Origin of the sequence: Massilia paldalensis, assembly GCF_044901715.1 — a bacterium.
Lineage (GTDB): Bacteria > Pseudomonadota > Gammaproteobacteria > Burkholderiales > Burkholderiaceae_D > Telluria > Telluria paldalensis.
The window spans coordinates 508,768-622,256 of record NZ_JBJCIU010000003.1 but is presented as its reverse complement, the minus strand read 5'-3'; the positions used below and the strand labels follow the sequence as shown (position 1 = coordinate 622,256).

The following is a 113,489-nucleotide window of genomic DNA, read 5'->3' as shown; positions in this document are numbered from 1 at the left end:
GAGCGGCGGTCCAGGTCGTAGATCTTGACCAGCACGGGAGAGGGATTTTCGCTGTTGTCGACCAGGACCTGCATTTCATCGCCCTGGTTACCGACCGGGAAACCGTCGACGTAGCCGGACTGGGCCGGCCACGGCTCGCCCGTCGGCGATACCTGGCTCTGCAGGTCCGTGTCGCAATCGGGCGCGCGTGCCGGCACCACCAGCTGGGTCACGGCCAGGGCCTTGACCTCGGGCGGCGTGTCGCTCTGGCCCGCCGGACGGGCCCAGCCGTCGCCGCTGGCATCGCTGCCGAGCGGATCGGTGGGAGAATTCGCATGCGCGTGGGACTGCGGCTTGGCCCAGGCCAGCGCGCTCGGCAGCGACCTGGGCGGATCGACGAGCACCACTGCCAGCGCCGCGCCCGCCGCGAAGAAGGCCAGCATGCCGCCCCACCAGCGCGGCTCGCGCAGGAAACGCAGGCGGGAAGGGGCCGGCACCTGGCGCGGTTCCCAGTGGGCATCGCCGCGCGCCTTGTCGCGTCCTTCCTCGCCGCCCTCGAGCCACTCGACTTCCCATTCCTCGGACGCGATCCATTCGTCGTGCTCCTTGCGGCGCACGGGATCGGACAGGATGTTGTAGGCGGTATTGACGATGGCCATGACGCGCGCGGCGCGCTCGTCACCCGGGTTCTTGTCCGGGTGGTATTTCTGACTCAATGCCTTGTAGGCCGCGCGAATGACTTCCTGGGGCGCATGGCGCGACACCTTCAGGTTGTCATAGTGGGTATGGATCTTGGCCATGGGTCGGAGTCTTTGTAACGAAGCGCCACGCACGAACGCCCGCCAAATGGGGGCGCGGGCTGGATTATTACTTGCTTGATCTTAGCCGCTCAATATTAGCTGCTCAATATTAGCGCATTACCCCCGGACGGCAGAGCCATGCACCGTGCAGGCCTGCGGCAGCACAGCATAGCCGGGTTTGTATCCGTAGCGCAAGATGTCAAAAATTCTACAACCGGTAGCTGCGATCGGCGCGCACGATTGCCGGGTCGGCCTCGATGCCATGGCCCACGACCAGTACCTTGAACAGCTCGCCCATTTCGGCCGGCGACACGAGTTTCTGCACCGCCTTCGACTGCGGCAGGTAGCGCAGTGCGTCTTCCGGATCCGTCTCCAGCAGCAGCTCGCCGATGCCGCAGGCCAGCAGGAAGGCGGCCTGGTTCATGTAGCCGAGCACGTCCAGCCCCGCATCCTGGGCCGCCAGCGCCATCGCCGTGAAGTCGATGTGGGCCGTGATGTCCTGCAGGCCGGGCAGGAAGAAGGGATCGGGGTGGGCGTGGTGGCGGTAGTGGCACATCAGCGTGCCGCCGGTGCGCTCGTCGAAATAGTATTCGCGGTTCGGGAAACCGTAGTCGAGCAGGATGGCGGCGCCCTTGCCGCCCTTGCCGCCCTCGCCGCCCTTGAACATCTGCGCCAGCGAGCGCATGAAGCCGGCGGCGACGGGGTGGACCTCGGTCAGGTAGCCGTCCTGCAGCGTATCGGCATCGGGGATCTGGGCGCGGATCTGTTCCCGCAGCGCGGCGTCCGGCTCCCCCTGCACGAAGGCGAAGCGGCCGTCCTCGACCGTGACGAGCTGGCGCCGCCACTGCCCGCCTTCCTTGACGACCAGCTCGACGGGCATCGCATCGAGCACTTCGTTGGCCAGCACGGCGCCGCGGAAGCCCTCGGGAAAGCCGTTGAGCCAGCGCACCTGGGGGAAATCCTTCAGCGCTTCCTGCTGGCGCGCGCGCAGTTCCCCGGACAGTTCGATGATCGTGTAGCTGTCGACCTGCACGCCCAGTTGCGCCAGCGTGGCCAGCACGTCGCGCGCCAGGCGGCCGGTGCCGGCGCCGAATTCGATGATGTTGGGGCCACTTTGCGCCATAATAGCGGCGGCCGCGCGCGCCAGCGTGGCGCCGAACAGGCTGCTGATCTCGGGCGCGGTGGTGAAATCGCCGTCCTGCCCCAGCTTGGCGGCGCCGCCGCTGTAGTAACCCAGGTCGGGCGCATACAGCGCCAGTTCCATGAAACGCGAGAACGGGATCGCGCCGCCTTGTTCGGCGATCTCGGCAGCGATGAGACGCTGCAGGGCTTGGGACGCGGCCAGCGCGTCGCTGTTCGGCAAAGGAAGTGACATCCGGTCATTGTAGCGAACATCGCCACGGACCAACAACGGCGGCCTCCCGGCCCCTCCATACCAGCATGCTGACAACGAATTCGAACGAACGCGCGAACGAAGGCGCGAACGAAGACGGAGCGAACGCTTCCCCCCCATCGACCGCGGCGCCGGCAGGCGTCGCCCTGGTCACGGGCGCCGGCCGCCGCATCGGGCGGGCGATCGCGCTCGGCATGGCGGAACAAGGCTGGGACATCGCCGTCCACTACCGCCACTCCGCCGCGGAAGCGGAAGAGGCCGTGCACGCGATCCGCGCCATGGGCCGGCGCGCCGTGGCGCTGCACGCGGACCTGGCCGACGAGGCCGCGGTGCGCGCCCTGCCCGGCCAGGTACTGCACCTGCTGGGCCGCCTGGATTGCATCGTCAACAACGCCTCGTTGTTCGAATACGACAAGCCGGACGCTTTTTCGCCGGCCCTGCTGGCGACCCACATGCAGTGCAATGTGGCGGCGCCCCTGCTGCTGGCGCAGGAACTGCACCGCCTGGTACCGGATGGCGGACAGGCGGCCGTCATCAACCTGCTGGACCAGAAACTGTACAATCTCAACCCGGATTTTTTGTCCTATACGTTGTCCAAGGCGGCGCTGCACACGGCGACCACGATGCTGGCCCAGGCGCTGGCGCCGAAGCTGCGCGTGATCGGCGTCGCGCCCGGCATCACGCTGGTGTCCGGCGACCAGAGCCAGGCCGGCTTCGAAGAGGCCCATACGGCGACGCCGCTGGGCCGCTCGTCGATGCCGCAGGACATCGTCGACGCCGTGCTGTACGCGGCACGGGCGCGCGCGCTGACCGGCACCACGCTGCTGGTCGACGGCGGCCAGCACCTGGTGCCGCTGGGCCGCGACGTGATGTTCCTGACCGATCACTAACCATTACTACCAAGGTTTCCTATGTTGTCCGCCCTGTCCCACCCGCAGCTGCGCGATTGCCGTCGCCTGTTCCTGCGCAATTACGAAGTCATGATCAATATCGGCGTGCACGACTTCGAGAAGAAGGGCGAGCAGCGCGTCCTGATCAACGTCGAGCTGTATGTCCCGCTGGCCCTGTCGACGCCGCGCAACGACGAGCTGGACGAAGTGGTCGACTACGACTTCATGCGCGAGACGATCGCCAAGCGCCTGGCGCAAGGCCATATCCACCTGCAGGAAACGCTGTGCGACGACATGGTCAAGGCGATGCTGGCGCACCCGCGCGTGCGCGCCGCCAGCGTGTCGACGATGAAACCGGACGTGTACCCCGACTGCGAAGGCGTCGGTGTCGAAGTATTCCAGATCAAGGATGAAGCATGAATGAAGTGACGATGGCGCGCCCGGGCGCGCTCGACGAAGATGTTGCCGTGACCGATAAGCAGACTGAAAAACAATCGTACGAGAACAACAAGCTGCACAAGCGCCTGTGCCGCCTGGTCGGCCAGGCGATCGGCGATTTCAACATGATCGAGGACGGCGACAAGGTCATGGTCTGCCTGTCCGGCGGCAAGGACAGCTATGCCCTGCTCGACATCCTGATGACGCTGCGCGAGCGTGCGCCGATCAATTTCGAGCTGGTCGCCGTCAACCTGGACCAGAAGCAGCCGAACTTCCCGGCCGACGTGCTGCCGGCCTACCTGGACAAGCTGGGCGTCCCGTACCACATCGAGAACCAGGACACCTACAGCATCGTCAAGCGCCTGATCCCGGAGGGTAAAACCACCTGCTCGCTGTGCTCGCGCCTGCGGCGCGGCATCCTGTACCGCGTGGCCGACGAACTGGGCTGCAACAAGATCGCCCTGGGCCACCACCGCGACGACATCCTGGAAACCTTCTTCCTGAACATGTTCTTCGGCGCGAAGATCAAGGGCATGCCAGCCAAGCTGGTCTCCGACGACGGCAAGCACATGGTGATCCGCCCGCTGGCCTACGTGAAGGAAGCGGACACGGAGCGCTATGCGCAAGTGAAGGGCTTTCCGATCATCCCCTGCGACCTGTGCGGCTCGCAGGAAAACCTGCAGCGCAAGCAGATCAAGGCGATGCTGCGCGACTGGGAAAAGAAATACCCGGGCCGCGTCGAGAACACCTTCTCGGCCCTGTCCACCGTCGTGCCCTCGCACCTGATGGACCGCGACCTGTTCGGCTTTGCCGATCTCAAGACGGATGGCATCGCGAATCCGGATGGGGATATCGCGTTCGACGAGGAGCCGTGCTCGACGCCGGCGAGCGTGCCGGGGACGATTCCGCTGCAGCCCTTGTAATCGAGCCGACGGCACGAACCACGTCGTCCCTGCGCAGGCAGGGGCCTAATTTTTGCATGCAGATCGATCACGCTCACAGAAATTGGGTCCCTGCCTCCGCAGGGACGACGTGTGTATGGTGCAGGGACGACGGGCGTAGACGCATGACTCGCCTGCATCCTGTTGTCACCCGCACAACGGGAAATCATGCATCCGCTCAAGCGGTGGTATAGTCCGGCTTTTCCGGCAAGCGGTATGGCCGGGCGTATTGATCCACCAAGACTTTTCCCATGCAAATCGGCCCTTCCGCAGGTGCTGCCCAGTCCGGCACCGCCCCCGCACAGTCGACCGCCAATATGGCCAGCCTGCGCGTCTTCGTCTTCGCCCTGTTCTTCATCTTCGGCGGCATCACCAGCCTGAACGACGTCATCATCCCGAAGCTGAAGGACTTGTTCACGCTGTCCTATGCCCAGGCGATGCTGGTGCAGTCCGCCTTCTTCGCCGCCTACTTCATCGTCTCGCTGCCCGCCGCCGCCATCGTGCGCCGCGCCGGCTACATGCGCACGGCCGTCGTCGGCCTGCTGACCATGACGGTCGGCTGCCTGCTGTTCATTCCCGCGGCCGCGTCCGGCCTGTTCGCCACCTTCCTGGCGGCGCTGTTCGTGCTGGCGGCCGGCATCACCATCGTGCAGGTGGTGGCCAACCCGCTGATCTCGATGCTGGGCGCGCCCGCCACGGCGTCGAGCCGCCTGACTTTCGCCCAGGCCTTCAACTCGCTCGGCACCACCGTCTTCCCCTACGTGGGCGCCATCGTCATCCTGGGTTCGCTCGCCCAGGTCGACCAGTCGACGCTGGACGCCGCGGCCCTCGCCGCCTACCGCGCGGCCGAGAGCCAGGTCGTCGTGCACACCTATATCGGCCTGGCGATCGCGCTGGCCGTCGTTGCCGTCATGGTCTGGCTGAACCGCAACAAGCTGGTCGAGCACACGAGCCCCGAGGGCAGCATCTGGGGCGCGTTCGACCTGCTCAAGCAGCCGCGCTTCGCCTTCGGCGCCCTGTGCATCTTCCTGTACGTGGGCGCGGAAGTGGCGGTCGGTTCCATCATCGTCAATTACCTGATGCAGCACGACGTGCTGGGCCTGGGCCAGGAAGCGGCCGGCAAGCACGTGCCGCTGTACTGGGGCGGCGCGATGGTCGGCCGCTTCCTCGGCGCCTACGTGCTGCGCGTGTGCTCGCCGGGCAAGGTGCTGGCGGGCGCGGGCGGCATCGCCGCCGTGCTGCTGCTGGTGTCCGCCACCGGCACGGGCGCCGTATCGGGCTGGTCGCTGCTGGCCATCGGCCTCGTCAATTCGATCATGTTCCCGACCATCTTCACGCTGGCCTCCGAAGGCCTGGGCGAGCGCGCGGCCGAAGGCTCGGGCCTGATCTGCATGGCCATCGTCGGCGGCGCCGTCGTCCCCCTGATCACCGGCTATGCGGCCGACGTGGCGGGCCTGCGCATGTCGCTGGCGGTGCCGGCCGTCTGCTACCTGCTGATCCTCGTGTTCGGCTGGTATGCGCGCAGGCCGCTGCAACGCTGCTAAAGGGCCGACGCGGCCATGAAGCATCGCCTGTTCCTGTTCGACCTGGACGACACGCTGCTCGACTTCCGTGCGTCCGAACGCCTGTCGTTCGCGCGCACGCTGCAGGCGCTCGGGGCGCGCGGGACGCATGAGGACCTGGACGCCCTGTTCGTCCGCTACCAGGCGATCAACACGGCGTTGTGGCGCAGCTTCGAGCAGGGCACCGTCTCGAAGGAATTCCTGAAGGTCGAGCGCTTCCGCCAGGCCTTCGCCGCGCACGGCCTGGACCTCGATGCGCAGGCGGCCAGCAGCCTGTACCTGGAGGCGCTGGCCGACACCGTCGTCCTCGTCGACGGCGCCGTGCAGCTGTGCGAAACCTTGTCCGCCATCGGCGAGGTCGGCATCATCACCAACGGCGTGGACACGATCCAGAACCGCCGCATCGCCGCGTCGAACCTGGGTGCGCACGTGTCCTTCGTCGCCACCTCGGAAGCCTGCGGCTTCGCCAAGCCGGACAGCCGCTTCTTCGACTACACCGTCAAGCTGGCGCGCGCGTTCCGCCAGCACGAGACCATCATCGTCGGCGACCGCCTGGATGCCGACATCCTCGGCGCCAACCGCTTCGGCATCGACAGCTGCTGGTTCAACCCGGGCGGCCTCGCGAATACCTCGGAGGCGCTGCCGACGTTCGAAGTGGCGACGCTGCACGACGTCGTGCCGGCCCTGCGCAAGCTTGCCGACGCAGGGTCCCCTGCCTGACGGGTAGAGTGGGCACGTAGTACCAACCCTGCGTGTTACCGGATCACGTCTCGTCCAGCCGCCATCGCGGCGCCGGCGCTTTTTCGCTCCACGTCGCGCACCGACTTGCCCGCACCGTCTTGCCCGCGATATCGAGCGCACGCAGCGTGCGCGCATTGACGCGCTCGCGCTCCTCGTCGCGCCACCATCCCCATTTGCCGAAGTAGCGCAGCGCCGAGATGGCGTAGTGGCACCCCGCGCGCAGGCCGGCGCGGTCCGGGTCGCGTAACGGGTCGCGCACCACGCCCACCTGCGGCACGAACACGCAGCGCGCATGCGGCGCCACGCGGCGCGCCAGGTCGACGGTGTCGAAGCCGCGCAGCAGGCGCTCGTCGCACAGGCCGGCGCGCTCCACGGCCGCGGTACGCACGAGCAGGCAGCAGGCGGGCAGCACGGGTGTGTCCATCACGTGGCGGTAACCGCCCGCATGCAGCTCGAAACGCGCCTGGGCGCCGCTGGAGCGGTACAGCAGCGGGGCGCAGGCGCGCAGCAGCACGTCGAGCGGCCCGGGCAGCAGGCTGCACAGGGGCTGCAGGCGCCCGTCCGGATGACGGATGCGCGGCGCCAGCAGGCCGACGTCCGGATGCGCATCGATCCAGGCCAGCAGCTTGCCGACGGCATCGAGCGGCAGCCCGACGTCGGGCGTGAACAGGAAGTGGTAATGGTGGCCGGCGGCGAGCGCGGCGCGCAGCGACAGGTTGCGCGCATGACCCCGGCCCAGGTGCAAGGGTGCGTCCAGGTAGCGGACACCGTAGCGCCCGGCGAGTGCGGTGAGTACGGGCTGGCCGGGTGGACCGATCAGGTAGACCGCCAGCCGAGGACGGCTGGCGGCGAGGCTTTGCAGCAGGCGTTCGATGTGCGCCGGGGGCGCACCGCCGCAGAGGATGCCGCAGCTGGCATCAATGTCGGTAGCGCGCATGATGCCGACGACTGCCGTGGGCCGATGTTCGCTGCAAGATGGGCTGCATGACTCCTCCTGTTTGCAAAGGCGTACATGCAATCAGATCGTGTGGCGATGCGGAGGTTGCAGCGAAATGGATGAGATTTGCGCGGGATCAGCTACGTCGCCGTCCCCGCGCAGGCGGGGACCCGATTTTTGCACGCACTGCGGTTTGCTTGCAACTTGGGTCCCCGCCTGCGCGGGGACGACGTCGGTTTACAGCGCCGTATCGGTACGCATCACCGGATACAGGTTCAGCCGCTCGTCCCAGGAAGCGTGGCGGCGCGCAAAGAACTCCAGGCGCGCATGCGGGTTCTTGGCGAAGGCGGCATCGCTCTCGACCTTGCGGCGGAATTCGGCGGCCAGCGCCGGATCCCTGGCCATCTGCTCGCGCGCGACGTCCTCGGCCACGTACTCTTCCATGTATTCCTTGCGCTCGAAGGCATTGTTGAAGATGCCCCAGGCCAGCAGCGAGTCCGGCGCCTGCGGCTCGAAGATGGCCATCACCAGGCGCGCCTTCGGCTGGGCGATCGGCACGAACAGCGCGCCCTTGGCCAGGTTGCGCGGTTCCGGCTTCCAGCCGCCCGTCACTTCCAGGCGCTGGTGAGATTCGAACGAGACCGGCGCGAAGGTCGCCTTGTCGGCGCGGAAGGTCTGCACGGGCGCGCCCTCGACCGCCTTGTCGATGCGGCGGTAGGTGATGCCGTGCTGGGTCAGCTTGGTGGCGACGATCTGGGCGAACGCGGCCGGCACCACGTAGCCGGCGCGCGGCGCGTCCACGCGCAGGTCCTCGACCACTTCCTCGCGCAGCGGCACGTGCCAGACTTGCGGCTTGGTTTCGTCGTAGCGCGTCATCAGCATGCCGGACACGTCGGACATCGTGCGCGTATAGGCATAGCCCTGGAAATCGACCATGGTCGACTTGTCGGTGGTTTTGTAGGTCAGCGCCACCGGCTGGCCGGCGATGCGCATGGCGCGCGCATCCGCCTCCGCCGCGGCCTGCTGCCATTCCTTGCCGTGGCGCGCCACCTGTTCCAGCACGGAGACGAAGGAATTGTGGGTCACGCGCACGCGGGTCGGATAATCCTTCCACGAATGGGTCTCGACCAGCATCGCCATGCGGTTGCGCAGCTGGAAGTAGCCGGTCGAGAAGCGCGGCTCGGACACGCTGTCCACGAAGCCCGAGGCCGGATCATCGGTCTCCTTGAACGACATGTAGTAGGACTGCGGCGACGAGCCTTCCTTGGTGATGTCGGCGATGACGCCGCCGCGCAGCGCCAGCCCCGCCTTGCGGAATTCCGGATCGCCCGAATACACGGGCTCGACCTGGATCGAGACGTCGTGCTGGAACATGGCGCCGTCGGTCACGTGCAGGTCGACGTAGGTCAGCGGATCCCAAGCGTTCACCAGCCCCAGCATGGCCTGCATCTCGGGCGCGTCGGCCTTCACGTAGTCGCGGTTCAGGTTGAAGTTCTGGGCCGTGGTGCGCCAGCCCATTTCGACGGGGCCGCGCTGGTTCGGGCGGTTCCACTTGGCGAAGCGCTCGTGGCCGTCGACGTTGAACACGGGGACGAACAGCAGCACCTGCTTGGCCAGCGCACCCTTGGCCAGGCGGCCCTCGAGCATCTCGCGCAGGGCCAGGAAGCCGGCATCCTTGCCGTCGATCTCGCCCGCGTGGATGCCGCCCTGGATCAGCGTCACCGGCAGCTTCGCCTTGCGCGCGGCATCGGCAGTGACCACGCCGTTGGCATTCACGGCCAGCGCCAGCATCGGCCGCCCTTCCGGCGTGGTACCGAACTGGAAGCACTTGACCTGCTTCGGATACGCCTGCTGGAAGGCGCTGCACAGCTTGACGACTTCGTCATAGCGGCCCGTGGCCGTGAAGCCCGAGCGTTCGGATACGGTGACGAGGTCGGGTGCGGCGTGGACCAGGGGAACGGCAGCCAGCAGGGCGGCCAGCAACGCGGAACGAATCATCTAACACTCCAGCAGGGTTGGGAAAGTTTTAAGCTGGAAATTATAGACGTGGTGCGCGTGGAAATACCGATCAATTCACCAACGTCGTCCCTGCGCAGGCAGGGATCCAATTTTTCATACGCAGACGGCACGCTCGCCATATTGGGCCCCTGCCTGCGCAGGGGCGACGTCGATCAGCGTTGCGTGCGGCATCAGCGCCGCGGCAGCACCGCGATCTCCTTCGCCTGCGGCCTGGCCAGCTTCATCGCCACCATCTTCGCGCGCGAGGTCGGGCAGGTGCCGCTGGCGCGGTAGGCCAGCGCCGCCGCCAGCATGCCTTCGGCCGGGTCGCCCACGGCGCGCGACAGGTCGTCGGCCACCATGCAGGTGGGGGCGAAGCCGTCGGCAAAGTCGCCGAATCCCTTCGCATTGACCCCCGCGAACTCGATCGAGAAATACGTCGTGCCGCAGTTGTCGACCGGGGTGAAGCCGTAGGGCTTGCCGCAGGTCTGGCCGCCGATCACGTCGACCTGCACGTCGATGCCGCGCAGGCCGTTGATCACGGCTTCGCTGGCCGAGCAGGTGTCTGCCGTCGCCAGCACGGTGACGTGCTTCAGGCCCAGGTAGGGCAGCGCCTGGCCGGCCGGGGCCGGGTTCGGCGCGGGGAAGCCGTAGGCGGTATTGCGGAACGGGATCGGCGCTTCCGGCGCCGTCTTGTCGTTATAGCTGAGGCGCTCGAAGGTCTGGCCGTTCGATGCCGGCCCCGCGACCATGTAGGCCAGTTCGCTGGCGATGTACAGCAGGCCGCCGCCGTTGTAGCGCATGTCGATCACGAGGTCGCTGACGTTCTGCGCCTTCAGCTGCGTGAACGCGTCGATCAGCTGTTTCTCGGCGACGGCGTTGTGGTCGTCGAAGGTCAGGTAGCCGACCCTGCCCGTCGGCGTGTCGATCACCTTGGTGTTCTTCACCGAGCTGCTGGCGACCACCGCCGCATCCATCGTCACCGCGATCGTGTTGCCGCTGCGCTGCACGGTGAGGGTATGCCGCTCGCCGGCGCCGGCTGGGAACAGGCCCGCGTTGAGCTTGTCGACGCCCTCGCGGCTGCTGGTATTGACGAAGTCGGTGCCGTCCACGGCGGTCAGCATGTCGCCCCGCTGCAGGCCTGCCTGCGCGGCCGGCGAACCCGGTTCGACGATGGCGGCCAGCCAGGTGCGCGGCGCCTTCGACGAACTGGTCGACCAGGTCAGGCCGTAGCCGACTTCCTCGCCGGCCGTGTTCATTGCGTCCCACTCGGCCGTCGTGTAGGTGAAGTGGAACCTGTCCTTGGGCTTGCCCGATGCCGTCACGGCCGGCGTCTTCAGGGCGCCGAAATAGTCGAGCACGTTCGTGTAGTCGGCCATGCGGACGGTCGCCGGTATTTCGTCGTACCAGAGGTAGTAGCGGTCGGCCCAGCCGCGCAGGAATTTCATTTCGTCCTGCATCGTGCCCTGGCGGTCGGGGAACGGGGTGCCGTAGGTGTCGACGCCCGTGCGCGGGACGGCGCACAGGTTCTGGTAACTCATGAAGTCGGCCGGGATCGGGTCCGGGGTCGCGGCCGGCGTCGTGGGGGTCGTGGGGGTGGTCGGATTCGTGGGCGTGACCGGCGTCGTTGCGCCGGAATTTGCGCCCGTATCGGACGTGAACCGGGTCGGATCGCCGCCGCCCCCGCCGCAGGCGGACAGCATCGACGTCGCGACGACGAGGGAAACGGCCAGGCCGGCCGCGCGGGCGAAGGGAGCGGAAAGCGAAGTCATGCGGTCGATTATAGACATCGACCCTGGCTAAATAAAACTAAATGTAGCCGTTGGAAAGATGAGACACGTTAGCGCACATAAGGACGCTCTCCGAGGCGCCGTCGCCCCTGCACAGGCAGGGGCCCAATGTCGCCGTGCGACGGCGACGACAAAATTGGACCCTGCCTGCGCAGGGGCGACGCGTCACGCGGCGCGCGAGGCGCTTCCTGCATCGTGGAACGCCGCCACCAGCCCCGCCTCCTTGCGCTTGGCCGCCTGCAGGTTGCGCTCCTTGACGTGGCCGAAGCCGCGGATGTCTTCCGGGATCGCTGCGATCGCCACGGCCTGGGCCAGGTTCTCGGCCGTCAGCCTGGGCAGCAGCGCCTCGATCGTGCGGCGGTACTCCTGGATCAGCGCGCGTTCCGTGCGGCGCTCCTCGGTGCGGCCGAACGGGTCGAGCGCCGTGCCGCGCAAGCCTTTCAGCTTCGACAACACGCCGAAGGCCTTCATCATCCACGGGCCGAATTCCTGCTTGACCAGGTGGCCGTCCTTGTCCTTCCTGGCGAACAGCGGCGGCGCCAGGTGGAATTTCAGCGTGACGTCGCCCTCGAACATGGCGCCGATCTTCTGCATGAAGGCCGGATCCGTGTACAGGCGCGCGACCTCGTACTCGTCCTTGTAGGCCATCAGCTTGTGCAGGTTGCGCGCGACGGCTTCCGTGAGGCGCGTGCCCTTGCCCAGCTTTTCCTCGGCCGCGCGAACCCCGTCGACGAAGTCGCGGTAGGTGCGCGCATAGTCGGCGTTCTGGTAGGCCGTCAACAGTTCGACGCGGCGCTCGACCAGGTCGGCCAGCGAGGGCGCGCGCTTGAACTCGACGACCTTGGCGGGCGTCGTCAGCTTGAGTACGGACGGCAGGTCGTGCGCGGCCGTGCGGCCCCACTCGAACGCGGCCTTGTTGAAGCCGACCGACACGGCATTCAGCTCGATCGCCTTCATGATCGAGGCAGCCTGCAGCGGCACGTGGCCTTTCTGGAACGCGTAGCCGAGCATGAACATATTGGTGGCGATGGCGTCGCCCATCAGCGTGGTGGCGATGTGGCCGGCGTCGATGAAGTCCACGTTGCCTTCGCCGCAGGCCTGCACGATGGCGCCGCGCGAACCTTCGGCCGGGAATTGCCAGTCCGGGTTCTTGATGAAGGCGGCCGTGGTGGCGCCGCTGCCGTTCACGGCGGCCCAGGTGCGGCCCTCTCCCATGCGCGACAGCGCGTCGCGGCTGGCGGTGACGATCTGGTCGCAGCCGATCACGAGGTCGGCGTTGCCCGTGCCCACCCGGGTCGAGTGCAGGTCCGACTGGCGGTCGGCCAGGCGCACGTGCGACATCACGGGGCCGCCCTTCTGCGCCAGGCCGCTCATGTCCAGCACCAGCGCGCCCTTGTTCTCGACGTGGGCGGCCATCGCCAGGATCTGGCCCACGGTGACGACGCCCGTGCCGCCGATGCCCGTGACGAGGATGCCGAACGGGGTCGACGTCGACGGGATCTGCGGCATCGGCAGCACCGGGGGAGCAGCATCGGGAGACTGCGCGCCGGTAGCCGCCTTCTTCGGCTTCTTCAGGCCGCCGCCTTCGACGGTGACGAAGCTGGGGCAGAACCCCGTCACGCAGGAGAAGTCCTTGTTGCACGAGGACTGGTTGATCTGGCGCTTGCGGCCCAGTTCCGTCTCCAGCGGCTCCACCGACAGGCAGTTCGACTGCTTCGAGCAGTCGCCGCAGCCTTCGCACACGGCTTCGTTGATCACGGCGCGCTTGGCCGGGTCCGGATAGCTGCCCTTCTTGCGGCGGCGGCGCTTCTCGGACGCGCAGGTCTGGTCGTAGATCATGGCCGAGACGCCCGGCATCTCGCGCAGCTCGCGCTGCACGTCCATCAGCTCGGCGCGGTGGCGCACCGTGACGCCTTCCGCCCACGGATAATCGGCCGGGTATTTTTCCGGTTCGTCGGTGACGACGATGATCGGCTTGACGCCTTCGGCCGCGAGCTGGCGGCTGATCTTGGCCGGATCGAGCGGACCGTCGTGGGTCTGGCCGCCCGTCATGGCGACGGCGTCGTTGTACAGGATTTTATAAGTGATGTTGACCTTGGCGGCGACCGAGGCGCGGATCGCCAGCACGCCCGAGTGGAAATAGGTGCCGTCGCCCAGGTTGGCGAACACGTGCTTCTCGTCGGTGAACGGGGCCTGGCCGATCCAGGTCGTCCCTTCCGCGCCCATGTGGGTGAAGGTCGACGTCTCGCGGTCCATCCACAGCACCATGTAGTGGCAGCCGATGCCGGCCATGGCGCGCGAGCCTTCCGGCACCTTGGTCGAGCTGTTGTGCGGGCAGCCGGAGCAGAAATACGGGATGCGGTCCGTCTCCGGATTGGCCTTGGCCGGGATGGCCTGCAGCACCAGCTCCTTCTTCTCGAGGAAGGCGATGCGTTCCTTGACGCGCTGCGCCACCGGATGGCCGGCGCAGTAGTGCGAGATGCGCGAGGCGATCGCGCGCGCGATGCGTGCCGGGTTCAGTTCGTAGGTGCCGGGCAGCAGCCAGTCGCCGCGGCCGGAACGGCTGTCCAGGCTCCATTCCCCGGTGTCGTCGAACTTGCCCACCACGCGGGGGCGCTCGCCGTCCGGCAGGTTGTACAGCTCTTCCTTCAGCGCGTATTCGAGCACCTGGCGCTTTTCCTCGACCACGAGGATCTCGTCCAGGCCGCGCGCGAATTCGTGCACGCCGATCGAATCCAGCGGCCAGGTCATGCCGACCTTGTAGACGCGCAGGCCGATCTCGCGCGCGGCCTGCTCGTCGATGCCCAGGTCGGCCAGCGCCTGGCGCGTGTCGAGGTAGCTTTTACCCGCGGTGATGATGCCGATCTTCGGGTTCGGGCTGTCCCAGACGATGCGGTTCAACTTGTTGGCGCGCGCGTAGGCCAGCGCGGCGTACCACTTGTAGTTGTTCATCCGGACTTCCTGGTCCAGCACGGCGTCCGGCCAACGGATGTTCAGGCCGCCCGGCGGCATGACGAAGTCGGTGGGGGTGACGATCTGCACGCGGTCCGGGTCGAGGTCGACGACGGCGCCCGACTCGATGATGTCGGTCACGCACTTCATCGACACCCACAGGCCGCTGTAGCGGCTCATGGCCCAGGCATGCAGGCCGTAGTCGATGTATTCCTGCACCGACGACGGATACAGCACGGGGATGCCCACGTGCTGCAGCATGTGGTCCGACTGGTGCGCGGTGGACGAGGACTTGGCCGCATGGTCGTCGCCGGCCAGCACGATCACGCCGCCGTGCTTCGCGGAGCCCGCGTTGTTGCCGTGCTTGAAGACGTCGCCGCAGCGGTCCACGCCCGGGCCCTTGCCGTACCACATGGAGAACACGCCGTCGTACTTGGCCCCTTCGAACAGGTTGGTCTGCTGCGTGCCCCACACGGCGGTCGCGGCCAGGTCCTCGTTCATGCCGGGGTGGAAGTGCACGTGGTGCGCGTCCAGGTGCTGCTTCGCCTTCCACGCCGTCTGGTCGACCTGGGTGACGGGCGAGCCGCGGTAGCCGGTGATGTAGCCCGCCGTGTTCAGGCCCGCCTTCAGGTCGCGCTCGCGCTGCAGCATCGGCAGGCGGATCAAGGCCTGCGTGCCCGTCATGAAGGCGCGGCCGCGTTCCAGCGTCCATTTGTCGTCGAGGGTGATGTCGTGCGCGGGCGATGGCTGCGCCGGCTCCAGCTGGCTGCGGTCCAGGGGGGCGTTCATGCTTGTCTCCAATTGTGGTGGTGGTCGCGCGTTGGCTCGGTGTGGCTCGGCCCGCGTCGGTTTTGAGCCAGTATAGACCTCACCCGCCGACATTAAATTTCAATCGATTCCCCCCGCCGAGCAGATTGCGCAATAAAATTGCGATATACGCGATTGCCGAGGAACCTCATGTCAAAAATCGAGCTGGATAAAACGGACCGCAAGATTCTTGCGATCTTGCAAGAAGATGGCCGCCTGTCGAACCAGGATGTTGCCGAAAAAGTCAGTCTGTCGCCCTCGCCCTGCCTGCGCCGCATCAAGCGCCTGGAAGAGGCGGGCGTGATCAAGCAGTACGTGGCCCTGCTCGACCCGGACAAGCTGGGCCTGGGCCTGCTGGCCTATGTGAACGTGCGCCTGGAAAAACACAGCGAAGGCGCCCCCAATGCGCGCATCCCGGCGACCTCGCCGCGCTTCGCCTTCGCCGAGGCGGTGGCGGCGTGGCCGGAAGTGGTCGACTGCTATGCGATGACGGGGGAGATGGACTTCCTGCTGCGCGTGCACGTGGAAGACATGGAACACTTCTCGCGCTTCATGATGGCGACGCTGCTGCGCCACCCGGCCGTGCTGGACGTGAAGTCCAGCTTCGCCCTGCAGCGCATCAAGGAAACGACGGCGCTGCCCATCGTCTGATCACTATCGTTCGATCTCCTGCAGGCGCCGCGCCGCCGCGCCGATGACGTCCAGCGTGGACGCGTCGGCGTCGAACACGGCGTACAGGCCCTGCTCTTCCTGCGGCGGGTCGCCGACGAAGTCGTCGCCCGGCCGCCACCAGTGATCCGGATGGCCGGCGCGGCCGGCCCCGCCCCAGGCCCAGAAATTCCAGCCGGCGACGGGGTCGCCCGCCTGGGCACGCGCTTCCAGCGTCCTGAACACGGCGTCGTAGAAGCGGTCGCGCGCCGTCGTCGGCGCTTTCACGTCGAACGATCCGCCATCGCGGTTCAGGCCGAATTCCTCCAGCACGATGGGCTTGCCCAGCGTCTTCGCATGATCGACGTGGACGTTCAGGTAGTCGCGGCTCCTGTCCATCATCCCGTTCCAGGTGGCGTCCGGCCGCTTCGGGTCGAACCAGCCCCAGTTGGCGGGCCACAGGTGACAGGTCAGGTAGCCGATGTCCGGCGTGCGGTGGGCGTCGAGGAACAATTGGGCGTCGCGCGCCGAGCCGGCCAGGCCCTCGCTGCCGCTGCTGACCAGGTGGCGGCCGTCGAGCGCACGGAGGTGTTTCGCGGTGGCGGCGATCCATGCCGCGTATGCCTGCTTCTGCGCCGGCGTCGCCTTGCCGCTGCCCGGTCTCGGTTCGTTGGCGAGCTGCCAGGACAGGATGGCCGGATCGTCCGCGTACGATGTTCCCGTCACCGTGTTGCGGCGCCGGACGATGCGCGCGATGACCTCACGGTAGGCTTCCTGGGCCCGCGCATCCGTGTAGAAGCGCGCGTTCTCGTCCATGAAGCGCTCGTAGGCCTTCGTCACGTTGGGGTCGTGGGCGGGCGTGCCCTGGAACCAGTTCAGGTACTGGGTGAAGCCGCCCGACCACTGCCAGAAATTGTTCAGGTACAGGACGACGGTCATGCCGCGCCGCGCCGCTTGCGCCATCAGGAAGTCCAGCCCGCGCAGCAGGTCTTCGTCGTAGACGCCCGGCGCCGTGACGGTGGCCGGCCTGACGGCGCTCTTCATCGCCGTCTTTTCCGCCACGGCCAGCACGCGCAGGTTGTTGATGCCCAGCGCTTGCAGGCGGTCCAGTTCCGCGACCAGCCGCCGGCGCCGGACGCCGCCGGACGGCGCGCCGAGCCAGGCGCCGTACCACAGGTTCGTGCCCGCGACCCGGTAGGGGCGGCCGCGGCGCACCAGGCGGCCATCCTGCACGGTGACGAAGTCGTCACCCGGCGTGCCGGCGAAGGCCGGTGCACCGGCCACCAAGGCGGCCAAACCGGCAGCCGCACCGGCGGCCTGCAGGACGGTGCGGCGCTCCATCAACCGCTCCTCAGCGCTTCTGCGGACGGCCGCGCACGTCGAGGGTTGCCGCCGGCACGTCGACCGTCACGCTGGTCGCGTTGGCGCCGGACGCATCCTCGGCCAGCATCAGCTTGTATTTACCCTTGGCGATGCGCCAGGTGCGCGAGGCTTCGTCGAACATGCCCAGCAGGCGCGGTTCCACGGTTACCTCGACGTCCTTCGACTCGCCCGGCTGCAGCGCCACCTTGTCCCAGCCGGCCAGGCGCTTGGGCGCCTCCCACTTGGCGGCGAGCGGCGACACGTACACCTGCGGCACGTCCTTGCCGGCCACGTTGCCGGTATTCGTGACCTTGAAGCGCACATGCAGGCGGCCATCCTTCATCTGGCTCGACAGGCCCGAATACGAGAAGGTGGTGTAGGACAGGCCGTGGCCGAACGGGAACAGCGGCTTGTGGCCCTTCAGGTCGAACCATTTGTAGCCGACGGCGGCGCCCTCGGTGTAGTCGATGTGGAACTGCAGTTCCGGCACCTTCGGGTCGCCGTCCAGTTTCGGGCGCGGCAGCTGCTGCTCGGACACCGGGAACGTGGCCGGCAGGTGGCCGGACGGATTGACGGCGCCGAACAGCACGTTGGCGATCGCCTCGCCGCCGCTGGTGCCCGGATACCAGGCTTCCAGCACGGCCGGCACCCGGGCCAGCCACGGCATGGCGACGGGGCCGCCGTTTTCCAGCACGACGACGGTGCGCTTGTTGGCGCCGGCCACCGAGGCGATCAGGTCATCCTGCCTGTCCGGCAGCGCCAGCGTCTGCGCATCGTTCGCCTCGCCGATCCACTGGGTCGCGAACACGAGGGCCACGTCGGCCTGCGCGGCCACCTTGGCGGCGCGGGCGGGGTCGGTGCCGTCGTCGTACACGACCTTGGCGTTCGGCGCCTGCGCCTGGATGGCGCGCAGCGGCGAGGACGGGTAGTAGACGACGGGGCCCGGCCAGACGTCCGGCTTCAGGCCCTTGACGGCCATGCCGCCGCGCGGATAGACCTGCGACGAACCGCCGCCCGACAGCACGCCCACGTCGGCATGGCCGCCGATGATGGCGATGGTACGCACGTCCTTGGCCAGCGGCAGCGCGCGGCCCTCGTTCTTCAGCAGCACCATGCCCTCTTCCGCCGTGACGCGGCTGACGGCGCCGTTCTTCGCGAAGTCGATCGCCACGTCCTTCTTGAGCGGATTGTCGACCACGCCCTTGGCGAACATGGCGCGCACGATGCGGTAGGCCATGTCGTCCAGGCGCGCCTGCGGCACGGCGCCCGTCTTGATGGCTTCTTCCAGCGCGCCGGCGAAGTACGGGGACTTGTCGAATTCGTGGCCGGACTGCTGGTCCAGGCCGTTGTTGGCGGCGTTCACCGTGCTGTGCGTGGCGCCCCAGTCGGACATCACGAAGCCCGGGTAGCCCCAGTCGCGTTTCAGCACGTCGTTCAGCAGGTAGCTGTTCTCGCAGGCGTACGGGCCGTTGACGCGGTTGTAGGCGCACATGACGGAGCCGGCGTCGGACACCTCGAACGCGAATTCCATCGCCAGCAGGTCGGACATGCGCAGCGCCGCCTTGTCGATGCGGGCGTCGAGTTCGTTGCGACCCGTTTCCTGGTCGTTGAGGGCGAAGTGCTTCAGCGTCGAGATCACGTTGTTCGATTCGATGCCCTTGATCGCATTGCCGACCATGACGCCGGCCAGCAGCGGATCCTCGCCCGCGTATTCGAAGTTGCGGCCGTTGCGCGGCTCGCGCATCAGGTTCACGCCGCCCGCCAGCATCACGTTGAAGCCGGAAGCGCGCGCTTCCGAGCCGATCATCGCGCCGCCCGCGTAGGCGACCTTCGGGTCCCAGGTGGCGGCCGTCGTGATCCCGGACGGCAGCGCGGTGCGTTCGCGCACGTTCGGTCCGCTCTGCGAGGCGACGCCGATGCCGGCATCGGTCTCGAACAGCGCCGGCAGGCCGAGGCGCGGCGTGCCCGGGATGTAGCCGGCCGATTGCGGCAGCGCTTCCTCGATCTTCTTCTTGCCAGCGAAATCGTGGCCGAAATAGGCGAACACCCAGCGCAGCTTTTCCTTTTGCGTCATCGCCTGCACCGCCAGCTTGGCGCGCTGGTCGGCGCTCAGCGAACGGTCCAGCCAGGGTTTCTGCGCGGGCTCGGCCGGTTCGGGCGCGGCCGCCAGGACGGCGGCGGGAAACACGGCGGCAAGCGCAGCGACGATGGTCAGGTGGCGAAGACGCATGGGATGTCCCTCTCTCTCTTTATTTGTGGTTGGTATGGGTGAAGCGGCACGCCGCGGCACGGGGCCGCGGCGGTGGAACGGTCAAGCCTTGTCGGCGTACAGGCGGGCGTACTTCATGCCGAAGTACAGGATGAAGGCGTAGCAGGCAACCGGCACCAGGAAGGACGGCTGCAGGCCGACGGCGTCGGCCACGGCGCCCTGCACGAAGGGCACCAGGGCGCCGCCGACGATGGCCATGCACAGCACGCCCGAACCCTGGCCCGTCAGGGGGCCGAGGCGGTGCAGCGCCATGCTGAAGATGGTCGGGAACATGATCGAGTTGCACAGGCCGACCGCCAGCAGCGCCCACATGGCGGTGCGGCCGTGGCCGAAGGTGGCGGCCAGCACCAGCACGATCGCTGCCAGCGCGTTGAACGCCAGCGCGCGGCCCGGGCTCACGCGGCGCATGACGGCCGAACCGATGAAGCGGCCGACCATGGCGCCGCCCCAGTAATACGTCACGTACAGCGCAGCGTCGGCATGCGACAGGCCGGCGATGGTCGGTTCACCGATGAAGTTGATCAGGAAGCTGCCGATGCTGACCTCGGCGCCCACGTAGACGAAGATGCCGACCGCGCCCAGCACCAGGTGCTTGTGGCGCCACAGCGAGTCGGACACGCTGGTGGTAGCCTGCTCTTCGCGGATCGCCGGCAGGCGCACGATGGCGAACAGCACGGCCAGGATCAGCAGCGCGGCGGCCAGCGCCAGGTAGGGGCCCTGGACGGCGGCCGCTTCCTGCGCCTTGTAGGCTGCCTGCTGGGCGGCCGGCAGCTTGGCCAGTTCGGCGGCGCCCAGCACGGTGCCGGACAGGATCAGCAGGCCGCCCAGGGCCGGCGCCAGCGTCGTGCCGAGCGAGTTGAAGGCCTGCGTCAGGTTCAGGCGGCTCGACGCGGTAGCCGGGGAACCGAGCACGGTGACGTAGGGATTGGCGGCGACTTGCAGCACGGTGATCCCGCCCGCCAGCACGAAGAAGGCGAACAGGAACAGGCCGTAGCCGCTGGTGGCGGCCGGGTAGAACAGCGCGCAGCCGCAGGCGGCGATGGTCAGGCCGGCGACGGCGCCGTGCTTGTAGCCGATGCGGCGGATCAGCATGCCGGCCGGCAGCGACACGATGAAGTAGGCGCCGAAGAAGCAGAACTGCACCAGCATCGCCTGCAGGTAGTTCAGCGTGTAGACGGCTTTCAGGTGCGGAATCAGGACATCGTTCAGTGAAGTCAACAGACCCCACATGAAGAACAGGATGGTGACGACGGTAAGGGGGAAGGTAGTGCCGCCGGCAGGTGCTGCGTGCTGCCCGGACGCGAGCGCGCCCTGCTGCAGCGGTGGTGAAACACGTTCCATGCAAAGTCTCCAAATCGAGCGCCGCCCCGGGGAATCCGCTGGCTATGCGTCAACTTTTTCATAGTAATTCATTGTGCCGAACGGGTCATGCAGGGTCAAACCCGGCACACGGCGGCCCAGGGCTGTTTAGCGATACCCGCTAAACAAGCACCGCGCCTGGCGCGATCGCTCATGAAATCGATTTCTTTTGTCGACAATATAATCTGCATTGGGCTGTTTAGTAAAGCCGGCTAAACTCGTGCGCAAGTGCCGCCCCGTGTTTGACCGGCCCATGTCGCTATGCAAGACTCCTTCGCAACCATGACGCCGCCGGCGTCCGCACCATCCTCACCATTCGTACCATTCGCACCAATCTTGGAGACAGCGTGAGTCCAGATACCCAGCACGCCGCTGCCACGACGGGCAGCAGCCCTTCCCCGGTCACCATCCGCGACCTGGCCAAGTACGCCGGCGTCTCGACCGGCACCATTTCGCGGGCCCTGAAGAACGAGCCCGGCCTGACCGAAAGCACGCGCCGGATGGTGCTGTCGGCGGCGCACGAACTGGGCTACGATTTCTGCAAGCTGCGCCGCAAGCGCATCCGCCGCCTGACCTTCCTGCTGCACCGCCAGCACAACACGGCCGCCAGCAGCCCGTTCTACTCTCCCGTGCTGCACGGCGCCGAGGAAGCCTGCCGCAAGCAGGGCATCGTGCTGTCCTTCATGGCGGTGGGACCGGCCGACGGCGTCAACGAACAGCTGCGCATGCACGCGCCGGACGCCATCGTGTGCGCCGGCTTCTTCGAGCCGGAACTGCTGGAAGCGCTGCGCGCGACCGGCAAGCCGCTGGTGCTGATCGACATGAAGCTGCGCGGCTACAGTTCCGTGAACCCGGACAACCACATGGGCGGCTACCTCGCCACCCGCCACCTGCTGGGCCTCGGACGCGAACGCATCGCCATGATCTCCGGCCCCTTGAGCCACTACAGCGTGCGCGAGCGCAACCGCGGCTACCGCCAGGCGCTGTTCGAGGCCGGCATCCTGGCCGACCCGCGCCTGGACGTGTGCCTGGCCGACGGCGTCGACCTCGAGACCGCCACCTACGAGGCGATGCAGCAGCTGCTCGCCCTGCCCCATCCGCCCGACGCCGTGTTCTGCTACAACGACGCCGCCGCCCTCGTCGCCATGCGCTGCTGCCTGGCGCAGGGCCTGACCGTGCCCCACGACGTGTCCATCGTCGGCTTCGACGACATCTCGAGCGCGGTGCTGGGCCACCGTCCCCTGACCACGCTGCGCATCGACAAGAAGGAGCTGGGTGCGCTGGGCGTCGAGCTGCTGCTGCGCGGGGTGCAGGAACCGCCGCTCGAGAAAGTCTCCCCCGTCGAACTGATCGTGCGCGCCAGCACGGTCTGCGACGACTACCGCACGCGCCGCTGAGCGCGCCGGCGCCCGCCGGCTCCCACCAAAGGATCCACGACCCACGATGCTACCCGACTTCCATTCCCGCGCCGTGCTGCTGCAGCACATCCGCCATACCCGCAGCTTCTACGATCCGCGCTGCGTCGACCCGAGCGGCGGCTTCTACCACTTCTACAAGGACGACGGCACGGTCTACGACGCGCGCACGCGCCACCTGGTGAGCAGCACCCGGTTCGTGTTCAACTTCGCGATGGCCGCGCGCCAGTTCGGCGAAGCGGCCGACCGAGAGCGCCTGCAGCACGGGCTGCGCTTCCTGCGCGAGGCGCACCGCAACCCGGCCACCGGCGGCTACGCCTGGATGCTGGACTGGAACGCGGGAGAAAAGAAGGTCCTCGACGACACCAACCACTGCTACGGCCTGGCCTTCGTGCTGCTGGCCTATGCGCATGCCCTGATGGCCGGCGTGGACGAGGCGCGCCTATGGCTGGAAGAGACCTATGCATTGATGGAGCAGCGCTTCTGGGAACCCGCCCACGGCCTGTACGCGGACGAGGCCAGCGGCGACTGGTCGAAGCTGGACGGCTACCGCGGCCAGAACGCCAACATGCATGCCTGCGAGGCGATGCTGGCGGCCTTCGACGCCACCGGCAACGTGCGCTACCTGCACCGCGCCGAGACGCTGGCCCGCAACATCACGGTGCGCCAGGCCGCCCTGTACGGCAACCTGGTGTGGGAACACTACCGCAGCGACTGGAGCGTCGACCCGGACTACAACCGCGACGACAAGACCAACATCTTCCGTCCCTGGGGCTACCAGCCGGGCCACCTGACCGAATGGGCCAAGCTGCTGCTGATCATGGAACGCCACAAGGCGCACCTGGCCGGCCCGTCCGACTGGCTGCTGCCGCGCGCCAGGGATTTGTTCGACGCCGCGCTGTCGCGCGCCTGGGACCCGGAGCACGGCGGCATCGTCTACGGCTTCGCGCCGGACGGCGGCGTATGCGACGCCGACAAGTACTTCTGGGTGCAGGCCGAAAGCCTGGCCGCCGCAGCCCTGCTGGGGGCGCGCACGGGCGAGCAGGCCTACTGGGACTGGTACGACCGCATCTGGGCCTACAGCTGGGAGCACTTCGTCGACCACGAGCACGGCGCCTGGTACCGCATCCTCGGCCCGGCCAACGACAAGCTGACGGACGAGAAGAGCCCGGCCGGCAAGGTCGACTACCACACGATGGGCGCCTGCTACGAAGTCCTGACGGTGCTGGAGAAGGCATGATGGCGGCCCGGGATTTCCCCGTCTTCGTCGCCGCCGGCGAAGCCCTGACCGACATGATCGTCACGGATGCCAGCGCGACGCGCTGGACCAGCATCACGGGCGGCTCGACCTGGAACGTGGCGCGCGCGATGGCCGCGCTGGGGACGCCGAGCGCATTCGCCGGCGCCATCAGCCGCGACGTGTTCGGCGAGCAGCTATGGCAGGCCAGCCTGGATGCGGGGCTCGACCCGCGCTTCGTCCAGCGCCTGGACAAATCGCCGCTGCTGGCGATCGTGCACCGGCTCGACCCGCCCAGCTATTTCTTCGTCGGCGACGACAGCGCCGACCTGCACTTCGATGCGGCGCTGCTGCCGCCCGGCTGGGACGGGGCGTGCCGCTGGGCCCATTTCGGCGGCATCAGCCTGGCGCGCCAGCCGCTGGCCGGCAAGCTGGTGGCGCTGGCCGAGGCGCTCAAGTCGCGCGGCGTGCGCATCAGCTACGACCCGAACTTCCGCGCCATCATGGACGAGGAGTACGACGCCACGCTGGCGCGCATGACGGCGCTGGCCGACGTGGTGAAGGTGTCGGAGGAAGACCTGGCCGGCCTGCTGCGCACCCAGGACCTGGACGCCGCCTTCGCCCGGCTGCGCGCCTGGAACCCGGACGCCTGCTACCTGTACACCAAGGGCGCGCAGGGCGCGTCGCTGCACTGGAAGGACGCCGCGTGGGAAGTGGCGGCGCCCGTCATCACGCCGGTCGATACCGTCGGCGCGGGCGACGCCAGCATCGCGGCGCTGGCCTGGAGCATGCTGCACGCCCCGCAGCGCGACGGCCTGGCGCACCTGCGCTTCGCGGTCGCGGCGGGCGCCGCGGCCTGCCTGGCCGCAGGGGCGACGCCGCCGGCGCTGGCGGTCATCGACGGCCTGCTGGCCGGCATGGATGCGGGACGGCGCGCCGGCTGACGCTCAGCGCTTCGGCCTGAAGAACTTCAGCACGCCGCGCGCATTGGCCTTGAACGTGTAGTCGATCTTGGCCATCTGTTCCTCGAGGGCTTCGGCCAGCACGCTGGACGGGCTGGGCGGCGGCAGGTGCAGGTGGGCGTCGGCCTCGCCGTATTCGCGGCGGATCTCCATGCCGGCCTTTTTCGCGATGTGCATCATCGTGCGGTTCGACGACAGGCACTGCATGTACAGCGTGTCGACGTCGACGTTGCGGCAGTGGACGGCGGCGCGCTCGAACAGGCGCGTGCCGACGCCCTGCCCGCGCGCCGACTTCGATACGGAGACGCCGAATTCGGCCACCTTTTCCTTGTCGGTGTAGTGGATGCTGTCCGGGTGCGCTTCCTTCGACGTGAACGCGAGGTGGCCCACGCCGACCACCTGGAACGTCGGGTTGTAGACGCCGAACACGATGTCGCGCTCGAAATCGAGCTTGTCGACATAGGCGACGATGCCTTCGTCGGCCAGTATGCTGCCGAAGCGCAGCAGGCGGTCATCCTTGTCGAGGGCCAGGAAATGGCGCAGCACGCGGCGCCGGTCGCGTCGGGACAAGGCCTTGACCAGCACGGTCCGGCCGCCCTTCCTGGCGGCAAGGCTCTTCAGCCAGCGCCGCAGTGGATTGTCCTGCATGGTGCTCTTTCCGTTTTTGTGCGTCGCAGCAATCCCGCTATTGTAAAGGATCGCTCAGGGACGCGACGCCCGCTCGGCCAGCGCCGCATTGGCGTCAGCGACGGCAGCGACCCTGGCCGCGTGCACCGCCTGCGGGATCCGCGCGCGGTCGTCCGCGCAGCGCGCCGCGACGGCGCCCGCATCCACGCCGCGCGCCGCTTCCAGCGCGCGCGCCAGGCGCGCCGCCTGCGCACCGTCCGCGCCGGACGCCAGCAGCATGTCCAGGAAGCGTTCCGGCTTGCGGAAAGCGTCGCTGCGCTCGCACAGCGCGACGAGGGCTTCGGCATCCAGTTCCTGCGCGCGGTGAATCTCGCCCTGCTCGCGCGCCGTCAGGACAGCCAGGTCGCGGCAGTCGGCCGGCACGCGCAGGCGTTTGCTCAGCGCGGCGATCGCCTGCGGGTCCAGGTCGCGCACCAGCACGGCGAAGCGCACGGGCAGCGACGAGGCGCGCGCCGCCGCGGCGTCGATGCGCTGCGCCAGCATGGCGCTCCACACCGCGTCCAGTTCGGGCAGGATGCGCGCCAGCGCGCCGCTGTCGCGCAGCACGGCGAACATGCGCGACGGCGTGTCTTCCATCAGGCCGCGCGCCACTTCCTGCCACACGCGTTCCGGCACCAGCGCGTCGACCTCGCCCTCGTCCACCATGCGCCGCATCAGCGCGTTGGTCGTGTCGGCCACGCGGAAGTCCGCAAAACGCGCGGCAAAGCGGGCCAGGCGCAGGATGCGCACCGGGTCTTCGGCGAAGGCATCGGACACGTGGCGGAAGACGCGGTCTTCCAGGTCGCGCCGGCCGCCGTAGGGGTCGACGATGCTGCCGTCGGCGGCGCGCGCCATCGCATTGATGGTCAGGTCGCGGCGGACGAGGTCGTCTTCCAGCCTGACGTCGGGCGCCGTGTGGAATACGAAGCCGTGGTAGCCGGGCGCCGTCTTGCGCTCGGTGCGCGCGAGCGCGTATTCCTCGTGCGTGTCCGGGTGCAGGAACACGGGAAAGTCCTTGCCGACGGGGCGGAAGCCCTGCGCCACCATCTGTTCCGGCGTGGCGCCGACCACGACCCAGTCGTGGTCCTGCACCGGCAGCCCGAGCAGGGCATCGCGGACGGCGCCGCCGACGACATAGGCCTGCATCGTCATCAGCCGGGCAGGTTGTCTTCGTGGCCGGCCGCGATCTCGGTCTCGCGCAACGCTTCCTCGACCCAGCGCGCGACGGCCGGATGGGCCAGCACGCGGTCGCAATACGCCTGCGCGGCCGGGGCCAGCGCCACGCCGTAGGTTTTGAAGCGCGTCACGACGGGCGCGAAGAAGGCGTCGGCGATGGAAAAGTCGCCGAACAGGAAGCGGTGGTGGCCGAACCGCGCCAGGCACTCTTCCCAGATCTCGCAGATGCGGCCGATGTCGGCCTGGCAGCCCGGCGTGCGGCCGCGGCCCGGCAGGCTGGCCTTGATGTTCATCGACATGGCGTTGCGCAGGTCGGGAAAGCCCGAGTGCATCTCCGCCACGACGGAGCGCGCCAGCGCGCGCGCGGCCACGTCCTGCGGCCACAGGTGCTTGTCAGGGAATTGCTCGGCCAGGTATTCGCAGATGGCGAGGCTGTCCCAGATCGTCATCTCGCCGGCCAGCAGCACGGGCACGCGGCCGGCCGCGGAATAATTGGCGATGTTGGCGGCCGTGTCCGGCTGGTCGAGCAGTACGCGCACTTCGGTGAACGGGATCCCGGCGGCGACGGCCGCCACCCAGGGCCGCATCGACCACGACGAATAATTCTTGTTGCCGATGACGAGGGTCAGGCCGGCCGAGCGGGCGTTGTCGAGGGTTTGCGTGAGGGTGGGATCGAGTTCGATGGTCTGCATGGCGTAAGGAATGGGTGACGGTTCAGCGCCCGGCGCGGGCCCCGAAGACGCCCGGGCGGCCGGTCGGCGACAGGTATTGCGGCGCGACCGCTTCGAGCGGTGTGACTTTGATTCCCAGCGCCTCCGCTGTCAAGGCTTTTGTGGACGCGCTGACAACATTATCGACCCGCATCGAGTCGAGGTTGTCGCGCGTGAGAATGGGTTCGCCCGGCAGCATCTCGAACAGCAGGGCCTGCAGGCGCGCCAGGCCGTCGGGCAGCGCCAGCACGCGGCGCTCGTGGCCCGCATAGCGCCCGGCCAGGCGCACCAGCTCGGCCAGCGTGTACACCTGGGGGCCGCCCAGCTCGACGGTCTTGCCGGCCGTGGCGGGGTCGAGCAGCGCGCGCACGAAGGCTTGCGCCACGTCGTTCACGTACACGGGCTGGAAGCGCGTCCGGCTGCCGGCCAGCGGGATCACGGGAACATGCCGCTGCAGGCGCGCGAACGTGTTCAGGAAATTGTCTTCCGGGCCGAACACGACCGAGGGACGGAAGATCGTGGCGGCGACGTCGGGCCGGCTCGCCGCCGCCAGTTCGCCGTCGGCCTTGGAGCGGGAATACATCGACGGGCCGTGGCGGTCGGCGCCGAGCGAGCTCATGTGCAGGTAGCGCGGCACGCCGCCGGCCGCGCAGGCATCGACGAGGCGGCGCGGCAGGTCGACGTGGAGCGCCTTGAAGTCCGGACCATAGGGGTCGCCGCGGCGCGAATGCAGGATGCCGACCAGGTTGATGACGGCATCGCGCCCGGCCACGAGGCGGCGCAGCGCCGCGTCGTCGCGCAGGTCGGCGGCGACGATGTCGACGCCGGGCAGCGGCATCAGGTGCATCGCGTGCGTCTCGTGGCGCGCCGCGATGGCGATCGCCATGCCGTGCTCCGACAGCCGTGCCGCCAAATGACGACCGATGAAACCGGTCCCGCCGAATACCACCACCGACGATGCGCGCATGGGAACCTCGCTAGGGCAGGCCGATGCCGTTGCCACGCGGCGTGATGGTACCCAGCCGGGCCTTGAGCGACTGGGGACGCTTGTCGAACAGCGCCGCGTAATTCGTCGCGTTAGACATCACGTTGCGCACATAGGTGCGGGTTTCCTCGAAGGGAATGGTTTCCACGAACACCGCCCCTTCCATCGGCGCATCCAGCAGGCCGCGCCAGGTACGGGCGCGGCCCGGACCCGCGTTGTAGGCGGCGGTGGCCAGCACCTGCGAGCCTTCGGCATTGCCTAGCACCATGTTCAGGTAATTGGTGCCGAGCGTGATGTTGGTGCGGATATCGTGCAGCATGTCGTGCGCGTAGTCGGACAGGCCGATCTTGTCCGCCACCCATTTTGCGGTGGACGGCATCACCTGCATCAGGCCCGAGGCGCCGACGCCGGAACGGGCATCGGTGATGAAGCGCGATTCCTGGCGGATCAGGCCATACACCCAGGCGCGGTCCAGGCCCAGGTTCCTGGCGGTGGGCTGCAGGATGTCGTCGTGCGGCGCCGGGAAGCGCTGGGTATAGTCGAACTCGGTACGGGTGCGCTCCGAGGTATTCACCATGCGGTCCAGGATGCCGTTCTGGCGCGCGTAATCGGCAGCGGCCAGCAGCTGGCGCTCGCTGAAGTTGCTCACGGTCCAGTTCCATTCGCGCGTGCCTTCGAAGCGCATGCGCATCGCGAAGAACTTCAGCGCGCGCTTGAAGCCCGGATCGGCGCTCACCTGGGCCAGCTCGGCCGGCGTCGGCGGCATGGCGGCGGGAGGAATCGTGACCTGCATGCCCAGCTCGTCCATCGCCAGCTGGCCATAGAAATTGTTCTGGCTGGCGATCTGGCGGAACAGCGCCTGGCCATCTTCCTTGCGGTCCTGGGCCACCAGCGCACGGCCCAGCCAGTAGGTCCAGGCGCCCTGCTGCTGCTGTTCCGGCGGCATCGACTCGATGGTGGCGCGCACCATCTTCCAGTCGCCGCGGCGCAGCGCGATGCGGGTCTTCCATTCGCGCTGGTAGGCCGACAGCGGCGCATTGGCCGCCTGCTGCCAGTAGCCGTAGGCTTCCGGCGCCAGCGTCATCGACGCGGCCAGCGCCACGTTCGACCAGCCGATCGCCCGTTCCTCGGCCGACAGTTTCGATGCGTTCTTGTTCAGCGCCACCGTCGCCAGCTTCAGGCTCGTCCTCGCCATGCGGCCCAGCGCCACCAGGTAGATCTCGTGGTCCAGGCGCGAGTCGCCCACGCCGCGCGCCATCGCCACGGCGGGCAGGTCGACGGCCTGGGCCGCGCGCGCGTCGGAACCGCCCAGCAGCAGCGTGGTACGGCGCGCCGGTCCCGTGGCATGCTGTTCGCCGGCCAGGCGCAGCTGGGCAAGCAGGTCGGCGGTGGTAAATTGCCCGGACTGGGCCAGCTGGGCGATCAGGGCCGCGCAGGCTTCGCCGTACAGCGGCGGATTGTCGAGCAGGGTGCGCGCTTCGGCAGCGACATTCTGTCCCTTGCTGGCGCGCGACAGCAGCGCATAGCATTTGACCTGGTAGTCGTCGTTCTTGACGAACAGGGGCAGTTCGCGGTCGAAGTTGAACCAGTCGCGCTGGCGGCCCAGCTCCAGCAGCCAGTCGTTGCGCATGCGGTCGGCGATGGCGCTGCCTTCCCAGCGTTTCAGGAAGGCCAGCACCTCGGGCGGCGATGCGTCGCGCAGGCGCGGTTTGAGCCGATAATAGTCGACGTAGGAAGGAATCGGGTAATCGGGCAGGCGCGCCGCCAGTTCCGCCGCCTTGTCGGCATCGCCCTTGCGCGCCGCTTCCCTCAATTGCGCGAACAAATCGTCCTGGACATCGGACGACGACGCCGGCGCGAGGATGGCGACATTGCCGCCCGGCGCGACCGGCGCGGCGGCGGAAGGGGTAGCGGGGGCAGCCGGCTGGGCCTGGGCGGCGACAGGCGCCGGGAACAGGGTGGAGGCGGCAAAGGCGGCGGCTAAGGCGGCAGCTAAGGCGGCGCCGGTAAACAGTTTCTGCGGGAACATCAAACCAATTTTCAAGAGAGGCTTCATTTCATCCATGACCGGCGAATCAAGAATAACACGCGACCCCGACCATCAGCCAGAACCGGACGCGAATCACCAGCAGATGGCGAAGACGGCGTTGCGCAAGGCACTCAGAACCGCACGCGGGGCGCTCGACCCGGCCGTCAAGGTCCAGTGGGATGCGCACATCGGCGCCCAGGTCGTGGCCTGGTGGCGCCTGCGCCAGGTGGCGGCGCTGGGCGTGTACTGGCCGCTGGCCGGCGAACCCGACCTGCGTGCCGCCTATGCCGAACTGCATGCGGCTGGCGTCCGGCTGGCGCTGCCCGTCGTGATGGAACGCGACGCCCCGCTCGCCTTCACCCACTGGACGCCGGGCGAAGCCATGATCCCGGACGAGATGGGGGTGCAGGTACCGGCCGAACTGCGCTTCGTCGAACGCCCGCCCGCCCTCCTGATCCCGTGCCTGGGCTTCAATGCCGACGGCTACCGCCTGGGCTACGGCGGCGGCTACTACGACCGCACCCTGGCCCCCGCGCCGCGCCCCCATACGCTGGGCATCGCCTACAGCAACCAGGAAGCTCAGTTCTCGCATGCGCCGCACGACGTGCCGCTGGACGTGATCGTGACGGAGGCGAGCCGCGTGACCTGAAGCGGCCGACGGCGCGCCGTCGATGCGACGATGCCCGCGCAGCCGGTCGGCCGGGCGGGCATCGTCATGGCGCGTGCGGCGGTCGGCCGAAATCAGCCGATCAGGCGCTGGCAGATCGCGGTGGTCGCCGCGGCCTGGTTCATGCTGTAGAAGTGCAGGCCCGGCACGCCGCCGGCGATCAGGCGCTCGGCCAGGCCGCTCACCACGTCCAGTCCGAAGGCCTTGATCGAGGCGGAATCGTCGCCGAAGCTGGCCAGCTTGAGGCGGATCCAGCGCGGGATCTCGGCGCCGCACATGTCGGAAAAGCGCATCAGCTGCGTGTAATTGGTGATCGGCATGATGCCGGCCACGATGGGCACGTCCACGCCCAGCTTGCGCACGTTGTCGACGAACTGGAAATAGGCGTCCGGATTGTAGAAATACTGGGTGATCGCGGCATTCGCGCCCGCCTGCACCTTGCGCGCGAACGCCTGCAGGTCGTCCTGCGGCGAACGGGCCTGCGGATGCATCTCCGGATAGGCCGCCACTTCGATGTGGAACCAGTCGCCCGTCTCGGCGCGGATGAATTCGACGAGGTCGCTCGCATAGCGCAGTTCGCCCGCGCCGCCATAGCCGCTGGGCAGGTCGCCGCGCAGGGCGACGATGCGGCGGATGCCCTTGGCCTTGAATTCGGCCAGGATCGCCCGGATCGAGTCGCGGGTCGCACCGACGCAGGACAGGTGCGGCGCCGCAGCGTGGCCTTCGGCCTGGATCTCGAGCACGGTCGACAGCGTGCCCTGCTGGGTGCTGCCGCCGGCGCCGAAGGTCACCGAGAAGTATTTCGGGTGCAGCTCGGCCAGTTTCTGGCGCGCCGCACGCAGTTTTTCCGCGCCCTCGGGGGTCTTGGGCGGGAAGAATTCGATGCTGATGTCAGGGGTTGCCATCTTTATTCAACAATAAGGTGGAAAGCGCCCACGAAATGATGCTGTACAGGATCGCCGCGATGAAGGCCGACCAGAATCCGGCCACGTGGAAACCTTCGACGAGCTGGGCGACGAGCCAGAACAGCAATGCGTTGATGACCAGGATGAACAGTCCAAGCGACAGCACCGTGACGGGCAGCGTCAGGACGACCAGCACGGGACGGATCAGGGTATTGACCAGGCCCAGCACCAGCGCGGCCACGAGGGCGCTGCCGACATGGGTAATGGTCACGGAGTGCATCAGGTAAGGCAGCGCCATCAGGGCCGCGGCATTGATCAACCAGGTCAGGAGCAAACGCATATCGTGTCTTTCGTGAGGGCGAACGGGTCCGGGGCGCCAACATCATGGGCGCCATATCACGCAAGAGATTACCAGAAGACCAATAAAACATGCCGGTTGGCTGTCCGGCATGCCAACGTAGGGTGGGCACGACGTGCCCACCGAACGACGAACCGATCAGTAGCGGTAGTGCTCCGGCTTGTACGGACCTTCCTGGCTCACCGAGATATAGGCGGCCTGCTCTTCGGTCAGCGTGGTCAGCTGCGCGTTCAGCTTCTTCAGCTGCAGGCGCGCGACCTTCTCGTCCAGCTTCTTCGGCAGCGTGTACACGCCGACCGGGTAGGCGGCCGTGTTGGTGAACAGCTCGATCTGGGCGATGGTCTGGTTCGCGAACGAGGAGCTCATCACGTAGGACGGGTGGCCCGTGCCGCAACCCAGGTTCACCAGGCGGCCTTCGGCCAGCAGGATGATGCGCTTGCCGTCCGGGAAGATCACGTGGTCGACCTGCGGCTTGATGTTTTCCCACTGATACTTCTTCAGCGCGGCGACTTCGATCTCGTTGTCGAAGTGGCCGATGTTGCAGACGATGGCCTGGTCCTTCATCTTCTGCATGTGCGCTTCGGTGATCACGTGGTAGTTGCCGGTGCAGGTGACGAAGATGTCGCCGTGTTCGGCGGCGTAGTCCATGGTCACGACACGGTAGCCTTCCATCGCCGCCTGCAGCGCGCAGATCGGGTCGATCTCGGTGACCCAGACCTGGGCCGACAGGGCGCGCATGGCCTGGGCCGAGCCCTTGCCCACGTCGCCGTAGCCGGCGATGACGGCGATCTTGCCGGCGATCATGACGTCGGTCGCGCGCTTGATGCCGTCGACCAGCGATTCGCGGCAGCCGTACAGGTTGTCGAACTTCGACTTGGTGACGGAGTCGTTGACGTTAATCGCCGGGAAGGCCAGCTTGCCTTCCGCGTGCATCTGGTACAGGCGGTGCACGCCGGTGGTGGTTTCCTCGGTCACGCCCTGGATTTCCGGCAGGCGCTTCGAATACCACTGCGGATCGACGGCCAGGCGGCCCTTGATCGCGTTGAACAGGCAGACTTCCTCGTCCGAACCCGGCTTGTCCAGCACCGAGATGTCCTTCTCGGCACGCACGCCCAGGTGCAGCAGCAGGGTCGCGTCGCCGCCGTCGTCCAGGATCATGTTGGCATGATTGTCGCCCGGCCATTCGAAGATGCGGTGGGTGTATTCCCAGTACTCGTCCAGGGTCTCGCCCTTGACGGCGAACACGGGGGTGCCGACCGAGGCGATGGCGGCGGCGGCGTGGTCCTGGGTCGAGTAGATATTGCACGAGGCCCAGCGCACTTGCGCGCCCAGCGCTTCCAGCGTGCGGATCAGCACGGCGGTCTGGATGGTCATGTGCAGCGAACCGGCGATGCGCGCGCCCTTCAGGGGCTGGCTGGCCGCGTATTCCTCGCGGATGGCCATCAGGCCCGGCATTTCCGTTTCGGCGATGCGGATTTCCTTCTCGCCCCACGACGCGAGGGAGATGTCGGCAACGAGGTAATCCTGGGTGGTGTTTTTGAGTACGGCGCTCATCACGCCCTCCTTTCAAGTTAAGAAAAAAGTAACGTGAGCGCGGTGTTGATGATCCGAGCCTGGCGAAAGAGGACTCTTTCGTCGCAACGCTCCTCGGAATTCATAAGTTTAGCATGGGTGGCGATGGATCTGGCCACTCCTTGTACGTATACGCAACGAAAATTGGGTCCCTGCCTGCGCAGGGACCCATTTGACGACCCGACAGTTACGCCAGGCCAGCCGCAGCGCGTAGCGCCGCCGCCTTGTCGGTGCGCTCCCAGCTGAACTCCGGCTCTTCGCGGCCGAAGTGGCCGTAGGCGGCGCTCTTCTGGTAGATCGGGCGCAGCAGGTCGAGCATCTGGACGATGCCCTTCGGGCGCAGGTCGAAGTGCTCGGCCACCAGTTCGGCGATGCGGTCGTCCGAGATGACGCCCGTGCCTTCGGTGTAGACCGTGATGTTGATCGGCTTGGCCACGCCGATCGCATAGCTCACCTGCACCTGGCACTGGCGCGCCAGGCCGGCGGCCACGATGTTCTTGGCGACGTAGCGGGCGGCGTAGGCGGCCGAACGGTCGACCTTGGACGGGTCCTTGCCGGAGAACGCGCCGCCGCCGTGCGGTGCCGCGCCGCCGTAGGTGTCGACGATGATCTTGCGGCCGGTCAGGCCGCAGTCGCCCTGCGGGCCGCCGATGACGAAGCGGCCGGTCGGGTTGACCAGGTAGCGGGTGTCCTGCAGCCATTCCTTCGGCAGCACCGGCTTGATGATCTCCTCGATCACCGCTTCCTCGATCTGGCTGTGCGACACTTCCGGCGCGTGCTGGGTCGACAGCACGACGGTGTTCACCGACACCGGACGGCCATTCACGTAGCGCAGCGTGACCTGGGATTTCGCATCCGGGCGCAGCCACGGCAGGCGGCCGTCCTTGCGCAGCTGCGACTGGCGTTCCACCAGGCGGTGCGCGTAGTAGATGGCGGCCGGCATCAGTTCCGGCGTTTCGTCGCAGGCGTAGCCGAACATCAGGCCCTGGTCGCCCGCGCCCTGGTCGAGGTCGATGCCGGCGCCTTCGTCCACGCCCTGGGCGATGTCCGGCGACTGCTTGTCGTAGCAGACCATCACGGCGCAGCCCTTGTAGTCGATGCCGAAGTCGGTGTTGTCGTAGCCGATGCGCTTGATGGTATTGCGCGCAACTTGAATATAATCGACGTTTGCGTGCGTCGTGATCTCCCCGGCCAGCACCACGAGGCCCGTGTTGCACAGGGTTTCGGCAGCCACGCGCGCCGTCGGATCCTGCTCGAGGATGGCGTCGAGGATGGCGTCGGAAATCTGGTCTGCGACCTTGTCGGGATGGCCTTCCGAGACAGACTCAGAAGTGAAGAGGAAGTCGTTCGAAGACAATTGGAGGCTCCTGATACTGTTAAATAATTGCCGCAGTACCAATGCCCTGCGACGCTTTAGCGATATTTATATTCCGCTTCGCAAGTTGTCATTAACTCCGCGGATCCTGCTCAAAGTGGTATTTTACGCTCCTTAAAAAATTTTGGTGTAGCAAGGCATCGCTTACCCGTCCTGAATCAAACCATGCTCGTTCTTTTGTTTCGCTTCCTGTCAGTGTTCCCGCTGCCCGTGCTGCACGCCCTCGGCGCGGGACTCGGCTGGCTGGTCTATCTCGCTTCCCCCTCCTACCGCCGGCGCCTGCGCGGCAATCTGGCGCTGGCCGGCTATGAAGACCGGCTGTCGGCCGCGATCGCCGAATCGGGCAAGGCCATCGCCGAGCTGCCGTTCGTCTGGTGCGCGCCGCAGGAACGCGTCACCCGCCACGTCACGATGGAGAATTGGGAACTGGTCCAGCGCCAGCTCGACTCTGGCAAAGGGATTGTATTTTTGACGCCACACCTGGGCTGCTTCGAGCTGACCGCCCAGCAAGTCTCGCTGCGCGTCGAGTTGACGGTCATGTATCGTCCGCCGCGCAAGAGCGCGCTCAAGCCGCTGGTCGAGGATGCGCGCGCGCGCCAGCACATGCACCTGGCGCCGGCCACCCTGTCCGGCGTGCGCATGCTGGTCAAGGCGCTCAAGGGCGGCCAGCCGGTCGGCGTGCTGCCCGACCAGGTGCCGCAGGAAGGCGAAGGCGTGTGGGCGCCCTTCTTCGGCCGCGACGCCTACACGATGACGCTGCCCGCCAAGCTGGCCCAGCTCGGCAAGGCCGACATCCTGCTCGTGTATGCCGAGCGCCTGCCGCGCGGACGCGGCTATGCGATCCGCTTCGTGCCCTTCGAGGGCCAACTGTCCGGCAGCCAGGCCGACCAGGCCGCCACCATCAACCGCGCGATGGAACAATTGATCGCGCGTTGCCCCGCCCAGTATTTCTGGAGCTACAACCGCTACAAGCGCCCCCAGGGCGTCGATGCACCGCAAGCCGAGGTCGCTCAATGAGGTTCCTGATTGCCCTGCTGTGGCTGCTGCATTGGCTGCCGCTACCCATCCTCGGCCGCATCGGCACCGCCGTCGGCAGCCTGATGTATTACGCCATCCCGAAACGACGCCGGATCGCCCTGATCAACCTGCGCCTGTGCATGCCCGAACTGAGCGAAGCCGAACGGGTGGACATCGCCAAGCGCCACTTCCAGAGTTATTCGCGCAGCATCCTGGAACGCTCGCTGATCTGGTGGGCGCCGATCCCGCGGCTGCGCCGCCTGATCCACGTCGAACCGGCGGTGCCGCAGGCCGAGATGGAAAGCGGCCCGACCATCCTGCTGTGCCCGCATTTCGTGTGCCTGGACGTGGCCGGCGTCGCCGCGCGCGTGATTCCCGTGGCGACGATCTATTCGCCGCAGAAGAACAAGGCCTTCGACGACCTGCTGCGCTACGGCCGCGAGCGCTTCGGCCCCGTGCGCCTGTTCACCCGCACCGACGGCGTCAAGCCGATCCTGCGCGCGCTGCGCGACGGCCTGCCGTACTTCATGCTGCCGGACATGGATTTCGGCGAAAAGGATGCCGCCTTCGTGCCCTTCTTCGGCATCCCGGCCGCGACGCTGACGGCGCTCGGCCGCCTGTCGGCGGCGGCGAATGCCAAGGTCATCCCCGTCGTCGCCACTTTCCTGCCAAACTACAAGGGTTACCGCGTCGTGTTCTATCCGGCCTGGCAGGATTTTCCCGGCGACGACATGATCGCCGCCACGCGCAGGATGAACGCCTTCATCGAGGAACGCGTGCGCGAGCATCCGGCGGAGTACTTCTGGACGCACAAACGTTTTAAAACGCGCCCGCCCGGCGAGCCGTCGTTCTACGATTGAGCATTATTGAGGATGTTTAGGACATGAAACTGAAGTTCACAAAGATGCACGGCGCGGGCAACGATTTCGTCGTCATCGATGCCGTCAACCAGGCGCTCGACCTAGGTCCGGAACAATGGCGCCGCCTGGCCGACCGCCGCTTCGGTGTCGGCGCCGACCAGATCCTGATCGTCGAACGCCCGACCGAGGCGGATTGCGACTTCCGCTACCGCATCTTCAACAACGACGGCGGCGAAGTGGAACAGTGCGGCAACGGCTCGCGCGCCTTCGTGCGCTTCGTGAGCGACAAGGGCTTGACGGACAAGCGCAGCATCCGCGTGCAGACCATGGCCGGCATCATCACGCCGCGCCTGGAAGACGACGGCAGCGTGACGGTGGACATGGGCGCGCCGATCCTGGAACCGGCGCGCGTGCCCTTCGACAGCGCCGGCCTGGACGGCGTGGCCCAGGGCCGCGACACGCTGTGGCCGCTCGCGGTGCGCGTCGGCGGCGAGGAGCGCACGGTGCTGGTCTCGGCCGTCTCGATGGGCAATCCGCACGCGGTCCAGGTCGTCGACGACGTCGATACGGCCCCCGTGGCGGAGACCGGTCCGCAGATCGAACACCATCCGCGCTTCCCGAAACGCGTCAATGCCGGCTACCTGCAGGTGCTGGACCGCGACCACGTGAAGCTGCGCGTGTTCGAGCGCGGCGCCGGCGAAACCCTGGCCTGCGGCACCGGCGCGTGCGCGGCGGTCGTGGCCGGCATCCGGCGCGGCCTGCTCGACTCCCCCGTCGCGGTGCAGGCGCGTGGCGGCCGCCTGACCATCCGCTGGGACGGCGAAGGCCAGCCGGTGTATATGAGCGGGCCGGCCGAGACGGTGTTCGAGGGCGAGATCGAGATCTAGTCCAGGGAGTCATCGAAGGGTCATCGCAGGGGTCAGAGCCCGGTGTTGCTTCTAAAAGGGCTCTGACCCCGGAGTTGCCTGCCGTTGATTAGCCGGGGTCGGCTTTGCGGCTGAACACCCACGGCCAGGGTTCTTTCGGCTTTGCGGCTGAACACCGGGGTCAGAGCCCCTTGAAAGAAGAACCGGGCTCTGACCCCTGCCTGAGCCGCTTTAAAAGAAGAACCGGGCTCTGCCCCCTGCCTACGCCGCCAGCGAATAATCCGCGTCCACATCCTCCGGCAGCAAGCTGCGCAGGCGGTACAGGCGCTGGCGGTAATTTCCTTCCGTGCCACCCGGACCGCAGTCGATCCCCTCGAACAGCAGCCGCGCGCGGTCGAGCAGTTGGCGCTCCTGGACCGTATCGACCAGCACGAGACGGCGCCGGCTGCGCCCGTAGCTGGCGCGGATGTCGATCACGAGGCAATGGCCGCGATCGGCACCGCACACGTCCAGCAACAGGGCCTCGGCCCGGCTGAGGCCGAACGCCAGCGCCAGTTCCAGCCGCGCCGCCAGCAGCGGATGGGCGGACAAGTCGCGGCCGGCGAGCAAGCCCGCCAATCCCTTCCAGGCATCCGGCGGGCGCGGGGCGATCTTGCGCACGGCGACATTCGCCTTCGGGCAGCCCTGGCGCGCGGCCTGCTGCAGCCAGAACAGGGCACGCACGTCGTTGTTCTCGTTCTCCCGGCGCGCCCGCCAGGCGGCATTGCCGCATTCGAGCTGGGCATCGCGGTAGCCCATGCCGGCCGCCTGTTCCAGGTATTTTTGCGCCTCCACGACATTGCGTTGGGAAAATTCCGGCTTGATATAGATGCGCGACAGCGCGTACCAGGCTTCGGCCAGGCCCTGCTCGCCGGCCTGCGTCAGCCAGCGCACGGCCTTCTTGAAATTGGCCGCCCCGCTGCCGCCCGGGATGCGTTTGCCGTCGATGCGCATGCGCGCGCACCACAAGCCCAGCGCCAGCTGGGCATGGCGGTCCTGCTCGGTCGCCGCCAGCTCCCAGAAGCGGTGCAGTTCGGCCGGCGCGACGTCGTGCGCCGCCTCGTTGGCGGCCACCAGCCGGGCGCAGCGTGACAGCAGCAGCACCTCGTCGGGCGCCAGGCGGGCGGCGGCGCGGCCCTGGGCAGCCTCGGAACCGGCCAGCGCGCGCGCCAGCGGCAGGGCGCGTGCCAGGTAGGCGGCGCGGTCGCCGCCTTCCCAATCCTGCTCGAGCTGGGCGAACTGCGCCGGCTCGAGCCCGTTGTCGGCCGCTTCGCGCAGCCAGCGCCTGCCGGCGGCGGCATTCGGCACCGGGGCCGCGGCGGAAACGGAGGCGGAAACGAACGCGGGCGCGGGGCCGGACGCGGCGGCCTGCTGCTGCGGTGCCTGCGGCTCGGCGGCGATACCGTGCTCGCGCGCCAGCAGCCACTGCGCTTCCGGGAAGCCCGCATGGGCCGCTTCCTCGAGGGCGCGCAGGGCCTTGCTGCGCTGGACGGCCGCCAGTCTGGCGTCGCGGGTCCCGAGCACCAGCTGGGCATAGACGAGTCCCGCGCGCGTGAGACCGTTGTCGTAGGCGCGCTCGTACCAGAGCGTCACCGGTTGCGGGCTATGGCGGGCCAGGTCGAGGGGGATATGGTTGCCGATGAGTTCCCAGGCCTCGGCGCAGCCTTGCTGGGCGGCCCGGTCCAGCCAGTGCAATGCCGTGGGCAGACTGCGCGGCAGGCCGGCGCTGCCGAACAGGTACAGCCGGCCCAGCGCCAGCTGGGACTCGGCACGTCCGGCCCGCGCAGCGCGGATCACTGCCAGTTCTTCGCGATTTGCCATCGTTCTTTGTTTGTATGCAAGAGACGTCGAGAAAATGCGCGCAGAAGCGCACGGATGGGCTCCAATGAACTCATCTGGAGCAGGTTTCGACGGCAGAGATGTCGGATGGCCCAGAGTCTAAAGCCGCGCCGGTGCGATTCGTTTGCGATTTGTCGAGCCTTTGAGCGGGCACAAATATGACCATGTCACACGCCTGAAATGATGCCTCATAGAAACTATTACTAATCTGAACTTTGTTACCTCCTCATGACGGACGCGTTTCGAAAATACAACAGCACGATTGGTTTTATTGGCTTTCGACCAAGTGCAACGGTCATAATTAACCAATCCACCAATCTTGACGCATCAAGCAGTTAGGGTTCAGACATCCGAGTGTTCAGAAATTAATAAGAATCTCAATGCTCTCCGGATTCCTGCGATTCATTTTATAAGGATATAACTAGATGAAAAAATCACTCTTGGCAGTCGCTCTGCTGGGCGCATTCGCCGGCGTAGCACACGCTCAAACCTCGGTTCAGATCTACGGTAACATCGACGTCGGCGTCAACAAGAGCTCCGGCCAGACCCTGAACATCGGCAAGCGCGCTGCCAACACCCTGGGCTTCAAGGGGACTGAAGACCTGGGCAATGGCCTGAAAGCACTGTTCCAGATCGAAATGCGCTACGAGCCGGACACCGGCACCACCGAAAACGGCAACAACCGTCCGCTGTTCCAGGGCCAGAGCCGCGTCGGCCTGCAGGGCGACTTCGGTATGGTCCGCCTGGGTCGCGGCCTGACCCCGTACCAGGAAATCGTCGGTTCGTTCGAACCGTGGCACGGCCTGCCGAACCAGGCTGGCTTCTATACGGACATCTCGGTCGCCGGCTTCGTGTCCGCTCCGCTGGATGCCCGCTACGGCAACGGCACCCCGGGCTCGGCCAACCAGAACCGTATCTCGAACGCGATCTTCTATAACTCGCCGGTCGCAGGCGGCTTCCAGGTGAACGCATCGTGGGCCTCGAAAGAAGCCAACGGCGGCGCAGCCATCACCGGCCAGGGCGCCGGCGCGGCATCGTACGCTGCGAACTCGCAGGCTTCGGTGAACCCGTTCTCGGTCGCCGGCACCTACAACAACGGTCCGGCAGCAGCGATGCTGGCCTACGAGCGCAACGGCGTCGAAAGCAAGATCTGGTCGGGCGCCGCATCGTACGCCGTGACCGATCAACTGAAGCTGATGGCCACCTACTCGAAGCAGAACCAGGAGCACATCAACACCATCCGTCCGGATACCAAGGGCTGGGTGCTGGGCGCAACCTACGCCGTCGGCCAGGGCAAGATCCTCGCTGGTTACGGCCAGAAGGACCAGGACAACTCGGTCGCCAAGACCAAGCAGATGTCGCTGGGCTACGAGTACAGCCTGTCGAAGCGTACCTACCTGTACATCGACGCATCGCGCAAGAAGGACATCATCAACCCGGTCACCGGCGGCCTGGCTGGCGTCCCGACCGTCAACTACTACGACGTGGGTATCAACCACTCGTTCTAATCGCGATACGAGCGCGGGGCCTCGCCCCGCCAGTGCGATCCGCAAGGGCGGACCCGGGCAACCGGGTCCGCCCTTGTTGCATTTGGCGCCACGAGCCACGGTGCTCGTCCGATCCGCGCCACACGATGCCGCTCCCTTGAACAAGCTTAAACGCGGCACTGGCGCAGGCGTCCATGCTGTGCGGGTAGACGGCCAGGCGTCCCGCCGCCGCTGCCTTTTCAAGGAGGAGCGATGAACAAGTCCCTGCGCGCCGCCGCCATCTGCACCGCCGCCCTGCTGCCCGCCGCGGCGCCGGCCCAGACCAGCGTCCAGATCTACGGCATCGCCGACGCCGGCGTGATGTGGCAGCGCGGCTCCTCGCCCAAGATCATCAGCGGCGGCGCGGAGGGTTCGCGCCTGGGCATCAAGGGCAGCGAGGAACTGGGGCGCGGTCTGAAGGCCATCTTCAACCTCGAGGCGCGGATCGAACTCGATACCGGTACCCAGTGGCCCACGCTGGTCAACGAAAACCAGGGCTACTACCTCACGCGCGGCATGGAGGCCCTGCCCGCCCCCATCCTGGCCGCCGTGCGCCGGTCGCTGCAGCCGCCCGGCGGTCCCGCCGTGAATCCGGAGCGGGCCTTGTTCGACCGCACCGCGATGGGCGGGCTGGTCACACCGTTCGGCGCGATCCTGCTGGGGCGCATGGTCACGCCCGGCTACGAAGTGTTCGCCGCCGCCGACGCCTTCGAGGTGGGCACGGGCGGTACCTGGGGCAGCGTCACGGGAGGCACGGCCGGCTTCACGGCGCTGGGCGCCGACATCCGTTCCCAACGCGCCCTGCAGTACCGCATCGTCCTGCCCTCCGGCCTGGGCGGGTCGGTGATGGTGGCCGGGCGCGGCTCCGGCTACCTCGGCCTGTACAACAAGTTCTGGGGCGCGGCGCTCACCTACAAGGCCGGCCCCTGGGACGTGGGCGTGGGCCACAACCACGGCTACGACCCGCGCGGCGCGCCGAGCCTGCGCTCGACCACGATCGGCGGTTCCTACGCCTGGGAAGACTGGAAATTCTTCGCCGGCTGGCACGACCAGCGCAACCGCAACTCGGCCTGGCTGCCGACCTATATCGCCGGCTGGGATGCGCAGATCGCGCCGGCGCTGGCGCCGCTGGGTCCCGCCACCGCGGCCGCCCTGCGCGCCGTATTCGTCGACAACATCACGGTCAACAGCCAGCAGGATGCGGCCAGCGTGCAGGTCGGGCTGCAGTACCGGCGCGGGCCGGGACGCATCGTGGCATCGGTCGCGCACCAGGACGACCACACGCCGTCCGACAGCGACGCTACCCTGTTCGCGCTCGGCTATAACTACTACCTGTCCCGGCGAACCGACATCTATGCGGTGGCGTCCTTCATCAGGAACGACAACGAGGCGCAATACAGCCCGGCGACGGCGGGCTCGCCGGGCGGCTTCACCAAGTTCCCCGGCGAAGACGGACGCGCCTTCCAGCTCGGCGTGCGGCACCGGTTCTAGGCGGGCAAAGCGTGGCGCCGGCGCCCCGTTCGCCAGGTTTTTATGGGTCGCGATCGTTGCGGTCAGGTAAAATGAGCGACCAACTTTTGCAACACGACCCACGCAGCAATGAGCGCTCTCCTGGATTCCACCGCCGTCGCCCAGTACCTGGCCGACCACCCGCAGTTTTTCGAAGAACACGCCGCCCTGCTGGGCGACGTCAAGCTGTCCAGCCCCTTGACCGGCCGCGCCGTGTCGCTGCAGGAACGCCAGATGGAAGTCATGCGCGCCAAGTACAACGCGCTGGAGCTGCGCATGGCCGGCCTGGTGCGCCATGCCGAGGAAAACGCGGCGATCGCCAACCGCTTCCACGGCTGGACCCAGCAATTGCTGCGTACCCATGACACGGCCGCCATGCCGGCCGCCGTTGCGGAAGGCCTGGTCGAACACTTCATCGTCCCGCAAGCGACGCTGCGCCTGTGGAACCTCGCGCCGCAGCACGAAGGCAGCTGGTACAGCGCAGGCGTCAGCGACGACGCCCGCCTGTTCGCCAGCAGCCTGCGCGCGCCCTACTGCGGTCCGAACCGCGATTTCGAAGCGGTGCGCTGGCTCGAGAACGCGGACGAGGTCCGCTCGACCGTGCTGCTGCCGCTGCGCGCCGGCGGCACCGCCTTCGGCCTGCTGGTGCTGGGCTCGAACGATCCGGAACGCTTCGGCGCCGCGATGGCGACCGATTTCCTCGTCCACATCGGCGAGACCGCCAGCACCGCGCTGGCGCCGCTGCGCGCCTGATGGACATCGCGGCCGCCGACGCCTGGTCCGGCCGCTACCTGGCCGAGCTGGCCACCCAGCGCCAGCTCTCGCCGCACACGATTGCCGCCTACGGGCGCGACCTGGCCGAACTGGCCCGCCTGGCCGGCCATGCCGACTGGGCGCGCCTGACCCACGCCGACATCCGCCGCTTCACCGCCAGGTTGCACGCCGACGGCCAGAACCCGACCTCGATCGCCCGCAAGCTGTCGGGCTGGCGCGGTTTCTTCGAATGGCTGTCGCGCCAGGTGACGCTGTCGGCCAACCCGGTCGAGGGCGTGCGCGCGCCGCGCCGTCCGAAACGCCTGCCGAAGGCGCTGGCCGTGGACGATGCCGTGCAATTGATGGAACACCATGCGCACGGTCATCCGGACCCTGCCGAGCTGTGCAACCGCGCCATGTTCGAACTGCTGTACTCGAGCGGCTTGCGGGTGTCCGAACTGGCGGGGCTCGACGTGCGCTACGTCGCGGCCGGCGCACAGGCACCGGCATCGCTCGGCTGGCTGGAAGCGGATGGCGGCGAAGTCGTGGTCACCGGCAAGGGCAACAAGATGCGCCGGGTGCCGGTGGGCGGACCGGCGCGCGCCGCGCTGGCCGCCTGGCTGGCCGTGCGCCCGCCGGCGCGCGACGGCAGCCAGGCGCTGTTCCTGAGCACACGCGGCACCCGCATCAGCCCGCGCGTCGTGCAGCAGCGCCTGAAACTGCATGCGCAGAAGGCCGGCGCCCCGGTGCACGTCCATCCGCACGTGCTGCGCCACTCCTTCGCCTCGCACTTGCTGCAATCCTCGGGCGACTTGCGCGCCGTGCAAGAATTGCTCGGCCACGCCAGCATCATGTCGACCCAGGTGTATACCTCGCTCGATTTCCAGCACCTGGCGGCCGTCTACGACAAGGCGCACCCGCGCGCCAAGCGCAAAGGCTGAGCCAACACGGTCGCATCCGTCGCTGGTGGTGACATTCCGTAAATTCCGGCATAATCCATCGATTCTCCGGAGCCCCTCGGGGCCCTTCTGATTGGATTGCGACATATGGAATTGATCCCGAGCACTATCCTGACCGGCTTCCTCGGCGCCGGCAAAACCACGCTGCTCAACCGTATCCTGCAGGAGCAGCACGGCCTGCGCATCGCCGTCATCGAGAACGAATTCGGCCAGGAAAACATCGACAACGAGATCCTCGTGCAGGATCCGAGCGAACAGATCGTCGAGATGAACAACGGCTGCATCTGCTGCACCGTGCGCGGCGACCTGATCGTCGCCCTGACCAACCTGGCCAAGAAACGCGAGGCCGGCGAACTGCACTTCGACCGCGTCGTCATCGAGACCACGGGCCTGGCCAATCCGGGCCCCGTGGCCCAGACCTTCTTCGTCGACGAGGAAGTCGGCGCCCACTACCTGCTCGACGCCGTGGTGACCGTGGTCGACGCCCGCCACGCCATGGACCAGCTGGACCGCCACGAGGAAGCCCAGCGCCAGGTCGGTTTCGCCGACAAGATCCTGCTGTCCAAGACCGACCTCGTGGATGCCGCCGCGCTCGACGCGCTCAAGGCGCGCATCCGCCGCATCAATCCGCGCGCCCCGATCAGCACGTCCGACTTCGGCCGCGCGCCGATCGGCGAGGTGCTCGACCTGCGCGGCTTCAACCTGAACGACAAGCTGGAACTGGATCCGGATTTCCTCGCAGCCGACGAGCACGACCACGACCACGAACATGGCCCCGGTTGCGGCCACGATCATGAGCATGATCATGTGCATACCGAGGCCTGCGGCCACGGCCATGACCACCACCACAGCCACCACACGGACGACATCGCCGCGTTCGTGTTCAAGAGCGAGCGCGCGTTCGACCCCGAGCGCCTCGATCAATTTCTGGGCAGCATGGTGCAAGTGTTCGGCCCGAGCATGTTGCGTTACAAGGGCGTGCTGCTGATGGCCGGGGCGGACCGCAAGGTCGTTTTCCAAGGCGTGCATCAAATCATGGGCAGCGACCTGGGTGCAAAGTGGGCGGAAAACGAGGCGCGTGGCAGCAAGATGGTATTTATTGGTAAAAATTTACCGCAGGACGTCTTTATTCGCGGATTAGAACAATGTTTGGTATAAACTAGCCCGGTTCTATGGACTGAATAGCCCTGTCACACGGAAAGACAGGGCAGGTGCGAAGGAGTTCGCGCCTAAACGGTAGCCACCCGCGCGCACAACTCAGCAATAGGGTCAGCGCCGAGTTAGCTGTTAAAATGGAAACTCTGTCGTATCAAAGGTAAGTGAAGTCATGACTAAAACAAGCAAACCGAATACCGTTGCGCAGCCCGAAGAACGCCTCCTGACGGAAGAAGAAATTCGGGCCATGAGCGACGACGACTACATGAACCCGGCCCAGCTGGCGTTCTTCAAGAACCGCCTCCAGGAGCTCGAAAAGGAACTCCTCAAGAATGCTGGCGAGACGACCGAGCACCTGCGCGAGACCGTCCTCGTCCCCGATCCGGCCGACCGCGCCACCATCGAGGAAGAGCACGCGCTGGAACTGCGTACCCGCGACCGCGAACGCAAGCTGCTCAAGAAAGTGCAGCAGTCGCTGGCCTCGATCGACACCGGCGAATACGGCTGGTGCGAGGAAACGGGCGAACCGATCGGCATCCCGCGCCTGATCGCCCGTCCGACCGCCACGCTGTCGCTGGAAGCGCAGCAGCGCCGCGAACTGAAGCAGAAGCTGTACGGCGACTGATCGCCGCCACTCCCCACGAAAAAGCATGCGCCCGTCGCATGCTTTTTTGTTTTAAGGCCCGTGCACGTATATGCACGAGACATTTCCTATCGTCTACACTAGCGACACGCACGACCGCCGCGCGCGCGACACACGCGGCGATTGACGCAACGCAGGTGTGCGTGCCATGCAGCGCGCGTGGCCGTGCTACTGTTTCGACCGGTATCCCGGCCCTGCCGTGCGCGATGCCGACTGGATTTCCGCCGACGAGGAACATGTGGGTTTTTTCTCCTTCCTGAAGAAAAAGAACGATGCGCCCGCCGCGGCTCAGGCACCCGCTGTTGCGTCCGCTTCTGTGCCCGCTTCTGTGCCCGCTTCTGCGCACGCTGCCGCGCCCCCCCTCGCCGGACCGCCCTCGCGCATGGGCCTCGACAACGAGGCGGAGCGCGAGCGCCAGCGCGCGATCGCGCGTGCCACCGCCGCCAAGATCGACGAGATCGAGCTGGAAATGATCGCCGACATCTTCGACGACGAGACCTGGGCCGGCAAGCGCCGCGTGCCCGCCGCGGCGTCCGGCATCGCCATAGCCGCCCCGCCTTCCCTCGACACGGACCGTGCGCTGGGCGCCGAGGAATTGCCCGATGCGGCCGCCGTGCCGTCCAGCGCGCCGGCCGTGGAGGAAGCCGCCATCCTGTACGCCAACGACCAGCTCGGCGCCGCCTGCACGGTATTGCGCGCCAGCCTGGCCGAAGCGGGAAGCGAACGCCAGCCCTGGTGGATGCTATTCGACCTGTACCAGATCCTGGGCCAGGAAAGCGAATTCGACAGCGTCGCGATCGACTATGCGAGCCGCTTCGAGACCTCGCCGCCGGCCTGGACCCCGTTGTCTCCAGCGGGCACCGCGCCCGCGCGCCAGTTCGCCGGTGCGGTGCCGACCGCGGTCCTGTCCGGCAAGCTGGACGAATCGATCGAAGCGCAACTGGCGCGTGTCCTGGCGCCCTCGCCCAGTCCGCTGGTGCGCTTCGAGTTCCAGGCGGTCACCCATGCCACCCCGGCCGGCTGCGCCCTGCTGCTGTCCGCGCTGCAGGCGCTGCGCGCCGGCGAACGCGAGCTGGTGCTGGCAGGCGCCGACCAGCTCGCCACCCTGCTGCGCCCGATGCTGGCGATCGGCGAACGCACCGCCTCCGAAGCGCCCTGGCTGCTGTTGCTGGAACTGCTGCTGCTGGCCAACCGCGAAAAGGACTTCGAGGAAACGGCGATGGATTACTGCCTCACCTTCGAAGTCTCGCCGCCTTCGTTCGAGGCGCCGAAGCTGGCCGCCATCAGCCTGGGCGCCGGCCCGGGCCCGGCGGCCGACCGCTTCCTGCTGCCGGCCGCCATCCGCGGCGACGCCACGGCGCTCCTCGACGCCATCGCCGCGCATGCGGCCCGCTACCCGGCCCTGGTGCTGGATTGCTCGCGCCTGGCGCACATCGACTACGCGGCCGCGAACGCCCTGGCAGCCCAGCTGCGCGGCATGGCGGATCAAGGCCGCGACGTCGTGCTGCGCGACCTGAACCACGTCGTCGCCGTGCTGCTGCGCCTGCTGGGCGCGGGCGAGCTGGTGCGCCTGTACGCGCACAAGTACTGAGTCCAAACTCGTTCCAAAAAGCAAAAGTTGACGATCAACACGTCAATATCTTGCAATTTCATATGACATCCCCACTTGCGGTGAGCAGATCAACCACGAGGCAAATATGGAACAATTTCACGGCACGACGATCGTCAGCGTCCGGCGCGGCAACCAGGTAGCGCTCGGCGGCGATGGACAAGTCACCTTGGGTAACGTCGTCATGAAGGGTTCGGCGCGCAAGGTGCGCAAGCTGTACCAGAACAAGGTGCTGTGCGGCTTTGCCGGCGGCACGGCCGACGCCTTCACCCTGCTGGACCGCTTCGAAGCGAAACTGGAAAAACACCAGGGCAACCTGCTGCGCGCCTCGGTCGAGCTGGCCAAGGACTGGCGCACCGACCGCGTCCTGCGCCGCCTGGAAGCCATGCTGCTGGTGGCCGACCGCGAGAAGACCCTGATCATCACCGGCAACGGCGACGTGCTCGAACCGGAAGACGGCATCGGCGCGATCGGCTCGGGCGGCATCTATGCGCAGTCGGCCGCCAAGGCCCTGCAGGAAAACACGGACATGGCCCCGGCCGACGTCGTCAAGAAGGCGCTGACCATCGCCGGCGAACTGTGCATCTATACGAATATGTCGCACATCATCGAGACGCTCGACTGAGCGTCCGACAGGGATTACTGAAATGAATAAACTCATGAACATGACCCCGTCCGAAATCGTTTCGGAACTGGACAAGCACGTCGTCGGCCAGGGCAAGGCCAAGCGTGCGGTATCGATTGCCCTGCGTAACCGCTGGCGGCGCCAGCAGGTCGAGGAACCGCTGCGCCACGAGATCACGCCGAAGAACATCCTGATGATCGGCCCGACCGGCGTCGGCAAGACCGAAATCGCGCGCCGCCTGGCCAAGCTGGCCGACGCGCCCTTCATCAAGGTCGAGGCGACCAAGTTCACCGAGGTGGGCTATGTCGGCCGCGACGTCGACACCATCATCCGCGACCTGATCGACATCGGCATCAAGCAGACCCGCGCCAGCGAGATGGCGAAGATGCGCCAGCGCGCCGAGGACGCGGCGGAAGACCGCATCATCGACATCCTCGTGCCGCCGGCGCGCGACTTCGGCTTCAACGTCAGCAACGACGACGGCAAGGAAGGCGGCGACACCACCCGCCAGACCTTCCGCAAGCGCCTGCGCGAAGGCGCCCTCGACGACAAGGAAGTCGAGATCGAAGTTTCGGAAAGCGCGCCGCAGATGGAAATCATGGCGCCGCCGGGCATGGAAGAAATGACGGAGCAGATCAAGTCGATGTTCGCCGGCGTCGGCTCCGGACGCAAGAAACCGCGCAAGATGAAGGTCAAGGAGGCATTGAAGCTGCTCATCGACGAAGAGGCCGCCAAGCTCGTCAACGAGGACGAGATGAAGCAGAAGGCCATCGCCAACGTCGAGCAGAACGGCATCGTGTTCCTGGACGAGGTCGACAAGATCGCCACGCGCTCTGAACACGGCGGCGCCGACGTCTCGCGCGCCGGCGTGCAGCGCGACCTGCTGCCGCTGGTCGAGGGCACGACGGTGAACACGAAGTACGGCATGATCAAGACCGACCACATCCTGTTCATCGCCTCGGGCGCCTTCCACCTGTCCAAGCCGTCGGACCTGATCCCGGAGCTGCAGGGCCGCTTCCCGATCCGCGTCGAGCTGGAATCGCTGTCGATCGAGGATTTCAAGAGCATCCTGACCGCTACCCACGCCAGCCTGACCAAGCAGTACGAGGCGCTGCTGGCGACCGAGGGCGTCAAGCTGGAATTCGCCGCGGACGGCATCCATCGCCTGGCCGAGATCGCTTATTCGGTCAACGAGCGTACCGAGAACATCGGCGCGCGCCGCCTGTACACGGTGATGGAAAAGCTGCTCGAGGAAATTTCCTACTCGGCCAGCGACAAGTCGGGCCAGACCCTGACGATCGACGCCGGCTACGTCAACGAGCGCCTCGACGCGCTGGCCGTCAACGAAGACCTGTCGCGCTACGTGCTGTAACGCGACGCTGCACGGGCGCCCGCGAGGGCGCCTTTTTTTTTCGCATAGGAGCGGACATGGCAAACAAGGCATTGGCAACCCGGCAAAAGATGCGCCTGCGCGTCGAACCCACGCCGCCCCTCAAGCCGCGCAACCCGTTCGCCGGCTTCGCCAAGGCGCGCGCGGCCGGTTCGCACGACAAACCGGCGGCCAGCAAGCGGCTGGAAGAAAAGCGCGCGCTGAAGAAGCTGCCGCTGGTGGCCGAGGATGACTAAGAGCACCATGTGCCCACCGGATGTTCGCATCACCCCGCCAAGGCAGCGTCCGCTGTTGAACAACGCCCCGCTCTTCTGTACATTGGTTCCCATCGAGTAACTATCAACAGCGGAACCCATGAGCTCTCCCGACATGCTGCTGGACGTGCTGCGCGCGGAATTGCGCGCCGCCGGTATTACCTACAAGATGCTGGCCGACCGCATCGCCATGAGCGAATCGAGCATCAAGCGCATGTTCGGCCAGAAGGACATGACGCTGTCGCGCCTTGCGCAGATCTGCCAGGCCGCCGGCATCGCGCTGGAAGACGTGCTGCGGCGCGCCGCCGATGCCCGTCCCCAGGCCGATACCCTCACCCTGGTCCAGGAAAATGCGCTGGTGAACCACCCGCGCCTGCTGCTGGTGGCGATCTGCTGCCTGGGCAACTGGAACATGGAACAGATCGTCGAAACCTACCGCCTGACGGAAGCCGAGTGCATCGGCCTGCTGGTCGAACTCGACCGCCTGGGCGTCATCGAACTCAAGCCCCTGAACCGCTACCGGGTACGCGTGTCGAACGCCTTCCGCTGGCTGCCGGACGGTCCCGTGCAGCGCTTCTTCCGCGAACACGTCGTCAGCGATTATTTCCAGGGCCGTTTCGACGGTGCCGGCGAAACGCTGATGTGCCTGCCTGCGCGCCTGTCCCTCGCCTCGGCGGGCGAACTGGCCGAGAAAATCCATCAACTGGCGGGAGAACTGGCGCGATTGCACCGCAACGACCGGCGCCTGCCGGCGCAGGAGCGCGACGGCTTTACCTTGCTGGTGGGGTTCCGCTCGTGGGAATTCGCCGCTTTCACGGCGCTCAGGCGCTGAAGAGTGCGCTGAAGGATGCGCTGAAGGATGTCCTGAAACCGGCGCCGACATCGCGCCGGCAAGCGATCACTGCGTCTGCGGATTGGCCGTCGGTTGCTGCGCGGCCGGCATCTGCGGCGCGTTCTGGTTGCCGGCCGGCGCCTCGCGCGGGCCCACGTCGCCCGGCGGCACGAATTCCGGCACCGGCTGCTGCTGCTGTTGTTGCGACACGGCGCCCGGCGACATGGGCGGCTCCGGCACCAGGTTCGCGTTCGGCGCCGCTTGCGGAGCCGGGGTACCGGCCGGGGTCATGGCCTGCTGCTGCGGCGGCATCGGACGCGCGCCCTGCGCTCCCTGCGGCACATTCCCAGGCTGCATGCCCGGCACGCCCGTCAGCACGGCGCCCATCGGCGCGGCCGCCTTGGCATCGGCCGCCAGGTCGACGCGCTTCATCACGCCGCCATCGGACAGCATCACGTAGCGCGGATGGACTTCGGCCAGCGTAACGCCCGGAGAAACTTCCTTGCCTACCTTGAGCGCCTTCGGGGGCGCATTGTCGGCGACGAGGATGGCGACGCTCTCGCGGCCGGCCGCGACGATCCCCGTCAGCTGGTAATTGGTGGCGCTGGCGACGGCGACCTGGCCGCCGAACAGCGTGGCGGCGGCATCGATCGACGGCTCCGGCACGTTCGAGGCCGGCACGGCCGCGATCGGACGCTGCGGCGGCTGGTAAAGCTGCAGGATCCAGTAGGCGAGCGAGGCCGCCAGCAGGATCACGCCAATCAAACTCAACAGAAGAGGCAAACGCTTGTTCATCAATATCCTTGTCAGCGCACCAGCTGGTTAATTTCGATAATCGGCATCAGGACCGCCAGCACGATCAGGAGGACGACCAGGCCCATGGCCAGGATCAGCACCGGCTCCAGCAGGCCGGCGATGGTCAGTGCGCGCCGCTCGAAATCGGCCTGCTGCGCATTCGATGCCCGCTCCAGCATGGCGGGCAGTTCGCCGGTGATCTCGCCGGCGCGGATCATGTGCACCAGCATCGGCGGGAACAGTTTCTGCGCCGATAGGGCACGCGCCAGGCTCACGCCCTCGCGCACGCTGCCCGTCGCATCCTCGACCAGTTCGCGCATCGCCACGTTGGACAGCGTGTCGCGGCTCGTCTCCAGCGCGCGCAGGATCGGCACGCCGGAACCGGTGGTGATCGCCAGCGTGCTGGCGAAGCGCGTCGTGTTCAGGCTGCGCTCGAACTTGCCGTACACGGGCGCCGTCAGCAGCCAGGCATGCCAGCGCCGCTTGAGTACCGGGTTCTGCAAGGCGCGGCGCCACAGGAACCAGGCGGCGATGACGAGCAAGGCAACGTAGATCCCGTAGGCACGGGTGAAGTTCGACACGCCCAGCATCACCACGGTGAGGACGGGCAGTTTCTGCTTGGTGTTGGCGAACACCGAGACGATCTGCGGCACGACATAGGTGAGCAGGAAGATCACGATGGCGAACGCGACCACGGTGACGATGGCCGGATAGGTGAACGCCAGGCGCACGCGCTGCACGAGGGCGTTGCGGCGCTCGATGTAGTCGGCCAGGCGCGACAGCACGCGCGCCAGCTGGCCGATCTGTTCGCCGGAACCGACCAGCGCCCGGTAGATGTCGGTGAAGTCGCGCGGGTGGCGCGACAGCGCGCTGGAGAACGAGGTGCCGCCCATGACTTCCGAACGGATCGAAGCGACCAGGTCGCGCACGTAGGCGCGCTCGGCCTGTTCCAGCAAGGCCGTGAACGCCTGCTCCAGCGGCAGCCCCGCTTCCAGCAGGCTGGCCAGCTGGCGCGTGAACAGCGCCAGTTCGACCTGGGACAGGCGCTCGCCGAAGCCGCGCGCGCGCGCCGCACCACTTTCGTCCACCTGGGCCGAAATCGCTTCGACGTTCAGCGGCGTCAGCCCCTGCAGGCGCAGGTCGGCACGCGCCGCACGCGGGCTGTCGGCATTGAGCACGCCCTTGCGGGTGATGCCGCCCGTGTCGACGGCTTCGTAGCGGAAGGCTGGCATGGATCAGTCCGCCTTCGCCACGCGCAGCAGCTCGGCCTCGGTGGTGACGCCCTCGCGTACCCAGCGCTCGCCGTCCTGGCGCATCGTCTTCATGCCGGACTTGAGCGCCGTGTCGCGGATCTCCGCTTCCGACACCTGGTTGTGGATCTGGGCGCGGATCTCGTCGTTGGTTTCCAGCAGCTCGTAGATACCGACGCGGCCCTGGTAGCCCGTGTGACCGCAACGGTCGCAGCCGACGGCCACCCACTGGCCCGGCCCCTCCTCGCGCTTGCAGTAGGGACACAGCTTGCGCACGAGGCGCTGGGCCATCACGCCCAGCAGCGAGGACGACAGCAGGAACGGTTCGATGCCCATGTCGAGCAGGCGGGTGACGGCCGAGGCGGCGTCGTTCGTGTGCAGCGTGGCCAGCACCAGGTGGCCCGTCAGCGAGGCCTGGACGGCGATCTGCGCCGTTTCCAGGTCGCGGATCTCGCCGATCATGATCACGTCCGGGTCCTGGCGCAGGATCGCGCGCAGCGCCTTGGCGAAGGTCATGTCGATGCGCGCATTCACCTGCGTCTGGCCGATGCCCGGCAAATCGTATTCGATCGGGTCTTCCACCGTCATCACGTTGGTCGTGGTGGCGTTCAGGCGCGACAGGGCGGCGTACAGCGTGGTGGTCTTGCCGGAACCGGTGGGGCCCGTGACGAGCACGATGCCGTGCGGCTGGTTGATCAGCTTGTCGAACTGGGGCAGCAGCTCGTCGCTCATGCCCAGGTGCGACAGATCGAGGCGGCCCGCCTCCTTGTCGAGCAGACGCAGCACGGCGCGCTCGCCGTGGCCGGTCGGCAAGGTGGACACGCGCACGTCGACGGGCTTGCCGCCGATGCGCAGCGTGATGCGGCCGTCCTGCGGCAGGCGCTTCTCGGCGATGTCCAGCTGCGACATGATCTTGATACGCGAGATCAGCGAGGCGTGGATCGCCTTGCGCGGACGCACGATGTCGCGCAGCGCGCCGTCGATGCGGAAGCGCACGACGGACGTCTGCTCGAACGGTTCGATGTGGATGTCGGACGCCCCTTCGCGCAGCGATTGCGTGAGCAGCGCGTTGATCATCCGGATGACGGGGGCGTCGTCGGACGACTCCAGCAAGTCCTCGATGGCGGGCACGTCCTGCAGCAGCTTGGTGAGGTCGAGGTCGGCGTCGAACTCGTCGGCGACCTGGGAGGCGTCGCCGCCAGCCGACTGGTAGGCCGAGGCGATCGCCGCTTCCAGCTCGGCGCGCTCCATGCGGCGCAGGCTGATGCGCCCGAAGCGGCGCGAGACTTCCGCGATCGCGGCCGGCTTGGTCGCGTTCGAGACGAGTACCTCGACGGCTTGCGCCGGGTCGCCGTTGGAACGCGCCAGCACGCCGTAGTCGCGTGCGAATGCGTAAGGCAACAGGTTATTCATGATGTCGGATCAATCTGCTCATTGTTGCTGCACGGGTGCCGCGGGGCGGTACTCGGGCTGCGGTTGCACGGGGCGGAACTCGCCGACGCCCGTCTGCGGCTGGGCATTCGGCTGGGCCGGCTGGCGCGGTTGCGTCGTGCCGGGGCCGGTGGCGGCGCCCGGGCGCGCGCTGACGGGTGCCGGCGGCGGCATCGTCGCCATGCTGCCGCCCGCCGGCGGCTGGCCGCCCTGGTTCAGCGGCGGCAGCATCGGCGCGCCCAGGTTGCGCACCAGGATCGAGTCGTCGACCGGCTGGGCCTGGCTGCCGGCGGCGCGCATGTATTCGTAGCGGTCCATCGAGATGCTCGCGTTCTGCTCCTTGCTGCGCACGACGACCGGCCGCAGGAACACCATCAGGTTGCGTTTGGCGCGCGCGCGGGTGCGGTACTTGAACAGGTTGCCGATCACCGGGATGTCGCCCAGGCCGCGCACCTTTTCGTTGTTCTCGGACTCGTCGTCCGAGATCAGGCCGCCCAGCACGATGATCTGGCCGTCGTCGGCCAGCACGTTGCTCTCGATCGCGCGCACCGTCGTCACGATGCCCGAGGACGACGTGACGGAATTGTCGATGCCCGAGTTCTCGTGGTAGATGGCCAGCTTGATGGTACCGCCTTCCGAAATCTGCGGGCGCACCTTCAGCAGCAGGCCCACGTCCTTGCGGTCCACCGTCTGGAACGGGTTGTTGGCGCCGCTCGTGCCCGTCGTGAACGAGCCCGTCAGGATCGGGATGTTCTGGCCGACCTTGATCGTGGCCAGCTCATTGTCCAGCGTGATCATGTTCGGCGTGGACAGGATGTTGGCATTGCCGTCGTTCTCGAGGGCGCTGGCGACCGCGCCCAGGCCCAGCTGGCCGTTGATCTGGCGGAAGATGCCGATCGACAAGCCGTTCAGGGCCGGCAGCGTGGAGCCGCCCGTGCTCGTCGAGCTGCTCACGCCGGCCGCGGCGGCGGCCAGGTTGATGATGTTGTTGGTGCCGTTGTTGTTGAACGACTGCACGCCGCCGACGCGGTACTTGCTGCTGCTGTCGCCGGACAGGCCGATCCACTGGACGCCGAATTCGGACGCCTTGTTCGACGTGACCTCGACCACCAGCGCCTCGATGTACACCTGGGCGCGGCGCACGTCGAGCTGGTCGATGACGCCGCGCAGGTTGCGGTAGACGGCGTCCGGCGCCGTGATGATGAGGCTGTTGGTCGACGCGTCGGCCTGGATGAAGCCGGAGCCCTGGCCGCCGCCGGCGCCGTTGGACGTCGCCTGGCCCTGCTGGGCCGAAGTGCCGCCGGTGCCGCCCGCGCCGATGCTGCTCTGCTGGTTCGACCCGCCCAGCCCGCTGTTGTTGCCGCTGCCGCCCGCCGTGCCCGACTGGATCGAGCCGCCCGACGTGCCCTGCTGCTGCACGGGCACGGCCGAGGCGTCCTGCGACACTACGGCGCGCAGCGTCTGCGCGACCTTGCTGGCGTCCGCGTTCTTCAGGTAGACGACGTGGATATTGCCCAGTTCCGCCGTCGGCTGGTCGAGCTTGGCGATCAGGGACTTGGCCATGTTGGCGCGCGCCAGCGACGGCGCGCGCACGATCACGGAATTGGTGCGCGGATCGGCCAGCACGGTGACGCGGCCGGAATCGCCGCCCGGGCTCGGTTCCAGCAGGCGGGTGACGAGGGTCGCGACGTCGCTGGCGATGCCGTTGCGGATGGGGATCACGTCCAGGTCGCTGGTCGAGGGCGCGTCGAGCGCAGCGATGATCTTCGACAGGCGGCGCAGGTTGTCGGCATAGTCGGTAATCACCAGGCTGTTGTTGCCCGGGTCGGCCATGATCGAGTTGTTCGGCGAGATCAGGGGACGCAGCACGGCCGTCAGGTTGGCCGCCGACTCGTGCTGCAGGCGGTAGACCTGGGTCGCGACCTGGTCGCCCTTGGCGCGCGAACCGCCGCTGCCGACCTGGGTCGGCGAGGCCTGCAGCTTGGCTTCCGCTTCCGGCACCACCTTGGCGAAGCCGTCGCCGGTGACGACGGCATAGCCCTGCAGGCGCAGCGCGGAGGTCAGCAGGGCGAACGCCTGGGCCTTGGTCAGCGATTTTTCCGACACGAGGGTCAGCGTGCCCTTGACGCGCGGGTCGATGATGAAGGTCATGCCGGTGTAGTGGCCGACCGCCTTGATCACCGATTCCATGTCGGCGTTGACGAAATTCAGTGCGGCGCCATCCTGGGCGAACGCCGTCACCGGGGGAAGCGCCGTGCCGACCGCGCAGCACAGCATGACGCTGGCCGCGAGGCGGCGCATGGCAGGGAGGCGCACCGAGCGAGATGTGTCGACTGCGGACGGGACGACGGTGGTCTGGACGACTGCGTGGGTGTTTTTCATTATCTAAACTCGAGTGCGATTATGTTCTTGCCGTTCACCATTCGGCGCTGGCCCAGGAGGCCCAGCAGGTTGCCCAGCGTGTCTTCGTATCCTTCGGCGGCGGCGGCCTGGCCCGAGAAGCGCAGGCGGCCGTTCTGCAGCGCCCCGCTGCCCGACAGCAGCAGCGCGCCGCGCACGGTGCGCAGTGTCAGGTCGGCCTCCTGCCCGCGCCAGTCCATGGCCATCTCGTAGCTGCCCAGCGGCTTGATGGGACTCATGCGCGATCCCATGTCGTTCATGACCAGTACCGTGCGGCCGTTCACCGCGACCGCATTGCCCACGCGGGCGATGTCCAGCAGGTTCCAGGACAGGCGGATCGCGCCCGACGGCGCCAGCGTGTTCAGGGGAGCGCCCAGGCCGGCCAGGCCCTCGGCCGGCAGCAGCAGCTCGCCGGCGCTGACCTGCCACTGCGACCAGCTGCCGCTGACGCGCACCGGCTGCGCCAGCGCCTGGTCGTTGGCCAATTCCATGTTCACCTGCCCGAACAGCACCAGCGGCGACAGCCGCCAGGAAAACCGTCCCGGCAGCAGCGGCGTGACCGCCCCGCCTTCTCCCGGCGCGCCGCCCACGAAGGCTGAGCCGCGCCACAGCGTACCCTGCGCATCCCCCAGAGTCAAACGGCCGCCCGTCTGGCGTTCGACGATGGGGCCGAGCCAGGCGGCCGGCAGGAAGACCAGGACCGTGGCCGCCACCGCCAGCACGGCCAGCAGGATCCACGACAGCGCGCGCCTCATTGGGCGGTGCCGGTGTTCTGACGCAGCGTCAGGCTGGCGTCGACCTGGCCCGCGGCCGGCAGCGAGGTGATGGCCGCGTCCTGCACCTGCACCCGGTTGGCGCGGCGCTGCTCGTCCAGCCAGGTGGCCAGAGCGGCGAACGGCACGTCGTTGAACTGCAGCTTGATGAATTCCCCGGTGGCCGACAGCGATTGCGGCTTCAGGCCGCGTCCATTCAGGCTGGCGTCGATGGCCTCGCGCGACAGCGGCGCCACCTGCACGGCCGGCGCGCGCGCCAGCGCGTTCGCTTCCTGTGCCATGGCCTGCAGTTCGGCGGCCTGCTGGCGCAGTTGCGGCAAGGAGCGGTTCAGGCGCGCGCGGCCCTCGAGGGCCGGGTCGACCAGCAGCAGGTAGACGATCGCCAGCAGCACGACGGCGCCGCCGATCGCAAGGAGACGCCGTTCCTGCTCGGTGCGGGCGAGCCACTGCGTGGCGGCGCGCTCGCGGACCTGGGCGATGGTGGTGGCGATGCTCATTGCTTGGCTCCTGTGCTGCGGATGGTCCAGTTGCCCGGCGCGGCTTCCTCCAGGCTCAGGCGGCGCGTGGCCAGGGCCGTGCGCAGTTGCCCGACGAGGCCGGGATCGGCGGTCTCGGGTTTGACTTTGACGATGAGCGCGCGTTCACGGTACTCCATTGACGCAATGCCGGGTTGGCGTCCGCTGGCGCGCGCGGCTTCGCCGAACGCGGACGCCAGGTAGGTGAATTCGTCGGGCGAGGTCTCGCCCGTGTTGGCGCGGGCGCGCGCGATGTTCTGGCGCATCTGCAGCACCGGATCGAGGATCGCCGTCTCGCGCGGGTACACGGAGCGGAAGGTGGTATTCATCGACTGGCGCACGGTATCGGCTTCGCGGCGCAGGCGCAGCCAGTCCAAATTCAGGCCAACCAGGTTGATGGCGATGGCGAGCAGCGCCAGGCGGATCGGCCAGCGCCAGCGGCGCCAGTCGCGCGCCGGCACGCCGGCCGCGCCCAGGCCGGACACCAGGTCCAGCGCCGTGCTTTTCGAGCCGGCGATCCAGTGCGCCCAGTCGTCCGCCTCGATCGTGATGCCGGGTCCCGCTTCCTGGGCCAGCGCCGCGTATTCGCCGACCTCGCCGCGCGGCACGTACAGCGCCAGCGGGGCGTCGCCACTGAAGGCGCGCGCGGTCTGCAGCACGGCGGCCGGATTGGCGTCGAGCGCCAGGCCGAAGCCCTGGAACAGGCCCTGGCGCAGCGTCAGTTCGGCGCCGGAGACGGCGGCCGACACGCTGCCCGGCAGCAGCGGCAGGCACAATTGGGCCGGCACGGCGGCCACCGAGCGCGCGCCCTGCACCAGCAGGCTGCGCACGAGGCCTTCGAGCCAGTCGCGGTCGGCCACGGCGATGGGCCGGGTGCCGTCCGGCTGCTCGGGGGCGGCCACCAGCACGGCGTCGTCCGGGTCGCCCAGGATGTGTTCCTCGACCAGCGCCGGCAGCGCCGCCTTCAGGCGCGCGCCGGTCAGCGGCGGCGCCTGCACCGCCAGCAGGCTGACGTCGGCCGCGGCCAGGATCAGCACGACGCGGCGGCTGGCCCCGACCAGGTCGCCCAGGTTGCGCAGCGGGCCCTCGCCCTGCTGTTCGACGGCGCCGCCATCGCCGACCACGGCGAAGCGGCTCAGCGCATGCTCGCCTTCCGCGCGGGCGGGATGCCGGATGTAGAGAGTAGTCAAACTGTCTCGCTTTCTCGATCTTGTTCAGTATTGGCGGATCCACACGACGCGCGTGCCGCCCGGACCCACGCCGCCGCGCCGGATCAGCGATTCGGCGTCGAGCGCGGCGCGGTCCAGGCGGATGCGGCTGTTGACCAGGTACCAGTCGCTCTTGATCCCCAGCGAGTCAGGTGCCGTCACTGCCTTCCCGTTCGTTTCATTCATAAACTGGTCGATCGACAGGTAAGCCGCCTGCTTCCGCCTGACCGCCAGCGCATTCGCTTCGGACACCGACATTCCCGTCACCATCGCCGCCAGCACTTCGGGCGCGGCCGTGTTCACGTTCACCGTCGACTTCACCGGCAGCACGATGACGTACGGCCGCAGGCGCTCGACCATCGCCGGCGTGAAACCCGGTACCGACAGCAGGTCGTCGACTTCGACGAACGGCATCGGCGACCCTTGCACGCCGCTGACCTGCGTCCTGGTCTGCGGCTGATCGGTATTGTCGTCCACCGGCGCCCGCACCGATTGACCGGCTGCCACATACTGGGCTACGCGGCGCGCCAACCCGCTGTCCATCTGCAGGTTGGTCAGCAAGCGTCCGAATGCCCTCAACTGCCCTTCGTCCGGTTGCCGGTTTTCCGCCAGATTGGTCAGATTGTAGCGTGCGCATGCGTCCGTAATATTACCGGACAGGGTGGCGTCGTATCTTTCTCCCTCGACCCGCTGGCGTTCGACGTATTCGTCGAGCCGGGTCTCCGCCAGCGGCGTGGCCCAGGGCTGGTCGAGCGAGGTAAAGGGCAGGTTACTGCCCTGCAGGACCAGGATCGCCCAATCGAGGGCGCCGCGCTGGATCCACTTGGTCTGCAGCTGCAGGCGCTGGTTCTCCATCGTGCGCACCTGCACCTGCTGCTGCCAGAACAGGCTGGCCACGATGGACACGGCCAGCGTGGTCAGCAGGAGCGCGGTGACGACGGCGACGCCGCGCCGGCGCGTGGGCAGGGGCATGGGGCGACGGATTCTCATGGCACGAGGAGGAAGGATTTGAGCATCGGCACCTGCTGGCCCTGGACCTGGATCGCCACCTGCATCCCGGTCGGATCGCCCGTCTGCACGACGCCATTGTTCTGGAGCTGTTCGGGGATGGGATTGGACCGGCCGGGCGTCGCGCCGGCATTCGCGCTCGGGTCGATCCCGGCCTGGCGCCACGCATTATTGACCCAGGTCTCGATCTGCATCGATGCGACCTTTTCTTCCAGCGCCACGGTGCCGCTCGTGTCGCTGTCGCTGACGGCGGCCTGCCACAGCGCGTCGAGCTGCACGAGGTCGCGCGTGGGCTGCGACTCGCGCCGCACCAGCGTGCCATTGACGACGCGGTAGGACACCACCTGCAGCCGCGCCGGCTGGTTGTCGTTGAAGACCTGGCGTACCAGGGTGAAGCGGTCGCCGCCCACCTGCAGGAAGGCCCGGTTGCCGACCACGTCGCGGCTGGCGATGCGCTCCGTGTCGCTCTGCATCTGGGCGAAGGCGAGCTGCATGCCGCGCGTGGTTTCCATCTGGTCCGTGAGGGTCTGGCGCGCGCGGATGATGCCGTCCAGGCCGCGCCAGCCGAGCACGGCGACGATGGCCAGGATGCTGATCGCGACCAGCAGCTCGACGAGGGTGAACGCGCGCGCGCGCGACAGGCGGCCCATCCGCATGGTCATGCTCATGCCCCCAGCCGCGGACGCGGCACCAGTTGCACCAGCTTGACGATGCGCCGGTTCGGGTTCTCGATGTCGAACACGGACACCTCGACCCGGCGCAGCAGGGGATTCGGGCTGGCGAACACCTCTTCCTGGCATACCAGGCGCAGGTCGCCCTGCGGGCAGTCGAAGCCGCGCTTGCCGATCTCGGGGAATTCGTGGCCCAGGCGGATCTGCACGAGGCGGTTCTCGGCCGACCAGGTCGCCATCATGGCGTTGCGCAGGCCCGTGCTGTTGGCGCTCAGGCTGCCCACCGCGCGCAGGCCGGCGCCCAGCGCGGTGCCGACGATGACCAGCGCGACCAGCACTTCGAGCAGGGTGAAGCCGGCGTGGCGGTGGGGGGTGCGCATGCTCATTCGACCGCTCATTCGACCGTGAAGTGCCCGACGCCGTCGGCCCGGATCGCGACGCGGCTGTTGCCGCTGGCCAGGGTCAGGACGAAGGGCTTGTCGACCGGTTCGCGGCCGAAGGTGATGCGCAGGGGATTGACGGTGCCGGCGCTGCTGGGGTCCAGCAGCAGGGACACGGGGGCATTGCCGAATTCGCGTTCGCGCAGCATCTCGTCGCCGTTGATGAGGTCCCAGCGCGTCTCGTTGCGCACCAGGAAGCGGTAGCGCTCGGGCGTGGCCTCGAAGGTCACGAGGCGGTTGCGCACGATGGCTTCGTCGCGCGCCAGCTGCAGCAGCAGCGCCAGGCGCTGGGCATCCTTCTGCAGCTCCTGGCGCGGGCTGGGGACGACGTTGAGCGAGACCATCCCCAGCGTGATGCCGATGATGACCATCACGACCATGATCTCCACCAGGGTGAAGCCGCCGGCCGGGCGTCGCGCGCGAATGCTCATCGGAATGACCTCCCCCTGGGCTGTACGCGCGTGGTCAGGGGAATTATTTGTCGTCCCAGGAGCCGACGTCCGTATCCTCGCCGGTACCGCCCGGCTGGCCGTCCGCGCCCAGCGAGAAGATGTCGATGTCGCCATGCAGGCCCGGCGACAGGTACTGGTAGGCATTGCCCCAGGGATCCTTCGGCAGGCGCTCGATGTAGCCGCCATCCTTCCAGCCGTTGGCGGCCGGGCCGCTGGTCGGCTTCTGCACGAGGGCTTGCAGGCCCTGCTCGGTGGTCGGGTAGCGCTGGTTGTCGAGCTTGTACAGCTGGAGCGCCGACTTGAGGGTCTTGATGTCGGTGCGCGCCGCCGTCACGCGCGACTCGCCGGTGCGGCCCAGCAGCTTGGGCACGACCAGGGCGCCCAGGATGCCGATGATGACCACGACGACCATGATTTCGACGAGGGTGAAGCCGCGCTGGCGGTTCCGCGCGAAACGATGCGAGATGTTCTGCATAATCTGATTGTGGATATCCTGGTAATGGATGCGTTCGGGATAATCGACCTAGTATAAGGCGGAATGGGGAAGCACAGCTACCCGTACAGCTGTCTCCAATTGTAAGACAGCCGGTTCGTCAGGATACACACCGGCGCTTAGGGCGCTCTTAATGCCTCGATGCCGCTCGGTTCTGGATCAGTGCTGGATCAGTGCCGGATCAGTGCCGCTGGGCGCACACCGGGCAGGCCGGGTTGCGCGCCACGCCGATGTCGGTCCACTCCATCGCACGACCGTCCAGCATCAGCAGGCGCCCCGCCAGCGAGCGGCCGGCCCCGGCCAGCAGCTTGAGTGCCTCGGCCGCCTGCATGGCGCCGATGATGCCGACCATGGGCGCGAATACCCCCATCGTGCTGCAGGCCACGTCCTCGAAGCGGCTGTCGGGAGGGAACAGGCAGGCATAGCAGGGAGACGCCGGGTCGCGCACGTCGAACACGGACAGCTGGCCGTCGAAGCGGATCGCCGCGCCCGACACCAGCGGCACGCCGGCCGCGACGCAGGCCCGGTTGACGGCCTGGCGGGTGGCGAAGTTGTCGCTGCAATCGAGCACGACATCGGCGCTGCCCACGAGTGCGGCCAGGCGCTCGCCCGCCAGGCGTTCGCGCAGGGCGACGACCTCGATCTCGGGATTGAGCTGCAACAAGGCATCGCGGCCGGACGCGACCTTCGGCTGGCCCACGCGCGCCGTCGTGTGCATCACCTGGCGCTGCAGGTTCGTCAGGTCGACCTCGTCGTCGTCGACCAGCGTGATGCGGCCCACGCCGCTCGAGGCCAGGTACAGCGCAGCCGGCGAGCCGAGGCCGCCGGCGCCGATCACCAGCGCGTGCGCGGCCAGGATGCGTTGCTGGCCCTCGATGCCGACGTCGTCGAGCAGGATGTGGCGCGAATAGCGCAGCAGTTGTTGGTCGTTCATTTCTTGGGTGCGGGCATGGCCGGCTTGGCACCGTCCTTCAGTTCGGGCGGCTTGTTTTCCGTGCCCGGCAGCGTGGCCGGCGCCGGCTTGTCCTCGGCCCCGCCGGCGCCGTCTTCCCGGGCCAGCTGCACGGGCAGGCCCTTGAAGTGGTTGATCGCCTGGGCCAGCTGGAAGTCGTCCTTGCCGCCGAACACGAGGGGCTTGGCGTGCTTCATGGCGGCGAAGGCGCGCTGCTCTTCCTCCAGCTCGTCGCGGCGCTCCTTGGCACTGGCGGCCGCCTTGGCGCTGGTCTCGTTGGACAGGTGGTGGTCGAGGTCGGCCTCGCGCACCTGCAGCGCGTTCAGGCCGTCGCCCTCGGCCGTCTCGTCGACCTTCAGGTCGGGCACGATGCCCAGTGCCTGGATCGAGCGGCCCTTGGGCGTGTAGTAGCGCGCCGTCGTCAGCTTGACGGCGGTGTCCGGGGTCAGCTGGCGCAGCGTCTGCACGGAGCCCTTGCCGAAGGTCTGGCTGCCCATCACGATGGCGCGCTTGTAGTCCTGCAGGGCGCCGGCGACGATTTCCGAGGCCGAGGCCGAGCCCGTGTTGACCAGCACCACCAGCGGCACCTTCTTGAGCGCCGGCGGCAGTTGCGCCAGCGGGTCGCTGCCCGGCCTGGCATAGAAGTCGCGGCGGCCGTAGAAGGTGGTATTCGATTCCGGCAATTGCCCCTTGGTCGAGACGATCACCTCGTTCTTCGGCAGGAAGGCGGCCGACACGCCGATCGCGCCCGGCAGCAGGCCGCCCGGGTCGTTGCGCAGGTCCAGCACCATTCCCTTGATGTTCGGGTCCTGGGCATACAGTTCGCGGATCTTGGCGGCCATTTCGTCCACCGTCTCTTCCTGGAACTGGCTGATGCGCAGCCAGGCATAGCCCGGCTCGATCATCTTGCCCTTGACGCTGACCACGCGGATTTCCTGGCGTTCCACCGGCACCACCCAGGGCGCGTCGGCGCCGCGGCGGGCGATGGTCAGCATCACCTTGCTGTGCGGCTCGCCGCGCATGCGCTTGATCGCCTCGTCCAGCGACAGGCCTTTCACGGGCACGTTGTCGATGCGGGTGATCAGGTCGCCCGCCTTGATGCCGGCCTTGTAGGCGGGCGTATCCTCGATCGGCGAGACGATCTTGACGTAGCCGTCTTCCATCGCGACCTCGATGCCGACGCCGACGAACTTGCCCTGCACCTCTTCCTGCATCTCGGCAAAGTCGTGCTGGTCCAGGTAGACGGAATGGGGGTCGAGCGAAGCGACCATGCCGGCGATGGCTTCGGACAGCAGTTTCTTGTCGTCGACCTTCTCGACGTAGTCGCTCTTGATGAGGCCGTAGACGTCGGCCAGCTGGCGCAATTCGTCCAGCGGCAGCGGCGCGGCGGCGCTGTTGGCCACGCTCCTGGCCGCGCTACCGGCGCCGTCCTGCTGCGCAAATGCGGAAAACTGCACCGACGCGGCCACGCCGGCCGCCATGCCCACGCCGATCAGCCCGAGATTCTTGATTTGCTTGCGCATAGGTTCCTGGAACTTGGAAGATCCGCTCTCAGAAGTTTACCCAGCCCGTGGGGTCGAACGCCTTGCCGAGATGCCTGAGCTCGAAGTATAGCCCCGATTCCTCGTTGCCGCCGGTGTTGCCGGCATTGGCGATGACATCGCCCGGCTTGACGGAATCTCCCACCCTTTTGATCAGGCTCTGGTTGTTCCCGTAGATCGACAGGTACTCGCCGCCATGGTTGACGATGATCAGGTTGCCGTAGCCGCGCATCCAGCTCGAGAACACGACACGCCCCGCCGCGATGGCGCGCACGTCGGTGCCTTCCGGCGCCTTGATGAACATGCCGCGCCAGGCCGGGCCGTCGCCGCGCTTGGCGCCGAAGCGGGCCGCCACGCGGCCCGAGATCGGCGCCGGCAGGCGGCCCTTGAGGCTGGCGAAGGCGCCGCTCGGCAAGTCGGTGGCGAGCGCCGTGTCGGCCGCGCGCTGCGGGGTTTCCTTCGGTTCGTCCGCGACCTTCGGCTCGTCTTCCACGGGCGCCGGCGCGGGCAGCGGTTTCATCGGCTTGCCCGTCTTGGCCGCCTCGCGTGCCAGGCGCGCGCGCTCTTCCTGCAACGCCTTGGCCCGGGCCAGCGCCCGTGCCTTTGCCTCGGCGGCGGCCTTGGCGCGGGCGGCGGCCAGCTCCTGCTGGCGCTTGCGCTCGGCCGCGGCGGCGATTTCCTGTTCCCGGATCAGGCGCGCGAGCCGGTCCACCAGGCCCGACATGCGCTGCTCGTCCTGTTCCAGGCGGCTGGCCTGCTTGCGCTGGTCCGTCAATTTGCTCGACAGATTGGCCAGCAGCGTGGCGCGCTTGGCCTTTTCCTTTTCCAGCAGCGCCTTCTGGTCGCGCTGTTCCTGGGCGATTTCTTCGAGCTCGTCCTTGGCGTTCTGCGTTTCGGCCTGGTTCGCCTCGACGGCGGCCAGGTTCTCGCGCAGGGAATTCAGCAGTCTTGCCTGCGCCTGCGACACGTAGGCCATCATCTGCAGGTCGCGGTTGATGCGGTTCGGGTTATCGCCCGACAGCAGCAGCTTGATGCGGTCTTCGTTGCCCGCGACATAGTGCTCGCGCAACATCTTGGACAATTGCTGCTTTTGGGTCGCGATGGTGCCCGCCAGGCGCTCCTGCTCGTTGCCGAGGTCGCGCAGCTTGGCATTGGTCGAGGATTGCTCGTCGGCGAGTTCGCGCAGCGAGCGGTTGGCGTCCGAGATCGCCTCTTCGGACGCGGACAGCTCGTCGGCCGCGTCTTCCTTTTCGCTCTCGGTGCGCGAGATGTCCTTCTTGAGCGCGCCGAGCTTTTGCTGGATGGCTGCGCGCGACGCCTCGGCGGCGGCCTTTTCCTTGCTGCGGTTGGTCTGGCGCGGCGCGGCCTGGGCCGACCCCAGGGCCAGCGCGCAAAACAGCAAGCCGCACAGCAGCTTGCTGCCGGCGGCGGTCAGGACGGAGGAACGCAAGACTTTACTTCGCCTTCCCTTGGTTGGCCACGGCGGCCATCTTGGCGGCGATCGCTTCCTGGTCGCCCAGGTAGTAGTGGCGGATCGGCTTCAGGTCTTCGTCCAGCTCGTAGACCAGCGGGGTGCCGTTGGGGATGTTCAGGCCCACGATGTCGGCGTCGCTGATGTTGTCCAGCATCTTGATCAGCGCGCGCAGGCTGTTGCCGTGGGCCGAGATCAGGATCTTCTTGCCGGCGCGGATGGCCGGGGCGATTTCCTCGTCCCAGGCCGGCATCACGCGGGCGACGGTGTCTTTCAGGCATTCGGTCAGGGGGATCTGTTCCTTGGCCAGGCCCGCATAGCGCGGATCGGCGAAGGAGGTGCGCTCGTCGCCCTCTTCCAGCGCCGGCGGCGGGGTGTCGTAGCTGCGGCGCCAGATCAGCACCTGCTCGTCGCCGAACTTGGCGGCGGTCTCGGCCTTGTCCAGGCCCTGCAGGGCGCCGTAGTGACGCTCGTTCAGGCGCCAGTCGTTCTTGACGGGCAGCCACATCATGTCCATCTCGTCCATGGCCAGCCACAGCGTGCGGATCGCGCGCTTCAGGACCGAGGTATAGGCCAGGTCGAAGGTGAAGCCGGCGTCGCGCAGCAGCTGGCCGGCCAGTTTGGCTTCCCCGATGCCTTTTTCGGTCAGGTCGACGTCGGTCCAGCCGGTGAAGCGGTTTTCCAGGTTCCAGGTCGACTCGCCATGGCGCATGAATACGATTTTGTACATAAGCGTCTCAGTTCTTTATATCGAAAAAAGTGTTCGGGAAATACCGATCCGACTTCTATTTTATAATGCCGGGATTCAGTTCAACCAACGGAACCTTTGTGAATTTCATCCTCGACCATCTTCTTACCGTTGCCGTTGCCGTCATTTCGGGCGGCGCCCTGCTCTGGATGTCGCTGGCACCGCGCGGCCGCCAGGCATCGCCGACGCTGGCCACCCAGATGATCAACCGCGGCAAGGGCACCGTCGTGGTCGACGTGCGCAGCACCGACGAGTATGCCGCCGGGCATCTGCGCGACGCGAAACACATTCCGCTGGCAGACTTGGCCAATCGCATCGGTGAGCTGGACAAGTCGAAAACCAAGACGGTGATCGTCGTCGACCAGGCCGGCAATCGCGCCGCCAGGGCCGCGAACCAGTTGAAAGCGGCAGGGTTCGACGATATCTATACGCTGGAAGGCGGCATCGCGGCCTGGACGGCTGCCGGCTTGCCCCTGATCAAATAATTGAAAGGATATGTTATGACAGCCCACGTCGTTCTCTATCACACCGCCAGCTGCCCCTACTGCGTGCGGGCCGAGCGCCTGCTGGAAGCCAAGGGCGTGACCGACATCGAGCGCATCCGCATCGACCTCGACCCGGAACAGCGCGCCATCATGATGCAGCGCACCGGCCGCCGCACCGTGCCGCAGATCTACGTGGGCGAGACCCACGTGGGCGGCTTCGACGACCTGTACGCGCTCGACCAGGCCGGCCGCCTGGACCCGCTGCTGAAGGGCGAAGCAGCCTGATTCCTTCCTCGACGAGAGCCGGATGCCGGCTTTCGTGCGCGCTTGCCGTGGAGACCGGCGAGCGGCGCGCGGGCATGCGGCAACGCTATTGAATCCACATTGGTTTTGATACAATTGCCGATGCCTTGACAACGAGGCATCTTGAACGACAGGATCGTCGTTCTTCTTATTACATAAAACGAAAGCGTTCCATGGCTGACGAAACCCTGCAACCCGTATTCCAAATCCAGCGTGTCTACCTGAAAGACCTGTCGCTGGAACAACCGAATTCCCCGGCGATCTTCCTGGAACAGGAAGCCCCGACCATCGAGGTCTCGCTGGACGTCGGCGCCGACAGCATCGCCGATGGCATCTACGAATCGACCGTCACCATCACCGTGACCGCCAAGGTCAAGGACAAAGTCGCTTTCCTGGTCGAAGGCAAGCAGGCTGGCATCTTCGAAGCCCGCAACATCCCGGCCGAGCAGATGGATCCGCTGCTGGGCATCGGCTGCCCGAACATCATCTACCCGTACCTGCGTTCGAACATCGCCGACGTGATCACCCGTGCAGGCTTCCCGCCGGTGCACCTGGCCGAGATCAACTTCGAAGTGTTCTACCAGCAGCGTCGCCAAGCCCTGGCCGAGCAAGCCGGCGGTACCGCAGTCCAGTAATTCGCCGTCAAGCGTCCCGCGCCGCCTCCCGAGGCGGGGCCGGACGCCTCTCATGCCTGCCTTTCGGCGCGACACGTTTCCCCAAGGCCCTCCGCCATGCGTTCCATCCGCCGTTTCCGCTTCGTTCATCTTGTTGCCACCGGTGTCATGATGGCCGCGTCCTGCGCAGCCCATGCCTTCGATTTCAAGACGGTGGGCGCGCGTCCCGTGATCCTGTACGATGCGCCATCGCCCAAGGGCAGCAAGCTGTACATCGCCCCTTCCGGCATGCCCGTCGAGATCGTGCTCAGCTATGGAGACTGGGTCAAGGTGCGCGACGCGACGGGCGACATGGCCTGGACCGAGGCCAAGGGCCTGTCTGCCAAGCGCAACGTGATCGTGCGCACGGCAAACGCCAAGATGCGCGCGGCGCCGGAAGACAATGCACCGGTCGTGATGACGGCCGACAAGAATGTCCTGCTCGAACTGGTCGATCCGGAAGCTGGCCCCTGGGTGCGCGTACGCCACCGCGACGGGATCACCGGCTACATCAAGTCCAGCGAGGTGTGGGGCATCTGAATCTGAGTCAGGAGACCCATGCTAGAAGTCAAATCCCCCCAAGCCATCACCATCCTGGGCGCCGGCGCCTGGGGCACCGCAGTCGCCATCGCCCTCGCCGCACGCCATGACGTGATGCTGTGGGGCCGCAATCCGCAGCAGATGGCCGCCGCACAGGCCGCGCGCGACAATACCGAATACCTGCCCGGCTTTCCCTTCCCGGACACCCTGCGCGTGACGAGCGACCTGGACGAAGCCGTGGCCCACGTGGGCAATGCCGCCGCCGGCACCACGCCCCTGTTGATCCTGGCCAGCCCGGTGGCCGGCCTGCGTCCCCTGCTCGAACAGCTGAAAGGCCGCGCCATCCCCAACGTCGTGTGGCTGTGCAAGGGCTTCGAATACGGCACCGGCCTGCTGCCGCACCAGGTCGTGCGCGAGGTGCTGGGCGAGGCCGTGCCGGGCGCCGCCCTGTCCGGCCCCTCGTTCGCCCAGGAAGTGGCGCGCGGCCTGCCCTGCGCGCTGACGGTGGCCTCCGCCAGCGAGGAACTGCGCGAGCGCGTCGTGTCCCTGGTGCACGGCAACAATATGCGCGTGTACGCCTGCGACGACCTGGTCGGCGTCGAGGTCGGCGGCGCGGTGAAGAACATCCTGGCCATCGCCACCGGCACCGCCGACGGCCTGGGCCTGGGCCTGAATGCGCGCGCGGCGCTGATCACGCGCGGCCTGGCCGAGATCACCCGCCTCGGCACGGCGCTGGGCGCCCAGCCCGGCACCTTCATGGGCCTGACGGGCATGGGCGACCTGATCCTCACCTGCACGGGAGACCTGTCGCGCAACCGCCGCGTCGGCCTGGCGCTGGCGCAGGGCAAGCCTCTCGAGACCATCGTCAAGGAACTGGGCCACGTGGCCGAAGGCGTCCCGTGCGCGAAAGCCGTGCGCGAGCTGGCGGCGAAGATGGGGGTCGACATGCCGATCACCAATGCGGTGGCGGGCGTGCTGTTCGATGGGGATGCGGCGCCGGAAATGGTGGCGCGACTGATGGAGCGCGATCCGCGCAATGAATTGGCGTAAGGTCAGCCACTAACTCGTCATCCCCGCGCAGGCGGGGATCCAATTTCCGGGCTACGACCGCAAAAATTGGGTCCCCGCCTGCGCGGGGACGACGCTATTTTGGTGCTTGCCGCGACGCTTATTTGTGCGTCGGCCCGCCGCTGTTGTCGCCCGGGTGCAGCAGGATGGTCAGCAGCGCCACCGCATCCTTCTTCGCCCCGATCGCGTGCGGCTCGCCGCCAGCCAGGTACACCATCTCGTTCGGCTGCAGGATCGTGGTGCGGCCGTGGGCCTCGAACGCGATCTCGCCTTCCAGGCACAGCAGCGTGATCTCTCCCTCGACGCGGTGCTCCGGCATCGGCTTGTCGACCGGCACCACCAGGCGGATCAACTCCATGTGATCCGTCTTGATCAGCGCGATCGACGTGAAGTTCGCGATGTCGTCTTCCCCGCGCTGCAGCGCGATCCTCTCTCCCGATACAGCGTGCTGCAAAGCCATCTCAATTCTCCTCAAATGTCTGCGGAACACCCCGCAGCCAGGTCACCAGTGCGGTGGCGTCCTTGAATCCCTGCGCGAGCTGCGGCACCAGCTTGTCCGGTGCATTGATGTCGAGCTTCGTCTCGATCCAGACGAAATAACTCTTGAGCTTCAGGTAGTCGACCAGCGGGTGCTCCGGGTCGAAGCCCTTCGGCGGGCGCTGCAATTTGTCTTCCGGATTCAGGTCGCCGTAGGTCTCGCGCAGATGTTTATTCTTCAACATTTTCGAGAATCCTGTCGCATCGTTGACGACGTGTTCGCGGATCGCCTTCAAGCGTGCCGGCGGTGGCAGGTATTCGCCGGCGCCGAACAGCAGCGTGCCGTCGGCCTCGATGTGGAAGTAATAGGTCGGGCCGCCCCCTTCGCTGGGACGGCGCTTGTTGCCCGGCGCGATACCGGCCGAGAAATGCGTTTTATAGGGCGTCTTGTCGTGCGAAAAACGGGTGTCGCGCTGGAAGCGGAACATCGCCTTCTTCGGGTCGCAAGCCACGACCTGGCGGTCGAACTTGCCGATTTCCCTGATGAGTTCAGTCAGGACTTCCAGGAATTCCGCGCGCAGGATGTCGTAGCGCGGTTTGTTCATGATGAACCAGGGTCGGGTATTGCTTTCCTTGAGTTCGGACAGGAATTGCGTGAGGTCGCGCAGGTGCATGGGTCGATATGGTCAAGATCAGGGTGTCTGGCGCGGACGGCGGCCGACGGTGACGTCGAGCGTGGTCTCGCGGTTCTTGCGCATGACGGTCATTCGCGCCTTGTCGCCCGGGGGCAGGTCGGCGATCAGGTTCATCATGTCGTTGGTGTCGGCGACCTGCTTGCCCTGCACGGACAGCAGGATGTCGCCGGGCCGCATGCCGGCGCGGTCGGCCGGGCTGCCGCGCACGACGCCGGCGATGATGGCGCCCTTCTCGCGGCCCAGGCCGAAGCTGGCGGCCAGTTCGGGCGTGATGTCCTGCGATTCGATGCCGATCCAGCCGCGCACGACCTGGCCGTGCTTGATGATGGAATCGAGCACCGTCTTGGCCGTCGTGACGGGAATCGCGAAGCCGATGCCGACCGAGCCGCCCGTCTGCGAATAGATCGCGGAATTAATCCCGAGCAGGTTGCCGCGCGAGTCGACCAGCGCGCCGCCCGAGTTGCCGAAGTTGATCGCGGCATCCGTCTGGATGAAGTTCTCGAAGTGGTTGATGTGCAGGTTGTTGCGGCCCAGCGCGGAAATGATGCCCAGCGTGACGGTCTGGCCCACGCCGAACGGGTTGCCGATCGCCAGCACCACGTCGCCCACGCGCGCCTGGGCCGGGTCGCCCAGCGCGATGACGGGCAATTTGTTTTCGCGGATGCGGATCACGGCCAGGTCCGTCTCCGGGTCGGTGCCAACGATGCTGGCGGCGGCCTTGCGGCCATCGGCCAGGCCGACCTCGATCTCGTCGGCGCCCTCGACCACGTGGTAGTTGGTCAGGATGTAGCCGTCGCCGCTGACGATCACGCCCGAACCCAGGCTGGCCATCTGCTCCTGCGGCGGCTGCTTGTCGCCGAAAAAGCGGCGGAAGAACGGATCCTTCAGCAGCGGATGCGCCTCGCGCAAGGCCTTGCTGGTGAGGATGTTGACGACGGCCGGCATCGCGCGGCTGGCCGCCTCGCGGTAGCTGCCCGGCGCCGGCCCGCCCGGCGCCTGCAGCACGGGCACGGAATGCTGCGGCGTGCCGATGCCCACCTGCGTCGGCGCGCGTTCGAACCAGGCAGGGCGCAGCGCCGCCGCCACGACGTAGATGCCGAGGGCGATCGTGACGGTCTGGGCGAACAGCAGCCAGTAGCGGCGCATGGACCTTATTTTTTCAGCGAATCACGGATTTCACGCAGCAGCAGGATGTCTTCCGGCGGCGGCGGCGGTGGTGCGGCGGCCTTGTCGGTCTCTTCCTGGCGATGCAGCGTGCTGCGCAGGCGGTTCATCAGGCGCACCATCTGGAAGATGACAAAGGCCAGGATCAGGAAGTTCAGCAAGATGGTGAAGAAATTACCATAGGCGAGTACGGCGCCCGCCTTCTTCGCCTCGGCCAGCGGCAGGCCGTAGGGCTGGCCGTTCAGCGGCAGGTAGTAGCTGGCGAAATCCAAGCCGCCAAACAGCTTGCCGATCGGCGGCATGATCACGTCCTGCACCATCGAGTCGACGATCTTGCCGAAGGCGCCGCCGATGATGACGCCGACCGCCAGGTCGACCACATTGCCTTTCATTGCAAACTTCTTGAATTCTTCCAGCATCGCCATCGCGGCCCTCCTTGTTATTCTCAAAACATTGTCTTGTTCGACATGATCATACAGGAAAGGTGTGGCGTCCTCGCGCCGGGGAATGGCTGCCGCGCGGCGAACGTTTCCAAAGAAATGTAGCGTTGAAAACGGTGGGGTGAGCCGCTGGTTTTTTTCTTTTGTTTGCAAATCTGTTCACATATAATCGACTGTTGCCAATAAGGTTTTTACTAGGCTGCAACATATTGCGTTGCAACATTTCGCAGTTCGCTTTTGACCGAATGGAGTTGGTATGAGTAATGAGAAGCAGGTCGATTCAGGCCGGCGAGGCTTGCTCGTGGCTACATGCGCGGCGGGTGGCGTTGTCGGTGTTTCAACGGCCGGAGTGCTGGTCAGTACGCTACAGCCCTCCGAACGAGCGAAGGCCGCCGGTGCTCCGGTCGAAGTCGACATCTCGGACGTCAAGCCGGGCGAACTGAAGGTCGTCGAATGGCGCGGGAAACCCGTGTGGATATTGCGCCGCACACCCGAGATGATGGCCAGCCTACCCAAGAACGACAGCCTGGTTGCCGACCCCAAGTCGGACAAGACCTTCCAGCTCGACATGCCGGAGTACGCGAAGAACGAGTTCCGCGCGCGCGAACAGCACAAGGAAGTGCTGGTCACGGTCGGCATCTGCTCCCACCTGGGCTGCTCGCCCTCCTCCCGCTTCGCCGAGGGCCCCCAGCCCAACCTGCCGGACGACTGGCACGGCGGTTTCCTCTGTCCCTGCCACGGTTCCACCTTCGACCTGGCCGGCCGCGTGTTCAAGAACAAGCCGGCGCCGACCAACCTCGATGTTCCCCCCTACATGTATCTGTCCGACAGCCGCATCGTGATCGGCAAGGACGAGAAAGGCGAGGCATAACATGGGCACGGCATTCAAGGAAACCAAGGTGCCGGCCGACGCGCCGGCCACGACCAAGGCGCTGGCCTGGGTCGACGACCGCTTCCCCCTGTCCAAGCTGTGGAACGACCAGTGGGGCAAGTACCATGCACCGAAGAACTTCAATATCTGGTACCTGTTCGGCTCGCTGGCGATGCTGGTGCTGGTGCTGCAGATCGTCACCGGCATCTTTCTGACCATGCACTACAAGCCGGACGCCAACCTGGCCTTCGGCTCGGTCGAATACATCATGAAGGAAGTCCCGTGGGGCTGGCTGGTGCGCTACATGCACTCGACCGGCGCCTCGGCCTTCTTCATCGTCGTCTACCTGCACATGACGCGGGGCCTGCTGTACGGTTCCTACCGCAAGCCGCGCGAGCTGATCTGGCTGTTCGGCTTCGCGATCTTCCTGTGCCTGATGGCCGAGGCCTTCTTCGGCTACCTGCTGCCCTGGGGCCAGATGTCGTACTGGGGCGCCCAGGTGATCGTCAACCTGTTCGGCGCCATCCCCTTCATCGGCAACGACCTGTCGCTGTGGATCCGCGGCGACTACGTGGTGTCGGACGCCACGCTGAACCGCTTCTTCGCCTTCCACGTGATCGCGATTCCGCTGGTGCTGCTGGGCCTGGTCGCGGCGCACCTGATCGCGCTGCACGAAGTCGGTTCGAACAACCCGGACGGCATCGAGGTCAAGGACAACCTGGGCCCGGACGGCCACGGCGTCGACACGATTCCCTCGCACCCGTACTACACGACCAAGGACTTGTTCGGCGTGTCGATGTTCCTGCTGATCTACAGCGCCGTCGTGTTCTTTGCGCCGGAGATGGGCGGCTACTTCCTCGAATACAACAACTTCCTGCCTGCCGATTCGCTGAAGACGCCGCCGCATATCGCGCCGACCTGGTACTTCACGCCCTTCTATTCGGTGCTGCGCGCGACCACGTCCGACTTCATGTGGGTGGTGATGGCGGGCCTGGCCGCCTACGTCGTGTTCATCTGGCTGCGTTCGCGCCTGTCGCACACGACCAAGATCGCCATCACGGTACTGGCCGTGATCCTGGAGATCGGCATGCTGCCGCAGGTGCTCGACGCGAAGTTCTGGGGCGTGGTGCTGTTCGGCTCGGCCGTGATCATCCTGGCCCTGCTGCCCTGGCTGGACCACTCGCCGGTGCGCTCGATCCGCTACCGCCCGGGCTGGCACAAGACGGTGTACGGCGTGTTCTTCGTCGCCTTCCTGGTGCTGGGCTACCTCGGCACCCAGCTGCCGACGCCGGCCTACACGCTGCTCGCCCAGGCCTGCACGCTGCTGTACTTTGGGTTTTTCCTCCTGATGCCATGGTGGAGCACGTGGGGCCGCTTCAAGCCGCTGCCCACCCGCGTGACCTTCACCCCGCATTGATGTCGGAACCGAGCCAAAGGACCACCATGAACTTTTCGAAGAAATTGCTCGCGGTCTTGGCCTTGCTGCCGGGATTCGTGTTCGCGAACGAGGGCACCGTGCAGCTGGACCGCGCGCCGGCGCGCAGCGACCTCGCCTCGCTGCAGAACGGCGCCAAGCTGTTCATCAATCATTGCCTGAACTGTCATTCGGCATCGTCGATGCGCTACAATCGCCTCCGCGATCTGGGCCTGACCCAGGACCAGATCAAGAACAACCTGCTGTTCTCGGGGGAGAAAGTGGGCGACCTGATGACGATCGCGATGCGTCCGGCAGACGCGAAAGCCTGGTTCGGCGCCGTGCCGCCCGACCTGACCGTGATCGCGCGCGCCAAGGCGTCGAGCGGCGGCAGCGGTGCCGACTACCTGTACACCTACCTGCGCACCTTCTACAAGGACGACACCCGCCCGACCGGCTGGAACAACTTGGTGGTGCCGAACGTGGCGATGCCGCACGTGCTGTGGCAATTGCAGGGCGTACGCACCGTCAAGATGGTCGAGGAACCGGACCCGCACGAAGCCGGCAAGACCGTGCACCGCTTCGCCGGCTTCGAGCAAGTGACGCCCGGCACCCTGAGCCCGCAGGAGTTCGATGCCCAGGTCGCCGATCTGGTGGCGTACATGGACTGGATGGCCGAACCGACGCGCGACCTGCGCAAGCGCCTGGGCGCGATCGTGCTGCTGTTCCTGGCCCTGTTCGCCTTCCTTGCCTGGCGTCTGAATGCTTCTTATTGGAAAGGCGTACGGTGAGCTGATTGCCTGGCTCAGTTGCGCGGTTATAATGGCGGCAACGTCTATTTTCGGGGTGGGCCGCCTGGCCTCACCCCTTTGTTTCTTGAAGGAACTATAAACCATGATGGTTCTCTACTCCGGCACCACGTGCCCGTTCTCCCAGCGCTGCCGCCTGGTCCTGTTCGAAAAGGGCATGGACTTCGAGGTACGCGACGTCGACCTGTTCAACAAGCCGGAAGACATCTCGACGATGAACCCGTACGGCCAAGTGCCGATCCTGGTCGAACGCGAACTGATCCTGTACGAATCGAACATCATCAACGAGTACATCGACGAGCGCTTCCCGCACCCGCAGCTGATGCCGGCGGACCCGCTGATGCGCGCCCGTGCCCGCCTGATGCTGTTCAACTTCGAAAAAGAACTGTTCGTCCACGTGAACACGCTGGAAAACGAGCGTAGCAAGGTCGGCGACAAGAGCCACGACAAGGCCCGTGCCGAGATCCGCGACCGCCTGACCACGCTTGCCCCGCTGTTCCTGAAGAACAAGTACATGCTGGGCGACGAGTTCTCGATGCTGGACGTGGCCATCGCCCCGCTGCTGTGGCGCCTGGACCATTACGGCATCGAACTGTCGAAGACGGCCGCTCCGCTGATGAAGTACGCCGAGCGCATCTTCTCGCGCCCTGCCTACATCGAAGCGCTGACCCCATCCGAAAAGGTGATGCGCCGCTAAGCGGCGCTCCCGGCGGCCGGCTGTCAACAGCGGCCGCCGGACACTGTTGCAAGCCGGTTTTCGACGTCGACGACGAATCGAAGTACACTGGCTGTAACATCTTGTTTCATTTCGACCCAACACATGGCAGACATCTCCACCAAGCCCTACCTGCTCCGCGCCATCTACGAATGGTGCACGGACAGCGGCTTCACGCCGTACCTGGCCGTCAAGGTCGACGCCGCCACCACGGTTCCGATGGAATACGTGAAGAAAGGCGAAATCATCCTCAACATCAGCTACGGCGCCACGTCCGGGCTGAAGATGGACAACGATGCGATCACCTTCCGCGCGCGCTTCAACGGCGTCTCGCGCGAGCTGTACATCCCCGTGCACAACGTGCTGGCGATCTACGCCAACGAGAACGGCCAGGGCATGGCCTTCGACGTGAGCACGACGGCGGCCGAACAGCCGGCACCCGCGCCCGCATCGGCCCCGGAACCCGTCCCCGCTTCGGCCCCTGGACTGTCCGCCGTGCCGGGCAAGAACGCACCGGAAGCGCCGTCGCAACCGGACGGCGACAACGAGCCACCCAAAAAAGGTGGGCGTCCTACGTTGACCCGGATCAAATAAGGGTATAATCCTGGCCACATTGCCGGCTTAGCTCATCAGGTAGAGCAGTTGATTTGTAATCATCAGGTGGCGGGTTCGAGTCCTGCAGCCGGCACCAAGAATGCTGCAGTGATGGAGGCTTACATGCGACGCATGTAAGCCTTTTTCGTTTCGATACCATCACAACGCCGCGAGCGACGGCATGCCTCCCTTGCCCAGCCAGGTCCGCGCGAACCGCTCCTGCACCACCTTCAGCGACGCCGCGTCCCCGCGGCTGCCGTACACCTCCATCAAGCCGCGCAGTGCACAGCCATTGCTGGGCGTCCTGGCCAGCGCCGCCTGGAACACCTGTTCCGCCTCATCGACCTGTCCCGCACGCAGCAGCGCCGCGCCCAGCGTCTGGCGCGTCGGGTAGTACCAGTACGGGGGTTCCATGTACGGCAGGCGGTCCTGCGACGCGACCGCTTCGCGGTAGGCAGCCAGTGCGCCGGCGGTGTCCCTGCGTGCATCGGCCAGGCGGCCGCTGGCGACGTGGCGTGCGGTGGCGACGATGTCGCGTGCCGGCACGTTCCAGGCGTCGAATGCCTTGAAGTCGGCGTTGCGTTCGATGGCGGCGAGCGCGTCGATCTCGCGCCGGCTGTCGTTCACCATGCCCTTGCGCGCGTAGCCGACGGCGCGGGCGTAGTGCCACATCGCCTGCACCAGCACGAGGTCCGGCCCCGGGTCGGGCAGCGCCACCAGTTCGTGCGGCAGTACCTTGTCGAGCTTGGCGGATGCCTCCAGCGCCGTCTTGCCGTCGCCGCCCATCAGCGCCGACACCATCACGAAGTGGATGTTGTGCGGGTAATAGGCGCCCTTGTAGACGGGGTCGCTCTGGGCGCGCGAAAAATAGCGCTCGTCGGTGGCGACGGCATCGAGATTGGTGGCCAGCGATTCCCGGTACATGCCGAGGCGGTAGTAGATGTGCGAGGGCATGTGGACGATGTGGCCCGCACCCGGGATCTGCTTCGCCAGGATCCGCGCGGACGGCAGGGCGCGCTCCGGTTGCGCCGAGGCTTCCACCGCGTGGATGTAGTAGTGGGCGGCGCCCGCGTGGGTGGGATTGCGTGCCAGCACGCGTTCGAGCGTCGCGACCATCTCGCCGTTGCGGCCCTTCGGCTCGCGTCCGCCGGGCTGCCAGTAATCCCACGGCGACAGGTCCATCAGCGACTCCGCATACAGCACCTGGATGTTGTCGTCGTCGGGAAAGGCGCGGGCGACTTGCAGCATGGCGTCGGCATAGGCCTTGTCCAGGGCCGACCGGTCCTCCACCAGGGCCTCCCCATAGCGCTGGACGACGGCGCGGATCAAGGCCTGCTCTTGCGGCTTGGTGCGGCCGATCAGCGACTGGGCCCTGGCGGCCGCGGCATGGGCAGGCGCCACCGCTTCCGGGAACATGGGGGCGTTGATGTTCGGACCGAGCACCAGCGCTTCTCCCCAGTAGCACATGGAGCAGTGCGGGTCGAGGCGCTGGGCGGCGCGGAAGGCGCGCGCGGCTTCCGCGTGGTTGAAGGCGTAGGCCAGGCGCAGGCCCTGGTTGAAGTAGGCTTGGGCCCGGACGTTGGTCGTCGTGATGGGCATGTGGAGCTTGCCCAGGTTCTTGTACAGGGGCGGCAGCGTGGTGTCGGCTGGCGCCGGCGCTTGCTGTCCGGGCTGGAACGGGCGGGTTTCGACTTGCGGCTGGGTCTGCGGCTGAATCCGCAGGCTCACCAGGCGCGTCAGCAGGAGCGGTGGACCGCCCTGGCCACCACGGGCCAGCGTACACGTGGCGCTTTGCGTGAGGCTGGGATCGAATGCACGGGACGGTTGCCCTGACGACGACGGCCACAGCGCCAATGCTGCGACGAGGCCCGCGCCTGCCAGCGCGGCCATAATGCGACGGTGTTTCATGGTGCCCTCCTCCGAAGATCGATCGGAGGGGGAACACTTAGACGCGCCTGCGCGTCAGCAGTTCAGAGAAAATGCGTGTCGGACGTCCGCGGTCAACCCGCATTCACCCTTTCACGCACACCACCTGCTTGAGCGTATGCACGACCTCGACCAGGTCGCTCTGCGCCGCCATGACGGCATCGATGTCCTTGTAGGCCATCGGGATCTCGTCGATCACGCCCTCGTCCTTGCGGCATTCGACGCCCGCCGTCGCACGCACCTGGTCGTCGACGGAATAGCGGCGCTTGGCCTCGGTGCGGCTCATCGTGCGGCCGGCGCCGTGGCTGCAGCTATGAAAACTTTCCGGATTACCCTTTCCGCGCACGATGAAACTGCGGGCACCCATCGAGCCGGGGATGATGCCCAGTTCGCCCGCCCGCGCGGAGACGGCGCCCTTGCGCGTAACGAGCACGTCCTTGCCGAAGTGGTGTTCCTTCTGCACATAGTTGTGGTGGCAATTCACCGCTTCCACGTGGGTCTCGAACGGCTTCCTGATGACGGTGCGCACGGCGGCGATCAGGTTCTGCATCATCACCTCGCGGTTCATGCGCGCGAATTTCTGGGCCCAGCCGACCGCCTCGACGTAGTCGTCGTAGTGCTGCGTACCCTCTTTGAGGTAGGCCAGGTCCTGGTCCGGCAGGTTGGCGATATGCGTGCGCATGTCCTGCTTGGCCACCTCGATGAAGTGGCTGCCGATCGCATTGCCGATGCCGCGCGAACCCGAGTGCAGCATGAACCAGACGAAGCCCTGCTCGTCCAGGCAGACCTCGATGAAGTGGTTGCCGCTGCCCAGCGTGCCCAGGTGCTTGACATGGTTGGCATGGCGCAGCTTGGGGGTTTTCCGGCAGATCGCGTCAAACTCGTCCTTCAGCGCGCGCCAGGCCTGGTCGACGGCGTGCGGCAGCGTGCCCCACGACCCCTTGTCGCGCATCTTGCCGCCACGCGTCCTGGGCGACATGCCGTGCGGCACAGCCTGCTCGATCGCGCTGCGCAGCTTGCCCAGGTTGTCCGGCAGGTCGCTGGCACCCAGGGTGGTCTTGGCGGCCATCATGCCGCAGCCGATGTCGACGCCAACGGCGGCCGGGATCACGGCGCCCAGCGTCGGGATCACGCTGCCGATGGTCGAGCCTTTGCCGAGGTGCACGTCGGGCATCGCCGCCAGGTGCTTGTAGATGAAGGGCATGCGCGCCGTGTTCGCCAATTGGCGCCGCGCTTCCTCCTCCACGGGGACGCCGCGCGTCCACATCTTGACCGGGCGGGCACCTTGCACTTGCAGTACGTCGTAGTGTTCTTGCGGCATCGTCGTCGAGCGTCTCATTCGCGTTCCGGGAGGGGCGTATGTGCTGTCCGCATCGCCGTTTGCAATCCTCGGCCACGGGATTATTCGACGGCCGTGCCCGTTCGACAAGCGCGCCCCGATTTCAGGGCGAATCGACGCTTCATTCCGCCAATGCTGCAGTCCATCGCAATCCGCCATCGTGGCCGGGAGCAACTACCTATAGTGATCCCATCAGCCAATCACCGGAGAGACGACATGAACAAATTGCTCGGCAATGCCCTGCTCGCGACCAGCCTGGCGCTGGTCTTCCATGCGGCTGCGGCGGAGGATGTCGTGCGCGAGAACCGCACCGTCGATGCGAAGGTCACCAAGGTGCGCCTGGGCGGCGTCGTGCGCCTGAACCTGCGCCAGGGGCCGCCGTCGCTGGTGGTGTCGGGCGACCGCCGCTACATCGGCAAGATCAAGACCGTGCAGAACGGCGATACCCTCACGATCGACCTGGAGAACAATACGCGCATCCAGGGCAATATCGATGAATTGCGCGCGGACCTCTCGGTGCCGAACCTGCAGGAATTCGTGTCGCAAGGCGTGGGCTCGAGCGAGGTGTCCGGCTTCAAGGGCGACAAGGTCAAGCTGGCGCTGGACGGCGCCGGCGCCGTGCGCTTCACGGGCCAGTACCGCGAAGTCGATGCGCGCCTGGGCGGCGTCGGCGGCCTGACGCTGAATCCCGGCCAGTCCGACCGCATCGCGCTCGAGCTGGGCGGCGCCGGCCACATCACGGTATCCGGCCAGACGAAACTGCTGCGTGCCCACATGGGCGGCATCGGCGGACTCGATGCCCAGCAGCTGCGCGCGGAAACCGTCGAGCTCGACATGAACGGCCTGGGCGGGGCCAGCGTGTTCGCGAGGAATGCCGCCAACGTCAGCCTGAACGGCATGGGATCGGCGACGGTCTACGGAAATCCGGCCACGCGCCGTGCGACGACGAGCGGCTTCGGCAAGGTGAGCTGGCAGCAGTGAGCCGGCGCCGGCAATTATGAGCTGGCATCGATAAGCGCCCACAGGCCGCGTCCGGCGCGATGCCGGAGGCAGCCTGCGGGGATGGAGCAGGGTCTGCGATCGCTTAGCGGATCACCAGGTCGTTCTTGACCGACTTGACGCCCTTCACACCACGTGCCAGCTCGACGGCCTTCTGGGCGCTCTCGCGCGAATCGACGAAGCCGCTCAGCTGCACGGTACCCTTGAAGGTCTCGACGTTCACCTGGGTGGCTTTCACGGTCGAATCGGCAGCGAAGGCGGCCTTGACCTTGGTGGTGATGACGCTGTCATCGACGTATTCGCCGGTGCCTTCGCGGGTGGCGGTCGGCGCGCACGCGACCACGGAAACCAGCAGGGTCGTCGCGATGACGGATTGAGCGATTGCGGACTGGAAACGACGGGTCATTTGCATGGCGATTCTCCGGAAAGTGTTAATGTTTTTGTATTATGACTGTCCTTGAATTTGTCTGGCGCTCGATAGTGTTGCGAAAACGACACTGTGCAATTTCAAGGTGCGCCGGCACTGGCGAGGGCATCGCCTGACGGCCGTGGCCGTGCAACGATGCGCTGCGGCAGCAAATCGTGGCCGATCACGAGACGCACGTCGGGCCGCCCCGGCGTTCCCATCCGCACCGGCGTGCCGGCATCGAAGCGCTGGGCCAGGCGCTCGGCCACGCTGCGAAAGGCCGGCTGGTATTCGACGCGCGTCTGGCGCACGGCAAAGCCAATCTGGTTGCTCAGGCGGACCACTTTCACGTCAGGGTCGCGCAACTGGCGCGACAGTAGCCGCGCCAGGCCCTGGCGGCCATTGCCGTTGCTGATCTCAAGCGCCACCACCAGGGCCGTGCCCTCCTCTTCCCCATCTGGCGCTTGCGGTGTTGGCATCGGCGCGTCCTTGCGCGCGGCCGGCACGCGACGCAATGCATACATGCCGTTGCCGGTGCGCTCGATGTCGATGAAGGCCCAGTCGCCGTCGGGCTGCTGCGGGTCGTGCCGCGGTTGCGCCAGGGCCTGCGCGATGGGGGCCGGACGCTGTCCCGTCACCATCGCATAGTCGGCGCGCAGGTCGTGCTCGCGCAGCGCGCTGGCCTGGCGCAGCATCAGCCGGGAGCGCTCGTCCTGGCCGAGCCGTTGCAGCGTCTCGCCCAGGTTTTGCCAGGCGCGGGCGTTGAGCGGATCGAGGAGGCAGGCTTTTTCCAGCGCCGCCTGGGCCGCCGCATGGTCTCCGCTCAGCAGGTAGGCATAGCCGAGGTTACTGAACAGGAAGCCGGCGGTGGGGCCGGACGCCATCGTGGCGTCGCGGGTCAGCCCGGTCCAGATCGAGATCGCGCGTTCGAAGTCGCGCCGCTCGGCATAGGCGATCGCCAGGCCGTTGCCCGCGTCGACATGGCCAGGATCGCGCTGCAGCGCCGCCTGGTAGGCCGCGATGGCATCGTCGCGGCGGTGCGCCAGGTACAGGCTGCGGCCGCGCTGGTAATACGCGTCGGCGGATGCCTGTTGCGCGCTGGCGGCATCGGCGGCATCGGCCGTCACGGGAAGCCCGGGGGGACTGCCGCAGGCCGGCAGCAGCGCAGCTGCGCACAGCAGGGACAGCGACGTCAACAGGATCCGGGGACGTTTCATCGAGGATTGCATGGCTTCTCCGCAAAAATCAGTTGGCGCCACCGCCCAGGGCGGTCTTCAGGGTGCGCGCGATCTGGATGCCGGCCGGGCCGAGCAGGACCATCAGCAAGGTGGGAAAGATGCAGAAGATCAGCGGGAACAGCAGGTTCAGGCCGATCTTGGAGGCGGCTTCCTCGGCCATCATGCGGCGCTTGGTGCGCAGGTTGTCCGAGTACACGCGCAGTGCCGAGCCGATGCTGGTGCCGAAGCGCTCGGACTGGATCAGCATCGCCACCAGCGAATCGATGTCGTCCACGCCGACGCGCATGGCGAAGTTGCGCAGCGCCTTTTCCTTGCTGAAGCCGGCGCGCATTTCCATCAGCACCAGTTGCAGCTCCTGCGCCAGCGTGACGCTCTTGATGTGGATTTCGGCTGCCACCTTGACCAGGCCGCGCTCCAGGCTCAGGCCGGCTTCGACGCAGACGGTGAGGAGGTCGAGCGCATCCGGGATCGTTTCGAAGATCTCGCGCTTGCGGCGACGGATGGTGCGCGCCAGCACCGCGTTCGGCAGGTAGTAGCCGAGCGCCGCGACGAGCAGCAGCAGGAACAGCACCCTGACGCCGCCCGGCGTTTCCGGCGCCAGCGCCAGCGCGATGCCGACGATGGCCGGAAAGGCGAGCGCGAAGCCGCTCTTGGCGGCGAAATACAAGGCCGGCGTGGCGGGATTGCGCCAGCCGGCGTTCATGAAGCGCAGGCGCAGCGCCGATTTTTCCCATCCCTCTTCCGGCACCGACAGGCGCGACAGCGGTCGCACCGCATGCGCGATGCGTTCGGCCCAGCCGGCGTCGTGCGCGCCTTCCTGCGGCACGCCCATGAAGCGCGTCAGCCGCGAGCGCAGGGCCCCGGGCGCGAACAGCAGCATCGCCAGCCAGACAAGGCCGCCGACGATCGCGAACACGATCAGCAGGAATAGCAGCTGTGCGACGGTCATCGATTCCTCCTCGACGATGGATGATGCGGCGATGCACTCAGATACGGATGCGGATGGCACGGCGCAGCCACAGCACGCCGACGACGATCATCCAGAACGCCGTCCACAACAACCGGATGCCTGCCGGATCGGTCCACAGGACGCGGATGTAGTCTTCGTTCACGATCAGCATCATGGCCCCCACCGCGAACGGCAGCAGGCCCAGGATCCAGGCCGACATGCGTCCTTCCGCCGACAGCACGCGCACCTGGGCCGCCAGCTTGAGGCGGTCGCGGATGATGTGGCTGATATTGCCCAGGATCTCGGCGAGGTTGCCGCCGGTCTCGCGCTGGATCAGAATCGCGATGACGAGATAGCGCAGGTCGGTCAACGGGATGCGCGCGGCCAGGTTGTGCAGCGCTTCGGCCATCGGCACGCCGTAGTTGATCTCCTCGCGCACGATGCGGAATTCGCCGCTGAGCGGTTCGGACAGTTCGTTGCCGACGATCTGCAGCACGTTGCTGAACGAGTGGCCGGCGCGCAGCGCGCGCGCGATGAAGTCGGCCGCATCGGGCAGCTGTTCCTCGACGCGTGCCAGGCGCCTGTGGCGCGTGCGGCGCACCAGCGCCAGCGGGATGAAGGCGAACAGCAGCGCCGCGGCGAGGCGTGCCGGCAGCGGCACCGGCCACCCCGCCGTCACCAGCAGGCCACCCAGCAGCGCGATGCCCGACCATGCGAGGAACTGACCGACCGACCATTTGACGCCGGCCTGCACCAGCAGGCGGTCGAGCCGGTGCGCCGGCGCGACCTGGTGCAGCAGGCGGTCGAGCAGTTCGCGGCTGCTGTAGCGGCGCTGCTTCAGGATCGAGATGCGCTCGCCGGCACGCCCGGGGCCCTGGCTGCCGGACATCAGCTGCAGTCGGCGCGCGATGCGCTGGGCTGCGGCGCCGTGCTCGCTCATCCACCACAAGTAGACGCCTTCGATGCCGAGGATGACGGCGGCGAACAGGAACACGACGAAGGCATAGAAGAGGATGTCCATCGGGGCTCCGCAGGCGGTCAGGTGAAGATGCGGTCGGGGTCGAACGTGTCTTCCGGCACCGGCGCGCCGAACATGCGCAGCCGCTCGGCAAAGCGCGGACGCACGCCGGTCGCGCCGAAATGGCCCAGCACCCGGCCTTCGCCATCGACGCCGGTCTGCTCGAAGCGGAAGATCTCCTGCATCGAGATGATCTCGCCTTCCATGCCCGTCACTTCCTGCAGGCTGACCAGCTTGCGGGTGCCGTCGGTCAGGCGCGAGGCCTGCAGGATGACGGTGATGGCCGAGCAGATCTGCTGGCGGATTGCGCGCGGAGTCAGGGTGACGCCGGCCATGCCCACCATGTTTTCCAGGCGCGACAGCGCATCGCGCGGCGTGTTGGCGTGGATCGTCGCGAGCGAGCCTTCGTGGCCGGTATTCATCGCTTGCAGCATGTCCAGCGCTTCCGGCCCGCGCACCTCGCCCAGGATGATGCGGTCGGGCCGCATGCGCAGTGCGTTGCGCACCAGCGCGCGCTGCGTGACCTCGCCCTTGCCCTCGATGTTCGGCGGGCGCGTCTCCAGGCGCACCACGTGCGGCTGGCGCAGCTGCAGCTCGGCCGCGTCCTCGATCGTCACGATGCGCTCGTTGGCGGGAATGAAGCCCGACATCAGGTTCAGGAGCGTGGTCTTGCCGCTGCCGGTGCCACCCGAGATCAGGATGTTTACCTTGGCCAGCCCCAGGCTTTCCAGCACCTTGACCATGGGCGCCGTGACGCTCTTGTAGTCGAGCAGGTTCTGCACGGTGAGCGGGGTGGCGCCGAAGCGCCGGATCGAGACCAGCGGGCCGTCCACCGCCAGCGGCGGAATGATCGCGTTCACGCGCGAGCCGTCGGGCAGGCGCGCATCGACCATGGGGCTCGATTCGTCGACGCGGCGGCCCACGCGCGAGACGATCTTCTCGATGATCTTCATCAGGTGCGCGTTGTCGTGGAAGCTGACATCGGTGAGTTCGAGCCGGCCGCGCCGCTCGACGTAGACACGGTTGTAGGTATTGACCAGGATGTCGGAAACACTCGGGTCGTTCAGCAGCGGCTCGAGCGGGCCGAAGCCGAGCATCTCGTGCTGGATGTCGAGCACGAGGTGGTGGCGCTCCTGCTGATTCAGGACGATGCGTTCCTCTTCGATGATGCGCTGGACCAGCAGCGCCAGCTCGTGCTTGAACTGTTCGCTGGTCAGGCGTTTCAGGCGCTCCAGGTCGATCCGGTCGAGGATCATCTGGTGCATGGTCTTCTTCAGTTCCTGGTAGGCGTGCTGCGCCACTTCCGGCATCGGTGCCGGCTGGTGGACGCGTTCCTCCTCGGACCCGGACAAGCGCTCGCGCAGGGACATGGCAGGCTCCTTCGTGTGATCAGTCTTCGCCGCGGCCGAACAGGCGATCGAACAGGCCGTTCTTCGTTTCCGCGACGCGGCGCGCCGTCAGCACCTCGACCAGGTCGGCCAGGCTGCGCGCCGCCGCGCTGCCACGCGCCAGCTGCAGCACGGGGATGCCCTGGTTGACCGAATCGGTGACGGCGATGTAGTCGTTGGGGACGGTATGCACCACTTCCGCGCCGAGCGCGGCGTGCAGATCCTGCAGGCGCAGCTTGCCGCCCTTCTCGTAGCGATTGACGACCAGGCGGATGTGGTCGGTCACGTAGCCGAGCGAGCGGAAGATGTCGAGCAGGCGGCGGGCATGGCGGATGTCGGGCAGCGCCAGCTGCAGCACCGGGTAGATCGCGTCGGTGCTGTCGAGCGCGCGCAGCGAGACGGCGTCGATCTGGCGGCCGACGTCGAGCAGGACATAGTCGTAGTGCTGGCGCGCCACACGCAGGATCGCGTCGATGTGTTCGGGCTTGGTCTCGACCGCCTGGGCGGGGTCGTCGGCCGCGGCCAGCACGCCGAAGCCGGGCGCGACGTGCACCAGGCAGGACTCGAGGAAGGGAGCATCAATGCGCGCGATCTGCTGGCACACGTCGGACAGCGTCATGCTCGGTTTCTGGTCGGAGACGTACAGCGTGGCGTCGCCGAACTGGCGGTGCAGGTCGATCAGCAGCACCTTCTTGCCCGCCAGCGTCGCCAGCGCGTAGCCGAAGTTGGTGGCGATGAAGGTCGCGCCGCTGCCGCCCTTGCAGGCAATGAAGGCCAGTACCTTGCCGTCGTGCGACGCAGTGACGCCGGCGCTGGCAGCGATGCGATCGATCGCCTCGTGCAGCGCACGGTGCACGAGCGGCAGCTGCAGCACTTCGCGCACGCCGGCGCGCATGGCACGGATCAGTAGTTCGGGCTGGTGGTTATCGGTCAGCAGCATGAAATGCGCGGCCGCGTAATGGCGGGTCAGGCGTTCGAGCAGGTCGGCATCGGCGGCGTCGGCATCGGCGGCATCGACGATGACGAGGCCCGGGTGCTCAGGCAGCGGACGGTCGAGCGCGTCGCGCAGGCCGTCGCGCCCGGCGGCGATGTGCAGCGGCGGAACGCGCGCCGCGCCTTGCGACGCGATCTCCGCATGGAGCTGTGGGTCGCGGCTGATCAGGAGGGCTCTCATCGGGTTCCTCGAGGCGGCATGGGGTTGGCGCCGGCGGGGCCGGCAGATGGGTCGTCATTTGGTGCCGCTCCCGCCGATCAGCGGTCGTTCGGTGCCGGGGTTTTCCTTGAACGAACGCTGGTAGCGTTCGTGGCTCGCGCGCGCCGCGGCGCCATCCATGCCGGCGGCGGGGTTGGTATTGGCGGCGGCGTCCGGATCGATCACCTGGGCCGCCAGGTTGGCGCGCACGGCATCGCCGAAATGCTTGTCGAAGCGCGGCGTCGTGCTGCATCCCTGCAGCAGCGAAGCCGATGCGATCGCCAGAACGGCGGACACCAAGCGGTTGCGTGCGGTGGACATCGCTGCCTCCTATTTCAGTTCGAAGCCGCCGGCTTCGCGCGACGAACGGGCCGCAGGATTGGATGCCCTGGCCGTCGTGGTCTCGGGCGCGAAGCCGTCCAGGCGTCCGCCCAGCAGCACCGCGGCGCGCGACGGCTCGCCGACCTTGTCGGTCGGGAGCTCGTAGCCCGCGCCCGGCAAGGGCTTGACCAGGTGGGCGGTGATCACGAACACCAGTTCCGTGCGGTCCTGCTGGTAGTCGGTGCTGCGGAACAGGGCGCCCAGCACGGGGATCTCGCCCAGCACCGGCAAGCCTTTCAGGTTGGTGACCATATTGCTCTTGATCAGACCGCCGATCGCGAAGCTCTGGCCGTCGTACAGCTGCACCGTGGTACTGGCGCGGCGCGTCGTCACCACCGGCAGGATCGCGGTGCCGGAAATGCCGTTGGCGGACAGGCCGATGCCGTCGCGCGAGAGTTCCGACACTTCCGGCGCGACGCGCAGGTTGATGCGGCCGCCCGCCAGCACGGTCGGCGTGAAGCGCAGGCCCACGCCGAATTCCTTCTCTTCCAGCGATACGCGGTTGTTGTCCTGGGCTACCGGGATATAGAACTTGCCGCCGGCAAGGAAGCTGCCTTCCTGGCCACTGATCGACATCACGTTCGGCTCGGCCAGCACGCGCACCAGGCCATCCTGCTTGTCAGCGGCCGCCGTGATGCTGCGGTCGTTCGACTTGGACAGCTTGATCGCGCCGCCCGCCTTGCCGGTCACGAAGTCCGTCAGCAGCGTCGCGGCCCAGCTGCCGGAGCCGAAGCTCCAGGTGGCATTCGCTTCGAGGCGCTCGATGAGGGACTTCGAGACCTCGGCGACCTTCACTTCCAGCTGCACCTGCTGCGGGGCGCTCACGCTCAGCATGTTGATCACGCGGACGGCGGCCTGGCCGGCGCCGTTCTGGCCCTGGTTGTTCTGGCCCGACGGCAGGTCTTCCTTGTCCGGCACCGCCAGTGTGCGCAGCGGCTGGCGCACGTAGACCCCCGCCAGTTCGACCGCGCGTGCCACCGCCGCCGCGTCGCTCACCGTGCCGGTCAGCACCAGGCTGTCGGCGGCGGCCAGCACCCGGATGTCCCGTTCTTCCGGCATGGCGGCGAGCAGCGTGGCCTGCACGGCCGCCGGGTCCATGGCCACCGTGATGTCGAGTACGCTGCACAGGCCGCTCCTGCCTTGCACGATCATATTGGTCGTGCCGACGTCGATGCCGGCGATGTACAGCGTGTCCGGCGCCACCAGCAGCGCCTGCACCACGGCCGGATTGCCGACGCTGCGGTGCTGCACCGGTTCGGGCAGGCGCATCAGGCTGGACTTGCCGACCTGGAGCGACAGTTGCGCGGGACGTGCCGCTTCGCCCTGGCAGTGCGGACCGCCCTCGACGCGGCCCGCTGCGCCCTGGCCCGCATCCTGGGCGCGCTTGGCGGCCGCCGCCGCCGCGCCGGCAGCGCTGGCAGGAACAGCGGCCGCTGTCGCCAGCGCCAGGCTGGAGGCAAGCAGGCAACGGAGCATCGGATTACCGTTCATGGCATCACCTCGGACGGGTTCACAGGCATTCCTGCGTCGCGCGCAGGCCATTCAGGACAGTGATGCAGTCGCGCTTCACGGGCGCGGCCACTTTCACCACCACCGGCTTGGGCCGTGCCGCCAAGGGCGCCGGCGGCTTGGGCGGCGGCACGGCGGTGTCGGGCAACAGCGTCACCTTGGTCGCGCCGAGGGTGGCGGCCGGCTGCGGATCGATCTGGTTGCGCAGCGCCAGCGACAGCGTGCCCACGCTGCGTGCCAGGTCCAGCTTCTCGGCCTGCTCGGGCGTCACTTCCAGCGTCACGGCATTGACCACCTTCGGCTTGGTCTCGTCGCGGCTGACTTCCTGCGCGACGGCCAGCACCAGGATCCGTTCCAGCACGATCTTTGAGATGTTCTGTTCGCTGCCGTTCGAACGCGCGCCGTCCGGCGCATCCTTCTGGGTGCTGACGATGATGTCGACGTAGTTGCCGGGCAGCGCGAACCCGGCCACGCCGATCACGTCGTTCACGCGCACCGTGATCGCGCGCTTGCCTTCGGCGATCAGGGCGGACAGGCCGCCCAGGGTGCCGGACGGCGCCAGCTTGGCTTCACTGACCGGTTCGCCCATCAGGAGGTTGGCCTTGAGGACGCGGCCGGCCAGTTTCTGCGGATCGGCAAACGCGCCTTTCGGCACGCTGTCGGCGGGCCACTCGACCAGCTTGAACATCTCGGGCGTCAGGCGCTGTCCGAGGCTGATATCGGCCAGCGCGACGGCGATGCGGCCGCTCGGGCCGCCGGGCTGGTTCAGCAGCCAGCGCGAGGCGAACGCCACCGCGGCCAGGCCGAACAGGATGGCCACCGCCATCACGAGGATCGCACGCCGGTTCTTCATTCAGGTCTCCCCGTCGCAGGCAATGAACATGCTGTGCCAGGCCTGTTCGACGCTGGCTTGCGTGAAGCGTGCCTCCTGGCCGGCGAAGCCGGCGAAATCGGCGATGCGCTCGACCAGGCCGGCGGGATAGCAGGCCAGCAGCGCGCGCCGTGCCTGCGGATGCAAACGCTCGATCAGGTAGTCGCACACGCTGTCGTCGTAGTCGACGCGGTGCGCGCGGCACTGGCGCTTGATCAGTGCGCGGTAGGCGGCAGCGGGAAGCGCGCCGATCTCGGCCTTGTAGCCGATGCGGCGCAGCGCGGCATCGTCCAGCACGCTGGCAGGCGCCAGGTTGGTAACGAACACCACCGCCGCGTCGAACGGCACGGTTTCGGCCTGGCCGCCCTGCAGCGTCAGCTGGTCGGCGCCGGCATCGAGCGGCGCGGCGAAGCGGTCGAGCAGTTCGCCGGCCGGCATGCGCTGGCGGCCGACGTCGTCGAGCACCAGCATGCCGTTGTTGGCCTGCAGCTGCGGCGGCGCGTGATAGACGCCTTCCTCGGCATCGTGGCGCAGCGCGAGCATCCCGCATCCCAGTTCGGCGCCGACGTGGACCAGGGGGCGCTGGCACAAGACCCAGCGCGCATCGCCGTTGCGCCGCTCTTCCTGGCGCGCCAGCGGCGGCGGCAGGTGCAGTGCCGGGTCGTACAGGCGGATCACCTGGCGCCCAGCCATCAACGCATACGGCACCGCGACCGGTCCCGGCAACAGGCGCGCGAGCTTGCGCGCCAATTGCGTCTTGCCGCTGCCGGACGGCCCGTACAGCAGCAGCGAACGGTGCGCGTACAGGGCGGCGCCGAGCGTGGCGCGCGCATGCGGCGCCAGGCCGTCCTCGCCCAGCACCGCGGCCAGCCGGGCGGGCGTGACGCGTTCGGCGTCGTGGGCGCGCAGCGACTGCCGTTCGACCTGCGCGCGGTACGCCGCCAGGGGCACCGGCGCCGGACCGAGGTAGCGCGACCGCGCCAGCGCCTCGGCACAGGCACGCTGGCCGATCGACGTCAGCTGATATTGCATGTCGATGTCAGAGTCGCCGCACCATGCCACCTCGACCTGCTGCTCGGCGATCAGGGGATTCAGGACTTCGCGCAGCACGCCGATCGACAGGCGCAGCTGGCCGGCCAGGATCGCCAGCGGCGACTTGCCGCCGGCCTGGATCGCCTTGAGCACGAGGTCGGCGAGGAAGCGCGGCTCGAGGCCCGTGTCGCGCACGGTCTTGGCCTGGCGCGGCAGGGCCGGCACGGCATCCGTGGAGGACGGCGTTGCCGGCGCCATGCCGGACAAGCTCGCGATGCTCTCTGTCGTTAGCGTTTCAATCATCGGAATCTCTCGTCTTGCATGTTTTCCGAAACGGGTCGGAATCGATTCTAGCCACGGCGTCCCGGCCCTCTTTGCGTTGCACCAAAGCCGAACTCAACCGTGGTAACGGACCAGCACGATGATCGTGCCGATGGCGATCGCCACGCCGTAAGGGATGGTGCCGGCGCTGCTCTTTTCCTGCGGCGCAACGGCCGGCATTCCGGGAACCAGCACCGTGCGCGCCATGTTCACCATGTTGCCGAGCGCAAGCTTCAGGCGTCCTCGCCACAGCGCCGCCAGCAGGGCCATGACACCGCCGGCGCACCAGGTCAGCACCGCGATCGAGAAGACATCGTACGGACCGGCAAACGCGCCCACGACGGCCATCAGCTTGACGTCGCCGGCGGCCATGCCACGCAGCAGGTAGAGTGGCAGGAATAGCGCCAGTCCCAAGCCAAGGCCGCCAAGCGCAGCGAGCAGAGCAGCGCCGGGAGCGGGGGACAGCAAGCGCAGCACCAGCGCGCACGCCAGGGCTGCCAGCAATAAACGGTTCGGGATGCGGCGCGTCGCCAGGTCGTTGATGGCGGCGATACTGACCAGCAACAACAAGGTGGCCTGCAGCCAGGAGTCGATCGGCATGGCATCCTCCGGAAAATAAAAAACCCTCCGAGCACGCAGCCCGGAGGGTTCGACGGCGATCAGTTCGATGCCGAGGTACCGATCGCCGTGGTCAGGCGGGTACCGATCGATTTGAAAGCGTTCTCCAGATCCTTGCCCAACGCCGTCGCGCCAGCGACGATCGCCAGGCCAACCAGCGCGGCCATCAGGCCGTACTCGATGGCGGTGACGCCGTTCTCGTCAGCGACGAAGGCTTTCACAGCGGACATGAACTTGCTCATGACTTACTCCCATATGGTTGGTTGAAAAAACCCTGGAAAGGCGGTGCTTGCTGCTGCACCGTTGCGGCTGGCTGCACCGCGTTCCGTCCAGTACATCCACTATAGAAGTTGATTCCACAAGGCAACTTGACTGCTCACAACTTTGCTGTAAAGAACTATTTTTTGTCTTGAGGAATCCGCCGTCGAACGGCCGCCACGGATTTTGAACATCGCAATCCAAGAATTCCTTTGCACCAAAGAAAATTGCATCCGCATAATTGCCTGGAATGCAAAAACGCTATATGCTGTTCGGCTTGCTCTTTGTGAAATGCCAGATACCTGCGAACGCGACGGCGGCTGTTTTCAGCACGCAGGTCGGTTGATTACATTGCTGAGAACGACATGGATTCGCTTCTGAAACACATGGTGGACATGACTGGCCACCGCGATCACGCGATGCTCGATATTTCCGTGATCTCGGCGGTGCAGGAACTGGCCGGCGCGGCGCAGACGCGCATCCTGGCCATCGCGACCATCGCGGGACAGCGCTACCTGCGCCCGCGCGCCACCATCGTGGAGGGCGGCGCCGCGCGTCTGGAAGAATTCAACGAGAGCGTGCCCGGCGAGACGCTGGCCCGCTATCCGGAACTGGAGCGCTGCCTGGCCGAGCAACTGGCCAGCGCCGAAGCCGTCGCCGACGACGGCACCCGTACGCTGTGGCTGCCGATCTGGATCGGCGACGAAGCGACCACCTGCCTCGAACTGCGCGACCACAAACCGTATTCGAGCGCCACGGTCCATACCGTGGCCGGCATCGTCGGCGTCTACCGCAATTTCCAGAACCTGCTCGACTACAGCGAGCGCGATTCGCTGACGGGCCTGCTCAACCGCAAGACCTTCGACGACCAGTTGGCGCGCATGCTGCATTGCGCGCACACGCAGAAGGAGGGGCAGGATGCGCGCCTGCCGGGCGCGCTGGAGCGGCGCCATCTGCAGGGCCAGCTGCAGGGCCAGGAAAAGCAGTGGCTGGCCGTGGTCGACGTCGACCACTTCAAGGCCATCAACGACAAGTTCGGCCACCTGTACGGCGACGAGGTGCTGATCCTGATCGCCAACCTGCTGCAATCGTCGTTCCGCGTCCAGGACCGCGTGTTCCGCTTCGGCGGCGAGGAATTCGTCGTGCTGCTGCGCTCGACCACGCTGGAGAATGCCTGGAAGATCATCGACCGCTTCCGCACCAACGTCGAGCTGCACGAGTTCCCGCAGGTGGGCCGCGTCACCGTCAGCATCGGCTTCGTCAGCATCAGCGCCTACGATCCGCCGGTGGCGACGCTGGGCCATGCCGACCAGGCCCTGTACTTCGCCAAGAGCAGCGGCCGCAACCGCGTGTGCCACTACGACGACCTCGTCGCGCACGGCATGCTGCAGGCCGTGGCGTCGAACGACACCGCCGAATTCTTCTAGACGGCCAGCGCCAGGAAGCGCGTCGGATCGACCTGCCACTTGTCCGGCGATTCGTGGCGCACGATCTTGTCGCCGCCGCCGAAGCCCAGGCCGCGCGCCAGGTCCACCATCTCCGGCTTGATGTAGGTCTGGCTCTTGGTGCTGTAGAACACGTTGACCTTCGGTGTGAGCAGGCTCGTCTCGTGCGGTTCGACCACCACGGCCAGGCGCCCCGATTCCAGCAGCACCAGCGTACCCACCGGATAAATGCCGACGCAGCGCATGAAGGCCTGGGTCAGCGCGGGATTGAAATGGAACTTGCTCCATTCGTAGAGCTTGCGCAGCGCTTCCGCCGGCGGCATGCCCTTGTGGTAGCAACGGTCGGCCGTGATGGCATCGTAGACGTCGACGATGGCGGCCATCTGCGCCAGCTCGCTGATCGCGTCTTCGCCCTGGCGGTCCGGATAGCCGCTGCCATCGCGCCGTTCGTGGTGGTGCAGCGTGATGTCGAGCGCAATGTCGCTGATACCTCCGGTGCGGCACAGGATGTCGTAGCCGTCCTTCGGATGGCGGCGCACGATGGCGAATTCCTCGTCCGTCAGGCGGCCCGGCTTGTTGAGGATATGGTCGGGGATCAGGGCCTTGCCCGTATCGTGCAGCAGGCCGCCGATGCCGGCCTGGTAGATCGTGTCCGCATCCATCCCGCGCGAGCGGCAGAACGCCACCAGCAGGGTGCACACGCTGACCGAATGGAGGAAGGTGTAGTCGTCCTTGTTCTTGATGACGGACAGTCCCAGCAACGCGCCTGCATTGCGCAGGATCGAGGCGGTGACGTTCTCGACGACGGGCGCGACCCGGTCGAGTTCCACCGCCTTGCCCAGGCGGGCGTCCTGCATCACCGTCTTCACGAGCCCGGCGGCCTGGCGCCGGATCGCCATGGCATGGTGGTACTCTTCAGCCACCGTGGTGCGCAGCGGCGCCACGGGCTTGGCGGCAATCGCCGTGACCTCGGCCTCGGTGATGGCTGCCGCTTCCTCCACCGTCGGGGCGTCGGCGACATCCAGGCCGCGCGCACAATCGATCGTCACGCCGCGGATGCCGGCCTGTCGAATCCGGCGAATTTCGTCCTCGCTCGTGATGACGAAGCGGCTCCGGACGAAGGGGTGCTCCATCCACCCGCAATCCAGCTCGTGAATGGACATGCCGACGCGCAGCTGGGAGGAATCGACTGTCTTCAACATGATGCAGGCCCTATGATAATCTCGCCGCGGCTTCGGCTTTCGACTTGACGGCTCCAAGTATAACAATTTGATGAAATCACCAGTAAAAAATATTTCCATTGAGAACTCTGAGTATCCTTAAAGATACAATCGTCAATTATGGAACTCCGCCAGTTACGCTATTTCGTTGCCATCGTCGACCACGGCTCGCTGTCGCGCGCCGCCCTCGTCCTGCACGTGGCGCAACCGGCACTGACGCAGCAATTGCGCCAGCTCGAGGATGAGCTGGGCGTCCAGTTGCTGCACCGTTCGGCCCAGGGCGTGCTGAGCACGGATGCGGGCAAGCTGTTCTACGAGCACGCGCAGGCGATCCTGAAGCAGGTGGCCGATGCCCAGGCGGCCGTCGTGCAATCGGCCGAGCGGCCGTCGGGCAGCGTCACGCTGGGCCTGCCGCACAGCATTTCCGGCGCGCTGGCCTTGCCGCTGCTCAGCGCCATTCGCCAGCGCTATCCCGAGATCACGCTGCAGCTCACCGAGGAATTGACGGGCAACCTGGCCGAACAGCTGCGCTCCGGCCGCGTCAACCTGGCCGTGCTGTTCGACGACGGCCAGCTGGGCGGCTTCGCGGCGACGCCGCTGGTGGAAGAGGAATTGCGCTTCATCTGCCGCGCCGACATGCCGCTCGCGGCCGGCCGCGATGCCCTGCTGCTGCGCGAGGCGCTGGCAGCGACCTTGATCCTGCCCGGCCTGCAGCACGGCGTGCGTCCGCGCATCGAAAGCACGGCGCGCGCGGCCGGCCTGGCCACGCAGGACGTCATCGAGATCAACTCGATCGCCATCCTGAAGTCGGCCATCCTGGCCGGCATGGGCGCCACCATCCTGCCGGTGGCGCCGGTGCAGGCGGAAGTCGAGCGCGGCGCCATGCGTGCGCTGGCGATCCGCGAACCGGCCATCTCGCGCCGCGTCGTGCTCTGCACTTCGCGCAACATCCCTCTCACCAATGCCGCGGCCGCCGTCGGGCGCCTCGTGGCCGACGTCGCGTGCACGCTGTGCCGCGAAGGCGCCTGGATCGGCGCCCATCCCCTCGCCGGCTGACGCTCCCGACTGCCCGCGGCCGCCACCGCTCCGTCGAATTTGATGTGGATCAAGGATTTTTCCGCAAGGGAAAATTAACCTGCGCTCATCGTTTCCGTACCAGATCTTGAGTTAGCCATTTTTGCGCTGACTCAAGGTGTGCGATAGATACCAGAGTGCACCCATGACTACCGCATCCCTTTCCCGTCCCACCCGGCGCACGCGCCGCGAACGCCTGGCCCTCACGCTGTTCGTCACCATCGCCGTCAAATGCCTGGTGCTGTATGGCCTGTGGCACGCGTTCTTTTCGCACCCCCAAACCAAGCACATGCTGCTGCCGTCCGACCAGGTGGAACGCCACCTGTTCACGCCGGCTGCCGGCCCGATTTCCAACTCCAACAAGTAGGTCGTTACCATGCCTCCGCTCGACGATGTCGTAGCCCTGTCGCGGCTACAGTTCGCAGCCACCGCGCTGTACCATTTCCTGTTCGTTCCCCTCACCCTCGGCCTGGCCTGGATCCTCGTGATCATGGAATCGGTCTACGTCATGACCGGCAAGCAGGTCTACAAGGACATGACCCAGTTCTGGGGCAAGCTGTTCGGCATCAACTTCGCGATGGGTGTCACCACCGGCATCACGATGGAATTCCAGTTCGGCACCAACTGGGCCTATTACTCGCACTACGTGGGCGACATCTTCGGCACGCCGCTGGCGATCGAAGGCCTGATGGCCTTCTTCCTGGAGTCGACCATGGTCGGCCTGTTCTTCCTCGGCTGGAAACGGCTGTCGAAGAACCAGCACCTGTTCGTGACCTTCTGCGTGGCGCTCGGCTCGAGCCTGTCGGCGCTGTGGATCCTGATCGCCAACGGCTGGATGAACCATCCGGTCGGCGCCGAATTCAACTTCGACACGATGCGCATGGAACTCGTGTCGATCGCCGAGGTGATCCTGAATCGGGTCGCGCAGGTGAAGTTCGTGCACACGGCCGCCGCCGGCTACGTGACGGCGTCGATGTTCGTGCTGGGCATCTCGGCCCTGTACCTGCTCAAGGCGCGCGACGTGGGGTTCGCGCTGCGCTCCTTCGCCATCGCCGCCGCGTTCGGCCTGGCCTCGACGCTGTCCGTGATCGTGCTGGGCGACGAATCCGGCTATACCGCCGGCGAAGTCAACAAGGTCAAGCTGGCCGCCATCGAGGCGGCCTGGGAAACCCAGCCGGCGCCGGCAGGCCTCACCCTGTTCGGCTTCCCGGATGACGCGGCGCAGAAGACCCACTACGCCGTCGAGCTGCCCTGGGTGCTGGGCCTGATCGCTACCCGCTCGACCGATGGCCAGGTGGTCGGCCTGAAGGAACTGCGCCTGGAAAACGAAGCCCGCATCCGCAGGGGCATGGATGCCTATGCCGCCCTGCTGCGCCTGAAGGGCGGCGACAAGTCGCCCGCAGCGCGCGCCGCCTTCGACGGCCTGAAGGCCGACCTGGGCTACGGCCTGCTGCTGAAGAAGTACACGCCCAGGGTGACCGATGCCACCGAAGCGCAGATCAAGCAGGCGGCCGCGGACACGATCCCGAAGGTCGCTCCCCTGTTCTGGTCGTTCCGCGGCATGGTGTTCCTGGGCTTCCTGTTCCTGTTCATCTTCGCGGCGTCCGTGTGGTTCATGGTGCGCCGTAACCTGGCGCCGCAGCGCTGGCTGCTCAAGCTGTGCGTCGTCGCGATCCCGCTGCCCTGGGTCGCCGCGGAACTGGGCTGGGTCGTGGCCGAATACGGCCGCCAGCCGTGGACCATCGCCGGCGTGCTGCCGACCCATCTGTCGGTGTCGACGCTGAGCGCGGGCAGCCTGTGGTTCAGCCTCGCCGGCTTCCTCGGCTTCTACACGCTGTTGCTGGTCGTCGAGATGAGCCTGATGATCAAGTACGCGAAGATGGGACCGTCCAGCCTGCATACGGGCCGCTATCACGGCGAACCGGGCGATGCCCAGGGCACCGAGCAGACTTCCGAAAAGATCGACGCGCCCGCCGCCGCCTGAACCACGAAAAGTAATCACTAAGGGAACCATCATGCTGTTCGATTACGAAACCTATAAATTGATCTGGTGGGCCTTCGTCGGCGTCCTGATCCTGGGCTTCGCCCTCACCGACGGCTTCGACTTCGGCGTGGGCACCGCCCTGCCCTTCGTCGGCCGCACCGACACCGAGCGCCGCATCGTCATCAACACGATCGGCGCCACCTGGGAAGGCAACCAGACCTGGCTGATCACGGCCGGCGGCGCCCTGTTCGCCGCCTGGCCGCTCGTGTATGCCGCCGCGTTCTCCGGCTTCTACGTGGCGCTGCTGCTATGCCTGTTCGCGCTGTTCTTCCGACCCGTCGGCTTCGACTACCGCAACAAGCTGTCGGATCCGCGCTGGCGCTCGACCTGGGACTGGTGCCTGTTCGCGGGCGGCTTCGTCCCGCCGATCATCTTCGGCGTCGCCTTCGGCAACCTGCTGCAGGGCGTGCCGTTCCGCTACGACGAGATGCTGCGCCTGGAATACACGGGCAGCTTCTTCGACTTGCTGAACCCCTTCGGCCTGCTGTGCGGCGTGCTGTCGCTGGCCATGCTGTCGATGCATGGCGCCACCTACCTGCAGCAGAAGACCGAAGGCGCCGTCGCCGACCGCTCGCGCACCATGGCGATGGGCGCCGCCCTGCTCACCGTCGTGCTGTTCGCCGCGGGCGGCTTCTGGATCGCCGGCGGCATCGAAGGCTTCCGCATCGTCTCCATGCCGGACGCGAACAGCGTGTTCCTGCCGGATGCGAAAGTCGTCACCCGCGCCGCCGGCGCCTGGCTCGACAACTTCGGCCGCTGGCCGGCCCTGTGGCTCCTGCCGGCGCTGGGCATCGCCGGCGCGCTGCTGGCCTTCGTCCTGTCCGCCGCGCGCCGCACGCTGGGCGCCTTCCTGGCCAGCGGCGTGGCGGTGACGGGCGTGATCCTGACCGCGGGCGCCGCCATGTTCCCGTTCGTGATGCCGTCCTCGCTGCTGCCGGGCCACAGCCTCACCGCCTGGGACGCCGTCTCCAGCCACCGCACGCTGTCGGTGATGTTCTGGGTCGTGATCGTGATGCTGCCGATCGTGACCCTGTACACGAGCTGGGTCTACCGCGTCATGCGCGGCAAGGTCACGCACCGGCACATCGAAGACAACACGCACACCGCTTATTGAAAGGACACGTCATGTGGTACTTCTCCTGGATCCTCGGCCTCGGCTTCGCACTGACGGTCGCCATCATCAACGCCATCTGGCTCGAATCGAACTACGCGTTCGGCCAGCGCGCCGAAGACACGACGGTCGCGCGCTTCCGCGACGCGCGCAAGCAACGTCAACAACGCAAAGCGTGATTCCTCCCGCCATCCGGTGACCTGTGCCGGATCGACGATTGCCGCTGCCTCCGGGCGGCGGCTTTTTTTTGTCCCGGGCCATCATTTTTTCTTATGGCCCCATCCGGATTCGGTATTTCCGTATACGTCAACTTGTCCCTACACTGCATCCATAAGCCGTAACAAGCGGCACCGCGGCCGGTGCCGGGCCGGCATCCACACGATGCCGTCACCGGGACCGGACCCACTCAAAAGAACATTTTGGAGACAACATGCCTGATACCGTCCTGGGCCAGGGTGCATCCGCGCCCCTGCCTGCCCCCACGCCCGCCGCCGCGGTGCCGCTCAACGACGTCAGCCTCGACGACAAGTACACGGCCACCTCCGGCAAGATCTTCCTGTCCGGCATCCAGGCCCTCGTGCGCCTGCCGATGATGCAGCGCCTGCGCGACGAGCGTGACGGCCTGGACACGGCCGGCTTCGTGTCCGGCTACCGCGGCTCGCCGCTGGGCGGCCTGGACGAGAACCTGTGGAAGGCCAAGGGCCACCTCGAGGCGAACCGCATCCAGTTTGTTCCCGGCGTGAACGAGGACCTGGCCGCGACGGCCGTCTGGGGCACGCAGACCGTCGACCTGATCGGCCCCGCCAAGTACGACGGCGTGTTCGCCATGTGGTACGCGAAGGGACCGGGCGTGGACCGCTGCGGCGACGTCTTCAAGCACATGAACCATGCGGGCACGAGCAAGCATGGCGGCGTGCTGCTGGTCGCGGGCGACGACCATGGCGCCTACTCGTCCACGCTGCCGCACCAGTCCGACCACATCTTCGCCGCCTGCATGATCCCCGTGCTGTACCCCTCGAACGTGCAGGAATACCTGGACCTGGGCGTGCACGGCTGGGCGATGTCGCGCTTTTCCGGCCTGGCGGTGGCGTTCAAGGCGCTGGCCGACACGGTGGAATCCAGCGCCTCCGTCGATGCCGATCCGTTCCGCGTCGAGGTCAAGCTGCCGCAGGACTTTGCGATGCCGGAAGGCGGCCTGAATACCCGGCTGTCCTCCGTTCCCCTGGGCCTGCAGGCGCGCAACCAGGAAGCGCTGATGCAGGACTACAAGATCTACGCGGCCCTCGCCTATGCGCGCGAAAACAAGCTGAATCGCACGACGATCGACAGCCCGGACGCCAGGCTGGGCATCATCGCCTCCGGCAAGTCCTACGTGGACGTGCTCGAAGCGCTGGAAGAACTGGGCATCGACGAGGCGATGGCGGCGCAGGTGGGCCTGCGCCTGTTCAAGGTGGCGATGATCTGGCCGCTGGAGCCGGATGGCGTGCGCGAATTCGCCCAGGGCCTGGAAGAGATCCTGGTCGTCGAAGAGAAGCGTCAGGTCGTCGAATACCAGCTCAAGGAGCAGTTGTACAACTGGCGCGACGACGTGCGTCCGCGCGTGATCGGCAAGTTCGACGACAAGGGAGAATGGGTCGCGCCGCGCGGCGAATGGCTGCTGCCGCCGAAGGCCGACTTCTCCGTCGCCCAGGTCGCGCGCGTGATCGCCGGCCGCATCGCGCGCCTGGACCTGGACGAGCGCACCCGCGACCTGATCAAGGCGAGACTCGCCTTCCTGGAAGCGAAGGACGCCGTGCTGATGAAGGCCGTGACGACGCCGTTCCGTCCCGCCTTCTATTGCTCCGGCTGCCCGCACAATACGTCGACCAAGGTGCCGGACGGTTCGTTCGCGCTGGCCGGCATCGGCTGTCACGTGATGGCCACGTCGATCTACCCGGAGATGAACAAGCTGACCACGCACATGGGCGGCGAAGGCACGCCGTGGATCGGCCAGGCCGCGTTCTCGAAGGTGCCGCACGTGTTCCAGAACCTGGGCGACGGCACCTATTTCCATTCCGGCTACCTGGCGATCCGCGCCGCCATCGCCGCCAAGGTCAACATCACTTATAAGATCCTGTACAACGACGCGGTGGCGATGACGGGCGGCCAGCCGGTCGACGGCATTACCTCGGTGCCGCTGATCGCGCGCCAGATGGCCGCCGAAGGCGTCAAGCGCATCGCCCTCGTCACCGAGGACCTGTCGCGTTATGAAGATAAAAGCGGCCTGCCCGAAGGGATCACGATCCACGACCGCAAGCACATGGACGACGTCCAGCGCGAACTACGCGAGGTGCCGGGCGTCAGCGTCCTGATCTATGACCAGACCTGCGCGGCCGAGAAGCGCCGCCGTCGGAAGAAAGGCGAGTTCCCGGACGTCGCGAAACGCATGGTCATCAACGAGGCCGTGTGCGAAGGCTGCGGCGATTGCGGCGTGCAGTCGAACTGCGTGTCGATCCTGCCGAAGGAGACGGAGTTCGGGCGCAAGCGCGCGATCGACCAATCCTCCTGCAACAAGGATTACTCGTGCGCGAAGGGCTTCTGCCCCAGCTTCGTCACCGTCGAAGGCGGCACGCTGAAGAAGAACAAGGCCGGCGCGGCGAAGTCGAAGGATGCCGACGACGGCTGGGGCGCACTGCCGCAACCCGCGCTGCCGTCGACCGCGGCGCCGTACAACATCCTGATCAACGGCATCGGCGGCACCGGCGTGATCACCGTCGGCGCGCTGATGGGCATGGCCGCCCACCTGGAGGGCAAGGGCGCGTCCGTGCTGGACATGACGGGCATGAGCCAGAAGAACGGATCCGTGACCTCGCACGTGAAGATCGCCGAGACGCCGGAGCGCCTGCGCGCCCAGCGCATCGCCACCGGCGAGGCCGACCTCGTGCTCGGTTGCGACATGCTGACGGCCGGCGCCTCCGACGCCATCTCGAAGATGCGTCCGGGCCGCACGATGGTCGTCGTCAACCTGCACGAGCAGCCGACGGGCACCTTCGCCCAGCAGCGCGACTGGGAATTCCCCACCGCGCAAGTGCGCGAGCTGATCGAGGAAGCCGTCGGCGGCCCCTCGGGCGTCGACTTCCTCGACGCGACCAAGCTGGCGACGGCGCTGATGGGCGACTCGATCGCCGCCAACCTTTTCATGCTGGGCTATGCCTGGCAGAAGGGGCTCGTGCCGCTGTCGGAAGCCGCGCTGCTGCGCGCCATCGAACTGAACGGCGTGGCCGTCGCGTCGAACCAGCGCAGCTTCCTGTGGGGCCGCCGCGCCGCCGTCGACCTGGCGCGCGTGGAGCGCACCGCCGTGCCGGCGCAGGTCGTGCAGATGCAGATGCCGCAAAGCCTCGACGGCGTGATCAAGAAGCGCGTCGATTTCCTGACCGGCTACCAGAACGCCGCCTATGCCGCGCAATACGCCGGCCTGGTGGCGCGAGTGCGCGAGCGCGAAGCGGCCCTCGGCCTGGGCAGCAAACTGTCCATGGCCGTGGCCAGGTCGCTGTTCAAGCTGATGGCCTACAAGGACGAGTACGAGGTTGCGCGCCTGTACACGGACGGCCGCTTCGTCGAGCAGTTGAAGACCCAGTTCGACGGCGACTTCACCTTGAAATTCAACCTGGCACCGCCGCTGTTCGCGAAGAAGGACGCCAAGGGCCACCTGGTGAAGGCGGAATTCGGTTCCTGGATGTGGGGCGCGTTCAAGCTGCTGGCCAAGCTGAAAGGGGTGCGCGGCACTGCCTTCGACCTGTTCGGCCGTACCGCCGAACGCCGCATGGAGCGCGCGCTGATCGTCGAATACCGCGACATGGTCGAGGCGCTGCTCGAGGGCCTGCACGGCAGCAACCATGCGCTGGCGGTCGAGCTGGCGTCGCTGCCGGAACAGATCCGCGGCTTCGGCCACGTCAAGGAACAGGCGGTGGCCGATTACCGGGCACGCAAGGAAGAACTGCTGTCCGGCAAGGTCGTCAAACGCGCCGCGTGAACCGCCCCCCGTCGTCCCGGCGCAGGCCGGGACCCAATTCGTCGATCCGCACGCAAACGTCGATCCCGGCCTGCGCCGGGACGACGTCGGGTGCCATTCTTGACGTTTACGTTAACGTCATATACCGTACAAGAACGCGAGTTCATACCAATCCCACAGGAAGCCCATGAACGACATCACCCCCGCCGCCAGGCTCGACCTCCCCGAGCACGCCAGGCTGACCAACAAAGTCCGCTTCGTCACCGCCGCCTCCCTGTTCGACGGCCACGATGCCTCGATCAACATCATGCGCCGCATCCTGCAGTCGAACGGCGCCGAGGTCGTGCACCTGGGCCACAACCGCTCCGTCGACGAAGTCGTCACCGCGGCGCTGGCCGAGGACGTGCAGGGCATCGCCATTTCCAGCTACCAGGGCGGCCACGTCGAATACTTCAAGTACATGATCGACCTGCTGCGCCAGCGCGGCGGCGCCCACATCAAGGTATTCGGCGGCGGCGGCGGCGTGATCGTCCCGAGCGAGATCGAGGAATTGCACGCGTACGGCGTGGCCAGGATCTTCAGCCCCGAGGATGGCCAGCGCATGGGTCTCGTCGGCATGATCCGCTCGATGCTGGAAGCCTGCGACGTCGACCTTTCTCCCTACGCGCCGACCACGATCGAGGCGCTGCAGGCCGGCCCCATCGCCGAGCGCCACCGCCCGCTGGCCCAGCTCATCACGGCGCTGGAAAACGGCAAGGCATCGGAACAGCTGCGCAAGCAGGTCATGGAGGCGGCCGAAGGCATGCAGGTGCCCGTGCTGGGCATCACCGGCACGGGCGGTGCCGGCAAATCCTCGCTGACCGACGAACTGGTGCGCCGCATCCGCCTGGACCAGGGCGACCGCCTGAACATCGCCATCGTCTCGATCGACCCGTCGCGGCGCAAGTCGGGCGGCGCGCTGCTGGGCGACCGCATCCGCATGAATGCGATCAATCCCTGGAACGGGCAAGCCAGGGTCTTCATGCGTTCGCTCGCCACGCGCGAAGCGGGCTCCGAGATCTCGCAGGCCCTGCCCGAGGTAATCGCCGCCTGCAAGGTGGCCGGCTTCGACCTCGTGATCGTCGAGACCTCGGGCATCGGCCAGGGCGACGCCGCCATCGTGCCGCACGTGGACCTGTCGATGTACGTGATGACCCCGGAATTCGGCGCCGCCTCGCAGCTGGAAAAGATCGACATGCTCGATTTCGCCGACTTCATCGCCATCAACAAGTTCGACCGCAAGGGCGCCCAGGATGCGCTGCGCGACGTGGCGAAGCAGTACCAGCGCAACCGCGAGCTGTGGTCGATGAACCCGGACCAGATGCCCGTCTACGGCACCCAGGCCTCGCGCTTCAACGACGACGGCGTCACCGCGCTGTACCACGGCCTGCTGCCGGCACTGGCGGAACTGGGCCTGCGGGTCGAGTCCTCCAGGCTGGACAAGCCGTCCGAACGCTATTCGAGCGGCAAGCACGTGATCGTGCCGCCGGCGCGCACGCGCTACCTGGCCGAGATCGCGGACACCGTGCGCGGCTACCACCGCAACACGGACAAGCAGGTCAGGCTGGCACGCGAGCGCCAGCAGCTGGCGGAAACGAAACGCATGCTGGCGGCGGCCAGGCGCGAGGTGGTGCTGGATGACTTGATCGCGGAACGCGACAACGCCATGGACGGCGAGGCGAAGACGCTGCTCGCCTCCTGGCCGCAGCTGCAGGAGACCTATGCGGGCGACGAGCACGTCGTCAAGATCCGCGACAAGGAAATCCGCACGCGCCTGACCACCACGACCCTGTCCGGCAACAAGGTGCGCAAAGTGGCGCTGCCGAAGTACGAGGACCACGGCGAGATCCTGCGCTTCCTGATGCTGGAAAACGTGCCGGGCGCCTTCCCCTACACGGCCGGCGTGTTCCCGTTCAAGCGCGAGGGCGAGGACCCGACCCGCATGTTCGCCGGCGAGGGCGACGCCTTCCGCACCAACCGCCGCTTCAAGCTGGTCTCGACGGGCATGGACGCCAAGCGCCTGTCGACGGCCTTCGATTCCGTCACGCTGTACGGCGCCGACCCGGCGCTGCGTCCCGACATCTACGGCAAGGTGGGCAATTCCGGCGTGTCGATCGCCACGCTGGACGACATGAAGGTGCTGTACGACGGCTTCGACCTGTGCAGCCCGTCGACATCCGTGTCGATGACGATCAATGGCCCGGCGCCCACGATCCTGGCCATGTTCATGAATACGGCCATCGACCAGCAGATGGACAAGTTCGAAGCCGACCAGGGCCGCCCGCCGAGCGCGGAAGAGGCGCAGAAAATCAGGGCATGGGTGCTGGCCAACGTGCGCGGCACCGTGCAGGCCGACATCCTGAAGGAAGACCAGGGGCAGAACACCTGCATCTTCTCGACCGAGTTCTCGCTCAAGGTGATGGGCGACATCCAGGAATACTTCGTGCAGCACCAGGTGCGCAATTTCTATTCCGTGTCGATCTCCGGCTACCACATCGCCGAGGCCGGCGCGAACCCGATCTCGCAGCTCGCGTTCACGCTGTCGAACGGCTTCACCTTCGTCGAAGCCTACCTCGCGCGCGGCATGCACATCGACGACTTCGCGCCGAACCTGTCGTTCTTCTTCTCGAACGGCATGGACCCGGAATACACGGTGCTGGGCCGCGTCGCGCGCCGCATCTGGGCCGTGGCGATGCGCGACAAGTACGGCGCCAACGACCGTTCGCAAAAGCTGAAGTACCACGTGCAAACCTCGGGCCGCTCGCTGCACGCCCAGGAAATCGACTTCAACGACATCCGCACGACGCTGCAGGCGCTGATCGCCATCTACGACAACTGCAACTCGCTGCACACGAACGCCTACGACGAGGCGATCACCACGCCGACCGACGAGTCGGTGCGGCGCGCGCTGGCCATCCAGCTGATCATCAACCGCGAATGGGGCCTGGCCAGGAACGAGAACCCGAACCAGGGCGCGTACATCATCGACGAACTGACCGACCTGGTCGAGGAAGCCGTGCTGCAGGAATTCGAGCGCATCGCCGAGCGCGGCGGCGTCCTGGGCGCGATGGAGACGGGCTACCAGCGCGGCAAGATCCAGGAAGAGTCGATGCTGTACGAGCACCGCAAGCACGATGGCTCGCTGCCCATCGTCGGCGTCAACACCTTCCGCAACCCGAAGGGCGCGGGCGCGCCGGCCACGATCGAACTGGCGCGTTCCATGGACGACGAGAAGCAGTCGCAGCTCCAGCGCCTGGACGCCTTCCACGGCCGCCACGCGGACGCCGCACCGGCCGCCCTGGCTGCGCTGCAGCAGGCCGCCATCGACAACGAGAACGTGTTCGCGTGCCTGATGGATGCCGTGCGCGTGTGCTCGCTGGGGCAGATCACGACGGCCCTGTTCGAGGTGGGCGGGCAGTACCGGCGCAATATGTAAACAGAGGCGCGGCGGCGCGGCGGCACGCTTTCGCACCGCCACGCCCTGCCCTGCGCGCAATTCCGTGGCCAGGTCCGGCGTCCCTGCCCTAGAATGGCCGGGCGACCAACCACGGAGAGCCGCATGCAGATCACGCCGGAACAACTCCTCGAACTGATGCGCGAGGTCGAACAGGAAGACCCGATCGATTTCGCCGACCTGCCGTTTCGCGACGACGACTTGCGCCAGCTGGTGGCCAGCCAGCTGTGCGAGATGGCGGCGTCCATGGAAAGCTTCAGCCCGCAAGACCGGGAGATGACGCTGCTGGCCGTCTCGGCCAAGCTGGTCCTGGAAAATATGGTGCTGCACATCCAGTTGTTGCGCAGCCACGGCCTGCCGGTGGACGACAACGTCGAAGCCCTGCTGGAACGCCTGCGCAAGGGGGGCGGCAGCCAATCCTGACCCTTCTTTGCTACTTCGACGTGACATTCGTCCCGAATTCCCCTATAAATTTCCATACAGATACTTTTGTAGGGGCGTTTGCAACAGCCGGTATCAGTTGTGCGGTTTAGCCGGCATACCTTCAGGTATTATTGTTAGCAAAAAAATTTCGCGTGTAAAACTTTGTAAAACCAGGAGCAACGTCATGGACGTCGCACACGCCGGTTTCGGTTTGCACGCAGCAGTACTTTGCTTACCTCTTAGGAATTCCAGATGCCGCGTCACCCCAAGCTCACGCTGTCCGCCGCCGTCCTGTCCGGCGCCTTCCTGGTCGCCGGCCTGTCCGCCTGCGGCAAGACCCAGACGACCGAATCGTTGCTCAACGACGCCAAGCAGTATCAGCAAAAAGGTGACCTGAAGGCTGCCCTGATCCAGCTCAAGAACGCGGTCGAAAAAAGCCCGGAGAACGGCGAAGCGCGCATGGCGCTGGGCCAGATGCAGCTGGGCGTGAACGACCCGGTCTCGGCCGAGAAGGAATTCCGCAAGGCGCGTTCGCTCGGGATCGCGGCCGACCGCGTCCTGCCGGAGCTGGCGAAGGCGCTGGCACAGCAGGGCAAGGCCAAGGAGCTGCTCGAACAGGTGACGCCGGAAGCCGCCGCCAAGTCGGCGCCGCTGCTGGTGCTGCGTGGCGACGCGCTGCTGGCGAGCGGCAAGACCGACGATGCCAAGCAAGCCTATGAGGCGGCGCTGGCCCTGAATCCGAACGCCGGCGACGCACTGCTGGGCCTGGCCCGCCACGCCCTGTTCAACAAGGACCATGCCGGCGCCGAGCGCTACGGACAGGAGGCGATCGCCAAGGATCCGAAGAATCCGGAAGTGTTCATGTTCCAGGGATCGTTGCAGCGCCTGGACGGCAAGACGGACGAGGCACTGGCGGCATTCGACCGCGCACTGGCGCTCAAGCCGGACCATCGTACGGCCCACATCGAAAAAGCCTACGTCCAGATCAGCCGCGGCCAGTTCGCGGCGGCCAAGACGGAAATCGATGCCGCCGAAAAGAATTCTCCAGGCAACCTGCTCGTGACCTACACGCGCGCGCTGAACGATTTCTCGCAAGGCAAGTTCGCCTCGGCCCAGGAATCGCTGCAAAAAGTCTTGCGCGCCGCGCCGGACCACCTGCCCAGCGTACTGCTGGCCGGTGCCTGCGAACTGAATCTGGGCGCCACCGAGCAGGCAGAACAGCACCTGCGCAAGTTCCTAGAAAGTAATCCGAACGATCTCTATGCGCGCAAGCTGCTGGCCCAGACCCTGCTCAAGAGCGCGCAGCCCGCGGATGCGGCCGCCACCCTGGCCCCGGCGCTGAAGAGCGCGCCGCAGGATCCGCAGCTGCTGGCCCTGGCCGGCGAGTCCTATATGCAGGTGCGCGACTTCGGCAAGGCCAGCGGCTACCTCGAGCAGGCCGCCGCGCTGGCGCCGAAGGCCGCTGCCGTGCGCACCTCGCTGGGCCTGTCCAAGCTGGCGCAGGGCGACCAGGAACGCGGCCTGAGCGAGCTGCAGGCGGCCACGGCGCTCGATCCGAAGTCGCTCCAGGCCACGATGGCCCTGGTGCAGACGGAAATGAGCCTGAAGCATTATGACAAGGCGCTTGCAGCCGTCCAGACGCTCGAGAAGGCACAGCCCGACAATCCGCAAGTGCAGAACCTGAAGGGTGCCGTGTACATGGTCAAGGGCGATCCTGCCAATGCCCGCGCGGCGTTCGAGAAGGCCGTGGCCGTGCAGCCGGGCTTCTTCCCGGCCGTGACGAACCTGGCCCGCCTCGACCTGCTCCAGAACAAGCCGGATGCCGCCAAGCAGCGCTTCGAGCAGGTGCTGGCCAAGGACAAGAACAATGTCGAAGCCATGAACGCCCTGGGCGAGCTGGCCCTCACGCAGAAGCGCACCGACGAGGCCACGTCCTGGTTCGAAAAGGCGAATGCCGCCAAGCCGGACGCGATCGCCCCGGCCGTCAAGCTGGGCCTGCATTACCTGCGCAGCAACCAGGCGCCGAAGGCACTGACGCTGGCGCGCAAGTACCAGACCTCGAACCCGACCAATCCGGAGCTGCTCGAGCTGCTCGGCCAAGCCCAGCTCGCCAACAAGGATGCGACCGGCGCCCTCGAGACCTACAGCAAGCTCGTGAGCGTGCTGCCGAAGTCGCCGCGCGCCCAGCTGCGCCTGGCCGGCGCCCACCTGCTGAACAAGAACGAAGCCGCCGCCGCCGAGGACCTCAAGCGCGCGGTCGAGCTGCAACCCGACTTCGCGCCGGCGCGCCTGATCCAGGTCGACTTGGCGCTGCGCGCCAACCGTCCGGACGAGGCGCTGGCCATCGCCCGCCAGCTGCAGAAGGCCAATCCGAAGGCGGCCGACGGCTACGTCATGGAAGGCGACATCCTGGTCTCCCAGAAGAAACCGGCCGAGGCCCTGCCCGCCTACGAGAAAGGCCTGGCGATCGGCAAGACGACGGAAAACTTCCTCAAGACGCTCAATGCGATGAGCTTGTCCGGCAAGAGCAAGGAAGCCAAGGCGCGTGCCGACCAGTGGCTGAAGGACCGTCCGGACGACATCACTGTCGCCATGGTCATCGCCGAGAACAACCTGACCAACAAGGAATTCAAGTCGGCCATCGCATTGTTACAAAGCGTGGACAAGCGCAGCCCGAACAACCCGGTGGTGCTGAACAACCTGGCCTGGGCCTACCAGCAGGAAAAGGACCCGCGTGCCCTGCCGACCGCCGAACAGGCCTTCAAGCTGGCCGGCGAGAACCCCGGCGTGATGGATACGCTGGCCTGGATGCTGGTCGAACAGGGCGACACGACGCGCGCCGTGCCGCTGCTGCAGAAAGCCACCTCGCTGGCGCCGAACGCGCTGGAGATCCGCTACCACCTGGCGGTGGCCCTGAACAAGGCGGGCGACAAGCAGGGCGCACGCAAGGAGCTGGACAAGGCCCTCGCGCAAAACAAGCCGTTCCCGCAAATCGAGGAAGCGCGCGCATTGCTTAAGAGCCTGTAAATTGTTAATATCGTATTACTATTTATGAAAATTACAAGGAAATCCGGTGCGGTGTCGCTTGCGCCGCCAGCGCCAAATTTCCATCGCCACGTCTTCGACGAAAAGACGTGGCACCGCCAAAACAAGCGCGTCTCATACCCGGCCGAGGCGCCTGTGATACACGAGGGTACCTGCGATGACGACATTTGACGATTTTAAGAATCCAGAGGGTGAACCAGGCGCATCCCTATCGGACGCTCATGTTTTCAGTGATCGCGATAATATGACGCCCTCGCAATTTGAGGATGTTATCGTGAACCACGATTCGTATGGAATCCGGCTTACCGATACTGCGGACGGGCGAAATTCGGCCAGTATGCTGATCAACAAAATGTATGCCTGGCGTGGGTATGCCGGCACACATCAATTCACCGACGACCCGAATCGCATCACCCTCACGGCAACCGACAAGGGCGATGTCGTCGGCACGCTCACCATCGGTATCGACGCCCCGATCGGCCTGATGGCCGACCAGATCTTCAAGGAGGAACTGGACGCCCACCGCAACAAGGGCGCGCGCCTGTGCGAGTTCACCAAGCTGGCATTCGACCCCTCGGTGCGCTCGAAAACCTCGCTGGCCAACCTGTTCCACCTGGCCGTGATCTACGCGCGCGACATCCACAAATGCACGGACATCGTGATCGAGGTCAATCCGCGCCACCGCCGCTTCTACGAGCGCATGCTTGGCTTCAAGCAGGAAGGCGAATTGAAGGTCAATCCGCGCGTCGATGCGCCGGCCTACCTGCTGCGCGTGAACCTGGAATTCGTGACGGAGCAGATCGAGAAGTTCGGCGGCACCTTCAGCGCCGACAATACGGTGAGCGACCGCTCCTTCTACCCGTATTTCTTCTCTCCGCGCGAAGAGCGAGGCATCATCAACCGCCTGCTGCGCATGGACGAGCAGCACGCTTGATCCTGCGCGCTTGGTGCGGCACGCTGGATGCCGCACGCTTGATGCTCATGTACGGCGGCGTCCTGCCGCCGTGCCTCAGACAACCGTTCTATCCAATCCGATGACTAATCCGTTTCAGTACGAACAGGCCTTCTCGCGCAATATCGGCTGGGTGACGCCCAACGAACAGGCCTCCCTGCGCGGCAAGCGCGTTGCCATCGCGGGCGGCGGCGGCGTGGGCGGCGTCCACCTGCTGACGCTGGCGCGCCTGGGTGTGTCCCACTTCCACATCGCCGATTTCGACACCTTCGACATCGTCAACTTCAACCGCCAGGTGGGCGCGATGATGTCCACCGTCGGCCAGCCGAAGGCCGAGGTGCTGGCGCGCATGGCCAGGGACATCAATCCAGAGATCGACATCAAGGTATTCCCGGAAGGCGTCAGCAAGGGCAACCTGAAGGAATTCCTGGACGGCGTCGACCTGTACGTCGATGCGCTGGATTTCTTTGCCTTCGACGCGCGCAAGCACACGTTCGCCGCCTGCGCCGAATACGGCATCCCGGCCACCACGGCCGCGCCGCTGGGCATGGGCGCCGCGCTGCTGAACTTCCTGCCCGGGAAAATGACGTTCGAGGAGTATTTCCAGTGGGGCGACCTGCCCGACCTGGACAAGGCGATCCGCTTCATGGTGGGCCTGGCGCCGGCCGGCCTGCACCGGCCCTACCTGGTGATGCCGGAAGCGGTCAATTTCGACGAGCGGCGCGGGCCGTCGACCTTCATGGCCTGCCAGCTGTGCGCCGGCATCGTGGCCACCGAGGCGCTCAAGATCCTGCTGGGCCGCGGCGACGTGCTGGCCGCGCCGCACGGCATGCAGTTCGATGCCTACCGCAACAAGCTGGCGCGCACCTGGCGCCCGGGCGGCAACGGCAACCTGCTGCACCGCCTGATGATCTCCGTCGCCAAGCGCCAGTTCGCGCGCACGCCGGCCGCCGCTACGGCGCGCTGACGAACACCTGGTCCAGCGGCAGCCGGCGCGAGCGTGCCGGCGTCCCCTTCGGATAGCCGACCCGCAGGATCATGTGCAGCATCTCGCCAGGGGCCAGCCCCAGCAGGCAGCGCATCTCGCCTTCCACCGCCCCGATCCTGGCGTCGAAGCCGGCGGCCAGGCTGCCGTCGTGCAGGCGGTTGATCTGGTCGCTTACCACGTAGTAGGGCTGCACGGCGGCGCCCGCGGCGTTCAGCTGCGTCCAGACCCGCGTCAGCAGGCGGCCGGCATCGACGCTGTCGCGGCCCGCACCGCTTCCCACCACGCACAGCAACGCCGGCGCGGCCGAGATCAGGCCCACCTCCGTCATCGCCAGGAATTTGTAGGCGCCGATGCGGTTCAGCGTTTCCATGCGCTTCCAGCTCGACATCAGGGCCATCAGGGCCTCGCCGCCCGGCGGCAGGCCCAGGGTGGCGACGTCGAGTCCGTCGCCGCTATCGACCTCCTGGGGCGTCTTGCGCAGGCTGCCGAACAGCCAGCGGTGCAGATCGCGGTTGCAGAAGCGCGCTTCCGAACTCAGCCGGACCAGCTTGACGAGCGCCTTGCGCGCAGCGCCGTCCTGCAGCAGGACCACGCGCTGCGCGCCTTCGCGCTCGCTCGCGGCCCGGGCAGCCAGGTCCGGCGCCAGCGCATCGGTGCGGAACGGCAGGCGGTTGGTGTGGCGCACGCCCGCCCCGGCCGGTGCGGCAAAGCGCGCCGGCGCCGTCCCGGCAAGCTGGAGGCGGCCGTAGGGCTGCGTGCCCGCCGCGCTCCATTCCCACTGTCCGCGCACGCCGTTCGCGGCCAGCGCCGCATCGATGTTCTCGGCCAGGCCGCCGATGGAAAGCAGCGTCGCATGGCTGTCGGGGCCGAACACGTTCGTCTCGGGATGGCGCGACACGTAGTGCAGCTCGAGGGCGTCGCCGGCGGCGCGCATGCGCCACGGTTGGCAATTGTCGGCCGACGGGGCCAGTGCGGCACAAGCGGCCAGCTGTTCGAGGAAGTCCTTGTTCATGAGCACATTATGGCAGCAACACTTACCGTGGAATAGTTACCCCGAAATAAAAAAAGCCCGTCGGATGACGG

Annotated in this window: 102 protein-coding genes, 1 tRNA gene and 1 riboswitch (1 of these 104 running past the window's edge); of the genes, 48 read left to right on the top strand and 55 right to left on the bottom strand. The window is 66.8% G+C overall.

What is annotated here, in order from left to right:
* Together ACI1V7_RS17515 and ACI1V7_RS17510 are read right to left on the bottom strand one after the other, a co-directional pair.
* Positions 1-779, bottom strand: the 5' portion of a protein-coding gene (locus tag ACI1V7_RS17515) for a J domain-containing protein (RefSeq protein ID WP_404533077.1). The gene continues 175 nt to the left of window position 1, outside the view; the window shows 779 of its 954 coding nt (coding positions 1-779); the start codon lies at positions 777-779; its stop codon lies off the left edge, out of view.
* Between the two features lie 208 nt (positions 780-987).
* The gene (locus tag ACI1V7_RS17510; protein ID WP_404533076.1) at positions 988-2,154 is read right to left on the bottom strand and encodes a class I SAM-dependent methyltransferase; all 1,167 of its coding nucleotides are present in this window, start codon (positions 2,152-2,154) and stop codon (positions 988-990) included.
* A gap of 65 nt (positions 2,155-2,219) precedes the next feature.
* Between ACI1V7_RS17510 and ACI1V7_RS17505 the strand changes: the two genes are divergently transcribed.
* From ACI1V7_RS17505 to ACI1V7_RS17485, 5 genes are all read left to right on the top strand, one after another.
* Entirely contained in the window at positions 2,220-3,062 is an 843-nt protein-coding gene (locus tag ACI1V7_RS17505) for an SDR family oxidoreductase (RefSeq protein WP_404533075.1), read from the top strand.
* A gap of 21 nt (positions 3,063-3,083) precedes the next feature.
* The gene (locus tag ACI1V7_RS17500; protein WP_404533074.1) at positions 3,084-3,482 is read left to right on the top strand and encodes a dihydroneopterin aldolase; all 399 of its coding nucleotides are present in this window, start codon (positions 3,084-3,086) and stop codon (positions 3,480-3,482) included.
* Positions 3,483-3,493: 11 nt separating this feature from the next.
* Positions 3,494-4,423 carry a tRNA 2-thiocytidine(32) synthetase TtcA gene (ttcA, locus tag ACI1V7_RS17495; RefSeq protein ID WP_404533432.1) on the top strand — a complete coding sequence of 310 codons (930 nt, stop codon included), beginning with the start codon at positions 3,494-3,496 and terminating at the stop codon, positions 4,421-4,423.
* 269 nt (positions 4,424-4,692) lie between these two features.
* Positions 4,693-5,985: a sugar MFS transporter gene (locus tag ACI1V7_RS17490; protein WP_404533073.1), complete on the top strand. Its 1,293-nt coding sequence runs from the start codon at positions 4,693-4,695 to the stop codon at positions 5,983-5,985.
* 15 nt (positions 5,986-6,000) lie between these two features.
* Positions 6,001-6,723 (top strand): YjjG family noncanonical pyrimidine nucleotidase, encoded by a 723-nt coding sequence (locus tag ACI1V7_RS17485; RefSeq protein WP_404533072.1) that lies wholly within the window; start codon positions 6,001-6,003, stop codon positions 6,721-6,723.
* 43 nt (positions 6,724-6,766) lie between these two features.
* Here ACI1V7_RS17485 and ACI1V7_RS17480 read toward each other — a convergent pair whose 3' ends face one another.
* The 4 genes from ACI1V7_RS17480 to ACI1V7_RS17465 form a co-directional block, all read right to left on the bottom strand.
* Entirely contained in the window at positions 6,767-7,681 is a 915-nt protein-coding gene (locus tag ACI1V7_RS17480; protein WP_404533071.1) for a glycosyltransferase family protein, read from the bottom strand.
* Between the two features lie 237 nt (positions 7,682-7,918).
* A complete protein-coding gene (locus tag ACI1V7_RS17475; protein WP_404533070.1) occupies positions 7,919-9,679 on the bottom strand; it encodes a M14 family metallopeptidase in 1,761 nt (586 codons plus the stop codon).
* Between the two features lie 191 nt (positions 9,680-9,870).
* Positions 9,871-11,451 carry a S41 family peptidase gene (locus tag ACI1V7_RS17470; RefSeq protein ID WP_404533069.1) on the bottom strand — a complete coding sequence of 527 codons (1,581 nt, stop codon included), beginning with the start codon at positions 11,449-11,451 and terminating at the stop codon, positions 9,871-9,873.
* A 183-nt stretch (positions 11,452-11,634) separates the two neighbouring features.
* Positions 11,635-15,210, bottom strand: coding sequence for an indolepyruvate ferredoxin oxidoreductase family protein (locus ACI1V7_RS17465; RefSeq protein WP_404533068.1), 3,576 nt, complete (start codon positions 15,208-15,210; stop codon positions 11,635-11,637).
* Positions 15,211-15,378: 168 nt separating this feature from the next.
* Here ACI1V7_RS17465 and ACI1V7_RS17460 point away from each other — a divergent pair, with 168 nt between their 5' ends.
* Positions 15,379-15,879 carry an Lrp/AsnC family transcriptional regulator gene (locus ACI1V7_RS17460; RefSeq protein WP_290415230.1) on the top strand — a complete coding sequence of 167 codons (501 nt, stop codon included), beginning with the start codon at positions 15,379-15,381 and terminating at the stop codon, positions 15,877-15,879.
* Between the two features lie 3 nt (positions 15,880-15,882).
* Here ACI1V7_RS17460 and ACI1V7_RS17455 read toward each other — a convergent pair whose 3' ends face one another.
* The 3 genes from ACI1V7_RS17455 to ACI1V7_RS17445 form a co-directional block, all read right to left on the bottom strand.
* On the bottom strand, positions 15,883-17,217 hold the full coding sequence (locus ACI1V7_RS17455; RefSeq protein ID WP_404533067.1) for a glycoside hydrolase 5 family protein: 1,335 nt from the start codon (positions 17,215-17,217) through the stop codon (positions 15,883-15,885).
* Between the two features lie 10 nt (positions 17,218-17,227).
* Positions 17,228-19,468 carry a beta-glucosidase gene (locus ACI1V7_RS17450; protein WP_404533066.1) on the bottom strand — a complete coding sequence of 747 codons (2,241 nt, stop codon included), beginning with the start codon at positions 19,466-19,468 and terminating at the stop codon, positions 17,228-17,230.
* 81 nt (positions 19,469-19,549) lie between these two features.
* A complete protein-coding gene (locus tag ACI1V7_RS17445; protein WP_404533065.1) occupies positions 19,550-20,848 on the bottom strand; it encodes a sugar MFS transporter in 1,299 nt (432 codons plus the stop codon).
* Between the two features lie 365 nt (positions 20,849-21,213).
* Between ACI1V7_RS17445 and ACI1V7_RS17440 the strand changes: the two genes are divergently transcribed.
* The 3 genes from ACI1V7_RS17440 to ACI1V7_RS17430 are packed head-to-tail and all read left to right on the top strand — an operon-like array spanning position 21,214 to position 24,462.
* Entirely contained in the window at positions 21,214-22,263 is a 1,050-nt protein-coding gene (locus tag ACI1V7_RS17440; RefSeq protein WP_404533064.1) for a LacI family DNA-binding transcriptional regulator, read from the top strand.
* Positions 22,264-22,309: 46 nt separating this feature from the next.
* Positions 22,310-23,521, top strand: coding sequence for an AGE family epimerase/isomerase (locus ACI1V7_RS17435; RefSeq protein ID WP_404533063.1), 1,212 nt, complete (start codon positions 22,310-22,312; stop codon positions 23,519-23,521).
* Positions 23,518-24,462 carry a carbohydrate kinase family protein gene (locus tag ACI1V7_RS17430; protein ID WP_404533062.1) on the top strand — a complete coding sequence of 315 codons (945 nt, stop codon included), beginning with the start codon at positions 23,518-23,520 and terminating at the stop codon, positions 24,460-24,462. The genes ACI1V7_RS17435 and ACI1V7_RS17430 overlap by 4 nt, the downstream gene beginning before the upstream one ends.
* Positions 24,463-24,465: 3 nt before the next feature.
* On the opposite strand, the gene ACI1V7_RS17425 is transcribed toward ACI1V7_RS17430, so the two are convergent.
* The 5 genes from ACI1V7_RS17425 to ACI1V7_RS17405 are packed head-to-tail and all read right to left on the bottom strand — an operon-like array spanning position 24,466 to position 30,046.
* The gene (locus ACI1V7_RS17425; protein WP_404533061.1) at positions 24,466-25,128 is read right to left on the bottom strand and encodes a GNAT family N-acetyltransferase; all 663 of its coding nucleotides are present in this window, start codon (positions 25,126-25,128) and stop codon (positions 24,466-24,468) included.
* 54 nt (positions 25,129-25,182) lie between these two features.
* Complete coding sequence (locus ACI1V7_RS17420) at positions 25,183-26,292, bottom strand: multifunctional CCA addition/repair protein (protein ID WP_404533431.1); 1,110 nt, start codon at positions 26,290-26,292, stop codon at positions 25,183-25,185.
* A gap of 5 nt (positions 26,293-26,297) precedes the next feature.
* On the bottom strand, positions 26,298-27,014 hold the full coding sequence (locus tag ACI1V7_RS17415) for a glutathione S-transferase family protein (RefSeq protein WP_404533060.1): 717 nt from the start codon (positions 27,012-27,014) through the stop codon (positions 26,298-26,300).
* Positions 27,015-27,036: 22 nt separating this feature from the next.
* Positions 27,037-27,999 carry a complex I NDUFA9 subunit family protein gene (locus tag ACI1V7_RS17410; RefSeq protein WP_404533058.1) on the bottom strand — a complete coding sequence of 321 codons (963 nt, stop codon included), beginning with the start codon at positions 27,997-27,999 and terminating at the stop codon, positions 27,037-27,039.
* A gap of 10 nt (positions 28,000-28,009) precedes the next feature.
* Positions 28,010-30,046, bottom strand: coding sequence for a lytic transglycosylase domain-containing protein (locus ACI1V7_RS17405; RefSeq protein WP_404533057.1), 2,037 nt, complete (start codon positions 30,044-30,046; stop codon positions 28,010-28,012).
* 34 nt (positions 30,047-30,080) lie between these two features.
* Here ACI1V7_RS17405 and ACI1V7_RS17400 point away from each other — a divergent pair, with 34 nt between their 5' ends.
* Complete coding sequence (locus tag ACI1V7_RS17400; protein WP_489672319.1) at positions 30,081-30,695, top strand: 5-formyltetrahydrofolate cyclo-ligase; 615 nt, start codon at positions 30,081-30,083, stop codon at positions 30,693-30,695.
* Positions 30,696-30,787: 92 nt separating this feature from the next.
* On the opposite strand, the gene metF is transcribed toward ACI1V7_RS17400, so the two are convergent.
* The 4 genes from metF to metK form a co-directional block, all read right to left on the bottom strand.
* A complete protein-coding gene (gene metF, locus ACI1V7_RS17395; RefSeq protein WP_404533054.1) occupies positions 30,788-31,618 on the bottom strand; it encodes a methylenetetrahydrofolate reductase [NAD(P)H] in 831 nt (276 codons plus the stop codon).
* Entirely contained in the window at positions 31,605-31,958 is a 354-nt protein-coding gene (locus ACI1V7_RS17390) for a phage holin family protein (protein ID WP_404533053.1), read from the bottom strand. The genes metF and ACI1V7_RS17390 overlap by 14 nt, the downstream gene beginning before the upstream one ends.
* Before the next feature lie 156 nt (positions 31,959-32,114).
* A complete protein-coding gene (ahcY, locus tag ACI1V7_RS17385) occupies positions 32,115-33,530 on the bottom strand; it encodes an adenosylhomocysteinase (RefSeq protein ID WP_404533052.1) in 1,416 nt (471 codons plus the stop codon).
* A gap of 28 nt (positions 33,531-33,558) precedes the next feature.
* A riboswitch (S-adenosyl-L-homocysteine riboswitch) is annotated at positions 33,559-33,631 on the bottom strand.
* 104 nt (positions 33,632-33,735) lie between these two features.
* A complete protein-coding gene (metK, locus tag ACI1V7_RS17380; RefSeq protein WP_290415245.1) occupies positions 33,736-34,905 on the bottom strand; it encodes a methionine adenosyltransferase in 1,170 nt (389 codons plus the stop codon).
* 183 nt (positions 34,906-35,088) lie between these two features.
* On the opposite strand from metK, the gene ACI1V7_RS17375 reads away from it, so the two are divergent.
* From ACI1V7_RS17375 to dapF, 3 genes are read left to right on the top strand one after another with little or no spacing between them, the layout of a single operon-like run.
* A complete protein-coding gene (locus ACI1V7_RS17375; protein ID WP_404533051.1) occupies positions 35,089-35,940 on the top strand; it encodes a lysophospholipid acyltransferase family protein in 852 nt (283 codons plus the stop codon).
* Entirely contained in the window at positions 35,937-36,800 is an 864-nt protein-coding gene (locus ACI1V7_RS17370; RefSeq protein WP_404533050.1) for an LpxL/LpxP family acyltransferase, read from the top strand. Before ACI1V7_RS17375 ends, ACI1V7_RS17370 begins: the two co-directional genes overlap by 4 nt.
* 23 nt (positions 36,801-36,823) lie before the next feature.
* Entirely contained in the window at positions 36,824-37,687 is an 864-nt protein-coding gene (gene dapF, locus ACI1V7_RS17365; RefSeq protein ID WP_404533049.1) for a diaminopimelate epimerase, read from the top strand.
* A 240-nt stretch (positions 37,688-37,927) separates the two neighbouring features.
* Here the strand turns inward: dapF and ACI1V7_RS17360 are convergent, their stop codons facing one another.
* Positions 37,928-39,526: a tetratricopeptide repeat protein gene (locus ACI1V7_RS17360; protein ID WP_404533048.1), complete on the bottom strand. Its 1,599-nt coding sequence runs from the start codon at positions 39,524-39,526 to the stop codon at positions 37,928-37,930.
* Positions 39,527-39,969: 443 nt separating this feature from the next.
* Between ACI1V7_RS17360 and ACI1V7_RS17355 the strand changes: the two genes are divergently transcribed.
* The 11 genes from ACI1V7_RS17355 (at position 39,970) to ACI1V7_RS17305 (ending at position 50,799) form a co-directional block, all read left to right on the top strand.
* Positions 39,970-41,052, top strand: coding sequence for a porin (locus ACI1V7_RS17355; protein ID WP_404533047.1), 1,083 nt, complete (start codon positions 39,970-39,972; stop codon positions 41,050-41,052).
* Between the two features lie 231 nt (positions 41,053-41,283).
* Positions 41,284-42,561 carry a porin gene (locus ACI1V7_RS17350; RefSeq protein WP_404533046.1) on the top strand — a complete coding sequence of 426 codons (1,278 nt, stop codon included), beginning with the start codon at positions 41,284-41,286 and terminating at the stop codon, positions 42,559-42,561.
* 108 nt (positions 42,562-42,669) lie between these two features.
* On the top strand, positions 42,670-43,332 hold the full coding sequence (locus ACI1V7_RS17345; protein WP_404533045.1) for a DUF484 family protein: 663 nt from the start codon (positions 42,670-42,672) through the stop codon (positions 43,330-43,332).
* A complete protein-coding gene (gene xerC, locus ACI1V7_RS17340) occupies positions 43,332-44,273 on the top strand; it encodes a tyrosine recombinase XerC (protein WP_404533044.1) in 942 nt (313 codons plus the stop codon). The genes ACI1V7_RS17345 and xerC overlap by 1 nt, the downstream gene beginning before the upstream one ends.
* A gap of 105 nt (positions 44,274-44,378) precedes the next feature.
* Positions 44,379-45,449, top strand: a complete 1,071-nt coding sequence (locus ACI1V7_RS17335) for a CobW family GTP-binding protein (RefSeq protein ID WP_404533043.1) — start codon at positions 44,379-44,381, stop codon at positions 45,447-45,449.
* A gap of 169 nt (positions 45,450-45,618) precedes the next feature.
* The gene (gene dksA, locus ACI1V7_RS17330) at positions 45,619-46,071 is read left to right on the top strand and encodes an RNA polymerase-binding protein DksA (RefSeq protein WP_314542715.1); all 453 of its coding nucleotides are present in this window, start codon (positions 45,619-45,621) and stop codon (positions 46,069-46,071) included.
* Between the two features lie 400 nt (positions 46,072-46,471).
* Complete coding sequence (locus ACI1V7_RS17325; protein ID WP_404533042.1) at positions 46,472-47,680, top strand: STAS domain-containing protein; 1,209 nt, start codon at positions 46,472-46,474, stop codon at positions 47,678-47,680.
* 106 nt (positions 47,681-47,786) lie between these two features.
* On the top strand, positions 47,787-48,323 hold the full coding sequence (gene hslV, locus ACI1V7_RS17320; protein WP_290415257.1) for an ATP-dependent protease subunit HslV: 537 nt from the start codon (positions 47,787-47,789) through the stop codon (positions 48,321-48,323).
* A 34-nt stretch (positions 48,324-48,357) separates the two neighbouring features.
* On the top strand, positions 48,358-49,695 hold the full coding sequence (hslU, locus tag ACI1V7_RS17315; RefSeq protein ID WP_404533430.1) for an ATP-dependent protease ATPase subunit HslU: 1,338 nt from the start codon (positions 48,358-48,360) through the stop codon (positions 49,693-49,695).
* Positions 49,696-49,751: 56 nt separating this feature from the next.
* The gene (locus tag ACI1V7_RS17310) at positions 49,752-49,949 is read left to right on the top strand and encodes a hypothetical protein (protein ID WP_404533041.1); all 198 of its coding nucleotides are present in this window, start codon (positions 49,752-49,754) and stop codon (positions 49,947-49,949) included.
* Between the two features lie 118 nt (positions 49,950-50,067).
* Positions 50,068-50,799, top strand: a complete 732-nt coding sequence (locus ACI1V7_RS17305; protein WP_404533040.1) for a helix-turn-helix domain-containing protein — start codon at positions 50,068-50,070, stop codon at positions 50,797-50,799.
* A 66-nt stretch (positions 50,800-50,865) separates the two neighbouring features.
* On the opposite strand, the gene ACI1V7_RS17300 is transcribed toward ACI1V7_RS17305, so the two are convergent.
* The 16 genes from ACI1V7_RS17300 to gpmA form a co-directional block, all read right to left on the bottom strand.
* On the bottom strand, positions 50,866-51,594 hold the full coding sequence (locus ACI1V7_RS17300) for a type II secretion system protein N (RefSeq protein WP_404533039.1): 729 nt from the start codon (positions 51,592-51,594) through the stop codon (positions 50,866-50,868).
* Positions 51,595-51,605: 11 nt separating this feature from the next.
* The gene (gene gspF / locus ACI1V7_RS17295; protein WP_404533038.1) at positions 51,606-52,826 is read right to left on the bottom strand and encodes a type II secretion system inner membrane protein GspF; all 1,221 of its coding nucleotides are present in this window, start codon (positions 52,824-52,826) and stop codon (positions 51,606-51,608) included.
* Positions 52,827-52,829: 3 nt separating this feature from the next.
* On the bottom strand, positions 52,830-54,257 hold the full coding sequence (gene gspE / locus ACI1V7_RS17290; protein WP_404533037.1) for a type II secretion system ATPase GspE: 1,428 nt from the start codon (positions 54,255-54,257) through the stop codon (positions 52,830-52,832).
* Between the two features lie 18 nt (positions 54,258-54,275).
* The gene (gspD, locus tag ACI1V7_RS17285; RefSeq protein ID WP_404533429.1) at positions 54,276-56,576 is read right to left on the bottom strand and encodes a type II secretion system secretin GspD; all 2,301 of its coding nucleotides are present in this window, start codon (positions 56,574-56,576) and stop codon (positions 54,276-54,278) included.
* Positions 56,577-56,656: 80 nt separating this feature from the next.
* A complete protein-coding gene (gspN, locus tag ACI1V7_RS17280) occupies positions 56,657-57,430 on the bottom strand; it encodes a type II secretion system protein N (protein ID WP_404533035.1) in 774 nt (257 codons plus the stop codon).
* On the bottom strand, positions 57,427-57,945 hold the full coding sequence (locus ACI1V7_RS17275) for a type II secretion system protein M (RefSeq protein WP_404533034.1): 519 nt from the start codon (positions 57,943-57,945) through the stop codon (positions 57,427-57,429). The genes gspN and ACI1V7_RS17275 overlap by 4 nt, the downstream gene beginning before the upstream one ends.
* Complete coding sequence (gene gspL / locus ACI1V7_RS17270; RefSeq protein WP_404533033.1) at positions 57,942-59,153, bottom strand: type II secretion system protein GspL; 1,212 nt, start codon at positions 59,151-59,153, stop codon at positions 57,942-57,944. The genes ACI1V7_RS17275 and gspL overlap by 4 nt, the downstream gene beginning before the upstream one ends.
* Before the next feature lie 24 nt (positions 59,154-59,177).
* The gene (gene gspK / locus ACI1V7_RS17265) at positions 59,178-60,143 is read right to left on the bottom strand and encodes a type II secretion system minor pseudopilin GspK (protein WP_404533032.1); all 966 of its coding nucleotides are present in this window, start codon (positions 60,141-60,143) and stop codon (positions 59,178-59,180) included.
* Between the two features lie 14 nt (positions 60,144-60,157).
* On the bottom strand, positions 60,158-60,847 hold the full coding sequence (locus ACI1V7_RS17260) for a PulJ/GspJ family protein (protein WP_404533031.1): 690 nt from the start codon (positions 60,845-60,847) through the stop codon (positions 60,158-60,160).
* Complete coding sequence (gene gspI, locus ACI1V7_RS17255) at positions 60,844-61,230, bottom strand: type II secretion system minor pseudopilin GspI (RefSeq protein WP_404533428.1); 387 nt, start codon at positions 61,228-61,230, stop codon at positions 60,844-60,846. Before gspI ends, ACI1V7_RS17260 begins: the two co-directional genes overlap by 4 nt.
* A gap of 14 nt (positions 61,231-61,244) precedes the next feature.
* Entirely contained in the window at positions 61,245-61,721 is a 477-nt protein-coding gene (gspH, locus tag ACI1V7_RS17250) for a type II secretion system minor pseudopilin GspH (RefSeq protein ID WP_404533030.1), read from the bottom strand.
* Positions 61,722-61,764: 43 nt separating this feature from the next.
* Positions 61,765-62,217, bottom strand: a complete 453-nt coding sequence (gspG, locus tag ACI1V7_RS17245) for a type II secretion system major pseudopilin GspG (protein ID WP_404533029.1) — start codon at positions 62,215-62,217, stop codon at positions 61,765-61,767.
* 199 nt (positions 62,218-62,416) lie between these two features.
* The gene (locus ACI1V7_RS17240; RefSeq protein ID WP_404533028.1) at positions 62,417-63,169 is read right to left on the bottom strand and encodes a HesA/MoeB/ThiF family protein; all 753 of its coding nucleotides are present in this window, start codon (positions 63,167-63,169) and stop codon (positions 62,417-62,419) included.
* Entirely contained in the window at positions 63,166-64,710 is a 1,545-nt protein-coding gene (locus ACI1V7_RS17235; protein WP_404533027.1) for a S41 family peptidase, read from the bottom strand. The genes ACI1V7_RS17240 and ACI1V7_RS17235 overlap by 4 nt, the downstream gene beginning before the upstream one ends.
* Before the next feature lie 28 nt (positions 64,711-64,738).
* Entirely contained in the window at positions 64,739-66,115 is a 1,377-nt protein-coding gene (locus ACI1V7_RS17230) for a murein hydrolase activator EnvC family protein (protein ID WP_404533427.1), read from the bottom strand.
* Positions 66,116-66,182: 67 nt separating this feature from the next.
* The gene (gene gpmA, locus ACI1V7_RS17225) at positions 66,183-66,929 is read right to left on the bottom strand and encodes a 2,3-diphosphoglycerate-dependent phosphoglycerate mutase (protein WP_404533025.1); all 747 of its coding nucleotides are present in this window, start codon (positions 66,927-66,929) and stop codon (positions 66,183-66,185) included.
* Between the two features lie 98 nt (positions 66,930-67,027).
* On the opposite strand from gpmA, the gene ACI1V7_RS17220 reads away from it, so the two are divergent.
* The 5 genes from ACI1V7_RS17220 (at position 67,028) to ACI1V7_RS17200 (ending at position 69,978) form a co-directional block, all read left to right on the top strand.
* Positions 67,028-67,432 carry a rhodanese-like domain-containing protein gene (locus ACI1V7_RS17220; protein WP_404533024.1) on the top strand — a complete coding sequence of 135 codons (405 nt, stop codon included), beginning with the start codon at positions 67,028-67,030 and terminating at the stop codon, positions 67,430-67,432.
* A 15-nt stretch (positions 67,433-67,447) separates the two neighbouring features.
* A complete protein-coding gene (gene grxC, locus ACI1V7_RS17215) occupies positions 67,448-67,717 on the top strand; it encodes a glutaredoxin 3 (protein WP_290412926.1) in 270 nt (89 codons plus the stop codon).
* Between the two features lie 191 nt (positions 67,718-67,908).
* Positions 67,909-68,370 (top strand): protein-export chaperone SecB, encoded by a 462-nt coding sequence (gene secB / locus ACI1V7_RS17210; protein WP_404533023.1) that lies wholly within the window; start codon positions 67,909-67,911, stop codon positions 68,368-68,370.
* A 96-nt stretch (positions 68,371-68,466) separates the two neighbouring features.
* Positions 68,467-68,928 (top strand): SH3 domain-containing protein, encoded by a 462-nt coding sequence (locus ACI1V7_RS17205; RefSeq protein WP_404533022.1) that lies wholly within the window; start codon positions 68,467-68,469, stop codon positions 68,926-68,928.
* A gap of 18 nt (positions 68,929-68,946) precedes the next feature.
* Positions 68,947-69,978 (top strand): NAD(P)H-dependent glycerol-3-phosphate dehydrogenase, encoded by a 1,032-nt coding sequence (locus ACI1V7_RS17200; RefSeq protein WP_404533021.1) that lies wholly within the window; start codon positions 68,947-68,949, stop codon positions 69,976-69,978.
* 118 nt (positions 69,979-70,096) lie between these two features.
* Here ACI1V7_RS17200 and ACI1V7_RS17195 read toward each other — a convergent pair whose 3' ends face one another.
* From ACI1V7_RS17195 to mscL, 4 genes are read right to left on the bottom strand one after another with little or no spacing between them, the layout of a single operon-like run.
* Positions 70,097-70,456 carry a cupin domain-containing protein gene (locus ACI1V7_RS17195; RefSeq protein ID WP_404533020.1) on the bottom strand — a complete coding sequence of 120 codons (360 nt, stop codon included), beginning with the start codon at positions 70,454-70,456 and terminating at the stop codon, positions 70,097-70,099.
* 1 nt (position 70,457) lies between these two features.
* Positions 70,458-71,147 (bottom strand): DUF2461 domain-containing protein, encoded by a 690-nt coding sequence (locus tag ACI1V7_RS17190; protein WP_404533019.1) that lies wholly within the window; start codon positions 71,145-71,147, stop codon positions 70,458-70,460.
* 18 nt (positions 71,148-71,165) lie between these two features.
* Positions 71,166-72,314 carry a Do family serine endopeptidase gene (locus ACI1V7_RS17185; RefSeq protein WP_404533018.1) on the bottom strand — a complete coding sequence of 383 codons (1,149 nt, stop codon included), beginning with the start codon at positions 72,312-72,314 and terminating at the stop codon, positions 71,166-71,168.
* Positions 72,315-72,319: 5 nt separating this feature from the next.
* Positions 72,320-72,757 carry a large conductance mechanosensitive channel protein MscL gene (gene mscL / locus ACI1V7_RS17180; RefSeq protein ID WP_404533426.1) on the bottom strand — a complete coding sequence of 146 codons (438 nt, stop codon included), beginning with the start codon at positions 72,755-72,757 and terminating at the stop codon, positions 72,320-72,322.
* 271 nt (positions 72,758-73,028) lie between these two features.
* Between mscL and petA the strand changes: the two genes are divergently transcribed.
* From petA to ACI1V7_RS17150, 6 genes are all read left to right on the top strand, one after another.
* Positions 73,029-73,643, top strand: coding sequence for a ubiquinol-cytochrome c reductase iron-sulfur subunit (petA, locus tag ACI1V7_RS17175; protein WP_404533017.1), 615 nt, complete (start codon positions 73,029-73,031; stop codon positions 73,641-73,643).
* A gap of 1 nt (position 73,644) precedes the next feature.
* Positions 73,645-75,060, top strand: coding sequence for a cytochrome b (locus ACI1V7_RS17170; RefSeq protein WP_404533016.1), 1,416 nt, complete (start codon positions 73,645-73,647; stop codon positions 75,058-75,060).
* Positions 75,061-75,086: 26 nt separating this feature from the next.
* Complete coding sequence (locus tag ACI1V7_RS17165) at positions 75,087-75,848, top strand: cytochrome c1 (RefSeq protein WP_404533015.1); 762 nt, start codon at positions 75,087-75,089, stop codon at positions 75,846-75,848.
* Positions 75,849-75,951: 103 nt separating this feature from the next.
* A complete protein-coding gene (locus tag ACI1V7_RS17160; protein WP_052234221.1) occupies positions 75,952-76,563 on the top strand; it encodes a glutathione S-transferase N-terminal domain-containing protein in 612 nt (203 codons plus the stop codon).
* A 123-nt stretch (positions 76,564-76,686) separates the two neighbouring features.
* Positions 76,687-77,175 carry a ClpXP protease specificity-enhancing factor gene (locus ACI1V7_RS17155; RefSeq protein ID WP_404533014.1) on the top strand — a complete coding sequence of 163 codons (489 nt, stop codon included), beginning with the start codon at positions 76,687-76,689 and terminating at the stop codon, positions 77,173-77,175.
* Between the two features lie 21 nt (positions 77,176-77,196).
* Positions 77,197-77,272: transfer RNA gene (locus ACI1V7_RS17150), tRNA-Thr, on the top strand.
* A 62-nt stretch (positions 77,273-77,334) separates the two neighbouring features.
* Here the strand turns inward: ACI1V7_RS17150 and ACI1V7_RS17145 are convergent.
* Positions 77,335-79,083 carry a hypothetical protein gene (locus ACI1V7_RS17145; protein ID WP_404533013.1) on the bottom strand — a complete coding sequence of 583 codons (1,749 nt, stop codon included), beginning with the start codon at positions 79,081-79,083 and terminating at the stop codon, positions 77,335-77,337.
* 103 nt (positions 79,084-79,186) lie between these two features.
* Positions 79,187-80,422, bottom strand: a complete 1,236-nt coding sequence (locus ACI1V7_RS17140; RefSeq protein ID WP_404533425.1) for an RtcB family protein — start codon at positions 80,420-80,422, stop codon at positions 79,187-79,189.
* 234 nt (positions 80,423-80,656) lie between these two features.
* Between ACI1V7_RS17140 and ACI1V7_RS17135 the strand changes: the two genes are divergently transcribed.
* Positions 80,657-81,421, top strand: coding sequence for a GIN domain-containing protein (locus tag ACI1V7_RS17135; RefSeq protein ID WP_404533012.1), 765 nt, complete (start codon positions 80,657-80,659; stop codon positions 81,419-81,421).
* 103 nt (positions 81,422-81,524) lie between these two features.
* Here the strand turns inward: ACI1V7_RS17135 and ACI1V7_RS17130 are convergent, their stop codons facing one another.
* From ACI1V7_RS17130 to ACI1V7_RS17075, 12 genes are all read right to left on the bottom strand, one after another.
* Entirely contained in the window at positions 81,525-81,851 is a 327-nt protein-coding gene (locus ACI1V7_RS17130) for a BON domain-containing protein (protein ID WP_404533011.1), read from the bottom strand.
* 95 nt (positions 81,852-81,946) lie between these two features.
* Positions 81,947-83,074 carry a LytR C-terminal domain-containing protein gene (locus ACI1V7_RS17125; RefSeq protein ID WP_404533010.1) on the bottom strand — a complete coding sequence of 376 codons (1,128 nt, stop codon included), beginning with the start codon at positions 83,072-83,074 and terminating at the stop codon, positions 81,947-81,949.
* A gap of 16 nt (positions 83,075-83,090) precedes the next feature.
* On the bottom strand, positions 83,091-84,032 hold the full coding sequence (locus tag ACI1V7_RS17120; RefSeq protein WP_404533009.1) for a type II secretion system F family protein: 942 nt from the start codon (positions 84,030-84,032) through the stop codon (positions 83,091-83,093).
* A gap of 37 nt (positions 84,033-84,069) precedes the next feature.
* Complete coding sequence (locus ACI1V7_RS17115) at positions 84,070-85,053, bottom strand: type II secretion system F family protein (protein ID WP_404533008.1); 984 nt, start codon at positions 85,051-85,053, stop codon at positions 84,070-84,072.
* A gap of 17 nt (positions 85,054-85,070) precedes the next feature.
* A complete protein-coding gene (locus tag ACI1V7_RS17110) occupies positions 85,071-86,420 on the bottom strand; it encodes a TadA family conjugal transfer-associated ATPase (protein WP_404533007.1) in 1,350 nt (449 codons plus the stop codon).
* 19 nt (positions 86,421-86,439) lie between these two features.
* Positions 86,440-87,612, bottom strand: coding sequence for a CpaE/TadZ family protein (locus ACI1V7_RS17105; RefSeq protein ID WP_404533006.1), 1,173 nt, complete (start codon positions 87,610-87,612; stop codon positions 86,440-86,442).
* A gap of 54 nt (positions 87,613-87,666) precedes the next feature.
* Positions 87,667-87,951, bottom strand: coding sequence for a hypothetical protein (locus ACI1V7_RS17100; protein ID WP_404533004.1), 285 nt, complete (start codon positions 87,949-87,951; stop codon positions 87,667-87,669).
* A gap of 9 nt (positions 87,952-87,960) precedes the next feature.
* On the bottom strand, positions 87,961-89,502 hold the full coding sequence (locus ACI1V7_RS17095; protein WP_404533003.1) for a type II and III secretion system protein family protein: 1,542 nt from the start codon (positions 89,500-89,502) through the stop codon (positions 87,961-87,963).
* 19 nt (positions 89,503-89,521) lie between these two features.
* Positions 89,522-90,373 carry a Flp pilus assembly protein CpaB gene (cpaB, locus tag ACI1V7_RS17090; protein ID WP_404533002.1) on the bottom strand — a complete coding sequence of 284 codons (852 nt, stop codon included), beginning with the start codon at positions 90,371-90,373 and terminating at the stop codon, positions 89,522-89,524.
* Positions 90,374-91,726, bottom strand: coding sequence for a DUF8689 domain-containing protein (locus ACI1V7_RS17085; protein ID WP_404533001.1), 1,353 nt, complete (start codon positions 91,724-91,726; stop codon positions 90,374-90,376). It lies immediately after the preceding gene.
* 93 nt (positions 91,727-91,819) lie between these two features.
* Positions 91,820-92,344: an A24 family peptidase gene (locus ACI1V7_RS17080; protein WP_404533000.1), complete on the bottom strand. Its 525-nt coding sequence runs from the start codon at positions 92,342-92,344 to the stop codon at positions 91,820-91,822.
* 59 nt (positions 92,345-92,403) lie between these two features.
* A complete protein-coding gene (locus ACI1V7_RS17075; protein WP_404532999.1) occupies positions 92,404-92,604 on the bottom strand; it encodes a Flp family type IVb pilin in 201 nt (66 codons plus the stop codon).
* A gap of 381 nt (positions 92,605-92,985) precedes the next feature.
* Between ACI1V7_RS17075 and ACI1V7_RS17070 the strand changes: the two genes are divergently transcribed.
* Positions 92,986-94,047, top strand: coding sequence for a GGDEF domain-containing protein (locus ACI1V7_RS17070; RefSeq protein ID WP_404532998.1), 1,062 nt, complete (start codon positions 92,986-92,988; stop codon positions 94,045-94,047).
* On the opposite strand, the gene ACI1V7_RS17065 is transcribed toward ACI1V7_RS17070, so the two are convergent.
* The gene (locus ACI1V7_RS17065) at positions 94,044-95,267 is read right to left on the bottom strand and encodes an HD-GYP domain-containing protein (RefSeq protein ID WP_404532997.1); all 1,224 of its coding nucleotides are present in this window, start codon (positions 95,265-95,267) and stop codon (positions 94,044-94,046) included. The genes ACI1V7_RS17070 and ACI1V7_RS17065 overlap by 4 nt on opposite strands.
* Positions 95,268-95,405: 138 nt before the next feature.
* Here ACI1V7_RS17065 and ACI1V7_RS17060 point away from each other — a divergent pair, with 138 nt between their 5' ends.
* The 11 genes from ACI1V7_RS17060 to ACI1V7_RS17010 all read left to right on the top strand — a co-directional run bounded on the left by ACI1V7_RS17060 (position 95,406) and on the right by ACI1V7_RS17010 (position 112,385).
* Positions 95,406-96,341 carry a LysR substrate-binding domain-containing protein gene (locus ACI1V7_RS17060; protein WP_404532996.1) on the top strand — a complete coding sequence of 312 codons (936 nt, stop codon included), beginning with the start codon at positions 95,406-95,408 and terminating at the stop codon, positions 96,339-96,341.
* A gap of 163 nt (positions 96,342-96,504) precedes the next feature.
* The gene (cydP, locus tag ACI1V7_RS17055; RefSeq protein WP_404532995.1) at positions 96,505-96,726 is read left to right on the top strand and encodes a cytochrome oxidase putative small subunit CydP; all 222 of its coding nucleotides are present in this window, start codon (positions 96,505-96,507) and stop codon (positions 96,724-96,726) included.
* A gap of 9 nt (positions 96,727-96,735) precedes the next feature.
* A complete protein-coding gene (locus tag ACI1V7_RS17050) occupies positions 96,736-98,343 on the top strand; it encodes a cytochrome ubiquinol oxidase subunit I (RefSeq protein ID WP_404532994.1) in 1,608 nt (535 codons plus the stop codon).
* Positions 98,344-98,374: 31 nt separating this feature from the next.
* The gene (cydB, locus tag ACI1V7_RS17045) at positions 98,375-99,517 is read left to right on the top strand and encodes a cytochrome d ubiquinol oxidase subunit II (protein ID WP_404532993.1); all 1,143 of its coding nucleotides are present in this window, start codon (positions 98,375-98,377) and stop codon (positions 99,515-99,517) included.
* Between the two features lie 11 nt (positions 99,518-99,528).
* Positions 99,529-99,693, top strand: a complete 165-nt coding sequence (gene cydX, locus ACI1V7_RS17040; RefSeq protein WP_404532992.1) for a cytochrome bd-I oxidase subunit CydX — start codon at positions 99,529-99,531, stop codon at positions 99,691-99,693.
* Positions 99,694-99,944: 251 nt separating this feature from the next.
* Positions 99,945-103,526 (top strand): indolepyruvate ferredoxin oxidoreductase family protein, encoded by a 3,582-nt coding sequence (locus ACI1V7_RS17035; RefSeq protein WP_404532991.1) that lies wholly within the window; start codon positions 99,945-99,947, stop codon positions 103,524-103,526.
* 166 nt (positions 103,527-103,692) lie between these two features.
* Complete coding sequence (gene icmF / locus ACI1V7_RS17030; protein WP_404532990.1) at positions 103,693-106,980, top strand: fused isobutyryl-CoA mutase/GTPase IcmF; 3,288 nt, start codon at positions 103,693-103,695, stop codon at positions 106,978-106,980.
* A 123-nt stretch (positions 106,981-107,103) separates the two neighbouring features.
* Positions 107,104-107,421: a hypothetical protein gene (locus tag ACI1V7_RS17025; RefSeq protein ID WP_404532989.1), complete on the top strand. Its 318-nt coding sequence runs from the start codon at positions 107,104-107,106 to the stop codon at positions 107,419-107,421.
* Between the two features lie 252 nt (positions 107,422-107,673).
* Positions 107,674-110,448 (top strand): XrtA/PEP-CTERM system TPR-repeat protein PrsT, encoded by a 2,775-nt coding sequence (gene prsT / locus ACI1V7_RS17020; protein ID WP_404532988.1) that lies wholly within the window; start codon positions 107,674-107,676, stop codon positions 110,446-110,448.
* 355 nt (positions 110,449-110,803) lie between these two features.
* Complete coding sequence (locus ACI1V7_RS17015; RefSeq protein WP_290412967.1) at positions 110,804-111,400, top strand: N-acyl amino acid synthase FeeM domain-containing protein; 597 nt, start codon at positions 110,804-110,806, stop codon at positions 111,398-111,400.
* A gap of 100 nt (positions 111,401-111,500) precedes the next feature.
* Complete coding sequence (locus ACI1V7_RS17010) at positions 111,501-112,385, top strand: ThiF family adenylyltransferase (protein ID WP_404532987.1); 885 nt, start codon at positions 111,501-111,503, stop codon at positions 112,383-112,385.
* Here ACI1V7_RS17010 and ACI1V7_RS17005 read toward each other — a convergent pair.
* Positions 112,372-113,418, bottom strand: a complete 1,047-nt coding sequence (locus ACI1V7_RS17005; RefSeq protein ID WP_404532986.1) for a nitroreductase family protein — start codon at positions 113,416-113,418, stop codon at positions 112,372-112,374. The genes ACI1V7_RS17010 and ACI1V7_RS17005 overlap by 14 nt on opposite strands.
* Positions 113,419-113,489 lie beyond the last annotated feature (71 nt).

Excerpts from the sequence above, each read along its gene's own strand:
- ACI1V7_RS17510 (WP_404533076.1), bottom strand. The coding sequence starts at position 2,154 with ATGTCACTTCCTTTGCCGAACAGCGACGCGCTGGCCGCGTCCCAAGCC.
- ACI1V7_RS17505 (WP_404533075.1), top strand. The coding sequence starts at position 2,220 with ATGCTGACAACGAATTCGAACGAACGCGCGAACGAAGGCGCGAACGAA.
- ACI1V7_RS17500 (WP_404533074.1), top strand. The coding sequence starts at position 3,084 with ATGTTGTCCGCCCTGTCCCACCCGCAGCTGCGCGATTGCCGTCGCCTG.
- ttcA (WP_404533432.1), top strand. The coding sequence starts at position 3,494 with ATGGCGCGCCCGGGCGCGCTCGACGAAGATGTTGCCGTGACCGATAAG.
- ACI1V7_RS17490 (WP_404533073.1), top strand. The coding sequence starts at position 4,693 with ATGCAAATCGGCCCTTCCGCAGGTGCTGCCCAGTCCGGCACCGCCCCC.
- ACI1V7_RS17485 (WP_404533072.1), top strand. The coding sequence starts at position 6,001 with ATGAAGCATCGCCTGTTCCTGTTCGACCTGGACGACACGCTGCTCGAC.
- ACI1V7_RS17480 (WP_404533071.1), bottom strand. The coding sequence starts at position 7,681 with ATGCGCGCTACCGACATTGATGCCAGCTGCGGCATCCTCTGCGGCGGT.
- ACI1V7_RS17475 (WP_404533070.1), bottom strand. The coding sequence starts at position 9,679 with ATGATTCGTTCCGCGTTGCTGGCCGCCCTGCTGGCTGCCGTTCCCCTG.
- ACI1V7_RS17470 (WP_404533069.1), bottom strand. The coding sequence starts at position 11,451 with ATGACTTCGCTTTCCGCTCCCTTCGCCCGCGCGGCCGGCCTGGCCGTT.
- ACI1V7_RS17465 (WP_404533068.1), bottom strand. The coding sequence starts at position 15,210 with ATGAACGCCCCCCTGGACCGCAGCCAGCTGGAGCCGGCGCAGCCATCG.
- ACI1V7_RS17460 (WP_290415230.1), top strand. The coding sequence starts at position 15,379 with ATGTCAAAAATCGAGCTGGATAAAACGGACCGCAAGATTCTTGCGATC.
- ACI1V7_RS17455 (WP_404533067.1), bottom strand. The coding sequence starts at position 17,217 with ATGGAGCGCCGCACCGTCCTGCAGGCCGCCGGTGCGGCTGCCGGTTTG.
- ACI1V7_RS17450 (WP_404533066.1), bottom strand. The coding sequence starts at position 19,468 with ATGCGTCTTCGCCACCTGACCATCGTCGCTGCGCTTGCCGCCGTGTTT.
- ACI1V7_RS17445 (WP_404533065.1), bottom strand. The coding sequence starts at position 20,848 with ATGGAACGTGTTTCACCACCGCTGCAGCAGGGCGCGCTCGCGTCCGGG.
- ACI1V7_RS17435 (WP_404533063.1), top strand. The coding sequence starts at position 22,310 with ATGCTACCCGACTTCCATTCCCGCGCCGTGCTGCTGCAGCACATCCGC.
- ACI1V7_RS17430 (WP_404533062.1), top strand. The coding sequence starts at position 23,518 with ATGATGGCGGCCCGGGATTTCCCCGTCTTCGTCGCCGCCGGCGAAGCC.
- ACI1V7_RS17425 (WP_404533061.1), bottom strand. The coding sequence starts at position 25,128 with ATGCAGGACAATCCACTGCGGCGCTGGCTGAAGAGCCTTGCCGCCAGG.
- ACI1V7_RS17420 (WP_404533431.1), bottom strand. The coding sequence starts at position 26,292 with ATGCAGGCCTATGTCGTCGGCGGCGCCGTCCGCGATGCCCTGCTCGGG.
- ACI1V7_RS17415 (WP_404533060.1), bottom strand. The coding sequence starts at position 27,014 with ATGCAGACCATCGAACTCGATCCCACCCTCACGCAAACCCTCGACAAC.
- ACI1V7_RS17410 (WP_404533058.1), bottom strand. The coding sequence starts at position 27,999 with ATGCGCGCATCGTCGGTGGTGGTATTCGGCGGGACCGGTTTCATCGGT.
- ACI1V7_RS17405 (WP_404533057.1), bottom strand. The coding sequence starts at position 30,046 with ATGTTCCCGCAGAAACTGTTTACCGGCGCCGCCTTAGCTGCCGCCTTA.
- ACI1V7_RS17400 (WP_489672319.1), top strand. The coding sequence starts at position 30,081 with ATGACCGGCGAATCAAGAATAACACGCGACCCCGACCATCAGCCAGAA.
- metF (WP_404533054.1), bottom strand. The coding sequence starts at position 31,618 with ATGGCAACCCCTGACATCAGCATCGAATTCTTCCCGCCCAAGACCCCC.
- ACI1V7_RS17390 (WP_404533053.1), bottom strand. The coding sequence starts at position 31,958 with ATGCGTTTGCTCCTGACCTGGTTGATCAATGCCGCGGCCCTGATGGCG.
- ahcY (WP_404533052.1), bottom strand. The coding sequence starts at position 33,530 with ATGAGCGCCGTACTCAAAAACACCACCCAGGATTACCTCGTTGCCGAC.
- ACI1V7_RS17375 (WP_404533051.1), top strand. The coding sequence starts at position 35,089 with ATGCTCGTTCTTTTGTTTCGCTTCCTGTCAGTGTTCCCGCTGCCCGTG.
- ACI1V7_RS17370 (WP_404533050.1), top strand. The coding sequence starts at position 35,937 with ATGAGGTTCCTGATTGCCCTGCTGTGGCTGCTGCATTGGCTGCCGCTA.
- dapF (WP_404533049.1), top strand. The coding sequence starts at position 36,824 with ATGAAACTGAAGTTCACAAAGATGCACGGCGCGGGCAACGATTTCGTC.
- ACI1V7_RS17360 (WP_404533048.1), bottom strand. The coding sequence starts at position 39,526 with ATGGCAAATCGCGAAGAACTGGCAGTGATCCGCGCTGCGCGGGCCGGA.
- ACI1V7_RS17355 (WP_404533047.1), top strand. The coding sequence starts at position 39,970 with ATGAAAAAATCACTCTTGGCAGTCGCTCTGCTGGGCGCATTCGCCGGC.
- ACI1V7_RS17350 (WP_404533046.1), top strand. The coding sequence starts at position 41,284 with ATGAACAAGTCCCTGCGCGCCGCCGCCATCTGCACCGCCGCCCTGCTG.
- ACI1V7_RS17345 (WP_404533045.1), top strand. The coding sequence starts at position 42,670 with ATGAGCGCTCTCCTGGATTCCACCGCCGTCGCCCAGTACCTGGCCGAC.
- xerC (WP_404533044.1), top strand. The coding sequence starts at position 43,332 with ATGGACATCGCGGCCGCCGACGCCTGGTCCGGCCGCTACCTGGCCGAG.
- ACI1V7_RS17335 (WP_404533043.1), top strand. The coding sequence starts at position 44,379 with ATGGAATTGATCCCGAGCACTATCCTGACCGGCTTCCTCGGCGCCGGC.
- dksA (WP_314542715.1), top strand. The coding sequence starts at position 45,619 with ATGACTAAAACAAGCAAACCGAATACCGTTGCGCAGCCCGAAGAACGC.
- ACI1V7_RS17325 (WP_404533042.1), top strand. The coding sequence starts at position 46,472 with ATGGGCCTCGACAACGAGGCGGAGCGCGAGCGCCAGCGCGCGATCGCG.
- hslV (WP_290415257.1), top strand. The coding sequence starts at position 47,787 with ATGGAACAATTTCACGGCACGACGATCGTCAGCGTCCGGCGCGGCAAC.
- hslU (WP_404533430.1), top strand. The coding sequence starts at position 48,358 with ATGAACATGACCCCGTCCGAAATCGTTTCGGAACTGGACAAGCACGTC.
- ACI1V7_RS17310 (WP_404533041.1), top strand. The coding sequence starts at position 49,752 with ATGGCAAACAAGGCATTGGCAACCCGGCAAAAGATGCGCCTGCGCGTC.
- ACI1V7_RS17305 (WP_404533040.1), top strand. The coding sequence starts at position 50,068 with ATGAGCTCTCCCGACATGCTGCTGGACGTGCTGCGCGCGGAATTGCGC.
- ACI1V7_RS17300 (WP_404533039.1), bottom strand. The coding sequence starts at position 51,594 with ATGAACAAGCGTTTGCCTCTTCTGTTGAGTTTGATTGGCGTGATCCTG.
- gspF (WP_404533038.1), bottom strand. The coding sequence starts at position 52,826 with ATGCCAGCCTTCCGCTACGAAGCCGTCGACACGGGCGGCATCACCCGC.
- gspE (WP_404533037.1), bottom strand. The coding sequence starts at position 54,257 with ATGAATAACCTGTTGCCTTACGCATTCGCACGCGACTACGGCGTGCTG.
- gspD (WP_404533429.1), bottom strand. The coding sequence starts at position 56,576 with ATGCGCCGCCTCGCGGCCAGCGTCATGCTGTGCTGCGCGGTCGGCACG.
- gspN (WP_404533035.1), bottom strand. The coding sequence starts at position 57,430 with ATGAGGCGCGCGCTGTCGTGGATCCTGCTGGCCGTGCTGGCGGTGGCG.
- ACI1V7_RS17275 (WP_404533034.1), bottom strand. The coding sequence starts at position 57,945 with ATGAGCATCGCCACCACCATCGCCCAGGTCCGCGAGCGCGCCGCCACG.
- gspK (WP_404533032.1), bottom strand. The coding sequence starts at position 60,143 with ATGCCCCTGCCCACGCGCCGGCGCGGCGTCGCCGTCGTCACCGCGCTC.
- ACI1V7_RS17260 (WP_404533031.1), bottom strand. The coding sequence starts at position 60,847 with ATGAGCATGACCATGCGGATGGGCCGCCTGTCGCGCGCGCGCGCGTTC.
- gspI (WP_404533428.1), bottom strand. The coding sequence starts at position 61,230 with ATGCGCACCCCCCACCGCCACGCCGGCTTCACCCTGCTCGAAGTGCTG.
- gspH (WP_404533030.1), bottom strand. The coding sequence starts at position 61,721 with ATGAGCATTCGCGCGCGACGCCCGGCCGGCGGCTTCACCCTGGTGGAG.
- gspG (WP_404533029.1), bottom strand. The coding sequence starts at position 62,217 with ATGCAGAACATCTCGCATCGTTTCGCGCGGAACCGCCAGCGCGGCTTC.
- ACI1V7_RS17240 (WP_404533028.1), bottom strand. The coding sequence starts at position 63,169 with ATGAACGACCAACAACTGCTGCGCTATTCGCGCCACATCCTGCTCGAC.
- ACI1V7_RS17235 (WP_404533027.1), bottom strand. The coding sequence starts at position 64,710 with ATGCGCAAGCAAATCAAGAATCTCGGGCTGATCGGCGTGGGCATGGCG.
- gpmA (WP_404533025.1), bottom strand. The coding sequence starts at position 66,929 with ATGTACAAAATCGTATTCATGCGCCATGGCGAGTCGACCTGGAACCTG.
- grxC (WP_290412926.1), top strand. The coding sequence starts at position 67,448 with ATGACAGCCCACGTCGTTCTCTATCACACCGCCAGCTGCCCCTACTGC.
- secB (WP_404533023.1), top strand. The coding sequence starts at position 67,909 with ATGGCTGACGAAACCCTGCAACCCGTATTCCAAATCCAGCGTGTCTAC.
- ACI1V7_RS17205 (WP_404533022.1), top strand. The coding sequence starts at position 68,467 with ATGCGTTCCATCCGCCGTTTCCGCTTCGTTCATCTTGTTGCCACCGGT.
- ACI1V7_RS17200 (WP_404533021.1), top strand. The coding sequence starts at position 68,947 with ATGCTAGAAGTCAAATCCCCCCAAGCCATCACCATCCTGGGCGCCGGC.
- ACI1V7_RS17195 (WP_404533020.1), bottom strand. The coding sequence starts at position 70,456 with ATGGCTTTGCAGCACGCTGTATCGGGAGAGAGGATCGCGCTGCAGCGC.
- ACI1V7_RS17190 (WP_404533019.1), bottom strand. The coding sequence starts at position 71,147 with ATGCACCTGCGCGACCTCACGCAATTCCTGTCCGAACTCAAGGAAAGC.
- ACI1V7_RS17185 (WP_404533018.1), bottom strand. The coding sequence starts at position 72,314 with ATGCGCCGCTACTGGCTGCTGTTCGCCCAGACCGTCACGATCGCCCTC.
- mscL (WP_404533426.1), bottom strand. The coding sequence starts at position 72,757 with ATGGCGATGCTGGAAGAATTCAAGAAGTTTGCAATGAAAGGCAATGTG.
- petA (WP_404533017.1), top strand. The coding sequence starts at position 73,029 with ATGAGTAATGAGAAGCAGGTCGATTCAGGCCGGCGAGGCTTGCTCGTG.
- ACI1V7_RS17170 (WP_404533016.1), top strand. The coding sequence starts at position 73,645 with ATGGGCACGGCATTCAAGGAAACCAAGGTGCCGGCCGACGCGCCGGCC.
- ACI1V7_RS17165 (WP_404533015.1), top strand. The coding sequence starts at position 75,087 with ATGAACTTTTCGAAGAAATTGCTCGCGGTCTTGGCCTTGCTGCCGGGA.
- ACI1V7_RS17160 (WP_052234221.1), top strand. The coding sequence starts at position 75,952 with ATGATGGTTCTCTACTCCGGCACCACGTGCCCGTTCTCCCAGCGCTGC.
- ACI1V7_RS17155 (WP_404533014.1), top strand. The coding sequence starts at position 76,687 with ATGGCAGACATCTCCACCAAGCCCTACCTGCTCCGCGCCATCTACGAA.
- ACI1V7_RS17145 (WP_404533013.1), bottom strand. The coding sequence starts at position 79,083 with ATGAAACACCGTCGCATTATGGCCGCGCTGGCAGGCGCGGGCCTCGTC.
- ACI1V7_RS17140 (WP_404533425.1), bottom strand. The coding sequence starts at position 80,422 with ATGCCGCAAGAACACTACGACGTACTGCAAGTGCAAGGTGCCCGCCCG.
- ACI1V7_RS17135 (WP_404533012.1), top strand. The coding sequence starts at position 80,657 with ATGAACAAATTGCTCGGCAATGCCCTGCTCGCGACCAGCCTGGCGCTG.
- ACI1V7_RS17130 (WP_404533011.1), bottom strand. The coding sequence starts at position 81,851 with ATGCAAATGACCCGTCGTTTCCAGTCCGCAATCGCTCAATCCGTCATC.
- ACI1V7_RS17125 (WP_404533010.1), bottom strand. The coding sequence starts at position 83,074 with ATGCAATCCTCGATGAAACGTCCCCGGATCCTGTTGACGTCGCTGTCC.
- ACI1V7_RS17120 (WP_404533009.1), bottom strand. The coding sequence starts at position 84,032 with ATGACCGTCGCACAGCTGCTATTCCTGCTGATCGTGTTCGCGATCGTC.
- ACI1V7_RS17115 (WP_404533008.1), bottom strand. The coding sequence starts at position 85,053 with ATGGACATCCTCTTCTATGCCTTCGTCGTGTTCCTGTTCGCCGCCGTC.
- ACI1V7_RS17110 (WP_404533007.1), bottom strand. The coding sequence starts at position 86,420 with ATGTCCCTGCGCGAGCGCTTGTCCGGGTCCGAGGAGGAACGCGTCCAC.
- ACI1V7_RS17105 (WP_404533006.1), bottom strand. The coding sequence starts at position 87,612 with ATGAGAGCCCTCCTGATCAGCCGCGACCCACAGCTCCATGCGGAGATC.
- ACI1V7_RS17100 (WP_404533004.1), bottom strand. The coding sequence starts at position 87,951 with ATGTCCACCGCACGCAACCGCTTGGTGTCCGCCGTTCTGGCGATCGCA.
- ACI1V7_RS17095 (WP_404533003.1), bottom strand. The coding sequence starts at position 89,502 with ATGAACGGTAATCCGATGCTCCGTTGCCTGCTTGCCTCCAGCCTGGCG.
- cpaB (WP_404533002.1), bottom strand. The coding sequence starts at position 90,373 with ATGAAGAACCGGCGTGCGATCCTCGTGATGGCGGTGGCCATCCTGTTC.
- ACI1V7_RS17085 (WP_404533001.1), bottom strand. The coding sequence starts at position 91,726 with ATGATTGAAACGCTAACGACAGAGAGCATCGCGAGCTTGTCCGGCATG.
- ACI1V7_RS17080 (WP_404533000.1), bottom strand. The coding sequence starts at position 92,344 with ATGCCGATCGACTCCTGGCTGCAGGCCACCTTGTTGTTGCTGGTCAGT.
- ACI1V7_RS17075 (WP_404532999.1), bottom strand. The coding sequence starts at position 92,604 with ATGAGCAAGTTCATGTCCGCTGTGAAAGCCTTCGTCGCTGACGAGAAC.
- ACI1V7_RS17070 (WP_404532998.1), top strand. The coding sequence starts at position 92,986 with ATGGATTCGCTTCTGAAACACATGGTGGACATGACTGGCCACCGCGAT.
- ACI1V7_RS17065 (WP_404532997.1), bottom strand. The coding sequence starts at position 95,267 with ATGTTGAAGACAGTCGATTCCTCCCAGCTGCGCGTCGGCATGTCCATT.
- ACI1V7_RS17060 (WP_404532996.1), top strand. The coding sequence starts at position 95,406 with ATGGAACTCCGCCAGTTACGCTATTTCGTTGCCATCGTCGACCACGGC.
- cydP (WP_404532995.1), top strand. The coding sequence starts at position 96,505 with ATGACTACCGCATCCCTTTCCCGTCCCACCCGGCGCACGCGCCGCGAA.
- ACI1V7_RS17050 (WP_404532994.1), top strand. The coding sequence starts at position 96,736 with ATGCCTCCGCTCGACGATGTCGTAGCCCTGTCGCGGCTACAGTTCGCA.
- cydB (WP_404532993.1), top strand. The coding sequence starts at position 98,375 with ATGCTGTTCGATTACGAAACCTATAAATTGATCTGGTGGGCCTTCGTC.
- cydX (WP_404532992.1), top strand. The coding sequence starts at position 99,529 with ATGTGGTACTTCTCCTGGATCCTCGGCCTCGGCTTCGCACTGACGGTC.
- ACI1V7_RS17035 (WP_404532991.1), top strand. The coding sequence starts at position 99,945 with ATGCCTGATACCGTCCTGGGCCAGGGTGCATCCGCGCCCCTGCCTGCC.
- icmF (WP_404532990.1), top strand. The coding sequence starts at position 103,693 with ATGAACGACATCACCCCCGCCGCCAGGCTCGACCTCCCCGAGCACGCC.
- ACI1V7_RS17025 (WP_404532989.1), top strand. The coding sequence starts at position 107,104 with ATGCAGATCACGCCGGAACAACTCCTCGAACTGATGCGCGAGGTCGAA.
- prsT (WP_404532988.1), top strand. The coding sequence starts at position 107,674 with ATGCCGCGTCACCCCAAGCTCACGCTGTCCGCCGCCGTCCTGTCCGGC.
- ACI1V7_RS17015 (WP_290412967.1), top strand. The coding sequence starts at position 110,804 with ATGCTGATCAACAAAATGTATGCCTGGCGTGGGTATGCCGGCACACAT.
- ACI1V7_RS17010 (WP_404532987.1), top strand. The coding sequence starts at position 111,501 with ATGACTAATCCGTTTCAGTACGAACAGGCCTTCTCGCGCAATATCGGC.
- ACI1V7_RS17005 (WP_404532986.1), bottom strand. The coding sequence starts at position 113,418 with ATGAACAAGGACTTCCTCGAACAGCTGGCCGCTTGTGCCGCACTGGCC.